101 protein-coding genes, 5 tRNA genes and 1 riboswitch (1 of these 107 only partly in view) are annotated in these 115,343 nt (G+C 52.7%); of the genes, 30 read left to right on the top strand and 76 right to left on the bottom strand.

Annotated elements, in window-relative coordinates:
* Positions 1-225, top strand: partial view of a GNAT family N-acetyltransferase gene (locus KIH86_RS02615; protein ID WP_223084600.1) — the end only. Its footprint begins 291 nt before the window's first position; only the last 225 of its 516 coding nucleotides appear in the window; its start codon lies beyond the left edge, outside the window; it ends in the stop codon at positions 223-225.
* Between the two features lie 184 nt (positions 226-409).
* Here KIH86_RS02615 and KIH86_RS02610 read toward each other — a convergent pair whose 3' ends face one another.
* The 3 genes from KIH86_RS02610 to KIH86_RS02600 all read right to left on the bottom strand — a co-directional run bounded on the left by KIH86_RS02610 (position 410) and on the right by KIH86_RS02600 (position 1,986).
* Positions 410-850: an NUDIX hydrolase gene (locus KIH86_RS02610; protein WP_223084601.1), complete on the bottom strand. Its 441-nt coding sequence runs from the start codon at positions 848-850 to the stop codon at positions 410-412.
* A 35-nt stretch (positions 851-885) separates the two neighbouring features.
* Positions 886-1,344, bottom strand: a complete 459-nt coding sequence (locus KIH86_RS02605) for an SgcJ/EcaC family oxidoreductase (protein ID WP_223086022.1) — start codon at positions 1,342-1,344, stop codon at positions 886-888.
* Between the two features lie 87 nt (positions 1,345-1,431).
* Positions 1,432-1,986: a hypothetical protein gene (locus KIH86_RS02600; protein WP_223084602.1), complete on the bottom strand. Its 555-nt coding sequence runs from the start codon at positions 1,984-1,986 to the stop codon at positions 1,432-1,434.
* Positions 1,987-2,133: 147 nt separating this feature from the next.
* Between KIH86_RS02600 and KIH86_RS02595 the strand changes: the two genes are divergently transcribed.
* A complete protein-coding gene (locus KIH86_RS02595) occupies positions 2,134-2,328 on the top strand; it encodes an H-type small acid-soluble spore protein (RefSeq protein ID WP_223084603.1) in 195 nt (64 codons plus the stop codon).
* 18 nt (positions 2,329-2,346) lie between these two features.
* The gene (locus KIH86_RS02590; RefSeq protein ID WP_223084604.1) at positions 2,347-2,517 is read left to right on the top strand and encodes a hypothetical protein; all 171 of its coding nucleotides are present in this window, start codon (positions 2,347-2,349) and stop codon (positions 2,515-2,517) included.
* Between the two features lie 85 nt (positions 2,518-2,602).
* Here the strand turns inward: KIH86_RS02590 and KIH86_RS02585 are convergent, their stop codons facing one another.
* The 8 genes from KIH86_RS02585 to KIH86_RS02550 form a co-directional block, all read right to left on the bottom strand.
* Positions 2,603-3,097, bottom strand: coding sequence for a DUF2569 family protein (locus KIH86_RS02585; RefSeq protein ID WP_223084605.1), 495 nt, complete (start codon positions 3,095-3,097; stop codon positions 2,603-2,605).
* A complete protein-coding gene (locus tag KIH86_RS02580) occupies positions 3,087-3,260 on the bottom strand; it encodes a hypothetical protein (protein ID WP_223084606.1) in 174 nt (57 codons plus the stop codon). Before KIH86_RS02580 ends, KIH86_RS02585 begins: the two co-directional genes overlap by 11 nt.
* Before the next feature lie 4 nt (positions 3,261-3,264).
* Positions 3,265-3,768: a P-loop NTPase family protein gene (locus tag KIH86_RS02575; RefSeq protein WP_223084607.1), complete on the bottom strand. Its 504-nt coding sequence runs from the start codon at positions 3,766-3,768 to the stop codon at positions 3,265-3,267.
* A 457-nt stretch (positions 3,769-4,225) separates the two neighbouring features.
* The gene (locus KIH86_RS02570; protein WP_223084608.1) at positions 4,226-5,059 is read right to left on the bottom strand and encodes an ABC transporter permease subunit; all 834 of its coding nucleotides are present in this window, start codon (positions 5,057-5,059) and stop codon (positions 4,226-4,228) included.
* On the bottom strand, positions 5,056-5,934 hold the full coding sequence (locus KIH86_RS02565) for an ABC transporter ATP-binding protein (RefSeq protein WP_223110282.1): 879 nt from the start codon (positions 5,932-5,934) through the stop codon (positions 5,056-5,058). The genes KIH86_RS02570 and KIH86_RS02565 overlap by 4 nt, the downstream gene beginning before the upstream one ends.
* A 259-nt stretch (positions 5,935-6,193) precedes the next feature.
* Positions 6,194-7,147, bottom strand: coding sequence for an alpha/beta hydrolase (locus KIH86_RS02560; RefSeq protein ID WP_223084610.1), 954 nt, complete (start codon positions 7,145-7,147; stop codon positions 6,194-6,196).
* Between the two features lie 193 nt (positions 7,148-7,340).
* Complete coding sequence (gene nspC, locus KIH86_RS02555) at positions 7,341-8,480, bottom strand: carboxynorspermidine decarboxylase (protein ID WP_223084611.1); 1,140 nt, start codon at positions 8,478-8,480, stop codon at positions 7,341-7,343.
* Positions 8,481-8,489: 9 nt separating this feature from the next.
* Positions 8,490-9,689: a saccharopine dehydrogenase family protein gene (locus tag KIH86_RS02550; RefSeq protein WP_038695011.1), complete on the bottom strand. Its 1,200-nt coding sequence runs from the start codon at positions 9,687-9,689 to the stop codon at positions 8,490-8,492.
* Positions 9,690-10,232: 543 nt separating this feature from the next.
* Between KIH86_RS02550 and KIH86_RS02545 the strand changes: the two genes are divergently transcribed.
* Positions 10,233-11,255, top strand: coding sequence for a glycosyltransferase family 2 protein (locus KIH86_RS02545; protein ID WP_223084612.1), 1,023 nt, complete (start codon positions 10,233-10,235; stop codon positions 11,253-11,255).
* A gap of 127 nt (positions 11,256-11,382) precedes the next feature.
* Here KIH86_RS02545 and pdxR read toward each other — a convergent pair whose 3' ends face one another.
* Positions 11,383-12,819 carry a MocR-like pyridoxine biosynthesis transcription factor PdxR gene (pdxR, locus tag KIH86_RS02540; RefSeq protein ID WP_235775230.1) on the bottom strand — a complete coding sequence of 479 codons (1,437 nt, stop codon included), beginning with the start codon at positions 12,817-12,819 and terminating at the stop codon, positions 11,383-11,385.
* 109 nt (positions 12,820-12,928) lie between these two features.
* Between pdxR and KIH86_RS02535 the strand changes: the two genes are divergently transcribed.
* Positions 12,929-13,507, top strand: a complete 579-nt coding sequence (locus tag KIH86_RS02535) for a GNAT family N-acetyltransferase (protein ID WP_223084613.1) — start codon at positions 12,929-12,931, stop codon at positions 13,505-13,507.
* Between the two features lie 58 nt (positions 13,508-13,565).
* Here the strand turns inward: KIH86_RS02535 and KIH86_RS02530 are convergent, their stop codons facing one another.
* Entirely contained in the window at positions 13,566-15,044 is a 1,479-nt protein-coding gene (locus KIH86_RS02530) for an Lsa family ABC-F type ribosomal protection protein (protein ID WP_223084614.1), read from the bottom strand.
* Positions 15,045-15,442: 398 nt separating this feature from the next.
* Positions 15,443-16,051 (bottom strand): ATP-dependent Clp protease proteolytic subunit, encoded by a 609-nt coding sequence (locus KIH86_RS02525; RefSeq protein WP_268964103.1) that lies wholly within the window; start codon positions 16,049-16,051, stop codon positions 15,443-15,445.
* A gap of 225 nt (positions 16,052-16,276) precedes the next feature.
* On the opposite strand from KIH86_RS02525, the gene KIH86_RS02520 reads away from it, so the two are divergent.
* The gene (locus tag KIH86_RS02520; protein ID WP_223084616.1) at positions 16,277-16,972 is read left to right on the top strand and encodes an RNA polymerase sigma factor; all 696 of its coding nucleotides are present in this window, start codon (positions 16,277-16,279) and stop codon (positions 16,970-16,972) included.
* A gap of 105 nt (positions 16,973-17,077) precedes the next feature.
* On the opposite strand, the gene KIH86_RS02515 is transcribed toward KIH86_RS02520, so the two are convergent.
* The 18 genes from KIH86_RS02515 to KIH86_RS02430 all read right to left on the bottom strand — a co-directional run bounded on the left by KIH86_RS02515 (position 17,078) and on the right by KIH86_RS02430 (position 40,704).
* Complete coding sequence (locus KIH86_RS02515) at positions 17,078-18,220, bottom strand: 5-methyltetrahydropteroyltriglutamate--homocysteine S-methyltransferase (protein WP_223084617.1); 1,143 nt, start codon at positions 18,218-18,220, stop codon at positions 17,078-17,080.
* A 251-nt stretch (positions 18,221-18,471) separates the two neighbouring features.
* Positions 18,472-20,013: a lipopolysaccharide biosynthesis protein gene (locus KIH86_RS02510; RefSeq protein WP_223084618.1), complete on the bottom strand. Its 1,542-nt coding sequence runs from the start codon at positions 20,011-20,013 to the stop codon at positions 18,472-18,474.
* 143 nt (positions 20,014-20,156) lie between these two features.
* Positions 20,157-21,206, bottom strand: a complete 1,050-nt coding sequence (locus KIH86_RS02505) for a glycosyltransferase family 2 protein (RefSeq protein WP_223084619.1) — start codon at positions 21,204-21,206, stop codon at positions 20,157-20,159.
* Between the two features lie 36 nt (positions 21,207-21,242).
* Positions 21,243-22,259: a glycosyltransferase gene (locus KIH86_RS02500; protein WP_223084620.1), complete on the bottom strand. Its 1,017-nt coding sequence runs from the start codon at positions 22,257-22,259 to the stop codon at positions 21,243-21,245.
* 354 nt (positions 22,260-22,613) lie between these two features.
* A complete protein-coding gene (locus KIH86_RS02495; protein ID WP_223084621.1) occupies positions 22,614-23,528 on the bottom strand; it encodes a LysR family transcriptional regulator in 915 nt (304 codons plus the stop codon).
* Positions 23,529-23,553: 25 nt separating this feature from the next.
* Positions 23,554-24,312, bottom strand: a complete 759-nt coding sequence (locus tag KIH86_RS02490) for an NADPH-dependent oxidoreductase (protein WP_223084622.1) — start codon at positions 24,310-24,312, stop codon at positions 23,554-23,556.
* Positions 24,313-24,470: 158 nt separating this feature from the next.
* Positions 24,471-25,589: a response regulator gene (locus tag KIH86_RS02485; RefSeq protein WP_223084623.1), complete on the bottom strand. Its 1,119-nt coding sequence runs from the start codon at positions 25,587-25,589 to the stop codon at positions 24,471-24,473.
* A complete protein-coding gene (locus KIH86_RS02480; RefSeq protein WP_223084624.1) occupies positions 25,582-29,280 on the bottom strand; it encodes a PAS domain S-box protein in 3,699 nt (1,232 codons plus the stop codon). Before KIH86_RS02480 ends, KIH86_RS02485 begins: the two co-directional genes overlap by 8 nt.
* 229 nt (positions 29,281-29,509) lie before the next feature.
* On the bottom strand, positions 29,510-30,883 hold the full coding sequence (locus KIH86_RS02475) for an ABC transporter substrate-binding protein (RefSeq protein WP_407672233.1): 1,374 nt from the start codon (positions 30,881-30,883) through the stop codon (positions 29,510-29,512).
* A 128-nt stretch (positions 30,884-31,011) separates the two neighbouring features.
* The gene (locus KIH86_RS02470) at positions 31,012-31,836 is read right to left on the bottom strand and encodes a carbohydrate ABC transporter permease (protein WP_223084625.1); all 825 of its coding nucleotides are present in this window, start codon (positions 31,834-31,836) and stop codon (positions 31,012-31,014) included.
* Positions 31,833-32,795 carry a carbohydrate ABC transporter permease gene (locus KIH86_RS02465; protein ID WP_235775228.1) on the bottom strand — a complete coding sequence of 321 codons (963 nt, stop codon included), beginning with the start codon at positions 32,793-32,795 and terminating at the stop codon, positions 31,833-31,835. Before KIH86_RS02465 ends, KIH86_RS02470 begins: the two co-directional genes overlap by 4 nt.
* A 279-nt stretch (positions 32,796-33,074) precedes the next feature.
* On the bottom strand, positions 33,075-34,010 hold the full coding sequence (locus tag KIH86_RS02460) for a 1-phosphofructokinase family hexose kinase (protein WP_223084627.1): 936 nt from the start codon (positions 34,008-34,010) through the stop codon (positions 33,075-33,077).
* Between the two features lie 76 nt (positions 34,011-34,086).
* The gene (locus tag KIH86_RS02455) at positions 34,087-34,731 is read right to left on the bottom strand and encodes a serine/threonine-protein kinase (protein WP_223084628.1); all 645 of its coding nucleotides are present in this window, start codon (positions 34,729-34,731) and stop codon (positions 34,087-34,089) included.
* Between the two features lie 151 nt (positions 34,732-34,882).
* Positions 34,883-35,719, bottom strand: a complete 837-nt coding sequence (locus KIH86_RS02450; RefSeq protein ID WP_223084630.1) for a MurR/RpiR family transcriptional regulator — start codon at positions 35,717-35,719, stop codon at positions 34,883-34,885.
* Positions 35,720-35,749: 30 nt separating this feature from the next.
* Entirely contained in the window at positions 35,750-36,508 is a 759-nt protein-coding gene (locus KIH86_RS02445) for a PHP-associated domain-containing protein (RefSeq protein WP_223084631.1), read from the bottom strand.
* Complete coding sequence (locus tag KIH86_RS02440; RefSeq protein WP_223084633.1) at positions 36,480-37,643, bottom strand: ABC transporter ATP-binding protein; 1,164 nt, start codon at positions 37,641-37,643, stop codon at positions 36,480-36,482. The genes KIH86_RS02445 and KIH86_RS02440 overlap by 29 nt, the downstream gene beginning before the upstream one ends.
* Position 37,644: 1 nt before the next feature.
* Entirely contained in the window at positions 37,645-39,468 is a 1,824-nt protein-coding gene (locus tag KIH86_RS02435; protein ID WP_223084635.1) for an ABC transporter permease, read from the bottom strand.
* Between the two features lie 18 nt (positions 39,469-39,486).
* Positions 39,487-40,704, bottom strand: coding sequence for an ABC transporter substrate-binding protein (locus tag KIH86_RS02430; RefSeq protein ID WP_235775227.1), 1,218 nt, complete (start codon positions 40,702-40,704; stop codon positions 39,487-39,489).
* Between the two features lie 282 nt (positions 40,705-40,986).
* On the opposite strand from KIH86_RS02430, the gene KIH86_RS02425 reads away from it, so the two are divergent.
* Entirely contained in the window at positions 40,987-42,222 is a 1,236-nt protein-coding gene (locus KIH86_RS02425) for an FprA family A-type flavoprotein (protein ID WP_223084637.1), read from the top strand.
* Between the two features lie 120 nt (positions 42,223-42,342).
* On the opposite strand, the gene KIH86_RS02420 is transcribed toward KIH86_RS02425, so the two are convergent.
* A complete protein-coding gene (locus KIH86_RS02420; RefSeq protein WP_223084638.1) occupies positions 42,343-42,732 on the bottom strand; it encodes a GIY-YIG nuclease family protein in 390 nt (129 codons plus the stop codon).
* A 20-nt stretch (positions 42,733-42,752) separates the two neighbouring features.
* A complete protein-coding gene (locus KIH86_RS02415) occupies positions 42,753-43,232 on the bottom strand; it encodes a DUF6530 family protein (RefSeq protein ID WP_223084640.1) in 480 nt (159 codons plus the stop codon).
* 341 nt (positions 43,233-43,573) lie between these two features.
* Between KIH86_RS02415 and KIH86_RS02410 the strand changes: the two genes are divergently transcribed.
* The 4 genes from KIH86_RS02410 to KIH86_RS02395 all read left to right on the top strand — a co-directional run bounded on the left by KIH86_RS02410 (position 43,574) and on the right by KIH86_RS02395 (position 50,548).
* A complete protein-coding gene (locus tag KIH86_RS02410) occupies positions 43,574-44,323 on the top strand; it encodes a YqjF family protein (RefSeq protein ID WP_223084642.1) in 750 nt (249 codons plus the stop codon).
* 97 nt (positions 44,324-44,420) lie between these two features.
* Entirely contained in the window at positions 44,421-46,886 is a 2,466-nt protein-coding gene (locus KIH86_RS02405) for a GH39 family glycosyl hydrolase (protein ID WP_223084643.1), read from the top strand.
* Positions 46,887-47,170: 284 nt separating this feature from the next.
* Positions 47,171-49,153: a beta-glucosidase family protein gene (locus tag KIH86_RS02400; protein ID WP_235775226.1), complete on the top strand. Its 1,983-nt coding sequence runs from the start codon at positions 47,171-47,173 to the stop codon at positions 49,151-49,153.
* Positions 49,154-49,189: 36 nt separating this feature from the next.
* Complete coding sequence (locus tag KIH86_RS02395; protein ID WP_223084646.1) at positions 49,190-50,548, top strand: glycoside-pentoside-hexuronide (GPH):cation symporter; 1,359 nt, start codon at positions 49,190-49,192, stop codon at positions 50,546-50,548.
* Positions 50,549-50,748: 200 nt separating this feature from the next.
* Here the strand turns inward: KIH86_RS02395 and KIH86_RS02390 are convergent, their stop codons facing one another.
* On the bottom strand, positions 50,749-51,825 hold the full coding sequence (locus KIH86_RS02390) for a YeiH family protein (RefSeq protein WP_223086026.1): 1,077 nt from the start codon (positions 51,823-51,825) through the stop codon (positions 50,749-50,751).
* A gap of 199 nt (positions 51,826-52,024) precedes the next feature.
* Between KIH86_RS02390 and KIH86_RS02385 the strand changes: the two genes are divergently transcribed.
* Positions 52,025-52,924, top strand: a complete 900-nt coding sequence (locus KIH86_RS02385) for a LysR family transcriptional regulator (protein ID WP_223084647.1) — start codon at positions 52,025-52,027, stop codon at positions 52,922-52,924.
* A complete protein-coding gene (locus KIH86_RS02380) occupies positions 52,921-53,712 on the top strand; it encodes a GNAT family N-acetyltransferase (protein ID WP_223084649.1) in 792 nt (263 codons plus the stop codon). Before KIH86_RS02385 ends, KIH86_RS02380 begins: the two co-directional genes overlap by 4 nt.
* A gap of 163 nt (positions 53,713-53,875) precedes the next feature.
* Here KIH86_RS02380 and KIH86_RS02375 read toward each other — a convergent pair whose 3' ends face one another.
* The 3 genes from KIH86_RS02375 to KIH86_RS02365 form a co-directional block, all read right to left on the bottom strand.
* Positions 53,876-54,670 (bottom strand): TIGR00266 family protein, encoded by a 795-nt coding sequence (locus tag KIH86_RS02375; protein ID WP_223084650.1) that lies wholly within the window; start codon positions 54,668-54,670, stop codon positions 53,876-53,878.
* 233 nt (positions 54,671-54,903) lie between these two features.
* A complete protein-coding gene (locus KIH86_RS02370) occupies positions 54,904-56,343 on the bottom strand; it encodes an FAD/NAD(P)-binding protein (protein WP_223084655.1) in 1,440 nt (479 codons plus the stop codon).
* Between the two features lie 152 nt (positions 56,344-56,495).
* The gene (locus tag KIH86_RS02365) at positions 56,496-57,044 is read right to left on the bottom strand and encodes a GNAT family N-acetyltransferase (RefSeq protein ID WP_235775225.1); all 549 of its coding nucleotides are present in this window, start codon (positions 57,042-57,044) and stop codon (positions 56,496-56,498) included.
* 150 nt (positions 57,045-57,194) lie between these two features.
* On the opposite strand from KIH86_RS02365, the gene KIH86_RS02360 reads away from it, so the two are divergent.
* A complete protein-coding gene (locus tag KIH86_RS02360) occupies positions 57,195-58,280 on the top strand; it encodes a polysaccharide deacetylase family protein (protein ID WP_223084656.1) in 1,086 nt (361 codons plus the stop codon).
* Between the two features lie 34 nt (positions 58,281-58,314).
* Here the strand turns inward: KIH86_RS02360 and KIH86_RS02355 are convergent, their stop codons facing one another.
* Both KIH86_RS02355 and KIH86_RS02350 read right to left on the bottom strand, forming a co-directional pair.
* Positions 58,315-59,241: a hypothetical protein gene (locus KIH86_RS02355; RefSeq protein WP_223084658.1), complete on the bottom strand. Its 927-nt coding sequence runs from the start codon at positions 59,239-59,241 to the stop codon at positions 58,315-58,317.
* A gap of 12 nt (positions 59,242-59,253) precedes the next feature.
* Positions 59,254-59,988 (bottom strand): SDR family NAD(P)-dependent oxidoreductase, encoded by a 735-nt coding sequence (locus KIH86_RS02350; RefSeq protein ID WP_223084659.1) that lies wholly within the window; start codon positions 59,986-59,988, stop codon positions 59,254-59,256.
* A gap of 165 nt (positions 59,989-60,153) precedes the next feature.
* Here KIH86_RS02350 and KIH86_RS02345 point away from each other — a divergent pair, with 165 nt between their 5' ends.
* The gene (locus KIH86_RS02345; RefSeq protein ID WP_223084661.1) at positions 60,154-61,314 is read left to right on the top strand and encodes a glycosyltransferase family 4 protein; all 1,161 of its coding nucleotides are present in this window, start codon (positions 60,154-60,156) and stop codon (positions 61,312-61,314) included.
* Positions 61,315-61,396: 82 nt separating this feature from the next.
* Here the strand turns inward: KIH86_RS02345 and KIH86_RS02340 are convergent, their stop codons facing one another.
* Complete coding sequence (locus tag KIH86_RS02340) at positions 61,397-61,750, bottom strand: hypothetical protein (protein WP_223084663.1); 354 nt, start codon at positions 61,748-61,750, stop codon at positions 61,397-61,399.
* Between the two features lie 170 nt (positions 61,751-61,920).
* Here KIH86_RS02340 and KIH86_RS02335 point away from each other — a divergent pair, with 170 nt between their 5' ends.
* Both KIH86_RS02335 and KIH86_RS02330 read left to right on the top strand, forming a co-directional pair.
* The gene (locus tag KIH86_RS02335) at positions 61,921-63,189 is read left to right on the top strand and encodes a S8 family peptidase (RefSeq protein WP_223084664.1); all 1,269 of its coding nucleotides are present in this window, start codon (positions 61,921-61,923) and stop codon (positions 63,187-63,189) included.
* A 255-nt stretch (positions 63,190-63,444) separates the two neighbouring features.
* Positions 63,445-63,546: riboswitch (purine riboswitch) on the top strand.
* Between the two features lie 156 nt (positions 63,547-63,702).
* The gene (locus tag KIH86_RS02330; protein ID WP_223084665.1) at positions 63,703-64,755 is read left to right on the top strand and encodes an aromatic ring-hydroxylating oxygenase subunit alpha; all 1,053 of its coding nucleotides are present in this window, start codon (positions 63,703-63,705) and stop codon (positions 64,753-64,755) included.
* A 97-nt stretch (positions 64,756-64,852) separates the two neighbouring features.
* Here KIH86_RS02330 and KIH86_RS02325 read toward each other — a convergent pair whose 3' ends face one another.
* The 3 genes from KIH86_RS02325 to KIH86_RS02315 form a co-directional block, all read right to left on the bottom strand.
* Positions 64,853-65,539 carry a YdeI/OmpD-associated family protein gene (locus KIH86_RS02325; protein ID WP_223084666.1) on the bottom strand — a complete coding sequence of 229 codons (687 nt, stop codon included), beginning with the start codon at positions 65,537-65,539 and terminating at the stop codon, positions 64,853-64,855.
* Between the two features lie 151 nt (positions 65,540-65,690).
* The gene (locus tag KIH86_RS02320) at positions 65,691-66,146 is read right to left on the bottom strand and encodes a pyridoxamine 5'-phosphate oxidase family protein (protein WP_223084667.1); all 456 of its coding nucleotides are present in this window, start codon (positions 66,144-66,146) and stop codon (positions 65,691-65,693) included.
* 348 nt (positions 66,147-66,494) lie between these two features.
* A complete protein-coding gene (locus KIH86_RS02315) occupies positions 66,495-66,647 on the bottom strand; it encodes a hypothetical protein (RefSeq protein WP_223110281.1) in 153 nt (50 codons plus the stop codon).
* Between the two features lie 131 nt (positions 66,648-66,778).
* On the opposite strand from KIH86_RS02315, the gene hflX reads away from it, so the two are divergent.
* Both hflX and KIH86_RS02305 read left to right on the top strand, forming a co-directional pair.
* Positions 66,779-68,059: a GTPase HflX gene (gene hflX / locus KIH86_RS02310; RefSeq protein WP_223084671.1), complete on the top strand. Its 1,281-nt coding sequence runs from the start codon at positions 66,779-66,781 to the stop codon at positions 68,057-68,059.
* Between the two features lie 357 nt (positions 68,060-68,416).
* A complete protein-coding gene (locus KIH86_RS02305; RefSeq protein WP_223110280.1) occupies positions 68,417-68,884 on the top strand; it encodes a nucleoside kinase in 468 nt (155 codons plus the stop codon).
* 175 nt (positions 68,885-69,059) lie between these two features.
* Here the strand turns inward: KIH86_RS02305 and KIH86_RS02300 are convergent, their stop codons facing one another.
* The 4 genes from KIH86_RS02300 to KIH86_RS02285 all read right to left on the bottom strand — a co-directional run bounded on the left by KIH86_RS02300 (position 69,060) and on the right by KIH86_RS02285 (position 73,850).
* Positions 69,060-69,947, bottom strand: coding sequence for a glycosyltransferase family 2 protein (locus KIH86_RS02300; protein ID WP_223084673.1), 888 nt, complete (start codon positions 69,945-69,947; stop codon positions 69,060-69,062).
* A gap of 158 nt (positions 69,948-70,105) precedes the next feature.
* On the bottom strand, positions 70,106-70,822 hold the full coding sequence (gene eutC / locus KIH86_RS02295) for an ethanolamine ammonia-lyase subunit EutC (RefSeq protein WP_223086028.1): 717 nt from the start codon (positions 70,820-70,822) through the stop codon (positions 70,106-70,108).
* A 47-nt stretch (positions 70,823-70,869) separates the two neighbouring features.
* Complete coding sequence (locus KIH86_RS02290) at positions 70,870-72,234, bottom strand: ethanolamine ammonia-lyase subunit EutB (RefSeq protein WP_223084674.1); 1,365 nt, start codon at positions 72,232-72,234, stop codon at positions 70,870-70,872.
* 140 nt (positions 72,235-72,374) lie between these two features.
* Complete coding sequence (locus tag KIH86_RS02285; protein WP_223084676.1) at positions 72,375-73,850, bottom strand: ethanolamine ammonia-lyase reactivating factor EutA; 1,476 nt, start codon at positions 73,848-73,850, stop codon at positions 72,375-72,377.
* A 392-nt stretch (positions 73,851-74,242) separates the two neighbouring features.
* Between KIH86_RS02285 and KIH86_RS02280 the strand changes: the two genes are divergently transcribed.
* Positions 74,243-74,710: a GNAT family N-acetyltransferase gene (locus KIH86_RS02280; RefSeq protein ID WP_223084678.1), complete on the top strand. Its 468-nt coding sequence runs from the start codon at positions 74,243-74,245 to the stop codon at positions 74,708-74,710.
* Between the two features lie 121 nt (positions 74,711-74,831).
* On the opposite strand, the gene KIH86_RS02275 is transcribed toward KIH86_RS02280, so the two are convergent.
* Positions 74,832-75,992 carry a glycosyltransferase gene (locus KIH86_RS02275; RefSeq protein ID WP_223084679.1) on the bottom strand — a complete coding sequence of 387 codons (1,161 nt, stop codon included), beginning with the start codon at positions 75,990-75,992 and terminating at the stop codon, positions 74,832-74,834.
* Between the two features lie 190 nt (positions 75,993-76,182).
* Between KIH86_RS02275 and KIH86_RS02270 the strand changes: the two genes are divergently transcribed.
* Both KIH86_RS02270 and KIH86_RS02265 read left to right on the top strand, forming a co-directional pair.
* On the top strand, positions 76,183-76,656 hold the full coding sequence (locus tag KIH86_RS02270) for a MarR family transcriptional regulator (RefSeq protein WP_223084681.1): 474 nt from the start codon (positions 76,183-76,185) through the stop codon (positions 76,654-76,656).
* Positions 76,657-76,808: 152 nt separating this feature from the next.
* Positions 76,809-78,218 (top strand): MDR family MFS transporter, encoded by a 1,410-nt coding sequence (locus tag KIH86_RS02265; RefSeq protein WP_223084683.1) that lies wholly within the window; start codon positions 76,809-76,811, stop codon positions 78,216-78,218.
* A 45-nt stretch (positions 78,219-78,263) separates the two neighbouring features.
* Here the strand turns inward: KIH86_RS02265 and KIH86_RS02260 are convergent, their stop codons facing one another.
* From KIH86_RS02260 to KIH86_RS02245, 4 genes are all read right to left on the bottom strand, one after another.
* Positions 78,264-79,193: a GNAT family N-acetyltransferase gene (locus tag KIH86_RS02260; RefSeq protein ID WP_223084684.1), complete on the bottom strand. Its 930-nt coding sequence runs from the start codon at positions 79,191-79,193 to the stop codon at positions 78,264-78,266.
* 212 nt (positions 79,194-79,405) lie between these two features.
* On the bottom strand, positions 79,406-79,675 hold the full coding sequence (locus KIH86_RS02255) for a CD3324 family protein (protein WP_223084685.1): 270 nt from the start codon (positions 79,673-79,675) through the stop codon (positions 79,406-79,408).
* 292 nt (positions 79,676-79,967) lie between these two features.
* The gene (locus tag KIH86_RS02250) at positions 79,968-80,171 is read right to left on the bottom strand and encodes a hypothetical protein (RefSeq protein WP_223084686.1); all 204 of its coding nucleotides are present in this window, start codon (positions 80,169-80,171) and stop codon (positions 79,968-79,970) included.
* Between the two features lie 70 nt (positions 80,172-80,241).
* Entirely contained in the window at positions 80,242-80,871 is a 630-nt protein-coding gene (locus KIH86_RS02245; RefSeq protein ID WP_223084687.1) for a hypothetical protein, read from the bottom strand.
* Between the two features lie 203 nt (positions 80,872-81,074).
* Here KIH86_RS02245 and KIH86_RS02240 point away from each other — a divergent pair, with 203 nt between their 5' ends.
* On the top strand, positions 81,075-81,536 hold the full coding sequence (locus KIH86_RS02240; RefSeq protein WP_223084688.1) for a MarR family winged helix-turn-helix transcriptional regulator: 462 nt from the start codon (positions 81,075-81,077) through the stop codon (positions 81,534-81,536).
* A gap of 62 nt (positions 81,537-81,598) precedes the next feature.
* On the top strand, positions 81,599-82,423 hold the full coding sequence (locus KIH86_RS02235; RefSeq protein ID WP_223084689.1) for an NmrA family NAD(P)-binding protein: 825 nt from the start codon (positions 81,599-81,601) through the stop codon (positions 82,421-82,423).
* An 81-nt stretch (positions 82,424-82,504) separates the two neighbouring features.
* Here the strand turns inward: KIH86_RS02235 and KIH86_RS02230 are convergent, their stop codons facing one another.
* The 6 genes from KIH86_RS02230 to KIH86_RS02205 all read right to left on the bottom strand — a co-directional run bounded on the left by KIH86_RS02230 (position 82,505) and on the right by KIH86_RS02205 (position 94,624).
* A complete protein-coding gene (locus tag KIH86_RS02230; protein WP_223086029.1) occupies positions 82,505-83,458 on the bottom strand; it encodes a sugar-binding transcriptional regulator in 954 nt (317 codons plus the stop codon).
* A gap of 108 nt (positions 83,459-83,566) precedes the next feature.
* The gene (locus KIH86_RS02225; RefSeq protein WP_223084691.1) at positions 83,567-84,811 is read right to left on the bottom strand and encodes a HupE/UreJ family protein; all 1,245 of its coding nucleotides are present in this window, start codon (positions 84,809-84,811) and stop codon (positions 83,567-83,569) included.
* A gap of 75 nt (positions 84,812-84,886) precedes the next feature.
* On the bottom strand, positions 84,887-92,482 hold the full coding sequence (locus tag KIH86_RS02220; protein WP_223084693.1) for an S-layer homology domain-containing protein: 7,596 nt from the start codon (positions 92,480-92,482) through the stop codon (positions 84,887-84,889).
* A 436-nt stretch (positions 92,483-92,918) separates the two neighbouring features.
* Complete coding sequence (locus KIH86_RS02215; protein ID WP_223084695.1) at positions 92,919-93,524, bottom strand: chorismate mutase family protein; 606 nt, start codon at positions 93,522-93,524, stop codon at positions 92,919-92,921.
* 162 nt (positions 93,525-93,686) lie between these two features.
* A complete protein-coding gene (locus KIH86_RS02210) occupies positions 93,687-94,061 on the bottom strand; it encodes a hypothetical protein (RefSeq protein WP_223084696.1) in 375 nt (124 codons plus the stop codon).
* Positions 94,061-94,624: a TetR/AcrR family transcriptional regulator gene (locus tag KIH86_RS02205; RefSeq protein ID WP_223084697.1), complete on the bottom strand. Its 564-nt coding sequence runs from the start codon at positions 94,622-94,624 to the stop codon at positions 94,061-94,063. The genes KIH86_RS02210 and KIH86_RS02205 overlap by 1 nt, the downstream gene beginning before the upstream one ends.
* Before the next feature lie 178 nt (positions 94,625-94,802).
* Here KIH86_RS02205 and KIH86_RS02200 point away from each other — a divergent pair, with 178 nt between their 5' ends.
* The gene (locus tag KIH86_RS02200) at positions 94,803-95,663 is read left to right on the top strand and encodes a copper amine oxidase N-terminal domain-containing protein (RefSeq protein WP_223084700.1); all 861 of its coding nucleotides are present in this window, start codon (positions 94,803-94,805) and stop codon (positions 95,661-95,663) included.
* A gap of 206 nt (positions 95,664-95,869) precedes the next feature.
* Here the strand turns inward: KIH86_RS02200 and KIH86_RS02195 are convergent, their stop codons facing one another.
* Positions 95,870-97,864, bottom strand: a complete 1,995-nt coding sequence (locus KIH86_RS02195) for a glycoside hydrolase family 31 protein (RefSeq protein WP_223084701.1) — start codon at positions 97,862-97,864, stop codon at positions 95,870-95,872.
* 86 nt (positions 97,865-97,950) lie between these two features.
* Positions 97,951-98,838: an AraC family transcriptional regulator gene (locus KIH86_RS02190; protein WP_223084703.1), complete on the bottom strand. Its 888-nt coding sequence runs from the start codon at positions 98,836-98,838 to the stop codon at positions 97,951-97,953.
* A gap of 143 nt (positions 98,839-98,981) precedes the next feature.
* Between KIH86_RS02190 and KIH86_RS02185 the strand changes: the two genes are divergently transcribed.
* Genes KIH86_RS02185 through KIH86_RS02175 form a run of 3 tightly spaced genes read left to right on the top strand, consistent with a single transcriptional unit; the run spans position 98,982 to position 102,384 of the window.
* Positions 98,982-100,199, top strand: coding sequence for an extracellular solute-binding protein (locus tag KIH86_RS02185; protein ID WP_223084705.1), 1,218 nt, complete (start codon positions 98,982-98,984; stop codon positions 100,197-100,199).
* A 31-nt stretch (positions 100,200-100,230) separates the two neighbouring features.
* Positions 100,231-101,553 (top strand): carbohydrate ABC transporter permease, encoded by a 1,323-nt coding sequence (locus KIH86_RS02180; RefSeq protein ID WP_223084707.1) that lies wholly within the window; start codon positions 100,231-100,233, stop codon positions 101,551-101,553.
* Entirely contained in the window at positions 101,554-102,384 is an 831-nt protein-coding gene (locus tag KIH86_RS02175; protein ID WP_223084710.1) for a sugar ABC transporter permease, read from the top strand. It abuts the gene before it with no gap.
* A gap of 84 nt (positions 102,385-102,468) precedes the next feature.
* Here KIH86_RS02175 and KIH86_RS02170 read toward each other — a convergent pair.
* Positions 102,469-102,541 (bottom strand) — tRNA-Lys (locus tag KIH86_RS02170).
* A 195-nt stretch (positions 102,542-102,736) separates the two neighbouring features.
* On the opposite strand from KIH86_RS02170, the gene KIH86_RS02165 reads away from it, so the two are divergent.
* A complete protein-coding gene (locus tag KIH86_RS02165; protein WP_223084713.1) occupies positions 102,737-103,642 on the top strand; it encodes a fructose bisphosphate aldolase in 906 nt (301 codons plus the stop codon).
* 338 nt (positions 103,643-103,980) lie between these two features.
* Positions 103,981-104,064, top strand: a complete 84-nt coding sequence (locus KIH86_RS29780) for a putative holin-like toxin (protein WP_219214875.1) — start codon at positions 103,981-103,983, stop codon at positions 104,062-104,064.
* Between the two features lie 223 nt (positions 104,065-104,287).
* On the opposite strand, the gene KIH86_RS02155 is transcribed toward KIH86_RS29780, so the two are convergent.
* The 14 genes from KIH86_RS02155 to nrdR form a co-directional block, all read right to left on the bottom strand.
* Positions 104,288-105,091 (bottom strand): helix-turn-helix domain-containing protein, encoded by an 804-nt coding sequence (locus KIH86_RS02155; protein WP_262416510.1) that lies wholly within the window; start codon positions 105,089-105,091, stop codon positions 104,288-104,290.
* 360 nt (positions 105,092-105,451) lie between these two features.
* Entirely contained in the window at positions 105,452-106,576 is a 1,125-nt protein-coding gene (locus KIH86_RS02150) for an ABC transporter permease (RefSeq protein WP_235775224.1), read from the bottom strand.
* On the bottom strand, positions 106,563-107,840 hold the full coding sequence (locus tag KIH86_RS02145) for an ABC transporter permease (protein WP_223084718.1): 1,278 nt from the start codon (positions 107,838-107,840) through the stop codon (positions 106,563-106,565). Before KIH86_RS02145 ends, KIH86_RS02150 begins: the two co-directional genes overlap by 14 nt.
* A 13-nt stretch (positions 107,841-107,853) precedes the next feature.
* A complete protein-coding gene (locus KIH86_RS02140) occupies positions 107,854-108,789 on the bottom strand; it encodes an ABC transporter ATP-binding protein (RefSeq protein WP_223084719.1) in 936 nt (311 codons plus the stop codon).
* Between the two features lie 262 nt (positions 108,790-109,051).
* Positions 109,052-109,699 (bottom strand): response regulator, encoded by a 648-nt coding sequence (locus tag KIH86_RS02135; protein ID WP_223084723.1) that lies wholly within the window; start codon positions 109,697-109,699, stop codon positions 109,052-109,054.
* Positions 109,693-110,913, bottom strand: coding sequence for a sensor histidine kinase (locus KIH86_RS02130; RefSeq protein ID WP_235775223.1), 1,221 nt, complete (start codon positions 110,911-110,913; stop codon positions 109,693-109,695). The genes KIH86_RS02135 and KIH86_RS02130 overlap by 7 nt, the downstream gene beginning before the upstream one ends.
* Positions 110,914-110,989: 76 nt before the next feature.
* Positions 110,990-111,062 (bottom strand) — tRNA-Lys (locus tag KIH86_RS02125).
* A gap of 8 nt (positions 111,063-111,070) precedes the next feature.
* A tRNA-Ala gene (locus tag KIH86_RS02120) sits at positions 111,071-111,146 on the bottom strand.
* A gap of 138 nt (positions 111,147-111,284) precedes the next feature.
* Positions 111,285-111,941: a nitroreductase family protein gene (locus tag KIH86_RS02115; protein ID WP_223084726.1), complete on the bottom strand. Its 657-nt coding sequence runs from the start codon at positions 111,939-111,941 to the stop codon at positions 111,285-111,287.
* Positions 111,942-112,089: 148 nt separating this feature from the next.
* On the bottom strand, positions 112,090-113,586 hold the full coding sequence (locus KIH86_RS02110) for a DHA2 family efflux MFS transporter permease subunit (protein WP_223084729.1): 1,497 nt from the start codon (positions 113,584-113,586) through the stop codon (positions 112,090-112,092).
* A gap of 20 nt (positions 113,587-113,606) precedes the next feature.
* On the bottom strand, positions 113,607-114,254 hold the full coding sequence (locus KIH86_RS02105; RefSeq protein ID WP_223084732.1) for a TetR/AcrR family transcriptional regulator: 648 nt from the start codon (positions 114,252-114,254) through the stop codon (positions 113,607-113,609).
* 251 nt (positions 114,255-114,505) lie between these two features.
* Positions 114,506-114,578 (bottom strand) — tRNA-Lys (locus tag KIH86_RS02100).
* 6 nt (positions 114,579-114,584) lie between these two features.
* A tRNA-Ala gene (locus KIH86_RS02095) sits at positions 114,585-114,660 on the bottom strand.
* A gap of 159 nt (positions 114,661-114,819) precedes the next feature.
* A complete protein-coding gene (gene nrdR, locus KIH86_RS02090; protein ID WP_223084734.1) occupies positions 114,820-115,293 on the bottom strand; it encodes a transcriptional regulator NrdR in 474 nt (157 codons plus the stop codon).
* Positions 115,294-115,343 lie beyond the last annotated feature (50 nt).

Genomic DNA, 115,343 nt, shown 5'->3' with positions numbered 1-115,343 from the left:
GCGTATTGGCACAAAGGTTACGCAACAGAAGCGGCAATTGCTTGCAAGGAATACGCTTTTTCAGTTCTTAATTCAAATAGGGTTTATTCTATTATTAGGGACACAAATATAGCCGCTCAAAAAGTTGCCGTTCGAAACGGTATGAATATTATTGATAAAGATACTAAGAATTTTAGGAATATAGATATGAAATTTTTTCTGTATTCTGTAGAGCGAACAAAATGAGCAGGTGAAATTGAAAAAGGTTTCCATGATGAACCCATATACTGTTTGAAATTGAGCTAACGGACAACGATAGCTCAATGAACCGCCTTCATTCAAGGCGGTTTTCTTATGCTCAAAAATCAACATTAGAATTTAACATAGCCTATATTTAAAAAAAGGCAGCCTCGGCTGCCCTGTTAATGCGTTACTTCATCTGATTTAAGTTAGTATGCGTCCAATTCAGCGCTGAGGCGTTCCCGTTCAGCTTCTCATCAAGGATATAAAACAACGATCCGAAATTAAAAGTATCAGGCAGCTCATCAACTCTTCTCGTCTCCTCGATCTCAAACTCCGGAAGCTGTCCCATCTCAATGACCTCGGCAGTGAAAGCCATGCCGTATGTGTCATTGAATGGAAAGACGCCGAATGGCGCAATGTCGAAACCCAAGGCTCCCGTCTCCTCATGCAGCTCCCTGCAAGCTGTCTCCAGAATGGTCTCCCCCGGCTCTCTCCGGCCTCCCGGTATTTCCCAGCCGCCTCTCTTCCGGTTCTTGATAATCAAATATCCGCCTTGCAGCTTGGTCAATATAACCGCAAAGGTTACAGCCTCATCCTGGATTTCATCCAGTCCATACCATGCTTTCATGCAATCCTGTGCTCCAATCCGCTTCCTGTGATGGTCTATCTCTCCTGGTGCAAGACCTCGCTCAATTCCTGCGTCATCTGCTCCACCAGTTCGGGCCTTCCATGGAACTGCGCAGGCGTATTCTGAAAAAGCCTGATCTGCCATCCGTCCCGACCTTGGGCAGCTACCAGCGTATGGTGGGCGTTCACCGCGGGATTCAGCTCCTGACGGCCCGGAGGAATCATGCCCGCGATGGCACGCAGCAAGGCGGCGTCCTCGTTCAGGAGACTCACGGTCTTAATTTTCGTAATATAAGGTGCGGTCGGGTGATGATCGAATACCGGCTTCAAATGTCCGTAAATATCCTCTGGTCCGGCAGCCAGACTTCCGTCAAAGCCGATCATCTCACCCTCCGGCGTAAATAAATCGGCCATCCGCCGCGCATCCCGGCTGTTCCAGGCATCCATCAGCTCCGCATACAAGCTCTCTATATCTTTCCCGTTCCCTGTTGTCATAAGATCATCCTCCATGAGCCTGTCAAGAATCAAGCCCGATCCAATCATTGCAGCGGGATCGTTCTCCATCAGGGATGTATGCTCCCTTTATATCAGATTGCTCCCCTGCTCGTCCAGCAGCTTGACCAGTTCAATGAGCTCTCCGGCGGATGATGACGAGAAGTGGTGACGCGTACGGTCCCCGGCAAGATCCCCTACAAGATCCCGGATATGGATGAGCTTGATGCCTTCTTTTTGCATGCAGACGAGTTCGTTCGGATCTTTCACATGTCCGTGTACGAGCCAATACTCCCATTTCACCTCCGGCAGGACGGCATCTCGAATGGCTGCTTTTTTGTCCGATTTAAAAGTAATCTGCGCCCAAGCCTTCACACTGTCCTTCACCTGCTCCGAGCTTCTCAGCTTGGCGCTTGTCTTCGACTTCACTCCCAGCTTCACCATCTGCTCCCTGCTCAGCTTGCTGATATATGCCGTGGGCTTGGTGCTCACCTGAACCTCGCAGTGAATATGCTCAAAGCCTTCCTCCGTTAGACGAACTGCCAGAAAGCCGAGCCGGTTCATCTTGTCCCTGATCCCTCTCATCAAAAAATAACCGTTCCGAACCAACCATTCCTCTACCAAAGCCTCCGCATGCAGCGTCATCGTTACGAACTCCTTTCAATTTAAGAAATTCTTATCTTAAGTGCATTGGATAACAGACTTCCTCAATCGGTATTGGCATGTATAACCCGCTTCAGCCCCGCGCATAGTATTAGCGGACCCCGCTTCAGAAAGGAGGTCAGCCTTCGTATGAATGCTCAAAGAGCCAAGGAAATTGCAGCCTCGCCCTTTATGGCGAATGTGCTGTGTGAAGGGACAGAGGTCTATATTCAGCATGTGGATGCACAGAACGAGACGGCGCGCATTTATCCGCTCCACGACCGGCAGGCGGAACGGGAAGTTCCGCTGTATACGCTAATGGAACAGATTCAGAACATGGAATAAGATAAGGAGTGAGATGAAATGAAAACGGGCAAACACCAGGAAGCCGAAGCTGACCGTCTGAACGGTCACGATGTTACAGATGATGCCATCAAAGAAGTTCCCAGAGCATCCGATGCGGGGGAGGCAGTGGAGGCGCTAACGTCTCACCTGAACAAGTATGACAAGCCGGATGACGGGGAATTGAGATAACGGACAGGCCGATCTTGACATGAGGCGCCCCTCAATCGGGGTTCTTCATGTGAAGGTGGCGCCTCCTTGTGGTGTGGTTAAACTTCTAGACGAAAACGGAACGCACCCGCTTCGACAGCAAAATAAACGGGATGTAGACGATATCCAACAGCAGGCTTCTATAGATCTCTTGACGGAACGGAGCGTTGAATTGTTCTGCGATCTCCGGGGTAGCATAGTCCGCCATCGCATTGAACCACCAATAATCGGTGATCATGGCGACCGAATAGAACACAAGCAGAATCAGCAACATACTGCGAAACTTGCGGCTTTTTCGGACAAAACAGATGATTGAAGCAAGCAGCAGCACGACGAATAACCCACTGTAAATAATCTCGAACAAAATAACTGGCAGGACTTCGGGTATGAGACTCTTGATCATATCGAAACTTTGCAGGTTTGGCAGGATATCTCTTTTGAAATGGGCTGAGAAATATAGCAACAGAAGCAGGAACAGGATCGTGAACAGATGCAGAATTCCGGAAATTTTACGTTTCGGCTGGAATTCGTGAGACTCGCTCAGCAGTGTGCTAGGTTCCACCATGCACCTCCAGAACAACCAACGAAAACACTGCGTTATTCCCTCCGCCGCCGCCCATCGCGCTCTGACTAACGACTCTCCAGCCGTTGTTCAGCAGCTCGTTCAACTCATTGAGGTTATTTTTCTTATCGGTTAGATAATAGACAACAAACGCTTTTTGCATGTCCTCACATCCTTGTCTGTGTAATGATGTTCATAATCTCTCTATTGCTCTTTATGATATATCGTTTGTGGCGGAACACGGAGGTTAGCTCCAGGATGCGCTTCATGTCCTCTCTTCGGAAATTCCGATTCCAAATAAACAGCATGACAAACAGGTTGTTAAGTCGCTGAGTATAGTTGCTTGCTTCGAGCCCCAAGCGTGTTTTTACGAATCTTTTGATGGTTCTCCAATCCTGGATCAGCCGATGATTCCTGATGATCAAAATATAATCAGCTTCCTGAAAGCTGTTATATCCCCACTTATAATGAACGCCTTCAATTATCCAGGCTTCATTCCTGAGAACTTCGGCCAGCAGCCGGTCCCGCTCTTCAACGGGATATTTCGTATTATTCGCTCTGTTCCATACCAGATTGTCCGTTTGAATATGAGGAATCCCCAGCTTCGCAGAAATCAATTGAGCTATATAGGTTTTGCCGCTGCCGCAACCGCCGATAATTCGTATTTTCATTAATTCGACCCGCTCGTTTCATTATTTCGTTCGATGTGATCCTGTTCCAGTTCTTTCTCAATTTCAGCATCGGACATATTAAAATCACCATGTTCGTCTGGGCAAAAGCACAATTCCGGCGGTCGGTCCAAGTATGATGATTAGTGCAAAAGCCAGGATTGTTCCGATGATAGGCCCTATAACAGCCATTTGATCCTCCTTTGATTTTTTCCAGTAATAAAGCGTAAACGGATTATGTATTTCCTGCTTCCTATTTCCCTATAATTCGCCAAAGCGCCAACTTTTCCTTTTTCTGTAACCCAACAATCCATGATGCGGAAAAAAGAAGCTGTTCCAACCGCCATTTCATGGCATTTGGAACAGCCCCTTACCCTTGTTGTATATCATCCGCCTACAATATGCTGCTGAGGAGCAGTTTCTTCATCCGGTGCATCATTGTGCAGGCTAGCTCCCGCTCCTAATGGACCTGCCGTTCAAACAACAAATGCCGCTGATTCATCTTCGTGAGCCGACGTAACAGAAAGAGATTGACGAGCAGCAGTAACAAGCCAACGCCCAGCAACAGCTGCGGGCTTAATAGCAAGACTCCGGTAACTTGGGAGATGGCAAGTCCAACCACCGGCAGCACAACGATGCCACCGATTTGCTGCGCTTCTTGGAAGCCTTTGGACCGGGCGGAGATGAAGATGCTGATCTGGATGACCAATCCGGTGAACATCGGCGCCACCCACAGCAGGAGGAGGCCCCAGTTCAGGTTGGGAAAGATCAACCCGTCGAACATGGAGTACGCCAGCCCGTTGATGATGATACCGCATAGCAAGAAGCTGACCAAGGTGACGACGAAAGTCGGGATGAAGGTCGCAGCCAATTTGCCGAGGAACAGGTCTCTCACCTCAATGGGTGCGAACAGCAGACTTTCGAGCGTCCGTCGCTCCTTCTCTCCGACGAGGCTGTTCAGTGCGATCATCAGTGAGTTCAATACCGGGATGAGCAAGAAAAATGGTCCCAGCATGTAGTTCACGAAGATGTAAATGATCTGGTGATTAAGCGTCGGCAACGCCATGATCTGCTCCTTCTTATCCCCGGCGGGCAGCTGAGTGATCACCTTCTGTACCATGTCGACAAGATCGCCATCGGTAATGTTCACTGTCTTTATCACCAGAATTAAGACGCCCGGCAGCAGGACGCCGAACACAAGCGGAAGCAGGACAAGCCCGAGCCATACCTGCACGTTACTCGTTATCGCCCTCATATCTTTCTGTGCGATAGCGATGATCTGGCTACGGTTCATCGTTGTTCCCCCCCCAAGTTGAAATAAAGCGATTCTAAGTCATGGTTCATAATCTCTGCCGTGTGCACCCATGTATCTTGCAGAACTTGACGGAGCAACGCCGAAATCTGATCGGTTGACGCCAGCTCCAGCTGCACCTCGCTCGGCCCCAGTCGACTGACCGGATATCCCGCATATGTATCTCCCTCTACGGTCAGTCCGGTTGTTAGTTTGAGTTGAATCGTCTTCAGATGTTTCTTCTCCAGCTCTTTTTTCGTCCCGGTGTCCAGGATCGTACCATTCTTCATGAAAATATAAGTGTGGCATAGCGGCTCCAATTGATGCAGCACATGAGAACAGAGAATGATCGTCGTTCCATAGGCCTCATTCATCGCCTTAAGATCGGTCACGACCTGGTTGATGCCTTCCGGATCGAGTCCGTTCGTCGGCTCATCCAGGAACAGGATCTCCGGCTGATGAAGCATCGCCTTCGCCAAGGCCAGACGTTTCTTCATGCCGGTGCTGTAGCTGCCGACCTTCTTCTCTTGTGCATCTTCCAGGCCGAATTGCTTCAACAACGCTTGAATTCGCTCCTCAATGAAACAATTGTACAGCTTAGCAAAAAATCGCAAGTTGGCGACCCCGCTCATATCGTGGTACAGCCCCGCACCCTCCGTGACCACGCCGCTGATGCGCCGGATCGCATTTCCCTCGGTTATCGGGTCGTACCCGTTCACCCGCAGCGTTCCACGGTCCGGAAGAATGACGCCATTCAGCAGGCGCACCAGGGTGGTCTTGCCGGTGCCGTTCGGCCCAAGCAGGCCAACGATGCTTCCTTTCTCTATCGAGAAGGAGACCGCTTTCAACACGTTCTGTTCGCCGTAGCTCTTATTCACGTCGTGAACTTCAATGTAAGATGGATTCAGCTGCATAGGCTCCCTTCTATTCATTAGCGTTAGTTTCTTCGAAACGAGCAATCAGTAGACAAGCCAGGTAATTTGGCAAGGGCTATTTTACTGCATCTTTCTTTAGTAACCGATTATAGTACGATTGAGTATTCCAAAAAGTTCACGCGGTCCAACTATAATGTCCAAAAAACCCGCTCAAAATGAGCGGGCTTTATTTAAACATAACGGTGGCGCCCCCGTTATAGGATTACTGCTGAAAGCCTTCCTTCAGCCAGCTAGTGGCCAGGGAGAGCGCACTTTGGGCCGCGTTAGTCTCTGCCAGGGCATTCAGCATGACGAAGTCATGAATGATGCCCTGATAGCGCACCGCGGTTACCGGAACGCCGGCCTCGCGCAGCTTGTTCGCATAGGCCTCGCCCTCGTCGCGAAGCACATCGGCCTCGCCGGTGATGACGAGAGCGGCGGGAAGGCCGCGCAGATCGTCAATCGTTGCCCGAAGCGGAGACGCGGTAATTTCATTCCGCTGACTTTCATCCGTTGTATACTGGTCCCAGAACCACTTCATGCCGTTGCGGTGCAGGAAATAGCCCTTGGCGAATTGGTGGTAAGACTCTGTATCAAAGGACGCATCCGTCACCGGATAGAACAGCAGCTGCCGGCCGATCGTCGGCCCTTTGCGCTCTTTGGCCATCAGTGTAATGGCCGCTGACATATTGCCGCCAACGCTGTCGCCGGCAACAGCCAGACGGGACGGGTCTAGGCCGTGCCCGGCTCCCTGCCCGGCAATCCACTCCAGCGCAGCGTAGATTTCTTCGATAGCGGTCGGATACTTTGCTTCCGGCGACAGGCTGTAATTGGTGAAGACGAGCGCGGCTCCTGTTCCGGTAACCAGCTTCCGGATCAGGTTGTCATGTGTATGTGCATTGCCGAATACCCATCCGGCACCATGCGTGTAGAGAATGACGGGCAGCGTTCCGGTCGAGCCGACAGGACGCATGATCCGGATGGAAACCTGACCCGAAGGGCCTCCTGGAATCGTCGTGTCCTCTATTTCCACCTCAGGCTTGTCAATCTCGCCGGATTGGGCTTCATCGACGGCCTGACGGCCTTGTTCCGGGCCAAGCTCGTATAAATAAGGAGGGTTTGCCGTATCTTCAACAAATTTCTGTGCTGCGGGCTCCAGAATAACCTTTTTACTCAAGCTGTCCAGCTCCTCTTCGCTTTGATGTAGATCGTTTCCTGGCGTAAGCCATTATCTATTATTACCACCCTTCAAGAGAAGACTATCAGGTTCTTCATAAATCGCCTTTGGATTCATCGCGGGTATGATCCCTTTCAACGCAAAAAGGACAGCCTCGCGGCTGTCCTTCCATTGCTTTCAAACGCTATTCAATTCAAGACAAACGTCCTGCGTAATCCTCATAACCAAACGTACGGATGACCTTGATGCCTTCCTCTTCATTGAAGGAGACGATCGACGGCAGGTTCACGCCGTTGAACATATGGTTCTTCACCATGGTGTAATGCGCCATGTCGGTGAACACCAGACGGTCGCCGGCCTTCAGCGGCTCGTGGAACGAGTAGTCGCCGATGACGTCTCCGGCGAGACAGGTCAGGCCGCCCAAGCGGTACGTATGCTCGTACTCGCCGGCCTGGCCGGCCCCGATAATGCCGGGACGGTACGGCATAGCCAGCACGTCCGGCATATGGCATTCCGCCGAGGTGTCGAGAATGGCGATATCCATACCGTTCTTGACAACATCAAGCACCGTCGCCACCAGATAGCCGGTGAACAGGGCGATGGCTTCGCCCGGCTCCAGGTAAATCTGGACATTGTATTTGTCCTTCATATAATTGATGCAGCGGATCAGCGTCTCCACATCGTAATCCGGACGGGTAATATGATGCCCGCCGCCGAAGTTGAGCCACTTCATTCCGTGGAGGTACGGGCCGAATTTCTCGTCCACGACCTTGATCGTCCGCTCCAGCGTGTCGGAGTTCTGCTCGCACATCGTGTGGAAATGCAGCCCTTCGATGCCATCCAGCTCTTCCGGCCGGAAGTTATCCAGCGTCACGCCGAGTCTGGAATTGTTATAGCAGGGATCGTACAGTGGAATCTCGATCTCGGAATACTCGGGATTCACGCGAATGCCGTAGCTGATAGGCTTCGGTGCGCTTTGCACTTTAGCCTTGTAGCGATTCCACTGATCGAATGAATTGAAGACGATATGATCGCTGTACTTCATCATCTCGTCAAACTCCGAATCGACATACGCCGGAGCGTACACATGGACCTCCTTGCCCATCTTCTCATACCCGAGACGGGCTTCGAAGAGGGAGCTGGATGTCACGCCTTTCAGGTACTGGCCGACGAGCGGATACAGGCTGTGCATGGAGAAGCCTTTTTGCGCGAGCAGAATATGCGCGCCGGTGCGGTCCTGCACCGATTTCAGCAGCTCCAGATTCTTGATGAGAAGTCTTTCGTCGACGACATAGCTGGGCGAAGGGACAGCGCCGAAATCAAGTTCTGTCATTGGCCGTTCCTAGTCCAGGAGCACCGGCGAGAAGTCTTCCTTCCACGGCAGCCCTTTCGTATTCAGCAGCTCCATGAACGGGTCCGGGTCCAGTTCTTCCACATTGTATACGCCCGCTTTCATCCATTTGCCCTGGATCATCAGCATGGCGCCGATCATGGCAGGTACGCCGGTCGTGTAAGAGATGGCCTGGGAGCCGACTTCACGGTAGCATTCCTGGTGGTCGCAGACGTTATATACATAGTAGTTCTTCGGCTCGCCGTCTTTGGTCCCCTGGGCGATAATGCCGATGTTGGTCTTGCCTTTCGTTCTCGGTCCGAGCGAAGCCGGGTCCGGAAGCACCGCCTTCAGGAACTGCAGCGGAATGATCTCCTTGCCTTCGAACAGAATCGGCTCGATGGAGGTCATGCCGACATTTTCCAGAACCTTCAGGTGAGTCAGGTAGTTCTGCGAGAACGTCATCCAGAAGCGGATCTTCTTGATGCCCTTGATGTTCTTCGCGAGGGACTCCAGCTCTTCATGATACAGCAGGTAGATGTCCTTCGGTCCGATTTCCGGCAGGTCATAGACCTTCTTCTCGGACAGCGGCGGAGTCTCGATCCATTCGCCCTTCTCATAGTAGCGTCCGTTCGCCGTTATTTCACGGATGTTAATCTCCGGATTGAAGTTGGTAGCGAAAGGGTATCCATGATCGCCAGCGTTGGCGTCCACGATGTCAATCGTGTGGATTTCGTCAAAATAATGCTTCTGCGCATAAGCGGAGAATACGCCGGTAACGCCCGGGTCGAAGCCGCAGCCCAGCAAGGCCATAATGCCGGCTTCTTCGAATTTCTGCTTGTACGCCCACTGCCAGCTGTATTCGAATTTCGCCGTTTCCGGCGGCTCATAGTTCGCGGTATCCAGATAGTGCGTCTTGGTAGCAAGGCAGGCATCCATAATGGTCAGATCCTGATAAGGAAGCGCAACGTTAATTACAACGTCCGGACGGAATTTCTCGATCAGTGCGATGACCTCGTCGGTGTTGTCGGCATTAACCTGGGCCGTCTGAATCTTCGTCCGGCCTCCGTCCAATTTTTGCTTCAAAGCTTCACATTTCTCTACCGTTCTGCTTGCAATGCAGATTTCTTCAAATACATCCGGGTTCTGGACGCATTTATGAACGACTACGCTTGCGACACCGCCAGCGCCGATAATTAACGCTTTTCCCAAAATGAATGACCTCCTCAAGTTTTGTGTTTTCATCAATACTCGTGTAAATAGCATACGCTAAATTTGTATTCGGAAAATTAAAAGCCGCGCGAGCTTGATGATGGTTGATGTCAAAATGTGACGCTTTTATCCCATAAAAAAACGACAACGCTGATTATACAGAATAGGCCGCAAATAATCAATAAAAATCAACAAAAACCGGGATAAGCCAAGAGGATCTTTGAATTTCCTTAGGAATCCTCTGAAATCCATGAACATCCTCCGTTTTTCATCGCTTTAGAGCGATAAAATCAGCTGGCCTCTACAGTTTAGCTATACCCTTCCCACACAAAAGTAAACGAAGGTTTCGTTAAAGCCTGTTCATCGTCAGTTATGCAATCTCATTATTGTAGCATATTGAAGTCAAGCATACGAATGGACGCCTCAGATATGGTTCTTTCGTGGTTTGACACGGCCTTTTTTATTGCACTATAGTTTAAAATAACCAATCAGAATGCGGTAAGCCGGATGATAAACGGATCATAAGAAGGAGGTCTTTAAAAGATGCAGCCGGAAATCAGTATCATCGTTCCTTTCTACAATGTGGAGAACTACATCCGCAAATGCGTGGAATCCATTCTGGCTCAGAGCTTTAAGGACTTCGAGCTGATTCTGATCGACGACGGCTCTCCCGACAACTGCTCCGCCATTTGCGAGGAATACGCAGCGCGGGACGAGCGGATCAAGCTGATGCACAAGCCGAACGGCGGACTCTCCGACGCCCGGAATTTCGGACTGGACGTCGCGGCGGGCAAGTATATCGGCTTCATTGACTCGGACGACTGGATTACCCCGAACATGTTCGAGGTGCTCCACCGGGAGATAACCCGGCACGAAGCGGACATTGCGATCAGCTGCCATTACAGTGAGCTGGACGGTCAGGCCGAGCGGGTGAATGACTTCGGACAGACGGCCGTGCTGAACAACTCCGAGGCGATCGAGGAGATTATCGTGGACGGGCGGATCAAGAGCTATGCCTGGGATAAATTATACCGGCGCGAGCTGTTCGATACGGTGCGCTTTCCGGTCGGCGTAACATTCGAGGATATACTGACGACGTACAAGCTGTTCGTTCAGGCCACAAAGGTCGTTCTGGTCAACGAGCCGACCTATTACTACGTCAAGCGCGGCGACAGCATCACCGGCTTCACCAGCGCCCGGAAGCTGATCGAGAAATTCCATGCGGTGCTTGAGAAGCATGAAGCTCTCATGAAGCTCTACAGCGGGAAGATCGGCCAGCCGGTGTGGGAGACTTCGGTCAACAATATGATTCATGAGGGAATGGACCTTTACAACTTCTTCCTGCGTGAAAAAGATCAGAGCGGTTCGCGAGGCGCGGCGCGCGAGGTTGAGGTTTTTGTGAAAAAAAATCTGTCCTTCATCCTGGCCGCCAAAAATGTGGACCTCAGGTCCAAAGCCTTCGCGCTTATGATCAGCAAGACGAAATTTATGTACAATTATATGTACAGCAATTTCACCTTCCTGCGCAAAAATGGCGATACCGCCAAGGCGAAACCGGTCAAGTAACATTGACGAGGTTGGTGATACTGCGAACCGCAGAGAAAATATGCAGATAGAATATGCAGACAACTCACGAAGAAAGACCTGTTCTCCGGGCTGGAGTCCAGGTCTTCTTTTTCTTTTTCAACAAACGTCAGATCAAGGGGTCCCAGGCTTCCCGCAGCGCCTTCATTCCCGGATTAATCAATTCCAGCGGAATTCCGGCGAACCCGGCAATGATCTCGTGAATACCCTCCGGCTTCGCGCTTGGGTCCAGCCAGGTATAGGCTGTGGAGGCGACATGCACCCCGGCCTGCTCCGCAGCGGAGATCAGTCTGCTCACAGGATGGGCGCAGCGGACTCTGAGGAGAATATGGAATCCCGCTCCCTCTCCGATAACCTCGGCTTTGTCTCCAAAATGCTGCCCTGCCGCCTGGACGATCGCCTCGTATTTTGCCTTGTAAATCCTTCGCAGCTTTCGAATGTGCTTGGTTAGATGGCCCTCGGCAATAAATTTCTCAAGTGTCCGTTGATGCAGCCGGGAGGAAGATTGCTCGAACAGTACGCGCCGATATAGTTCTTTGTATCGCTCAATCAGAGGCAGAGGCAGGACCAAGTAATGCACGCATACCGCTGGAGCAAGCGTCTGGGAGAATCCTCCGATGTACACGACCCTCTCTGGACCCAGTCCCTGAAGTGACAGAATCGGCCTTCCAAAGTACCGGAACTCGCCACTGTAATCATCCTCGATAATATAGCCCCCATTCCGCTCAGCCCATGCCAGCAGCTCCATCCGTCTGCGGATCGGCATCGTTAGCGTGGAAGGAAAGTGATGCGAGGGCGAGACACCGACCAGTCTGGCTCCGGAAGCCTCCAGAGAAGACATGCAGATCCCGTCCTTATCCAAAGGAATGGGCGAGACATCGAAGCCAAGCTCCCTGAAGGTTCCAGGCATCATCGGATAGGCCGGATTCTCGGCGGCAATGTGCTGCTGTATCGGCTTCAGGATGTGAGCCAGGCAGGACATGAGCAGAAACTGTTCGGAACCGATCACCACCTGCTCGGGGCCGCAGACGACACCGCGGTACTGCTTGAGATAGGCGGCGACTTCACAGCGAAGCCCCCACTCGCCCTGGGGATCGCCATAGAACAGCAGTTGCTCTCCCTCTTGCCTCAGGATACGAGTCTCCAGATGCCTCCAGGTATGGAGGGGAAAAAGACTGAAATCATTCCGCGACAGATGAAAGTCGTATAAATACTCCCGTTCGGGCCGTATGCGACTAGCGTGAGCCGCCTCCTCTTCCCGGCTGATCTTCGGCAAAGCGGAAGCGTTGTAAGGCTGGGGGATCTCTGATGCCAGATACCCTACTCTAGGCCGACTTTCAATGAAGCCTTCCGCGACGAGCTGGCGGTAAGCCCATTCAACGGGCGTCATGCTGACGCCAAGATGCTCGGCGAGATGGCGCACCGAAGGCAGCCTGCTCCCGGAAGTCAGACGGCCGCTGCCGATTTCGTTCTTGAAATGATCGCTGATCTGAATATATATAGGCGTGTCCGGGTCCAGCATCTTTGGTTCCATAATCTCCTTCAAGCAATTAGCCTCCGATAAATCTGTCCTGTTAAAAAGATTGAAAACTGTATATTTTACAGTATACAGATTTCCTCTATAATTTCCTCATTACCTACAGGGAGGAACTACCATGAATCATTTGGACCAAGCTTTACCGCCGGCCAGGCTGCTTGAAGGAGAGCAGGTCTACCTGCGTCCGATCAGTCTTGAAGATACCGAGCTGTACTTCCGCACGCTGTTTGACCCCGAGATCCGGCGGTTAACGGGAACGGCGCGCAGCTTCAATAGAGAATTCATCGCTGGCTATATCGAGCGCAAATCACAGGATCAGAGCGGTCTGTTGCTGCTGATTGCACTGCGTGAGAACGATACTGTGATCGGAGATATCGCGCTGCAGGATATGGATGCCTTAAGCCGCAGCGCCAATATCCGGATCGCGATTAACGATGCAGAGCATCAAGGCAAGGGTTACGGCAGCGAAGCCCTCCGATTGATGCTGGATTACGGCTTCGGCATCTGCAATCTGCACCGTATCGAGCTCAATGTGTATGCCTACAATGAACGGGCGCAGCGCTGCTACGAGAAGGTCGGCTTCCGTCAAGAAGGCGTTCAGCGCGACGTTTTGTTTTACAATCATCAATACCATGATTCGATCCTGATGAGCATGCTGGAGGATGAGTATCGCGAGCGTTACCTGAAACCACAATAACGAGCCGCTTCTTTCCGCCGTGCTGTCAGAAGGCTTCATCTCAACCGATTGCCTTAAGCTAAATCTCGATCACCCGGGTAGCGACATTCCGGCGGAATTCGCTGTCATGCTCCACGAAGAGAAGCGTGGGCTGATACTCCAGCAGCAGCTCCTCAATCTGCATGCGGGAGAGCACATCAATAAAATTGAGAGGCTCATCCCAAATGTACAGGTGGGCCTTCTCGCACAGGCTTCTGGCGATGAGCACCTTCTTCTTCTGGCCGCCGCTATAGGACGCCATGTCCTTTTCGAACTGAACTCTGGAGAAGTCCAGCTTCCTCAGAATCGATTTGAACAGACTTTCGTCAATTTCACAGTCCCGGGCATAGCCGGATAAATCGCCCTTTAAATCCGAGGTATCCTGAGAGACATAGGAGATGCGGAGCTGGCTTCCCTTGCGGAACGTCCCGGTATACGCGAGAGGCTCGCCGTTGATCAGCTTTAGAACACTGGACTTGCCTGATCCGTTCTTGCCGGATAACGCAATCCGTTCGCCTTGCTCCACCACGAAGCTGACATTTTCGCAGACTACACGCTTCCCATAAGCAATTGATACGTTGTCCAGCTCGATAAGCCGGCCCTTATGATACGTAAGCGGCGACAGCTTCAGACTTTCCGATGTCTCCAGGTTCTTGAGAAGCCCCGACTTTTCTTCAATGGCCGACTGCTGCCTCTGCTCAATCGATTTGGAGCGCTTCATCATTTTGGCGGCCTTGTGTCCGACATACCCCTTATCCAGCTTGGAGCCGGAGTTTCTTGTCCCGTTCTTCGTCTTCTCCACCTCATGGGACCAGCCGCTTTTTTGCCTTGCGGAGTCTTCCAGCCGCCTGATATCCTTCCTCAGCTTTTCGTTCTCCGCCAGCTCATAGCTGTCGCGCATCTCTTTGCTGTCCCACCAGCTGGAGAAATTGCCCTTCTGCACTTCGATCGTGGTCTTATTAATGGAGAGAATATGATCCACGCAGCGGTCCAGAAAGGCCCGGTCATGGGATACCAGAATAAATCCCTTCTTCTTGCTCAAATATTCGCTGACCAGCCTTCTGGCGTTCATGTCGAGATGATTGGTCGGTTCATCAATTAACAGAAAGCTGTTCTCCTTCAAAAAAAGAGCCGCAAGCAGCACCTTCGTCTGTTCACCGTTCGACAGGGAAGCAAACGGGCGGTACAGCACATCGTCAGATACGTCCAGCAGCGAGAGCTCCCGCATCAGCTCCCAGAGCTGAAGATCCGGAACGGCGCCTTCAACAATATCAAGCGTATTCGCTTCCTTATCCTCGACAGGAAACGGAAAATACTCAAAATCAACAGATGCGGAAATCGTTCCGCTGTATTCGTATTTGCCGAGGAGCAGGTTCATAAAGGTCGTCTTGCCTCTGCCGTTTCTCCCCGTGAATCCCAGCCTCCAATCGGTATCCAGTTGAAAGCTGACATGTTCAAAGATATTATCGTAGCTGCCATCATAGGCAAAAGTTAAATCCGATACATTAATTACGGACATTATGGGTTCCTCCCCGCTAAGGATAAACGCCTTGCGGCGTCCCTGGACGCCGTGCGTTTACCGAGAAATAGAGGCCGGGATAAGCGTTCAGCTTATACTTTCCTATATTATAAAAAAATAAATGAGCTGCAAGAAAGTTACATTCTCGCAGCTCAAATAAATATAGCGGCCCCCGGCTTCATCCATCCTGGCGAAGCTGAGGAAGAATATTTATTCAGAGAGACCCGCATTCGTAACTTTCTTGCATACCGAATAAAACATGTCAAAATTGATTTCGACGGTTTTATTGCAGCAAGAAACTTACATCAGCGTTCAACCCCATTCCTAAAAGTACCTGTATTCTACCACATCTCCCCGCTCCATGCCAACCTTGAGGCTCTTAGGGGCAGGGGGACAGCTTACAGCCGCTGGATCACCTTGTCAACGATGCCGTACTGCACCGCCTCTTCGGCAGACATGAAGTAATCCCGGTCCATATCCTTCTCCACCTTCTCCGCCGGCTGCCCCGTCCGCTCTGCGGTAATCCGCACGATCCGTTCCCGGATTTGCACAATCCGTCTCGCGCTGATCGCGATGTCGCTGGCCTGTCCCTGCGCCCCCCCATGAGGCTGATGGATCATAACCTCGCCGTTCGGCAGGATGCTGCGCTTCCCGGGCTCTCCCGCCAACAGCAGAAACGAAGCGAACGAAGCCGCCAGCCCCGTGCAAATCGTATTCACCGGCGGCTTGATCAGCTGCATCGTGTCAAAGATGCCAAAGCCCGCCGAAGTGGAGCCTCCGGGACTGTTGATATACATGAAAATGTCCTTCTCCGGGTCCTCCGCCGCCAGAAACAACAGCTGGGCGACAACACTGTTCGCCAGCGCGTCGTCGATCGCCGCGCCCACGAATACAATTCGATCCTTCAGCAGCCGGGAATACAGATCATAGCTTCGTTCACCCCGGCTCGTCTGCTCCAGTACATAGGGAATATAACTCATCTTCGCTTCCTCCTTGGCTTTACGAATTCAAGTGATTCGAATCGTAAACGGAGGAGTAAGCACGGAAGATACGCGAATTACCTGTCCATAAAATATTTTTGCGATCCTCCGGTATGGCCGTATCGTTTTGCTCCGCTTCTTCGTTTACACTGGAGAAGAGAAGATTCACAAGAAGAGAGGATTCACACGAAGGAAGCTTAGCTTGCGCCCAGCCTGAATAATCCGGCTCATCACGCTCAGGGAGGAACAATCATGAATTCAGTGATACGGCCGCAGAAGGCCGATTCGATGGAAGATACAGAGGTTCTGAAGCTGCAGTCTGCACTCAAGCGTTACTGCCTGTCGCTCACCCGCTCCCCCTGGGATGCGGACGATCTGGTCCAGGACGCCTGGCTGAAGGCGCTGGCGCCCATCCGCGCAGGGCATGCCAACCCGGAGGCCCTGCTGCTCCGAACCGCTCGGAACGCCTGGCTGGACCGCATGCGCCGCCAGGCCGTGCTGCGGCGCAAGCTTCCCCTGCTCGCGCAGCAGCAGGAAATGGAAGCGCAGCAAGAGGCCGCCCCAGTCGGCGGTCTTGCCGAAGAGGCGGCCTTCCGGGCGCTGGACCGGGAGCTGTCCCCGCTCCAGCGCGCGGTCTTCCTGCTGCGCGACGTACTGGACTACTCCGCCGCCGAGACGGCGGAGCTGCTGGGCACGTCGGAGGGCGCAGCGAAGGCGGCGCTCCACCGCGCGCGCCGCGCCCTTCTCTCCCTGCGGGCAGAGCCGCAGGGAGAACCCCCAGCTCCCGCAGACGAAGTGCGGGAGCAGCCGCTCCGGGACCTGCCGGAGCGCATGGCTGACGCGTACCGGCATGGCCGGGTCGCGGAGCTGGTGCGCCTGATCCGGCAGGATGCCGGAGCGGCTGAGCCGGCGCGCGGCGGCAGCTTCGCGCCGCGCATGGCGGCATAGCCCGCTGCGGCTGCGGCGGGCTGCGGTCTACCGCGGCTGCGGCGGGCTATGGTCTACCGCGGCTGCGGCGGGCTGCGGTCTACCGCGGCTGCGGCGGGCTGTGGATCAGTCTTGCCAGATTTCGTCGGCGATCTCTTTGATGAAGGCCAGCTTCTTCCACTGCTGCTCTTCCGTCAGGACGTTGCCTTCTTCCGTGGAAGCGAACCCGCATTGCGGGCTGAGGCAGATGTGGTTGATGTCCACAATCTTCGCCGCTTCCCGGATTCGGTCGATAACGGCCTGTTTATCCTCCAGCTCCCCCGTCTTCGACGAGACGAGGCCGAGCACAACCTGCTGGTTCCCAAGCGATTGAAGCGGTGTGAAGTCTCCTGCGCGCTCCGTATCGAACTCCAGATAATAGCCATCATACTGGTCAATGCCGAAGAGCGTCTCGGCCACTGGTCCGTAGCCTCCCGAGGAAGCCCAGGTGGAGGCATAATTCCCGCGGCAGACATGTGTGGTTACCGTAAGGTCTTCCGGCAGGTCTGCGATCGTCTCCCGGTTCACCCGGGCGTACAGATTCGCGATCGTCTCCACATTGACACCTTCCTGCTGTCTGGCCTCCCAGTAATTCTTGTCGCACAGCATGCCCCAGGTGCAGTCATCCAACTGGAGGCTTCGGCATCCCGCTTCATAGAAAGCCAGAATCGCTCCCCGGTACGCCTTGACGATATCGGCGATCAGCGCTTCGGTATCCTTGCCGTATACAGCCTCTGTGCTCTCCTTGTTCTCGCCGCGCTGCAGCTCGGCCAGGAACTGGGCCGGAGCGGGAATCGTCTGGCGGGCGACGACATCATCGCCTGCAATCTTTTTCAGAAATTTGAAGTCCGTAGTGAAGGGATGGCTGGAGAAGCCGATTGGCCCCGAGAGGCGCGCCGTCTCCGCTCTGGTCTCCACGCCCTGGAACTTATAGCCCTGCTCAACCTCCGCCTTCTCCACGCCGTCAAGTCCCCACATAAAATCCAGATGCCACCAGGACCGTCTGAACTCACCGTCCGTAACCGCATGAAGACCCACTTCCTTCTGCTTCTCCACCAGCTTCACAATCTCGGCATCCTCCACCGCGCGCAGCCGCTCAGCGGTAATTTCGCCGTGCTGGAACTGCGCTCTGGCTTCCTTCAGTGAATCGGGACGCAGGAAGCTCCCGACCATATCATGACGATAAGGGGTTGCATGCCGCTGTACGGCGCCTTCGGTTATACTGCTCATCGGTGTGATCTCCTTTGTTCATGCGATAGTATGAATTCGTTAGTAGAACGATATCACAAAATTCGTGTTATAATGTAACGCGAAATAACTATAGCCGGCTATAGCTAAATGCTATAACCGGCTATACATAACCGAAGTATGCAATTGAAGTGGACAGCATTCAATACAGCCACCGCCTGCTGACCCAGGTACCGACCCATGTACTTGTAATGATTCGGATCAACTTGCAGCGCAGTTTACCTGTCCCGAGCTTACTGGGGACCGCCTTCCGCTGCGGTCTTCTTGCCCGGTCTGAAGCGTCCGGCGATCTTGCGTCCAACCTCGGGCAGCAGCTCCATGCCCTCCTTGACGAACAAGGAATTGACGATGAAGAAGATCGGGAAGATCACGACCGACAGAACCATTCCGGACAGCACCAGCGAGAGGAAGGAATGAATCTGGAGATGAATGCCGCGCACAAGCAAGTCAATGGCCACGAACAGGACGATATTCAGCTGCCATTTTTTGATCGTGACCCATGGGCTGCGCTCCAGCAGTCGTTTGTTGGAATACAAAATCATATCGGTAGTCCGGTACAGAAGAGCGGCAATCGTCCCCAGCACCACACCATAGATGCCAAATAGGGAAACGAACACAATGGAGCAGACGAGATTAATGACCGATTCCAGGATGGAACGTCCCTGTGTGTTCTTGAAATGCCCGGCGATTTCAATCACCGTGTCCGAAGGCGCTCTGGCGTTCATCAAAAGCTTCGCAATAGCGAACAGAATGGGCAAAAAATAATCGATATAATTGTTATCGTGGATTCCTGCCGTATACATCCGCATGAACGGAAGGATCAGGATGGTTACGATGCTGATCATACCGAAGATAAAAGCGATGTAGTAGGTTTCGTACAGATTGAACATCTTCATGAACTTCGTCCGGTTGCCGAAGTAGCTCTGTCCCAGCGCGAATTTCAGGCTGCCGTTGATCATGACGACCACATTATCGACGATGTTGAAGATCAGATTGTACATCACGTATATGCTGACGACCTTCAAATTGGTGAAGACCGTGAGCACCAGAACGTCCGTATTTTTGAAGATCAGGTAGGAGAGCTCATGGATAAGCGCCGAGTTCTTCTGGCTAATCGCATCAAAATCGGGTTTCCGGTTCAAATCGATCCACTTGTAATTTCGTTTGATATATACACGGTAGACGATAATTTGCAGCAGCACGACGATGAAATAGACCGATTGTACGGCTACAATATTGAAGCCGCCCAGAAGCAGCACTATCCGCACCGCGTTATTGACGATGTTCGCGACCATCACGACCGAGGATTCAATATAGTTCTTGCCCTCGGCGATCAGCAGCACCCGGAATTTGCCTTGAAAATAGTAGTTAACCGCACCGCCCAGACCGCTGAGCGCCACCACCGCCATGACCGTCAGGGCGTCGAACCCGGACTTTATAACGAACGGATAGACGACAGCAAGCAGAATGACGGCGGCAAAATAATAAAGGCCGGTCTTCTTGTAATAAATGGAGGTCGCCGCCAGAATATCGTTGATCTTCGAGCGGTCGTTCTCACCGACCGGGCGGTAGAGGGCCTGAATCGAAGCGGCCCCTACGCCGGCTTCCAGCAGAGAGAGGTAAGCGATGATCTGCGTAATGGAGGCGATAAGACCATTGGCTTCCGAACCGTAATGAAGCATAACCAATCTGGGAATAAAGAAGCTGAGCGCAATTGTAATCAGCTGGCTTAACAAGCCAACGGATACATTAAGAAAGCTCCGTTTCGCGATCATACCGTTCCTCCTTCAATAATGTCACATAAGACGCATGTTCGGATGCGAATGAGCTGCATTGCATAGGTTATAGCGCTCCCCAGATGTTTCGTTATTTAATTGTAGCTATTTAATTGTAGCCGTACATTGTTCAAACTGCCTTTTTAAGCGGTAACCTGGCGCAGCCGCGCGCGTACGCCGGACTTGAATTTGATTATCCTCTGCTGAACCTCCAGCAGGAAACGCAGAAGCTCCGGCGCGATCAGGAAAGCGTTGATATCCGTTTTGGAACGCCGCTTCTCCCGCTTCCAGCGCTTCATCAGCGCCCGCATCTCTCCGTTCAGCTCGGGATATTGACCGTCTATATCCTTAAGCAGGTTCCGGATCGAGACTTTGTTGGCACTTCGCAGACAGGTCTTCAAATTATAGAAATAGTTCTCCAGCATATGCCGCAACAGCAGCATATCGCGCACCTCCGCAAGCTCCGGGCGGTCCATATAGGAGGCCGCTCTCCTGAAGGCGTTGGCATAGTCGAACTTCTTGACGTTGTAGACGCCCGAGATCGATGATTCCCGCTCCAAGTAAAAAGACAGCGCCCGGTCGATGAAGACAAGCTCATCGGCCTTTGCCAGCGCCTTAAAGGTGAATTCCTGATCCTCGCCGTTGACGCAGCCCGGGGTGTACCGGATGCTCTCCTTCAGCAGCAGCTCTCTCCGGTAAGCGGCGCTTGCCGTCCAGATCTGCATTTTTTGATCCACCAGAATCCTTTTCAGCGCTTCAGCACCACTCATTGTCCTTGGCATATCCGTTACGTAGCGGTAGCAATCCTGCAGCACCCGTCCGCTCTCATTCACCTTCTGCCACTTCCAGAACACGAGATCCGGGCCTTTCTCCGCCGCTTGGTTGAACAGCGCCACCAGCTCGCGATCCACAAAGTCGTCGCCGTCCAGAAAGAGGACATAATCTCCGGACGCTTCTTCAATCCCCCGGTTTCTGGCGGAGCTGACGCCGCCATTGTCCTGATATACCATGCGGAAACTGCCGGCAGGAGTCCGGTCGATAAAGCTCTGCACCGTCTGGGCCGTAAGGTCCTTCGATCCGTCATCCACGATGATCGCTTCGAAATTCAGGTCACTCTGGGCGGCCAGCGACTCCAGCGTCCGTTCGATGTAGCTCTCCACATTGTAAGCCGGAATAATCACACTAAGCTTCATGAATCGTCCTCCCTTTCACGTTTATTGCTTCCTCTATCAAGAGAAGCTTCCATTCTTCTCCCTGCGCAGCCGGCTGATCACCGCACTATAGAACATGCTGTACAGCATTTTGTTGGTCGCCAGAATCAGCGCCGCCGCTTTAAGCTGGATGCCGATCGTCCTGGCGGTCAGAATGCCGTTCAGATTCTCGCGCATGAAGGCTTTGATCGTATCGATCTCCCTGTTATCGCCGGTTTCCAGCTTCTCTCTCAGGAGATGGTTGTATATCCCCATGCCCTCGTCGACCATCCGGTAAGTGAACCAGTCCCAGGTTGGCTTGTCGATGGCGCCTGCGTAGCGATCCTTCACTCTTGTATATTTCTCATAGGTACCGTTGAACTTATCCAGCCGCTTCTTCAAATCATAGGTCCCGGATATGCTCTCCGTCCGTTTGAGGTAGTAATAGAGCGGTTTGTCCACGACAGCGATCCTTTCGGCTTTCATGAACAGTTTATAGGTTGTCGGGATATCCTCAAAAGCAACGCCGATCGGATAGCCTATGCCCCGGAACAGCTCTCTCTTGTACAGTTTGTCCCATGCCAGGTTCTGGATGCGCTGGTCGATCAGCAGCTCGCTCATAGCCTTGACGTTATCCAGCACAGCGGGATAGCCTTCGAAGTTATTAACCCGATTAAGAATACCGTCACTCACTTCGTAATGGCAGCACACCGCAATGTCCGCATCCTGACTCCGGATTGCCCGGTACAGCGATTCGAACATATCTCCGGCGATCCAGTCGTCCGAATCCACGAAGCCGATATATCGGCCTTCGGCAACATTGAGCCCGTAATTCCGTGCGTCGGACAATCCGCCGTTCTCCTTATGGATAACCTTGACCCGCGGGTCCTGGGCCGCATACCGGTCGCATATGGCCGGGCAGTTATCGGGAGATCCGTCATCGATGAGAATGAGCTCGAAGTCCCGGAAGGTCTGCTCCAGAATCGAGTCCACGCATTTTTCGATATAATTCTCCACTTTATAGCAAGGCACGATGATGCTGATTTCCGGTTTCATCGCTGCGGCACCCCTCTTCATTCCTATGTCCGTCGGTTATTTCGCATCTGTTTCGCGGGCGGAGATGTCTTTAAATTCAATATATTTTCCACCAGAAAAAAGGTCAATGGACTTTCAGAAAACATGGCAAAAATGGCTCTAACGTAGTATAGCTATCTACCCTCGAAGAGGGGTAAAATAGGCACCCCCCGCTCCTTGCGGCATGAGCCTCCCCATAACGTCCTTCGTCCACCCTTGCCCCATTAAAAAGAGGACCCCTGCACAGGAATCCTCCGAATGATCCTTATTCGCCCATTTAATTGGCCGCCTATATTAACCACGATAACCCGCAATAAGCTTGGGCTGCGCCATCACTTAATTCCCCGGCTGTTCGCCGGTCGCTTGTTTCAGCTCTTCCACATAGGCCAGAGCCAGCTTGGAAAGGGCTGAGTCCTTATGACAAATCCAGCCGACATTAATGCTCTCGTCGCAATCCAGCGGAACCGGGATAATCTCGTTGCCGTTCAGATCCGCGCTGAGCACGCCGGTTGAGATCGTGTAGCCGTTCAGACCGATCAGCAGATTGAACAGCGTGGCGCGGTCGTTCACCCGGATGCTCTTCGGATGCGACAAGGTGCTCAGGATTTCCTCCGAGAAATGAAAGGAATTGTATTCCCCCTGCTCAAAAGACAGATACGGATAAGCCTGCAGCTGGTCGATCGTTACGATGGACTGCTTGGCGAGCGGGTTATGAATGCTGATGAAGATATGCGGCTTGGCCGTGAACAGGCTGTTGAATACAAGCCCGGCGTCCTTGAGCAGACGTCCCATGACTTTGGCGTTGAACTCATTCAAATACAGAATGCCGATCTCGCTGCGCAGCGCCTTGACGTCCTGAATGATTTCGTAAGTTTTCGTCTCGCGCAGCGCCAGCTCGTACTCTTCCTGACCGAAGGCGTTCACCAGATTCACGAAAGCGTTGACGGCGAAGGCGTAGTGCTGGGTTGATACGGAAAAATGCTGCGGCGAAGGCTTCGCGCCCAGATAGCGGTTCTCCAGCAGCTCCGCCTGCTCAACCACCTGGCGGGCGTAGCCCAGAAACTCCGCACCTTCCTTGGACAGCGAGATGCCTTTATTCGTGCGCTCGAAAATCGTGACCCCGATTTCTTCCTCCAGATCGCGGATGGCGTTCGACAGGCTCGGCTGAGAGATGAACAGCCGTTTGGCCGCCTCATTCATGGAGCCTCTGCCCGCTACCTCGATCACATATTTTAGCTGCTGCAAAGTCAAGGTGGGTTATCCTTTCCGGCCAGGCTTATTCCTGCCCTTTCTCTAGATTGCCGCAGGTGAAGCCCTGCGCGGGAAGCGTCTTCTTCGCATCGCCATATTCGGGATTGGCGGCGAAGAACGATGCGACGCGAGCAGTCCAGTCCTTCTCCTCCGCTCCCTGGGACCGGAGCAGGCTGCGGTTGGCTTCGTTCATTGCCCTGAATCCAGAGACTGCCGCCTCCGCATCATAGGCTTCCTGATGCCAGACTGAAGCCTGCGGCAGGCGGGGCTGCTTCGGCAGCTCCGCTCCCGGATAGCCAAGGCATAGGCCGACTACCGGGAACACGTACTTCGGCAGCTTCAGCAGCTCTATGACGCCGGCGGAATTGCGCCGGACTCCTCCGATCGGGATAATGCCGAGCCCGAGGGACTCGGCTGCGGTGATCGCGGCCTCCACCCCGATGCCCACATCGACGGCTCCGGTCAGCAGGGCGTCGACATCGCGTTCGGCTTCGAAGGCGATACCCTCCAGCTCCCCGGCCTTCTTCGCCCGGTAGAAATCCATGCAGAATACAAGGAATACCGGCGCGGCCGCGACATGCGCCTGTCCGCCGCTAAGCTCGGACAGGCGGCGTTTCCGTTCCTCATCACGGACGGAGATAACCGTCATATGCTGGCCATTAATCCAGGAAGGTGCGGCCTGTGCCGCTTCGATAATGGTCCGAAGCACATCGTCCTCCACCGGGCGCTGTGAGTACTGCCGGTAAGAACGGTGATTCATCAGCGTTCTGAGCGTGTCGTTCAACGTAAACTTCCTCCTTATTTCATCATAAAGCTTATTATAGCGGAAATTGCGGAATCGTCCTATTCAGCCGGGTTATCGGGATGGATAAAAGGGCTGCCGGCACATCCAATCGATGTGCCGGCAACCCTTTTGTTGGCGTGAAAGAGGTATTCCATTCGTTATGGCGCGCTGACCGGCCCGGTTTCGGACATCTCTTCTTCCTTGTACCGGCGAGAAATCTCCCTGAACTTCGCCCGGCATCTCAGGAATACCTCGACGATATCCGGGTCGAAATGCTTGCCCGAATCTCCCGTTATGATGTCAACGGCCCGCTCATGAGGCATCGCATCCTTGTACACCCTTTTGCTGGTCAGCGCGTCGTATACATCGGCAATGGCCATAAGTCTGGCCGAGAGCGGAATATCCTCGCCGGCCAGTCCTTCGGGATATCCGCTTCCGTCCCATTTCTCGTGATGCGAGAGAACGATCTCCTTCGCATACCGGAAGAAGGTCTCCTTCTGCCCCATCAGCTCTTCCGCCCGGAGAATCGCATCCCTGCCGAGAATCGTATGGGTCTTCATGATCTCGAATTCCTCCCGGGTCAGAGGACCGGGCTTCAGCAGAATGTGGTCGGGAATTCCGACCTTGCCGATATCGTGCAGAGGTGCAGAGGTCGTGATCAGATCAATGGTCTCCCGGTTCAGCGCGCCCTTGTAGCCGGGAAGACTGCTGAGATGGGTAGCCAGCACTTCGATATACAGCTTGGTGCGCTTGATGTGGTTGCCCGTATCGTTATCCCGGATTTCAGCCAGGGCCGCCATCGACATGATGCTGACGTCCTGAATCAGCGAAACTTCCTTGGTCCGGCGTGATATTTCCGCTTCAAGAAAATGGTTCTTGTCTTTGAGAAAGTCTCTGGACTGCTTGAGTGTGACATGGGTCTTCACCCGCGAGAGCAGCACGGGGGCGCTGATCGGCTTCGTAATATAATCGACCGCTCCGAGCTCGAATCCCATATTTTCTTCCTCCGCCTGCTCCTTCGCCGTCAGAAAAATTACCGGGATATCCTCAAGCTCCGGGTCTTCCTTCAGCCTCCGGCATGTCTCGTAGCCATCCATGACCGGCATCATAATATCGAGCAGAATCAGATCGGGCGGAGCGGCCTTCGCAATGGCGAGAGCCTTCTCGCCGTTGGTGGCCACCTTGACCTTGTACCGCTCCTTAAGCAGTCCGCTAAGCAGCACAATATTGTCCGGTGTATCGTCTACTACTAATATGACCGCTTTCGAATCAGGCATAAGGGTCCTCCTTCCACTCCAAATGGCTGTCCGCAGCCGCCCGTTCAATCGTCTTGATCGCTTCGTCAAAATCAAAGAGGGCGATTGCCCGCTTCGCTTGCCGCCAATCCTCAGGCTTCATCCAGAGCCTCAGCTGCGGCTCCACCGTATCAAAGACATCCACCGCTTCAATGTCGCTGTCCCGGAGAAGCGCCAGCAGACGGCTTACCGCCTGCTCCACCGGAGGCTGCATGCGGCTGTTGTCTCCATCGCCGCCGGAGGCTGCGTCCCCGTTGCCCGGTACTCCGACAATCGGCGCTCCGGCAATCGGCGCTCCGGCATCCGGCCCAGCAGCGTCCGGCGCTCGATTGTCCTGCGCCATGTTATCCCGCGCTTCGGCAGCACCGACAGCCGACGCTCCTGCATCCGGCTTCACGAGCCGGATCGCCTTCAGGACGCCGCCAATCGCGGCTTCCAGCCGGTCTATCACCGCCTCTAACTCCTCCCGGCGGCTCTTCGCCTGGCCGGAAGAGATCATGGCGACGATCTCGCCGGCCAGCTCGCCCGCTTCTGCGGCGCCGATGTTGCCGGATACGCCCTTCAGATTATGGGCGATCCGGTGAGCTTCACCATAGGCATCCTCCCGGATCGCGGCGCGGATGCCCTCGGCCGCCTCCCCGTGATGGTCGGCGTAATTCCGGAGGAGACTGGCATACAGCACCGCGTTCCCTCCGGTCCGTCTCAGGCCCTCCTCCGTCCGGATTCCCTCAAGTTCCGGCAGCCCGGGCTTCTCCGGAGCCTCTGGCTGCTGCAACGAAAGCGAATCCGGCGGGACAGGCCGGCCGGCCTCCGGGTTCCAGCGGCCCGCCATCCATTTGCCCATAATCGTGAACAGCACATCGGGGTCTATCGGCTTCGCGATATGATCGTTCATCCCGGTGAGCAGAATCTTCTCCCGTTCCTCCGGCATCGTCCGGGCCGTCATCGCGATAATCGGCAGCTCGGGATCGCTCTCCCGGATTCGGCGCGCAGCTTCGACGCCGTCCATTACCGGCATCTGCATATCCATCAGGACAAGATGATAGTATCCGCTTGGGGCTTCCAGCGATTTCCGGACAGCCTCCTCGCCGGTAGAGGCGATCTCGGTCTTCACGCCCTGGCTCTTCAGCAGCTCGGCCGCGATCAGCTGGTTAATCTCGTTATCTTCCGCCACCAGTACCCGCAGCCCCTTGAGCCGGTAATCCTTCTCCAATACCTCCGCCCCCTGCACAGCACCCTTGCGGGCAGCGAACAGGTCGATAATCATATCGAAGAGCAGAGACTGGTTCACAGGCTTGACGAGACATTCATCATAACTGACGGCTTCTTCCTCCAGTAAGAACGCATCGTCCTGGCCGATAGCCGTCATAAGCACGATTACGGGAATATGCCGCAGCGTACGGTGCTCCTTGATTCTCCGGGCAGCCTGGCTGCCGTACTCTTCCTTAAGCTCCCAGTCGATGAATACCATATCATACGGTTTGTTATCGTTCGCCTGCACCAGAACCTCCACTGCCTGAGATCCCGACGACACGCCGTAAGCGGCACAGCCGAAGTCCCGCAAATACTCAACGACCATGTCGCGCGCAGCCGGATTGTCGTCTACAACCAGCGCTTTGAGGTAGCCCAGCTCCTCGGGAACGCGGCGAGCCTGGGATTTCTCTTCGTCGCCGACGCCAAACCAGGCGGTGAAGGCGAACATGCTTCCACCCTCGGCATTATTCTCAGCCCAGAGCGTTCCGCCCATCATCTCCACCAGCCTCCGGCTGATGGTAAGTCCGAGACCCGTCCCTCCGTATTTGCGGGTGGTGGAATTATCCGCCTGGCTGAAGGGCTGGAACAGCCTGTTCTCCGCCTCAGGAGACAACCCGATGCCGGAATCCCGGATGCTGAACTTCAGCTTCACCTTGCTGTCGATCAGCCGAACGGCTTCCACCCTTACGACCACCTCGCCGCTTTCGGTGAACTTGACCGCGTTGCTGACCAGATTCGTGAGAATTTGCCGGAGGCGCAGCGGGTCTCCGGTCAGATTTTGCGGCAGGCCGGCCGGTATGAAATACATCAGCTCCAGCCCCTTGTCGTAGGCGGTTTGGCTGCTCATTGTTACGGCGTCCGTCACAGTCTCTTGAAGCTCAAAGGATGTATGCTCCAGCTCCAGCTTCCCTGCTTCGATCTTTGAGAAGTCCAGGATTTCATTCACGATGCCGAGGAGTGATGTTCCGGCGTTGTGGATCTTGGACAAATAGTCCTTCTGTTTCACCGACAGCTCCGTCTTGAGAGTCAGATGCGTCAACCCGAGAATCGCGTTCATCGGCGTTCTTATCTCATGGCTCATATTAGCCAGGAACTGGGACTTGGCAGCTGTCGCTTCTTCGGCGATGCGCAGCGCCTGCTTGATTTCCTCTTCTTTCAGCTTAAGGCCGGTAATGTCCTCCGATACGCCCAGGATAAAATGCGGCCTGTTCTCCGAATCCATAATCGGCAGCTTGGTCTCGTTGACATAGCGGAGCTGATTCCCATCCGTATCGACTGGCAGAATCCGGATTTCGGCGGTCTTGTGGCCGGTCTCCAGCACCTTCCGGTCCGTTTCATTGAAGCGGCGAGCGATCTCTTCCGGCATCAGGTCACGGTCGACACGTCCGAGAATTTGTTCGGCAGGATAACCGAGGAAATCCGCGCAGGCCTGATTAACGATCCGGTATTCCATCGTCAGGGCGTCCTTTACAAATACCATAACGGGAAGCAGGTTGATTACCGCATCCAGAAAGTTCCGGCTCTCCAGAAGCTCCTTCTCTTTCAGCTTCAAATCGGTGATATCCATCATGAGGCCCAGATAGCCGCCTTCGGTATTGTCCGACATCTGATACGCAGAGAGTGAATACAGCAAGTCATGCACGGTTCCATCGGTATACGGCCGCTTCACCTCCCGGATCGCCGGTGCGTCGTTTTGTGTCACTTCTTTCCGCAGCTCATTCAGTATCAGGTAGTTCTCCCGGGACAAATTCGGCAAATCCCTGGCGTGAAGCCCGAGCAATTCACTGCGGGTTACCCCCAGGGCCTCTTCATAGGCGGCGTTGCACCCGAGAAAATATCCTTCCGTATTGAGGTAAAACAAAGGATGGGGCAGCGTATCAATCAGTTGAGACGTGAAATGGAGCTGGTCGGACAGCTCCTTCCTGATCTTTTTGTAATCCGAAATATTCTCTTTAATGCCGACATAATGGGTAATGCTCCCTGTCTTGTCTTTAATGGGAGAGATGAGCACAGACTCCGTATACAGTTCGCCGTTCTTCTTCCGGTTAATGAACTCGCCTTCCCATTTGCCGCCTCCGCTGATCGCCGACCACATCTTCCGGTATTGCTCGTCCGTAGTCACACTGGAGCGAAGTACGGACAGAGAGCCTCCTTCCATCTCCGCTCTTGAGTAGCCGGTAATCTTCGAGAAATAAGGGTTGATATATTCCACTTTGCCGAATTTGTCGGTAATCACGATGGACAAGGGAGACTGCTCCACGACATTCAAATACAGCTGAAGCTCTTCGCTGTACTTTCGTTCCAGCTCAAGCATATGCCTGGCGGTCCGGCTCTGCTTCATGTACAGACGCACGATGTACAGAGCCATCAGGATAATCAATATATAAATTGCGCTATGTAAAACGGTTTGAGTCGGCAAGCGAAATCGCATCCTCCCGGTTCGGTTAAATCCTCCAACACTGTAATACTGCCTACTCTTTTCTTCGACACTATCCTACAAAAGTATTAGCTCCGCCAAATAATAAATCGCTTACAATCTAATTTCACCCGATGAACAACCATTTTAATGGACCTCCAGGTAAAAACAGACAAAAAACCGCCTGAACGCTTGCTCCAGCGTTCAGGCGGTTGTTCCCGCAAAGTTCGGGTTATTTGACGGAATCGTTGTACTGCTTGATTTTGTCCGTAATTTGAGCCGCAGCGTCCTGCAGAGCCTGCTTCGGCTGCTTCTTGCCATTCAGCGCTTCTTCAATTGCGCCTTCCACGATCTGGCGGGCTTCCGGGAATACGCCCATTACAGCACCGGATGTGGCGTTCGAAGCGGTGGAAGCATGAAGCTGGTCGACCGCCGTCTGGAACTGCGGATACTTCGCCATATTATCCTTCAGCACCTGCTGGTCGTAGGCTGCCTTCGTGATCGGGAAGTAGCCGGTGTTCACACTCCAGTTGGCCTGTGCCTCCGGAGAAGCGACGTATTTGATGAACTCCCAAGCAGCCTTCTGGTGATCATCCGGCTTGTTGTTCATAATGTACAGGCTGGCGCCGCCGACTACAACGCCGCCTTCCTTGGCGTCAGCAGGCTTCGGCAGGAAGCCGGTACCCACTTCGAACTTGCCGCCTACCGCTTCGACCATGTTGCGAAGCGAAGCGGTGGAGTTCAGCGTCATAGCGACCTGTCCGGCAGCAAAAGCGCTGTCCGTGTCATCCGTATCGCGTCCGAGATTGGCGACGGCTCCTTCGTCGACCATCTTTTTCCACCATTCCAGCGTCTTCACACCGGCATCCGAAGCAAGCAGCGATTCGGTGGCTGCCGCATCACGGCCGTTGCCGTTGTTGACGTATTCGGCATTCTGGTTCGCGAACAGCTGCTCCATGAACCAGCCGTAAATAGCGATTGCCGCTCCCGGCTTGCCGTTCTTCTCAAGCGCCTTGGCTGCGGTCTCAAATTCCTCGAATGTCTTCGGCGGCTTCTCAGGGTCCAGCCCGGCGGCCTTAAAGGCATCCTTGTTGTAATACAGAATCGGGTTCGAAGTATTGAACGGCATGGCGTTCAGCTTGCCGTCGATTGTGTAATAACGGGTAATATTCGGCTCCAGAGCGGACAGGTCAAAGCCGTCCTGGTCGATGAACTGCTGTACAGGAGTGATCATTTTGGAATCGATCATGTATTTGCTGCCGATTTCGTAGACCTGGATCAGATCGGGTCCGCTGTCAGATCCGAGCGAAGCCTTGAGCTTGTTCAGACTTTCGTCATACTTGCCCTGAAAAATCGCTTCGACCTGAACATCGGGATGAGAGGCGTTAAAATCGGATACCAGCTGCTTGATCGCCTTCTCGTTCGTTCCCGACATGGAATGCCACCACGTAATCTTGACCGGGGCAGCCGCAGCAGAGCTGGCAGGACTTGCCGAAGCTGCTACTTCGTTGTTAGCAGACGCTGAATTCGCTGCCGCGTCACTGGCGTTCGAGTTATTACCGCATCCTGCCAAAGCTGCCATACTCAAGGCCAGTGGAAGCACCATTCTTCTCTTGAAGAACAGCCGGCCGAGTTTCTTCCTCTTCATGATCTCAATCTCTCCTTTTTTTATCTGATAATTGTATGCATCATCTGCAAATTGCAGCTGACTCCCCGGATAAATCAAAGACCGTCCTAGCCCTTGAGCGCGCCCGCCGCCATGCCCCGCACCAGCTGTTTCAAACCAAAGGCAAGCAGGAACAGCGAAGGCAGAATGGCGAGCGCAATGCCGGCGAATACCAGATTCCAGGAGGTTGATTCCTGAAACTCCAGCATCGAAATTCCGATTTGAACGGTGCGCATATTCTCGCTGTTCGTAATCAGCAGCGGCCACAGATAGGAGTTGTACATATTCAGAAAGGAATAGACCGCAAGTGTCCCCAGTGCGGGTCTGGCGAGCGGCAGAACATGGCCTGCAAAATACCGGAGATGGCCGCAGCCGTCCATCTTGGCCGCTTCCAGCAGCTCCTTAGGCAATTGAAGAAAGAACTGCCGCAGCATGAATGTCCCAAACGCCGTTGCCAGAAAGGGAACGACCAGGCCCTGGTATGAATCGAGCCAATTTATGCTCCGGATGATGAGATAATTCGGAATCATCGTCGCTTCCCAAGGGACCATCATCGTGGCGACGAACAGGCTGAACACCAGATTCTTGCCTTTGAAATTCAATATGGCAAAAGCGTAAGCCGCCAGGCTTGCCGTAAGAAGCTGACCCAGCATGACGATGCCCGAGACGAGAAATGTATTGCCGATAAAGACGGCGATCGGCACGATGCCGAACACTTCCGTGAAATTGGCCGGATTGAACGTATGGGGCACAATGGAAGGCGGATAGGCACTCGCCTCTTCCGGCTTCATGACCGACATGAACATGCTGTACACGACCGGATACAGTACAAGGAGAGCGGCGACGGCAAGGACCAGATAGACGGCTGCCGTTCTCGCATGGAATCTTCTCATTGATAATGCACCTTTCTCTCCACCCATTTGAACTGAATCAAGGTCAGGAGCATGATCACGGCGAACAGCAGAAGCGATTGGGCGCTGCCTGTGCCGAAGCGGAAATTAACAAATGCTTCCCGGTAAATGGAGTAGACGAACACATCGGTCGAGTTCATCGGCCCGCCCTGGGTCAGAATATGAATCTGGGCGAAGGACTGGAAGGCGCTGATAACCGAGACGATCAGCACGAAGAACAAGGTTGGGGACAGCAGCGGAACAGTAATTCTGCCGAAGGTCGAGATGGGACCCGCTCCGTCGATCTTCGCGCTCTCATATATCTCCTCCGGAATTCCTCCGAGCCCCCCGGAGAGAATGATGAAGTTGAAGCCCAGATTCATCCATATCGTCATAATCGACACGGAGATCAGCGCCCAGGCAGGGTCTGTCAGCCAGGAGACAGGCTGCAGTCCAATCGATTCCAGCCCATAATTCAGCATGCCGAGCGTCGGGTGAAACAGGAACTTCCAGATAACGGCGGAAGACCCGACCGACAGCACCATGGGCAGCGAGAACGAGAACTGGAACAATCTTCTCCATCGCGGAAGATGATGGGCAAGAGCCGCGAGCAAGAGCGCGAGCAGAATGCTTGCCGGAACCGTATACAGCGCGAACAGCGCCGTTACCCGGATACCGGAGAGGAAATCGCCCGATGACATCAGGGCGCGAAAATTATCAAGTCCGATGAAGGAATGAATACGTCCGGCCGGATCGGTGCTGTGCATACTGAGATAGACCGAGCGAAGCAGCGGATAGAACAGGAACACGCCGAACAGCAGCAGAGAAGGCGATAAAAAAGTGTAGGCCAGCAGGTTCTCCCTGATCTTCAATCCCCGAAGCGTCTGAGGCCGCCTTCCGGACTCCGCTGCGCTTTTCCCCGTTCGGGCCGGCAGATTCAAGTGATTATCGAATTCGCTCAAGGCGCTTGCCTCCTTTTTAGGAATGAAATCCATATCTATAACCCTCTGCCAGTGTAAAGCGTGTATGTAAAGAGACAACTCCCCGATCTTCAATCCGGGGTAAAACTTTCGGCCAAGCGTTAACGGAGTGATAACAAAAGCCCGAATGCCTTCTTTTCACTGTGGAAACGCACACGAAGAAGCCCCCGCATTCATGGACGAGGGCTTCATTTGTTCTTCCTTATACATCCGATAACACGCAGGCAACGTCCGCTTCCTTGGCTCCACTTGATGCTTGACTTATGCCTGCCGCCCTCCGGTCATGATGCTGTACAGCCGCTCGGCATCCTCCCGCTTGCACAGCTCCCGCTCGGGGTTCATCACGGCGGCCGCTCCGGACGCGACGCCGAAGGTGACGGCATCCTTAAGAGAACCGCTTTGCGACAGCCGGTATACGATGCCAGCCACCAGGCTGTCGCCCGCTCCGACGACACTCGCGACAGGGACATCCGGAGCGGCGATATGCTCCGTCCCCTCCCGGGAGATCAGCAGAGCGCCTTTCGGCCCGAGCGACACGACAACCGTCTCCGACTTCCCTTCATCAATCAGCTTATTGGCTGCAGCCTTCGCATCCTCGTCGTCATTCAGCGTCATCCCGGTCAGCTCCTCAAACTCGCGGGCGTTCGGCTTCAGCAGGAAGACACCCGCATCCGCCGCCGGCTTCAGGGCTTCCCCCGAGGTATCAACGATGACGCGGCAGTTCCACCCCTTGACGGCGGCGATGACCTTAGCGTAGAAGTCGGCCGGACATCCAGGGGGCAGGCTGCCGCTCAGCACCAGATAATCGGGCTTCGTCCGAAGCCGCTCCAGCGCCTCCAGGCAGCTGCGGATATCGGCTTCGCTGAACTGCGGGCCCGGCATATCGAACCGGAACTGCTGCCCGGTCGATTCCTCCAGGACAATCAGATTCTCCCGGGTCCGGCCGGAGATTTTGATCGCTTCATGGCCCACTCCCTCTTCCTGCAGCATTTCATGCAGCAGTTCGCCATGAAGTCCGCCCGATGTGTACAGGGCGAGCGCCTCGCCGCCCAGCCGATGGATGGCGCGGGATACGTTGACGCCCCCGCCTCCCGGCTTGTATGAAGCTTCCCGGCACCGCAGCTTGTGGTCGGGAACAACCTTTCCAATGCTGGTGCTGGAGTCTACACTCGGATTAACGGTTAAGGTGATAATCATACGAACATCTCCTTTTATGTGAACAGTCATGATCCGGATAACCGTATCATGCGCTTGAACCCGCTTCGCCTATCCCTTAGCGGCTTCGTCCCTGGCTTTTGCGCCACAGCCGGTAACCCCTGCGGACCGCCTCCAGCACGGCGCCGGGAACCGGAACCGCATGGCGCGAGGCCAAAGGCCGGTACAGCCGGTAATAGGCTTTTTTGAAATCATCCCACATCAGGCAGTCTTCCCGCTTCAGAAAATCCGAAATGTCCACGACCAATCCGCGTCCGTCAAGCTGCATCACATTCTTGGCATGCACGTCATGGGGATGAAGTCCCCGGGATTTCGCGTATCCCAGCGCTTCGTCGATGTCCCGGACCGCCTGCTCGGTGATCGGCACACCCCGCTTGATGCAGTCATAGAAGGTGATACCCCGAAGACGCCGGAGGACAAGAAAGCTCCCGCCGTCATGCAGCTGCTCGGAGAAGGCGGGGTGGCTTCCAAGCCTGGTATAGACCTCAGACTCTTCCCGGATTCCCGGCCTTCCGGGAGCATAGATTTTGACCGCATAATCCTCGTATTCCGGATGATAGAGCACCGCAGCATAGTTGCCCGAGCCGAGCAGCCGCCAGGGCTCCGGCACCTCCCGGACTTTAATCGGCTCCTTCGGATCGACGCTCTCCAGGATGAGCCGCTCCAGCAGTTCCTTGTGTATGATATTCAGCAGCTTGTCCATGCCATCTCCCCCGTGTTCAGGAACGATTCCGCCACCTTGGCTTCTCCCGCATTCCCATTCTACACCCAGTGTATCGGATAGACGGCAAAAAGGCACCCCGCAGGGCACCTTTAAATATGAGTTTCTGCACCTGCTGAACTTGCTACACCTGCTACACCTGCTTGGGAAGCCATTTCCGGTACTTCTGCCGCAGCCTGTTCAGCTCTTCCCCGTTGGCGAAGGCCTGCCGCTCCCGGCGTTTGCCGACCGCGACAATCAGCGTCTCGATCAGGGCAATGGGCGCCACCATCGAATGGAATTCCCATAACTGGCCGCGTGCGGTATACAGCACATGATCCGCCTTCTCCAGCATGCCGCTGACCGCAAGATCGGTGATCAGCAAGGTTCTGCAGCCGCATTCCTTCGCATAATCCAGCAATGCGGCGATTTCCGGTGACTCGGCGACAAATCCGAAGATGACGATGACATCCTTCTCTCCAACATGCAGCAGGTTCTCAAGCAGCTCGTGCCCGCCCCGGCTGATCCGGCGAACGCTGACGCCGAACCGGGTGAGCCGGAAGTCCATCAGAGCGGCCAGGCAGTCCGCGGAGCCCGGACCATAGAGGTGAACGGAAGCTGCGGAGCCAAGAGTCTCGGCCGCTTCTTCAAAATCCCCCTCCTCCAGATGATCCGCCGTCTGCCGCAAATATTCCGCCGTTTCCAGGACGCTGGCACCGGCTCCCTGTCCTTCGCCGAGCTTGTCGAAGGCGGACTGCAGCTTGCGCGCGGACGAGGACAACTGCTCGCCTCTGACCTTTTGCTTGAAATCCTTTAAATTCCGGGAGCCGATTTCCGCCCAGAACCGCGATACGGTTGAGGTGCTCACTTGGCAGGCCTGTGCCAGATCTTCCTCAACCATAAGCGGAATATCCTCGATATGCTTCGTTATATAATCGGCGATCCGCTGGTGACCGCGCGAGAACTTTCGTCCTTCAAAAAGAGTGTTCATGTTCAGCATCTCCTGCCTTATGCGTTACGATCACACCACTTCCACTTTCTTCTTCAGCAGCTGCTTCACCAGATTTGCCGCGCGCACCTGAAGATTAAGACTTGGCGACACAATGCGCTTGTAAGCTCCGTTCCGGATGGCTTCTTTAAGCTCGGCTACAGTTTCGAAATCCCCTTCAAATTCGTTGTACACGCAGCCTACCTGAAACATTTGGTGCGCGTCGCTTCCCGCCACGACGGGAATGTTCAGCTCGGCGCCAAGACCCAGGACCTTCGCAGTGTTCTCCTCGATGCCGATTTCATGCAGATCCTTGCCGTTCAGATCGAAGGCATCGAACCGGGCAAGCAGCTCCCGTTCAACCTGATACAGCGAATTGGACTGGCGGAAGGGATGACCCCCGATCACCATCATGCCGCGAGGTTCACATAGCTCAAACAACTGTTCCAGCCGGATGAAGGAGCCCTCCGTCGTGTGCCCCTCCAGCAGTTCGCGGATTTCCAGCAGCTTGTCCTTCGGTCCGCTGACAAGAATATGGCCGCCTTCAGCCACATCGACCTCCATCCCTGTAAAGATTTTGAACCCGTCCCGGCTGTAGTAATGATTGTTGCACGGGAAGAGCCGATCCAGCGTACCGTACACCTCCTCGAAGCGGTGGGTGTTGAAATGCTCGGTCAGCGTTATGGCGTCAAGCCCGTGTGCCTTCGCTTCATCCAGCATGCTGTTGAAGTGGGTCAAGTCGAATTCCGTCTTTTTGGATAATTTAACGTGAATATGAAAGTCGATTTTCATGAAGTATATCCTCCAATGTGTGGGTTAGCGGAACAAGGTTCTCCAGTCGGCTCCCTGTCCGTTTGTCATAAAGATTGAGCCGCTCTCTGCGGAGTGCGGCATAACAACTGTCACCGGGTTCTACATCCGATTCACCCATCACCCGGGCCATCAGCACCGCTTCGCCCGCCCTGAGCTGCACCAGCGTCTCCGCCCCGGCGGGAAATACCGCTTCGACTGCGGCCGGCACGCTGCCTTGCGAGTTAGATTCGCTCAGCCGGATTTCCTCCGGCTTGATCGTAAGGACCACTTCGGCTTCTTGCAGTGCCCCTCCGCCTTCCAGCGGAAACTGGCCGATCTGTGTCTTCAGTATACGCCGTCCGTTCTCAAAGACAATACGCCCGTTCAAGTGATTCAAATGCTGGCCGCCATTGCCGATAAACTCCGCCACCTGCAAGGTGCGCGGATGCTTGTACAGGTCACGGGGCTTGTCGACCTGTACGATTTGCCCGCCGAAGAAGACGGCGACACGAGTCGAGAGCGACATGGCCTCATACTGGTCATGGGTTACATAAATAATGGTCGTGTTCAGCTCCTGATGGATGCGTTTCAGCTCGGTCCGCATCTCCACACGAAGCTTGGCATCCAGATTGGACAAAGGCTCGTCGAGCAGAAGAATGTCCGGCTTCGTGACGATGGCCCGCGCGATCGCGACCCGCTGCTGCTGCCCGCCCGACAATTCGCCGGGATACCGGCCCGCAAGCTCCGGAATCCGCATCTTCTCCAGCGCGGCTCCGACACTCTCCGCGATGACCGCCTTCGGCAGTCTCCGCACCTGCAGGCCGAACGCCACATTGTCAAAGACAGTCATATGCGGCCACAGCGCATAGCTCTGAAACACCAGGCTGAGGCCCCGCTTGGCGGGCTCGACATGAAGTCCGGAGGCGCCTTCCGCCACCGTTCTGCCGGCTAAGGTAACCCTGCCAGCCTCCGCCTGATGAAGCCCGGCGATCGTTCTGAGCAGCGTCGTCTTGCCGCAGCCCGACGGACCGAGAAAGGTCATGAACTCCCCTTTCTCGACGGTGAGATCGATGCCATGCAGCACAGGCTTGTTCTGCAGGCTTACGCGAAGATTGTTAAGTTCAATCGCGGACATGCTATCCACCCCCTATTCCCTTGCTCAGGTCGGCTTTACCGAACTTGACCGCAAGGAAATATACTGTAATGACGATGATGGTAATGATCATGAGGATGACGTTCGTCAGCTGCTGGTAGCCCTTCTCGGCATAGTAGAAGGTTAGCGTGGTCAACGTCTCCGTCTTTGGTGTTACCAGCATAATAATCAGCTCCATCTCCTTCATCCCGCCGATGAACACGAGGAGAAAGGTTGACACCAGGCTCTTGCGGCTGAGCGGCAGCAGAATCCGGCGGAGCCGGGTGAACCAGGAGGCGCCGCCGATTCGCGCGGCCTCCTCCAGTTCCGCTCCGATCTGCATCATCGATGCGCTGCCCGCCTTGACAGTGAACGGAAGCTCCTTCACGATCGTGATCAGGATCAGCAGAGTAATCGTTCCGTACAGCGCCGGCATGAAGAGTCCCGGCTTGGCGAACATGCTGATATAGATCGCCGCCAGTGAAATCCCCGGAATGAGGTAGGGCAGGAACGAAACTTGATCCACGGCCCGGCCAATCCAGGATTCCTTGCCGCGCGCTGCGACGTAACCCAGCAGCAGGCCGATAATGGCGGCGGCAACGGAAGCAACCCCCGCGATCACCAGCGAGTTCTTCAGAGCAAGCAGGAACGTATCGTTCAGCAGAACGCCTTTTTCCCCGGTGTTGATCGACGGATCGGAGCCGCCCCACCAGTAATGGAACGTGAAATTGCCCGGAGTGTAGTTTCCTTCCTTGAGCATGAAGGTCTGGAGCATCAGAACAAGCAGCGGAACGGCGGACCCGGCAGCCATCAGAACGATCAGCCCGCCGGTGGCCGGAATTCGCCACCGGCCCAGCCGGATCGGCGTGCGGGGACCGTCCTTGCCGGTAACCGTCACATAACTGCGTCTTCGGCCGACGGCACGCTGATTGAGATAAATAAGCAGCATCGATATCAGCATTAATGTCAGGCTGAGCACATTGGCCTCTGTTGAGAGCCTGGAACGCATGCTGGAATAGAGCATGGTCGATATCATATAGAAGTTGACGGGCGTTCCGAGCAGTGCCGGAACCCCGTAAGAACTGATCGCTTTGGTGAAGATCAGGATGAACCCCGACAGCACGGACGGCAGCACAAGCGGCAGAACAATCCGCCGCAGCACCGTCAGCCTCCTGGCTCCGGCCACACTCGCCGCTTCCTCCAGCTGAGAGTTCATTGTGCTTAACGCGGAGCCGACAATGAGGAAGAAATATACGCTGTCGTGAACCGATAGCGTAATGACGACCGGAACGAAACCATACGATAGCCAATCCGGAGGTGACACGCCGATCAGCGATTGCAGGATGCCCGGCGTTCCGCCGATCTTGCCGTTCTTGAAGAAGGTCAGCCAGGCCTGTGACAGCATCCATGATGGAAGCAGGTACGGAATCAGCGCCAGGAACGATATCGCCCGCTTGAGCGGGATATCCGTCCGCGTGACCAGCCAGGCCAAGCCGCAGCCAAGGACCAGAGACAGCGCGGAGACGGCAAAGCCGACCGTCAGCGAGTTGAGCACAGGCTTGTAGAACAGCGAGAAGCTCATATCGCTGGCCAACACCCGGGTCCAATGGTACAGGGTAAAATGACCCGGCATCGCCTCCCCCGTCAGCCGGGTATCCTGCTGCTTCCAGATCACCGTCGTATACAGAATTTTCAGAACCGGCCACACGATCAGATAGGATAACGCCAGAAGAGCCGGAATCCCGATCACATACACCGGATTAAGCAAGCGGTTCAGGATGCGGTTCCGCATTCGGGTACGAACGGGGGCCTCACCGATTCCCAGCATTTTTTCCACTCCCCTATATTATTTCTGTTTGATCCAGAAGTCGCGCACTTTGGGAGCGGTGTTGTACAGCGCCTCGCCATCGAACAGCCACAGATTGAGCTGCTCGAAGGAGACAGCATTCTCCGTCTTGACATCAGATCGCGGTACCCATGAGCCCACCTTGTTGAACGGATTCAGCCCTTCTCCGGTGCCGTCCGTCTCTCCCATCATCCAGCGGATGAACAGCTTGGCCGCAGCTTCATGAGGCGCTTTGTTCGCGATGAAGAGGTAGCCTGAATCCGGGACGGATGTCTTCGGCTTGATATCGTAGATCGGCTGGATATTCCAACCGTTCTCCTCGTTCTTGGAGACATCGCCCGAAACGGCGATTCCAACCGCCTCGCTCTTGGCTTTGCCGATGGCATCCAGCACATCGTCGCTGCCTTTGAGGACGATCAATCCGTTCGCGAACAGCTTCTTGATGAACTCGTAGCCCGCATTGTCAGTGCCATGCAGCTCGATATCCTTGCCGAACTTCTCTTTATAGGCGGCGGCCATGTCATCGCTGTGGATTACCATGGTCGTGAACAAATCCATGAAGGCGGGGGAGCTAAGCGGATCGGCGGTATACACCTTTCCCTTAAACTCCGGAGCCGTCAAGTCCCACCAGTTCTTCACCGGAGCTTCCGTATAAGAACCGGCATTATAGAACAATGTGCGGAATTCTACATAATTGGCATACGCCTCCGCCTGGGTGCGGTAAGGCTCGTCCACTTTGGGGGCAATATCCGCCGGCAGATACTTGATGTAACGGCCGGTCTTGACCATTTCCTCTTCGACAGCGCCGCTCACTTCTTTTGTAATAATGACATCCGGGTTAAACTGTCCGGCATCCTGCTCCTTCGACACTTTGTCCATCATCTCGTCCGACTTGACCTTGCTTACCTCCACCTTGATTTCGGGATACTTCTTCATGAAGGTCTCGGCGGCATCGTTGGCCCGTCCGGATGTGGAGTAGACTACCACTTTGCCCTCTTCTTTCGCCTTGGCGTACAAGGCATCCGCCGATTCGTCGCCTGCTGCTGCGGCTGCTGTTGCTGTTGCGGTTGCGGTACTTGACACTGGCGAAGCTGTTTCACTCGCAGCATTCGTACTGCCGCCGTTGTTCCCGCCGCAAGCTGTCATCAGCATAATCGAACATGTAAGCAAGAGGGCCACGGATACGGACTTGGTTTTCTTGTGAAGCCGGGTTTGCATTGGACAATTTCCTCCTAGCGATTGACCCTGGGGGGTCAAATCTATTGGATTGCTCTACCTGTCCAAGTATAGAGACGGATTGTTAATAAGGTGTCAGTACAATGCTAACTCACGGTAAAAATATTTCATAATAAAATATATGATAATTAAATACCATTTCTTGATTCTCTTATTTCATTAATTGATTCCTATTTGATGGAGGGCATGATATTTGTCAATTTTTTTCTCTCTCGTTCTTGATATAGTATTAGAAAAATTTTAGGAATTTGGAGGGACAACGAAATGTACTGTGTGCAAGCGATCGCCTCGGGGATTTATTGGGTGGGCGGAACGGACAAGAGGCTGGAGAGATTCGAGAACATGTTCCCGCTGCCAAACGGAGTCGCCTATAACTCCTACCTCATTATGGATGACAAAACCGCGCTGATGGACACGGTGGACGCCGCGATCAGCGCGCAGTTTCTGGAGAACATCGAGTTCGTACTGGAAGGACGGCCGCTGGATTATCTGGTGGTGAACCATATGGAGCCCGACCACTGCGCCAATATCGAAGAGCTGCTCCGCCGCTATCCGGAGATGAAGCTCGTTGGCAACAAGAAGACCTTTCAGTTCATGGAGCAGTTCTACACCTTCAGCGAGCCCGATCGTTATATTATTGTAAAAGAGGGCGACGAGCTTGCGCTCGGCTCCCGGACGCTGCGCTTCTTCATGACTCCATTCGTGCACTGGCCGGAGGTCATGTTCAGCTACGAGGTGTCGGAGAGCATTCTCTTCTCGGCGGACGCCTTCGGCTGCTTCGGCTCGCTGTCAGGCAATATTTTCAGCGATCAGACGGATTTTGATGGCGTCTATCTGGAAGAATCCCGCCGATATTATTCCAATATCGTCGGCAAGTATGGTGCCCAGGTGCAGACGGCGCTCAAGAAGCTCGGCAAGGTTGACATCAAGATGATCTGTCCGCTTCACGGACCGGTATGGCGCGACAACCTGGATTATATTGTCGGCAAATACCGGCAATGGAGCTCTTACCAGCCCGAGAAGCAGGGCGTCGTGCTCGTCTATGCTTCCATGTACGGAAATACGGAGAATGCCATGAATCTCATCGCCGGCAAGCTCTCATCCCGCGGGGTGAAGGACATCCGCATGTACGATGTCTCCAAGACCCATCCTTCCTACATCATTGCGGACGCCTGGAAGTTCAGCCACCTGGTCTTCGGTTCGCCTACCTATAATCTGGGCCTTTACCACGGCATGCAAGCCCTCCTTCATGAAATGGCCTCGCTGAACCTGCAGAACCGCAAAGTGTCGCTCGTCGGAAATTACACCTGGGCCAATGCCGCCGTCGATGAAATGACCGATATCCTTCAATCCATGAAGAAAATCGAATTTGTCGGCGAGCCGTTCGTCATCCATTCCGCCATCAAGCCGGAGCAAATGGCCGATCTCGACCAGCTCGTGGATGACATCTGCGCCTCGCTGGCAGCCGAGTCGGCAGAGACGGCGGGAGCTGCTGTATAATAAACGTCGTCTGAAACCCATATAAAAGGCCGTTCGAGAGGCCGGAGCGCGGTTGACCGCATCCCCGGCCGTGAACGGCCTTTTTTGGACATTAGAGAAAATATGACAGCTGCCGCATCCCTACTTGCGCTTCGGTTTATTGTAACCCTTGTCTCCGAAGGGCTGAAGCTTGTCGATCCACAGCTCCAGAAGGGCATCCACCTCTTCCTGGTAGCTCTTCAGTTCAGCGCGGTCAGTAACGCTCTCTTCGCGAGGCTTGATCTGATCGAGCTCTTCAAAGACAAAGGCATCTCCGCCATACTCCTTCCAGTCCTCCCTCAATTCCATAATGGAATTCAGCTTGGTCTGCTGCATGAAGGCCAGCCGGTTTCGCGCTCCGGGTAAATCCATGCTGCCGAGCACCAGAATTTTACCGTTCTTCACATTCCGGATCTGATAAACGCCCATCGGGCGAAAAGACTGCGCATAAGCCGAAGCAAGCTCTTTTTTCCTCTGTTTATCCGGCTGCATTGGACATCCTCCTTCTATTATTAATAACCCATCTCTTTCAAAATAGTGGACAGCGTCTTCAGCCGTTCCCCGATCAATTCGCTGTTATCGCTGAGCGCCTGGTTGAACAGCTTGATATCTTCTCTGATGTGGTCATTGTCCGTGCATACCGATACCGTCATGGCGTCGCCCTGTAGCCCGATCCGGTCGATGACCGGATTCTCGGGATCATACAGCTCGGGATACCGGTAGGCCTCGCGAAAATGCTCCATGCTGCGCGCGACCAGAATAGCGAGATCCAGCACCCGGTGAAGCGGAAGCTCCTCCGACTGGCGGGACCATTTCTCGCCGGTATAGCGCCATACTTTGGCCGAAATATCGACTTTCCCGCGGTCATTCCACTGGGCAAGACCCAGTGAAAGCCCCTTGGCATCGGTCTGATTTGAATTACGGCCGTCTACGTGTTCATAGTTCTCGGATACGATGACCGGTTTATGTTTGAGCGTTGTCGGAATTTTCATAATTAAATTTCACCCGTCCTTTGGTTCTGATGAACTTCGTTCACTTATTGATTACCGATTTCTTAATTACTAATTTACTAATTTACTAATTCAGCAACAACGCTATCATAGGTCAAACACAGCAGCGATGTCAACCAGCATTCCTGAAAAAGAAAACCGCTTCATCCATTTCCCCAAACGGATGAAGCGGTTTTAGAATAATATTCGGCTTGCAGGGCATATTCAGGAAACCTGGGTTCCCCGACGCCATGGCTTGTTCTGTTTCACCGGCTGTTTGTCGGTTCTCATATTCTCGCTTACGGGAATGTCCGATTGCTCCACACATCAAGGAGGAAAAAAACGTGAATAACAGGGAAATTCTGAGGCACATTCAGCATCGCCCCTTTCCGCTTCCCGGCGGATTCTGGGTCATGAAGCAGGTGTGGAACGATCTGCTGTTTCTTCATTGGCCCGCCGATGAGGCGGAACTTCTTCCCTACTTGCCGCAAGGGGTGGAACTGGAATACTATGAAGGACGGCCCTGGGTCAGCATGTCCCCGTTCATCCTTGACCCTCTGACGCTGCGCGGAACACCGCCGCTGCCCTTCGCAGGCCGTTTCCTGGAGCTGAACCTGAGAACCTATGTCTCACGGAACGGGATACCCGGCATCTGCTTCCTGACGCTGGAAGCCTCCAGCCGTCTGGCGGTCGCGGGTGCGAGAATCTTCGCCCATCTTCCTTACCAATACGCCTTGATGAAGGCCGTTCGCCATGTAGACGGTATTCATTACAATAGTGAAAGGCGGCGTTTCGGCCGGGAAGCCGCTTTTTCCGCACTCTATGAAGCGGCTGGCAGCACCGTATTTCATGCAGAACCGGGCACACTTGTTCACTGGCTGATTGAAAGATACTGCCTGTATGCAGCCGACCGGAAAGGGAACCTCTACAGAGGGGATATCCATCATCTCCCCTGGCCGCTCCAGAACGCGAAGGTCCGGCTTGAGACGAATACTCTTGCACAATCCTATGGACTCTGCCTTTCCGCCGAACCGGCAGTCACTACATACACCAGGCGGCTGGATGTGCTGTTATGGGCGGTACAGCGGGTTTAACGATAAGGTGAGCCCTACCGGGGAATCCAATATGGACAATCTGCTATTAAAACTTCATTCCGGTTGGTTATAATGAGTTACTAAAGGGGGTGTTGATTTGAACTATTCTCTGACCCACATTCCGTATTTGCCGGGATATCCGGCATATTTCGCCTTCGATGAGAGCAACGCTGAACAATTCCATCAACACTCGGGTCTGGAGTTGATCTGGCTCACTGCGGGGAAGCTGAAGGTGACGATCAGGCGGCAGGATTACGATCTGAACGATAACGATCTTCTGCTTATTAATCATTTAGAGCTCCATCGCATCATTCCGCAGGCGCCGGACACGCATTTTATCCAGGTCCATCTGGACAGCCTGTTTCTCTCCAAATACCATCCCGACTTTTATGATCTGCAGTTTGATGTGAGGTCTTTCAGAAACAGCGAAGATAATCAGAAGGCCTATGATATCATTCGCATTTTGCTAAGCCGGTTATTTAACTCTATATATCATTCAAACCATCAAGGACACCAGGAGGTTATTCAGCTCTTGGATTATCTAACCTCTCGCTTTAGCCGGCCAGCGCACCGGATGGCCCCGAGCCATTCGTCTTCCTCACAGGATGTCAACATTGTCCGGCAAATTTTGAACGAGGTTGAAAGGGATTTCAAAGGGAAAATAACCTTGAACGAAATCGCCCGGGAGCAGCATTACAATTCCTCGTATTTGTCCGACATTTTCCGAAAAAATATCGGTCTCACGTTCAAAGCGTACCTGGAGAAGATACGAATCAGATATTCTTTATATTTGCTGCAATCCCAGAATGCGTCGATCATGAACATCGCCCTGTCCTCCGGCTTTAGCGATGAGAAGAGCTATTACAAGGCGATCAAGCATGAATTTGACGCAACGCCGCTACAGGTAAAAAGACGGTGGCAGGAGACAAGTGCTCCCGGAGGCGCACCTTGTATGGGGGCTGTACACGAGGCCAAAATTCAAGACTATGCCTCGCAGTTGATTGAATCCAGCATGCTGGAAGAAAATACGCTGCAGATTTCCATGATCAAGGATATCCAGTTCGAGGGATATAAGCTGAAGCCGGTCTGGAGCAAGCTGATGAACATCGGCTCAGCCCATACATTGCTGAATCAGAACATTCGTGATCAGATTACGGAGATGAAGGAAGACATTCCGATCGAATTTATCCGGTTTGAGGGGATTTTCAATCAGGAAATGGATATTATCCAGAAGGATCAGGACGGATTGAAATTCAACTGGAAATTCGTGAATCATATTCTCGATTATTTACGGGATATTGAGGTCAAGCCCTTTATTTGTCTAAGCTATATGCCGCTCCCCTTTGCCAGCAAAAGCACCAGTTTTTTCAACTATCAGGGTAATACCTCACCTCCGAAGGAAATGAGTCAGTGGCTGGCGCTGGTCCAATCCTTCATTACGAATTGCATTAACCGGTATGGTTTGGATAGCGTATCAACATGGTATGTCCAGATATGGACGGAGTTTCCGGTATATGGCATCCACTGGAGCGGCACGCTGGAGCAGTATTTTGAATTGTACAGACAGACGGCGCTGCTGATTAAGGGGATTTCACCCTTGATCAAGGTGGGGCCTGCGGCTGAGAATTTCCACACAAATGAGCAGCCTTCGGAGCGACTGCTGGAATTTTGCCGGGACCACGATGTGCCAATTGATTTTTATAGCTGCAATATTTACCATAACCGGATCAATTTTATCGAATGGGGGGAGCGTTCTTCCGCAGATCCAGTAGACATTCAATCTATCCCCTTTCAATACGAGTCCAAAAATCACACCAAGCATGTGCTGGCCAGGTCACACCGAATGTTGAGAACCCACTATCCGGAAGATGTTGAATTTATCGTCACTCGCTGGAACCTGAGCTGGGATGTCACCAACTCACTCCACGACACGGCATTTATGGCGACATTTATTATCGACAATATGCTTGATGAATCGGCGGCAAGTGCCCATGCGATCGGCTTTCTGTCAGCCTCGGACCTTCTCTATGAATGGGATATCAAGAATACACCTTTTTACGGAGGAACAGGTCTGATTAATACGGAGGGCATCAAGAAATCGGCCTATTTTGCTTTCGTATTTTTGTCCAAACTGGGTAGTATGGTGACCGCCAAGGGAAAAAACTACATCATGACGAGGCAAGGGGATAACATTCAGATTCTGGTGTATAACCACACTTATCTGAACCAGCTATATGTGAGAAGCGAGCAGCAAGAGCAGCAAATCTACCATAATTTCGAGGAATCCAGTGATTTGTCGGTTGATATTCATCTGCAAAATATTTACGGGACCTATAAATGCAAGCAATACAGCCTGAACCGAGACCATGGGTCGGCCTATGACGAATGGGTCCGGATGGGGGAATATGTTGATCTGAACGATGAAGAGACTGAATATCTCAAGAACATCTCCAGGCCGGCGCTGCGAATCAGGCAGGTTACCCTGAAAGGCGATTTTCAGTTTTCCCTGCATGTCCCGGTTCATGGCATCGAATGCCTGACCTTGAATAAGCTGTACAACTGAGCCAAGAAATCCCCTGTTATTTTAGGGGTGATTTCTTGGTTTTTTTCTGATACTTGGTTCGTATCAATTAAGAATGCGCTTTCTTCCCTATGCTTCACCTAAGAAACAGGAAGGAACTGCGATTCGAATTGGACTACACTTTAACCAATGGTATTTATAAAACTTCGAATCTGAAAGCGGTTTTATGAATACTGCAAATTCATGACTGGAGGAAGATCATCTTGAAAGCAAATAAACAGTTTCGGTTATCCTTCACGGCACAAGCGAAAGAAATTGTAAGTCGAATGAGCTTGGAAGAAAAAGTGCATCTCATGAGCGGCCAGGTGTCCATGGAAGAGATGCTGGACGATTTTAAAGTCAGACATTATAACTGGAGACCTTATCCGGCAGGCGGCAATGAGCAGCTGGGCGTGCCGAAATTGAAGTTCGTCGACGGACCACGCGGTGTGGTATCCGGCAACAGCACCTGTTTTCCGGTGTCTATGGCTAGAGGCGCCTCTTTTGAGCCAGAGCTGGAGGAACGCATCGGACATGCTATTGGCAAGGAAGTGCATGCGCAGGGCGGCAACTTTTTTGGAGGCGTTTGCATTAATCTCCCCTACAATCCCGGTTGGGGCAGAAGCCAGGAGGTATATGGCGAAGAATCGTTCCACCTCGGCGTGATGGGATCATCCCTGGTCAAGGGGGTTCAGCAAGAAAATGTAATCGCTTGCGTGAAGCATTATGCGTTCAACAGTATGGAATGGGCACGCTTCAAGGTAAGTGTTCTGGCCGACAAACGTACGGAACGCGAGGTATTCCTGCCGCACTTTAAGGATTGCATCGATGCGGGCGCCGGCAGTGTGATGAGTGCGTACAATTTGTACCAGGGTATTCATTGCGGACATCATGACTATTTGCTGAATCAAGTGTTGAAGGGCGAATGGGATTTCGACGGCTTCGTTGTCAGTGATTTTGCCTGGGGGGTGAAGGATACGGTAGCGGCTGCCAATGGCGGCATGGATGTTGAAATGTGCCATACCAAGTTTTTTGGCGACAAGCTGGTGGAAGCCGTCAGAACTAATCAGGTTAGTGAAGATAAGATCGATGCTGCGGCAATCCGGATCGTACGAACGATGCTTGCGTTTACGGAAGCCGATCAAGGTACTGTATACAGCAAGGACCTGATCGCATCCCCTGAGCATATTGCTTTGGCGCTGGAGGCTGCCGAGAAGTCCATGACTCTGATGAAAAATGAGGGGCATGTCCTCCCGTTCTCCAAGACCGCAACAAAGCGCGTTGCTGTTATTGGGGAGCTTGGCAACAAGAGCAATATCGGCGACCATGGCTCAAGCCGCGTGTTCCCTCCTTATGTTGTAACTGCACTGGAAGGAATTCAGCGATTGCTGCCTACTGCCGAAGTGGTCTTCAATAACGGCGATGATCTGGAGCAGGCCAAGCAGTTGGCTAAGACCTCGGATGCGGTTGTGTTCGTCGCAGGCTACGACCACGATGATGAAGGGGAATCCGTTACGAACGAAGATGCGGATCTCAAAGCGGGCGGAGACCGCCAAAACAGCCTTGGCCTGCATCCGAACGATATTGCATTGATTAATGCGGTTGGACCAATGAATAAGCAGTCCGCTGTCGTGCTGATTGGCGGCAACATGATCATGATCGAGGAATGGAAATCATCTGTATCTGCCATTCTGATGGCGTATTATCCAGGCATGGAAGGCGGCACAGCGATTGCAAAAACCTTGTTCGGTGATGTGAATCCGGGCGGTAAATTGCCTTTTGTCGTACCAGCCAGTGAAAGTCATCTCCCTCAGGTGGATTGGGATGCGAGCGAGATAAAATATGAGTACTACCATGGGTACACTAAGCTGGACAAGGAAGGAATCAAGCCCTCCCTGGCATACGGCTTCGGATTGTCCTATACCGGCTTTGCACTCTCCAACGCAGACTTTACCGTCGTTGATAATCAAATTGTCGCCAGCTGCGAGGTGAAGAACACAGGACGCGTGACCGGAGATGAAGTGCTTCAGCTCTATGTCGGCTTTCGGAATTCCAAGGTGGATCGTCCGGTGAAGGTGCTGCGCGGCTTTAAACGTGTGACGCTGAAGCCGGGACAATCAACGAAAGTGGATATCGCTTGCCCTATTGAAAAAATCAAATGGTTCAACCCAGCCACAAATCAATGGGAGCTTGAGCATATGGACTATGAGGTATACATCGGCAACAGCAGTGCTGAGAAGGATCTGATCCAAGGAAGCATTCGCTTATAAGGCTTATACAATACGTTCCCATCTGGAGGATGCACAATGGCAATAAGAGAAGAGTCAAATCAAAAGTTATCCTTGCTGGAAAAGGTAAGCTACGGTCTGGGAGATACGGCCTCGAACTTGATCTATGCGGTGGTTACGACGTATCTGACGTACTATTTTACCGATATATATGGAATTGGAGCTGCGGCTGTTGGTACGCTCTTGCTGGTAGCACGCCTTGTTGATATGGTTGACAGCCCCATCCTAGGTATTCTTATAGACAAGACACATACGCGGTGGGGGAAATCGCGTCCGTGGATTCTGTGGTCCTGCCTCCCCTTTGCCATTGTAACCACATTGCTGTTTATGGGCCCTGAGCTAAGTGCTTCCGGCAAGCTGGCCTATGCCTATATTTTCTATATTGCATCTAATATTCTGTACACGGCGGTGAACAACCCGTTAACTACGCTTCTTCCCAGCCTGTCCAGTGACATCCAGGAAAGAACTGTAGCCAACAGCTTCCGGATGTTTGGCGGACAATTTGGCGGCTTGATTGTGAACTTGACCTTATTGCCACTTGTAGCATTTTTCGGCAATGGCGATCAGCAGAAGGGCTTCTTTCATACGATGATTCTGTTCGGCATTGTGGGGCTGGTCATGTTCCTGATTACGTTCCTTAACACCAGAGAGCGCGTCCAGGATAAATCAGGCGGCAAGTCCTTGCCGGTCAAGGAGAGCATTAAGGCGATCAAGGGCAATTTGCCCTGGTATGCCGGGGTCTTGGTTGGTGTAGTGTTCTTCATCCTGTATGTGATCAAGCTGTCTTCCGGGATTTATTATATTACCTACAACCTGAATCAGCCGGATATGGTAGCTACAGTAAATACACTGGGATCGCTGACCCTGGTAGGAATTATTTTTGTACCGCTTCTGTCTAAAAAATCCAGCAAAAAAACCTTGATGATCATTGGAATGGCCATCTGCATGCTGGGTCAATTCATTATTTATCTGGGTCAGCAGAGCACCTTCATGCTGCTAACGGGTACGGTCGTTGGAGCGATTGGCCTGGGACTGCCTGTAGGTCTGCTGTTTGCCTTGATTGCGGACACTGTAGACTATGGTGAATGGAAATCGGGCGTTCGCGCTCAAGGCTTGCTGGCTTCAACCGCATCCGGGATTGCCATTAAATTAGGCTCAGGTCTCGGTGGTGCTATTCCGGCTTGGCTGCTGGCCGCCGGGGGCTATGTTGCCAATCAGACACAGACTTCCTCCGCTCTTCGCATGATCGAAATCAGCTTTATCTGGCTCCCGATCGTACTGTGCTTGTTATCCATTCTCATTCTGGCATTCATGTACAAATGGGAGAAGCCGCATCATGAGATTATTGCGGAGCTGGAATTAAGAAGAGCACAATAGCAGAGGTTCAGAACAACAATATTATTCAGAAAAAGAATTATAAGGGCTTCAAGCAGCAACGCCTGCAACGAGCAGTTCACTACTGCCCGCCGTGGGCGTTATTTATTGCTGTGGAGCGGTTTCAGAATAATGCCCGGCATTTGTACTATATCACCGGCTGTTTGACGATTCTCATATTCTCGCTTACGGGAATGTCCGGGTTACCCTAATCGGAACCAGGCAATCAGGCCATAGACGAAACCCGACAGCAGCACCGAACCAATCACGCCTGCCGCAAGCGGTTTGACTCCCTTCCTGATGAGCGATGCGGCGTTCACGCCAAGGCCGAGACCGGCCATAGCCATTGCCATCAGCTGATAAGCCCCGGTTACGACAGCATCGGATGCCGGAGTTGGTATCAGCTTCAGCGTATTTAGACCGCTCATGAACAGAAAGCCCAGGATGAACCAGGGCACCGGAATCTCCCTCCATCTGGCCCTCTCTGGCTGAGGTTTATCTACAGTTAACACTTCGTTGCTTGTTATCCGTAATTTCTTCGTTCTCTTCCGGGCATCCCAGAAGCCGATACCCAGCGCGACAGGGACGAGCATTGCCACCCGCGTTAGCTTCACGACAACGGCCAGATCTAGCGCTTCCCGTCCGGCCGGACCGGCGGCGGCAATAACATGGGCGATCTCATGAAGACTCGCTCCGGCGAACACCCCATATCCGGCTGAACTCAGCCCGAGCCAGGGGAGAGATAATGTATATACAAAGGTCCAGACCGTTCCGAGCAGCGCGACCGTCGCCACGGCGGTTGCCGTCTCCTCATCGTTCGCCTTGATCTGCGGCGAAATGGCTGCAACGGCGGCGGCTCCGCATATGGCTGTTCCGCAGGCCGTCAACAGACCGACTCCGGGATCAAGCTTCAGCAGACGGGCCAGCCCCAGCATAACGGCGAGTGTAAAGGCAATCTGCAGGATGACCAGCAGAAACACTTTGAAGCCCGCATGCGCAATATCGCTCAAATTCAGCCGCATCCCGAGAAGAATGATTCCGTACCGAAGCAGCTTTTTTCCGGCAAAAGCGGCCCCTTCTTCCGCCCCGGCCGGCATACCGAAAATCCCCCTCCACCCCATTCCAAGCAAAATGGCGATCACCAGCTGGCCCAGGATACCGAAATACGGCAGCTCCGACAGCAATTTGGCGCAGACCGCCAAGAACAGGCAGAGCCCAAGCCCTTTAATGAAATTATGCACGCTATGCGCTTTTGTAAACTGGATATAATCTGTTCGCATCACGAACCTCACTCCCTCACGTAATACCCTTACCGCAAGCCCGGGTTCTTGCTGACGCTTCTCATTATAGATTCGGCAATGAACAGAGTGAAATACCGATTTGCTATCTCAATCATTAGTTTTAGTAATGATTCTCCTTGTGCAGCCACCAAAAAAGCATTAAGATCAGGTTTAAAGTCCACAAAAATGAGGATTCGCTATGATTACCGATGCGCTTCGTGTATTTGTCACAGTCGCCGAGGAGCGGCATTTCTCCAGAGCTGCCGAGCGGCTCAATCTCTCTCAGCCCGGGGTCAGCCTCCATATCCGCAATCTGGAAAATGAGCTCGGTGCGCGGCTCTTCAACCGCAATCCGAAGCAGGTCAGCCTGACGGATGCCGGTGAAATTTTGTATGCGCGGGCCAAGGTGATGCTGGGCTTGTACGAAGAGGCAGCCCAGGCTATTGCGCTGCTGCAAAATGAAGTAACCGGGACGCTTCGGATCGGGGCCAGCTTTACTGTCGGGGAATATGTGCTGCCCGGTCGTCTTGCCGCTTTTGTCCGCCGGTATCCCCTGGTTGAGGTTGAGGTCAGGATCGGGAATACCGAAGAAACGGTTCATGACGTCAAGGCAGGGACGCTTGATCTTGGCTTGATCGAAGGCGAGACCCATGCGCCGGATTTGGACGTGTTCCCTTTTATGAAGGATGAAATGGTCCTGGTCGCCGCCCAAGGCCATCCGCTTGCACAGGAGCGTTCCATTAGCCGGGAGCAGCTGCAGAAGCAGGTATGGGTAATCCGGGAGAACGGATCGGGAACCCGCGCCTTCAGCGACAGCTTTATCTCAAAGCACGCTCTGGACGTGAAGAAGTCGTATATTTTCAACAGCAGCCAGGGTGTCAAGGAGGGTGTTGCCTCGGGACTCGGCATCTCGATTTTGTCGAAGTGGATTGTGCGGAGAGAGCTGGAATCCGGTGAAATTGTGGAGCTTCAGGCGCACCAGGGGCGGATGGAACGGGAATTCTCCGTGATTATGCCTAAATCCGGGCCGGCAACTATGGCTGTGCAGGTATTCAGACGGTCGCTCGATGAACATTCAGTAAAGGAAGTGTCAGAATGATCCCTTTAAGCATTAAGCAATATGGCAGAGCCGAAGAAATTCTGAGTCGGACGCCGATCAATACGTTATTCGCCAAGTCCATCCTTCATGGACAGGTTCAAGGAGAGGTGTATGCCGATGATGCAGATGAACCCGGTGCGATCTATATCGTTCATCCCTATGGCATGTCGCTGCTGGCTGGAGAGAACGGCCGTCCGGATTTTGCGGAAGAACTGACGGATTACATAACCAACCGGCGCGGCGACAGAACGAAGACCGAATGGCTTCAGGTTTACCCTCACTCCTGGTTCGCGCTCCTGGGCAATGAGGCAGTGAAAGAAAGCGGAAAGGTCATCGAATTCGCTCGGATCAATTTTGGATTCGACCGGGAACGGCATCAGCTTACGGCCGCCGGCATGACCGGTTCGAAACCGGAGATCATGCAGACGGCTCCGGAGCTTTTTGCCAGGCTGGAGGGCGTGGCGCCGAAGCAGTTCTGGAGGAGCGCAGAGCATTTCGGAGAGCATGGTATTGGATTTACGGTGATGGACGGAGGCGAAGCGGCCTCGACCGCCTTTGCGGCATTTATCGAGGACGGCCAGCTTGAGATCGGAATCGAGAGCATGGAAGGCCATCGGGGAAAAGGGTATGCCTATCACGCAAGCGCGGCCCTGATCGCGTACTGCCTGGAGCATGATCTGGAGCCGGTTTGGGCTTGCCGGAAAGGGAACGAAGGCTCCTTCAATTTGGCGCAGAAGCTCGGGTTCGTCCCCACTCTGGACCTGCCCTACTACCGGCTGGATGTATGAAGACAAGTATGAGTATGGAAGAAGACCGGATTCCGAGGAATCCGGTCTTCTTCAGCTCCACCACATCGGGCTGCCTGTAGATTAGTAACAGCGGCGTATGAATACATCCGTGCACGTTCTAATAGCGTATTTCTTCCGCCATAAACCCTGCGGTGAACGCAGTTTATCTGCCGTCCAGCAGATTGCCGAGGCCGCCGAGAATGCTGCCTTCTTCCTTCCGGCCTGTTCCCCTAGCAGCCGACAGGATGCGGTCGGCCATCCGGTTGAACGGCAGCGACTGCACCCAGACTTTGCCGGGTCCGCGCAAGGTCGCGAAGAACAGCCCTTCACCGCCGAACAGCGCCGATTTAATGCCTTTGACCATTTCGATATCATAATCTACGGAGGAGGTCATGGCGACAAGACAGCCGGTATCCAATCTAAGCACCTCGCCGGGATGCAGCGTCTTCTCCATTACATAGCCGCCGGAATGAACGAACGCCAGGCCATCTCCTTCCAGCTTCTGCATAATGAAGCCCTCGCCGCCAAAGAATCCCGCTCCCAGCTTGCGTTGGAACTCGATGCCGATGGACACGCCCTTCGCCGCGCAGAGGAAAGCGTCCTTCTGACAGATGATCTTGCCATTGTATTGAACGAGATCAAGCGGAATGATTTTGCCGGGATATGGGGCTGCAAATGTAACAGAGCGTCTGCCATGATTACCGCCATGCGTGAACACCGTCATGAACAGGCTCTCCCCGGTGAGCACGCGTCTGCCGGCTCCCATCAGCCTGCCCATCAATCCGCCACCGCCGCCGGAGCTGCTGCCATCCCCGAATATCGTCTCCATACGGATTTCCTGATCCATCATCATGAAGCTGCCCGCTTCCGCAACGACGCTTTCGCCAGGGTCGAGCTGAACCTCCACACACTGCATTTCCTCGCCCATAATCACATAATCAATTTCATGTGCCGCCATAAATCCTGTTCCTCCTCCGTTTTCTAAGGGGCTGATTTCAAGCCATTTGAGCGTTAATACGTCCTTTCATCCGGATGGGTTTCACGAGTTCGGCATCTTTTTTCTCTCTGGAACGAGGCTTATTCTGATAGGCTAAGCTCCCCCGAAAAAAACAAAAAAACGCCTGGACATCCGGGAAACGGAAGTCCGGGCGCTGCACCAATCACTTGCGAGGCTCGTTAATGCTACAGGAGTTACGGCTTCATCGTGGCTTCAGCGGCGGCCTTCGGCCACTCGCCGACAAATTCCTCTTCGTCGTAATCCAGGAAGTTCTTCAGGATTTGTTCCTTGTCGTCGAGGAACAACTGATCCGCGACGCCTGCGACCAGCTTCGGAATCGCATTTCTCGTGCCCGATATGGCCGATGCGGACAGCCCGTTGCTGGCAAGAGCCGAGTAATTGAAGACGAACACCCCGTGAAGCCGTTTCTCGCCTTCCTCGTCTCTTCCCTTAACGGCAAAGCCGGGGGTAAGGTAAGGATGCATATCGAGCAGTACATTCTCCTCCCCGGCCGGAGGCGTATAGTAATCGCTCCAGCGGGCGATATCCGGCGCGATCTCCCGCAGCTCGGGACGCAGCGCCGGATCGCTGAGCAGTCCGGTGCTGACGATCACATAGTCGAACGCGAACCGTCCCTTTGGCGTCGTGACCAGCACGCCATCGCCGTCCTCCTCGACGCTCAGCCAAGGGGAGCCTAGATGCAGCGCGAAGCCGGACCAGGAAGCAGCCCGCTCGAACGTATCGTTCGTCGGAGGCTGGTTCGTCTTGAAGAAATGGGAAATGACCGCATATTTCTCCGCATCACAGAGTGTATGGAACCGCTCGATCATGCCCGATACCTCCATCTGGCGGATCGGGTTCACACCCGGCAGCTTCTCCCTGCGCACGAAGACATGGGCCTCCGCAGCGCCTTCGGACAAGGCGTGGTTGGCGTTATCGAAGGCAGACGCGCCGCCTCCAAGAATCCCGATGCGCTTGCCTTTCAGTGCAGCAAAATCGATGGTCTCCGAGGTATGGGCATACAGTCTCCGGGGCAGCGCATCACTGATCATCGGCGGCACATGCCACTCGCCGCCGCCCTGGATGCCTGTCGCAAGCACAACCTTCCGGGCCAGCAGATGAGCGCCGGGCGCGCCCGGACCTGCGATATGAAGGCGGTGAATGCCTCCCGCCGACGGCTCCACGAGCGCAAGCTTCACCTCGTTGATCACGGGCAGGCTCAGCACCTTCCGATACCAGCGCAGATAGCTCATCCACTCTCCGCGCGGTATTTTGCCCAGCGTCTCCCAGCTTTCGGAACCGAATCTCGCCTCCCACCAGGCGCGGAAGGTCAGCGAAGGGATTCCGAGATCAATGGAGGTCAGATGCTTGGGCGTTCGAAGCGTCACCATCCGGGCGTACGTCTCCCAAGGGCCCTCCTGGCCTTCCGGGTTCTCATCTATTATCAGGATATTCGAAATCCGTTCACGCAGCAGACCGAACGCCGCACCAAGGCCGCTCTGGCCTCCGCCGACGATGACTACGTCGTACACATGACTGTCCGCACACTCACGCGGCAGCGTCCAATCGGCGCCTCCGTAGGCAAGGTAAGACAGATCTCTTGTGACTTGTTCATTCAGGGCTTCCAGACTCATGGCTCTTCCTGCCTTTCCGTAGCATGTTCTTTAGACCCTATTATATCTGTAGAAGATTCACCTTGAAATGTCTATGGAAAGTTTATTGTCATGTTTTCTAAAAAACAGCATGATATTTGTGCGCCGCACCGAATAATCAGGCGCATTTCACATCAATTATGGCAGATTAACTCCCATTCGCTGCGGAGCATCCCGTAGCTGTAGGTGTCATGCCAAAGCGGCTTCCCCGCATCGTCGCATTTGAAATAGACCGTCTGAAGGGCATGCCCTTCCCGGCGGAAATTCAGGCGCTCCAGCAGATGCCAAGAGCTGCTGTTCAGGGGATTGCAGCGGGCGATCAGGCGTCTGACCTTCAAATCCGTGAATCCGAGCTTCATCAGCTCGCGGCATGCCTCGGTCGCATAGCCGAAGCCCTGGTAACCGGAATGAAACACATAGCCCAGCTCCCATGTTTCGAATTGCTCCGGCTCCTGCTGGTGAAAATATAAATTGCCGATCAATGTTCCGGTATCCTTCAGACATACGGCCCAGAACGCCGGGTTCTCGGAGCGATTTGCGGCCTCTCGCTTCGATTCCTCTTCCGTAAACACACCGTACGGCTCATACCGGACCACATCCTCAAGCGACAAATAGGCATGCAGATCCCGCCAGTCTTCCGGCTTGAACCTTCTTATTGTTAAACGATCGCTCTGCAGCAGCATCAAAAATCTCCCTTTTCCGTGTAATTTGGTATTTGGTCTTTGCAATTTTAGCTGCCCGCCGGGTATAATTTCTCTGCATATCCTGCAGGCAGCATTTAATAAAGTAATAGAGGCTTATAGCTGACCGAATATTCCCGAGGTGACCTGTTAATGAAATTTTATAAACTGCTGTTTTTTCTGGCCGGAGGATTGATCGCAGGCTTGGCGGCGATTCTGCTCGGATTGAGATTTGACTTCGTTGTGCGGAACTCCGCTCCCGCATTGCCCACCGCTTCCACATCACCGGCCGCTGCCGCATTGCCAATCGCAACTGCCCGGCCCGTTGCCCGCGAGACCGAGCCCTTATCCGAATCGGAGCTGCCGCCGGTGGAACAGTTCAAGACTATTCCCAAGGCAACCCTGTACCGCAACAAGGTCGCAGTACTGATGTACCATGACATCAACCCCACCGAACGAGGAGGGGATATCATTACACCGGACCGCTTTGCAGAACAGCTGGACTTCCTCCGTTCAAAAGGAATGAACTTCATCTCCCTTCGGCAGTTCCGGTCCTTTATGCAGGGAGGAGAGATTCCGGAGAATGCCGTAATGGTTACGTTCGACGACGGCTACGAGAACTTTTACACAACCGCCTATCCCATTATGCGTGAGCGGAATATTCCGGGCGTCAGCTTCGTCATTACAGGGGATTTCAGCCCGGGCGCCGTGGTGAATACGCCGCATATGACCAGGCAGGAGATCGCGGACATGATCCGGACGGACCCGGATATGGAGGTGCAGCCGCACACCGACCGGCTCCACTACAAGACAAGCCGGACCACGGACGCCCTGACAGCTCCCCTGGTCAAGAACGGGATCGCGGAAAGCGAGCAGCAGTATGTAGAACGCATTACCGCCGACTTAAACCGCTGTATCGGGGACCTGAAGCCGATGAATGCCCAGCCGATCGATACCTTCGCCTATCCTTACGGCCTGTATACACCCGAGGTTCAAAGGGTCATTAAGCAGGCTGGAATCCGCTATGCGTTCACAACTACGCTGGGCTTGGCCGAACGCGGCGACGATCCGCTGGCGATTCCCCGGATTAACGGCGGTTCCCCTCTCGTCAGTCCGCAGCGCCTGTTCGCCTCCATCCACTGGGAGAACAGACAGCGCGGACATAATCTGTATATTCCCGATTCGGTCCAGCATAACGGGAGGGAAGATATCCGGACCGCCCATACCGCCCGGCACTAACCGGGACGAAATGTCCGTTCCCCCACTCCCGCCTTCACTCGTCAAAAGCACGAATTACAAGCATATTCTCAATAACCACCCGAGCCTTCCACCAAATCTCGCTGATCGCGAAGGCCTCGGGGAATTCCGCCCATCTCCAATTCAGTTTCCAGACCCCGCCAGGCTCCCTCGTCTCCGCCAAATACGTTAACTCTTTTCTCAGAAGCTCGCGGTTAGCCTCGTACAGCGGGCTCTGGCGGGACTTGATGAAGATCGAGGGCCTGCACGTATACTCACCCCATCTGGCCGGGTTTCGTTCAATGACCTGGGTCATACGGGCAAGCACCGCTTCCTTCAGGAGCGGGGTCGAGACAACCGTATCTGTTTCAACTTGATCGGAGCTCTCCAGACACTCCAGCAGAATGTTCACGCATTCCAGCGGATGCCGTTCAATCTCCGGATGACGGAGAAATTCCGAGACCAGCTCCTTCGCAATAGCGGTTCCCTTGGCGTGAAGCACACTTCCCCGGTCACCATATTTCAGAATAAAGCCCGCGAGAATGGCGGTGGGATTATACTGTTCCCGTTCTTCGGACAGGGAGCTAGTGTGCCACCAGGGCGCATGGGGATAATCGTTGTTCGAAGGGATGGAGAGCTTCCATTTCCCCCCTTCAAAAGAGTCGCCGCTGTCCAAATAACGAAGAATTCCCTGGACAATATGATGATTGGCAGGGGCCTGAAGCTCCAGCAGCAGCAAGGCTGCGGTCGACGTCTGAAGCGGCGAAGACTCCGGATTCCAGGAATCCGCCTCCAGCGCATGGCCGAAGCCGCCATCCTTATTTTGAAAGGCAGAAAGCGCCTTCAGTACATCCTCCGCGCTGCCGTCCTCGAAGTGAAACCGCCAATGGGCGAGTTCCAGCGGTCTTGCATTCCGGTACATCCAACGGATAATCTCTTGCTGTTCTTCTTGCGTCAGGACCATGATCCCATCCCCCTATCTCAGATAACATCCGTTATTGATATCAAAAGTCGCTCCGGTGTAATGCCGCGATTTATCCGACAGCAGGAACAGCACCGACTCCGCAACATCCTCGGGCAGCACGGGAGACGGAACGAGCTGATGGCTGAGATACTCCTTCTTCCGCCAATCCGGTATCGCATCCATCATCGCAGTCTCCACCATCGTCGGGGCGACCGCGTTCACGCGTATGTAAGGCGAGAAATTCATCGCGCAGCTCTTGGTAAGTCCAAGGATCGCCGCTTTCGACAGGCCGTAGACAGCATCCGAGCTGCCTTCCATCCCCGAGACGGAGGACAGGTTGACGATGGCGCCGGCTCTTCTCTCCTCCAGCAGCCGTCCGCCGAACAGCTGTGAGCAGTAGACAGCTCCTTTGATATTCACGTCCAACACCCTGTCAATCTCGTCTCTCCGGTAATCCAGCAGGTTCTTGGCGAGATAGATGCCGGCATTGTTAACCAGCCCGTCCACATCCGGATGCTGCGCGTACAAGGAGTCAAACCATTCACACACTTCCTCATAGCGGCTGATGTCCAGCTGGTCAGTGTACACTTTACCTTCCGCACCTTCTGTACACTTCAGTTCCTTCAGCAATTCGCCGTTCAGATCACAGGCCAGCACAGTCATCCCTTCCCGCAGACAGACCTGTGCCACGGCTCTTCCGATACCGGAGGCTGCGCCGGTTATGATCACTTTCGAGATATTCGCCATTTTTTCCTCCTTTTGGTTACCACATCAAATATTGAAGCAGTCGAGGGAAAAAGGCAACGACAAAACATACCTCTTTTTTAACGGCAAATTAACCTTCCTTCGCTTCCGGCTTTGCACTACTGGCCTATAGTGAAGACAGCGGCTATTTCTACGGGAAGGGACTTGATGATCTTGAGAATTGCCTTATTCACGGATTCATTCTGCCCGCAAATCAACGGAGTCTCCAACACTTTGAAGGAATTAAGCCATTATCTGACCCGGAACGGCCATCCCCATCTGTTCTTCGCCCCTGATTACGAGATACCCGGGCAGGACAATACCGAATATCCCGCCATCCGGTTCAAGGGCGCAGCCCCCCGTATTTATCCGGACTGCAGGCTGGCCTTCCCCTCGCTTTCCCGGATTGCGGAGCGGCTGGAAGAGTTTAAGCCCGATGTCGTGCACATCGTTACTGAGCTTGGAATCGGCCTCGCGGGGCTTCGCGCCGCAAGAGCGTTGAATCTGCCGGTTGTCATGTCCTACCATACGAGCTTTGACAAGTACTTGAAGTATTATCGTCTTCAATATTTAAGCAGACCGCTGTGGGCCTATATGCGCTGGTTCCACAGCTTTGCCCTGCTCAATCTCGCTCCGTCCCGCAGCACGCTGAGCGATCTGGGCAGGGCCGGCATGCAGGATCTGGCGCTGTGGCCACGGGGGATCGACCTGAAGCGCTTCAATCCAGGCAGAGCCTCCCTGGAAGTCAGGGAGGCTCTGGGAGGAACCGGCAAAACCATGTTTCTCTATGTGGGACGGATCGCGGTGGAGAAAGGACTGGATGCGCTGGCGGACAGCATCGACAAGGTTAATGCCGTGCACGGACACGATATTTTATGGGTTTTTACCGGAGAGGGGCCTTATCTGCCCGAGCTGATTGAGAGACGAATCCCGAACGCCGTGTTCACCGGCAGCCGCGAGGGGGAAGAGCTCGCCGCCATATATGCAAGTGCGGATGCCTTCGTCTTCCCTTCGGGTACTGAAACCTTCGGCAACGTCGTGCTGGAAGCGATGGCGAGCGGACTGCCCGTAATCTGCACCAATTCCGGCGGAGTGACCGACTTCACCGAGCACGGTCGCAATGCGCTGGTCACTCCGTTCGGTGATGCCGATGCCATGGCTGAAGCTGTCATCCAGCTGCTTGATCCCCAGCTGCGGGCCGAACTGGGCAACGGAGCCCTCGAAACGGCGCGGGCGCGGAGCTGGGATAGCGTGTTTCAGAATCTGATGTCCCAGTATCAATGGGCGGCGAACCCGGAATGGTATGCGGAGCCCCGTATTACCGGTTAAGCCTTCATCAGGTTGAAGCCGGCAGGCTTGTCCCTATTCCGGCGCCTAAATTCTGGTGCCTTCTGGTGCCTTCTGGCGCCGTCTAGAATCTGGCGACAAATACCTCGCGGTTCGCGGGAACGGTCCGGGTCGTCAACACAGTGCCGCTGTCGTCACGGATACGCAGAATATACGATACCGTGGTCAAGGTTGTGATGGTGGCAAAACGGGCTACGCCGAAGTCGTCAAAGTCCGCTGTTACCGTGGTGTTGTTCCGGGACAGTTCGGCAGTCCAGCCGGAGGTGTCCCGGGGCACACTGCTCAAAGTCGTTGCAATGACGACAAAACGGTCCAGCGTTTGTCTGATCCGGCGTCTTCTTCTCGGGGCGACGGCTTTTACACGGCTTGCGGACGGTTTCTTTGCAACAACGGTTTTCTTGACAGCAGCTTTCATCATGAATCACTTCACCACTTTCTTGGAGGATGCTACAGTAGATGCCGAAGTTCTCCGGTGGGAAACTCTGAATCTGCCTACTTTGCTCAAAAGCGGCGAATTTGCCAGAATCATAGATTGGCACTCGGAGCCTGAAAGCCGCATACCCTGCTTTGAAGAGGTGAGGTATGATCATGTCCCATACAAGCTGGCCGAAGGAGCACTATGCCAAGCTCAACCGGCCCTTAAGACACATACTGCGGCATTTGCGGACGAAAAACGTCCGGAAGCCGCTTATTCCTGTCATTATTCAGCTTCAGCAGCCTTTGACCCCTGATCGGCTGCGGATGTTGAAGCGCCATGCAGCTCCGCATAAGCTGAAGATCCGTCACAGACTCCATCTGCTTCAATCGGTATCCTGCCATGTACCAGCCAGTTGCCTGAAGAAGCTGTGCGCCTGCGGCGAAGTCTCAAGGATCTATCATGACCGCATCAAACGGGCATCGCTGAATATCGCGTCGCCTTCCGTCGGCGCCGCCGCTGTCCGGCGAAGCACCGGGCTGGACGGCCAGGGAATCCGCATCGCCGTGCTCGATACGGGCGTGTATCCCCATCCCGATCTGATCCGTCCGGTGAACCGGATTACGGCCTTCAAGGATTTCGTGAACCACAGAAGCCGGCCCTACGACGACAACGGCCACGGCACACATGTCGCCGGCGATGCGGCGGGCAACGGCTGGTCCAGCAAGGGGAAATACAAAGGTCCTGCTCCCGGTGCCGGTATTGTTGCGGTCAAAGTGCTGGACCGGGACGGCTTCGGCTACGATTCCACCATCATCAAAGGAATCGAGTGGTGCATCGCGCAGCGGAAGCGGCTGAGGCTCCGCATACTCTCGCTTTCACTCGGCGGTCCGGCTATGACGCCCTGCCATGACGATCCGCTCTGCCAGGCGGTCGAGCGGGCGGTGCGCGCCGGACTGGTCGTCGTCATTGCCGCCGGGAACAGCGGGCCGGGCCGGGGAACTATCGAGTCCCCCGGCACCAGCCCTTCGGCTATCACCGTCGGCGCTGTCGACGACCGCCGCACCGTATGGCAGGGTGACGACCGGGTGACCTTGTTCTCCAGCCGGGGGCCGGCCGCCGGCCGGATCTGCAAGCCGGACCTGTCGGCCCCGGGCGAGTCCATAACCTCGCTAAGAGCTCCCAGCTCGGCTCTCGACCGCGAGCTGCCCTACCTGCGGGTCGGCACCCGGTACTTCACGCTCTCCGGAACGAGCATGTCGACGCCGATCGTCTCCGGCGCAGCGGCCCTGATGCTGCAGAGAACCCCCTCGCTTACTCCCGGCAAGGTAAAAAAGCTGCTGAAGAGGAACACCTTCCGCCTGAAGGAGCCACGACGTGCTGTCGGCAGCGGCGAAGTCAACATACGGTTTCTGAAGGCCCGGAAACGTCATTGCAGATAAAGCCTGGCGCAGTTCACGAAGATGATCCGGCCTGCGTGACACATAAGCTCCCATCTCTGCGGAATCGGGTCCAGTCTCTTCCCGGACGCCATAAATATGCGCCTTGCTCTGCCGCCGCCTTGCAATTTGCCTCTGGCAGAACGCGCGCCGGGCTATTCCAGGAGGGCGCGTGATATTTTTTATATCCAAATCGAATATTGACAGAACCCCTTCTCCTGATTATGATTAGTTTAATTCTTATATATGTTAATAAACCTAACATAACAAAGTCATTCTTGTATAAGCCCGTTGATCGGAACGGGCGTTTCTACAGGCAACCGTAAATTGCCCCAGGCTACAAGAGGCTGCACAGACCCGATGCTTCCCGCGGCTGCCCTTCAGGCGTCCTGCACCAAGGAATTTCGGACTGGCGTCTCTTAGAAACCTGGGGCTTTCGCATGTATCCTGTTCGCCCGGATCTTCAGCGCTGCGGCCAAATGCCAATCCAATAACTCATACATGAGGTGAACGAGCATGAACACAAAAGCCAAATCTCCCGCCGATGCCGCCGAAATGTCGCTTCCGCGCGACTGCACTTTTACCGAGAGCGATTGGCGGGTGCTCTCCCGGTACTGGTATCCCGTGGCGATCGCCAGTGAAATCGGCGACAAGCCGGTTGCGGCCAAGCTGCTGGACGTCAAGCTCGTCCTGTACCGCAGTGAAGGCAAGGTAGCCGTCGCCAGAGACCTGTGCTTTCACCGCGGTGCTCCCCTCAGCCTCGGCTGGGTCGAGAACGGTGAAATCGTCTGTCCGTACCACGGCTTCCGCTATAACTGCGAAGGCGCCTGCACGGCTGTGCCCGCCCATCCCGGCAGCAAAATATCGCCGAAGCTAAAGCTGATTATGTATCCTTCCGTCGAGCGCTACGGTCTGATCTGGACGTGCATCGGCGGCGGCGAAGAGAACATTCCGGATTTCCCGGGATGGGAGGACCCCGATTTCATCAACATCCTGCCTCCCAGCTTCGATATCGCCGGTTCGGCCGGACGCCAAATGGAAGGCTTCCTGGATGTGTCTCATTTCGCCTATGTTCATACCGAGAGCTTCGGCGACCGCAACAACACCGAGGTCCCACAGTACCAGGTCCGCCGCGAAGGCAGCGAGCTGTTCGCTGACTACTGGAGCACGGTCAGCAACTACGGCAAGGGCCAGAATGTGCCGGTGCCCGAGGGCTTCATGTGGCTCCGCGCCTTCCGCGTCTTCCCGCCGTTCGCCGCTTCGCTCACGGTTCACTTCCCGGAGGACGGCAAGCTGATGATCCTTAACTGCGCCTCCCCGGTGTCTGCACGGTATACGCGGCTGTTCGTTCCGATCTCCCGCAACTTCGACAAGGATGCGCCGATTGAGGACACCATCAAATTCAATCTTCAGGTGTTCCAGGAAGATGCCGAGATGGTGGAAGCCCAGACGCCGGAGGATCTCCCGCTCGATCTCATGGCGGAAGCCCATATTCCGGCCGACCGGACCTCGATTGCCTACCGGCAGGCCCTGACGGAGCTTGGTCTGGGACGGAATTATACGTCATAAGCTAGAATTGCCCTCACACCAGTTTACCCTCACGCACCTCATACACATTGAAAGCCCGGAACATGCCGTTCCGGGCCTCTTTTTTACCGATTAATGATTAGCCCCGGGCTTCCGGCCGCTGCCGGTACAGCTCCACGGTTTTATATCCCTGACCCAGAATCTCCTTCATCTCAGCAAGCCGCTTCTCCTGCGTCTCCTGCCTCTTTGCACTGTATACATAGCGCGCCCAGTCCTTCCGGTAGCCCGGAGTAAGCCCGCTGTACAGCTTCAGCGCCTCGGGATCGCTCTCCAAGTACCGTTCTATATCGGGGATGCGGGCAATATAATCTTCCACTCTCTGACTGCTCCTGGATGCCTCTTTTTTCCCCGCCGCCTTTGCCTGTGATTTCAATCCGACTACCGTGAACACTTCGTCAAGGCTGACCATTCTGGAGAACTTGAGCGTGCTGCCCGGCACATATCCATCCTCGTCGGTGGAGAGCGCCGGCAGGAGGCTGTCGCGTTCGATGTAATCCTTGTAGCGGGGATTATTTTTCTTCGGATAGGCGAAGTACACATACCCTCCATCCTGAATCGCCTGTTTTGCAATAACGGACTGAAGCTCATCCTTCAACTGATCCAGATGGAAGACAAAAATAAAAATCAGGTCATACCGTCCCCGTGTATACGCTGAATCGAACTCCAGTCCCTCGAAATACCCGGCTCCCTCCGGCATGTTCAGAATGAGCTTGTCCGGGTATTTGTGCAGGTTCAGTTTGGCGACTACCGTGTTCCTGGCATCCATACGTCTGTCTACCTCCGTCGTTTAATCTTGCGCACATGAATCAGAATTATTATAACGGATAGCCGCGCAAAAAAGGATGCCCCGGAGGCATCCCCCATGAGCATCCTTGTCATATGCAAGGCCAACGAAGAACGGTTCGTCCCACTTCAGCCTATACTGCAATCACCTCAACCGCTTCGGCGCCTCTTCCTTTGGCAAAATCGAGCACCTTGATCTCGGAAGCCGCTATCCCGAAGATTGCAGTGCTCGCAAGCTCTCCCTTCTCAGCCCGTTCCTTGAACCGCGGATTCCGGTTTCCGAGCGCCTCTATCGCATGCGCCAGCTCCTCCGGTTCCTCAACCTGACGAGCCTCGCCCCGGAGCGTCACATTCACAAAACCGGCAAGCTCCTGGTTCTCATGTTGAAAAAGGAGCGTCACAGCCGGATTGCTCCGGATCTGCTTCACCTTCTCCGTCCCCCCGTCCGTTGAAAAATAAACCTTGTAGCCGTCCACCGCAAACCCGCCAAGGGTTCGCAGCTCCGGAGTGCCTTCCCCGTTCACGGTCGCCAGCACGACAAACCGGGTGCCTTCCAGATAATCGACGATTCCGCTTCTGATTTCGCTCATCTTTGTTCACTCTCCTTGTATTTGTATCGGCCGAATTCCTGCTGTCTTACGCCAGTTTATCGACCGGATTCCCAACTGTCAGTGAGTAATATCTCATATTTCCTACCCGATTAATATGTATTGACAGAAACCTCCGGACTGCATCTGGACTGGCATGAGAACTTGCATGAAAAGTTTGCCAGATAATCCCGTCTGTGTTAGAATCGGTTTAACTTTAGGATTGGAGGGTTACGCGTGATAGATTTTATCCGGATTCGCAATGTGCGCGCCTAATGTAACTGCGCCATTACTCTGCCTGCAGGTGGAGGACTCTAGGATAGGTCTGTTCATGTACAGGGTAACCCTGATTCATACGCGTATAACGGCTCCCTTGTCGGGTTCCCGCGGCGTTCCGCTGCTCCCGCACAGGAGGTTCGATGATCCGGCGCCTGCACGGCCCGTATTGAACCCATGGAGCTGACCGTTCGAGCTGATGAGAGCAACATGTTGCGTCCACTCCATCTGTTCGGAAGGCTTACCGTATACAGCCCTTTCCTTCCGTGTCCTCCACCACTAGTGCAACCGCACAGGCAGATGCCTGTGCTTTTTTTGTTGTGATCTAACCCTGTAACGACACGAGGAGGAATAAATATATGGAATCCAAGACCACCACTGCCATAATTGTCGGCGTCCAGCTTCAACAGGACGAAGACTTCGCTTATTCGATGGAGGAACTGCGCAATCTCGCCGCGGCATGCGGCATTGAGACTGTGGGAGAAGTTACCCAGAAGGCCGCCAAGACCAACGCCGCCCATTACATCGGCTCCGGCAAGCTCAAGGAACTGGCAGCGCTGGCGGACCATCTGGATGTATCGGCCGTTATCTTTGACGGGGAGCTTAGTCCTTCCCAAATCCGCAACTTGGAGCGGAAGCTTGGGCGCGAGGTTCTGGACCGGACGATGCTGATTCTGCATATCTTTGCCGAGCGGGCCAAGACCAAGGAAGCACAGCTTCAGGTCGAGATCGCACGGCTCCAGTACATGCTGTCCCGGCTTTCGGGGCAGCGCGATTCGCTGGGCCGCCAGGGAGGCGGCTCCGGGCTCAAGAACCGGGGCACCGGCGAGACGAAGCTCGAGCTGGACCGCCGGGCCTCCCTGGACCGGATCGCCTCGCTGCAGGATGAGCTCGAACGGCTCGTGGCGCGGCGCCAAATCCAGCGCAAGCAGCGCGGGAAGAATGAAATCCCCGTCGTCTGTCTCGTCGGGTATACGAACGCCGGCAAGTCCAGCATGCTCAACGCCATTATGGATTACAGCGGCGCCGGACCGGATAAGCATGTGCTGGCGCGCAACATGCTGTTCGCCACTCTGGAGACATCGGTCAGAAGAATTACGCTGCCTGACAAGAAGACCTTCCTGCTGACCGATACAGTCGGCTTCGTCAGCCGGCTGCCCCATCATCTGGTCAAGGCGTTCCGCTCGACCCTCGAAGAGATCGCGGAAGCGGATCTGCTGATTCATGTGGCGGATTACGCCAATCCGAAATACAAGCAGCAGATGGAAGTGACCCGGGAGACGCTGAGTGAGCTCGGGGTTGATGATATCCCGATGATTTACGCCTATAACAAGGCCGATCTCACGGAATCTGCATATCCGCTCGCCACGGATAACGGCGTGATTATGTCAGCCGCCGAAGGAAGCGGCCTGAATGAGCTGATGTCGCTGATCCGCGGCCGCATTTTCACCGATTATGTAAGCTGCGAGATGCTGATCCCTTTTGACCAGGGAAGCGTAGTCTCCTACTTCAATGAGCATGCCCGCGTTCAGGCTGTCAGCTATGAAGAGAATGGCACAAGACTTGAAGTGGAGTGCCGCAAGGCCGATTTCGAACGCTTCCGGGACGTGTATTTGCCCCTTCATTCGCACGGCGAGTAACCCGTAGAACCGGAAGGAGCCGTCTCCGAAGCAGAACTCTGCATTAGAGACAGCCCCTCCGTATTCCAGCAAGCCATGCATCGGCAAAGGAGCGATTCACCCAAAGACGGTTCTCCCCTCATCGGGCGAATCCCTCCTTTGCGTCTGGAATACCGCTTGCTGCCTGCTTCAGCAGCTTCTTCACGGTTCCGTCATTTGTCGTACAGCCAAGACGCTGCCTTACTCAGCAGTTCGAACATATTTTGAATACATGGAGTAGAGGTGAACTGGTCAGTGAAACAAAAACTGCCATTATTTATTATCACAGGCGCCAGTGGCGCAGGAAAAACAGCTGTAATGCATGAGCTAAGGGAGCTAATGCCTGAATTTGCTGTATTCAGCACGGATGATGACAATTTCGGTACTACGGCAGCGAAGCTGGAATATCAGGACCGATACAATCTGCTGCTTCATTTTGCCAATTCTGTGGCCAAGTCCGGGAGAGGCACGATTATTTGCGGAACGTTCATGCCGTGGGATGCCCGGAAATGTGACACTTACACTCATTTTAGTGAACTGTGCTTTATTAACCTGCACTGCGATGATGCAACCCGCAATTCCCGTCTCCGCAGCCGTGAGGATAAAGCCATATGGACGGATGATATGCTGAAGCAGCATGAGCAATTTGCCCGGTGGCTTCTCGACCATGCGGACACCGAATACAACCCGCCAATGCCTACAATTGACACAACTTCTGCACTCCCATCCCAAGCGGCCGAGCAAGTTAAAAGCTTCATCCTGGCAAAATGGGAGCAACGAATAGGGAATGCCGGAACTGTGATCTGACTATCGCAAATTAGCCGACTTTTGCAAAAAAAAGGAGTGTCCCAAGCAGCCAGTCATGGCTTTGATTTCCTCCCCTTACAGCAGCAGATTCAATGATTCACCTGTCTGCCATATAGGAGCCTATCACGCTTGGGACACCCCTTTGCTCTACCCTGCCACGCCTTTGAATGCCGGATCACCCGAACCCTTCGGACATTTTGAAGCAGCGGGACAGCACCATGCTCAGCGTCTCCGGATCGTACTGATGTCTCTCCCCATTCGCCTGAATCAGCTTCTGTGCCCAGGCAAACGCCTGGGAATAGGACGCATAATCATGAACCCTGATTCTAAAATTGCAGAAATTCATATGGGTCTGATACTCCTCATAGGAGGGCTCAATTCCAAGCCGCCGCAGCTGATTCCTCCGGATCAATTCCGCCGTCACCGCCTGCACACCCTGATACTGGTTGGACACCTGGCCCGGATGCTGCCGGTAATAGAGCAGCAGATCCGGAAGATTCGCCAAACGGGTTACATCGGCCAGACGGTTCCAGATCTCATAATCCTCGGCATGGGGATAATACAAATATTGAATCCCGTTCGCCTCCAGCACCGACTTCCGCAGCATGACCGTAGGATGTATCAGCGTGCAGTGAAACAGCTGCCAGCAGCGGATTTCCTCATGATGCAGAGGCTTATCCGTCACCTGATCCAGACCCAGCAGCACCGCCTGGGAGCCGACTACGCCAATATGCGGATTGGCGTCCATGAACGCCACCTGACGCTCCAGACGCTGCGGCATACAATAGTCGTCACCGTCCATGCGGGCAATATACTCTCCCCTGCACAGGCTTAGCCCTTCGTTCAGCGTATTAACCAAACCTAGGTTGACCGGGTGGGCGATCACCCGGATTCTGGAGTCGCCAAACGCCCGGATCTTGTCCAGCGTGCCGTCTGTGGAACCATCGTCGATTGCGATAATCTCGAAATCCTGATAAGTCTGCTGCAGCAGGCTGTAAATGGCCTCTTCAATATATTGCGAAGTGTTGTAAGCGGGCAGCAGAACCGATACCTTTGCCAACATCCCCACCGCCTTCTCATTTTCCAGCTGATAACAGATTATGATAGCGGTTTGGATGCCGAACTGGACAACCGCCTCTCCCAGAGCCGCCGAAAGACGGATATGGTCAAAAAAGGCGTGTGCGCAGCGGTCGGAGCCTGACGGTCAGGCCATGACAGCGCTCAGACTTCAAGCTTGACGCCGCTGACCCTCTGTTCGATCATTTTGCGCAGCAGCGTCCCGATATGCGCTCCGGCTTCAACCGGAGGCGTTCCGCTAATATGAATATTCGAGATCACCATCCGGTCGGAATCCTTCCGCCCCGGGCGCGGCCTGTAGCACATATATGCGCTCAGGGATGAGGCGGTCACGAGTCCCGGGCGCTCTCCAATCAGCAGCACAAGCGCCTCCGGCTCCAGCAGCCGTCCGATATCATCCATCACGCCGACCCTGCCGCCTTTTACAAAGAAAGGGATTCCCTCCTGAAGCCCATTGGCGGAGAGCGAATCTCGCAGCGCCGGCAGCACGTCGCGCAGATTATCGTCAATCGCTCTGGCGCTGAGCCCATCGGATACGACAATCTGTACCTGAGGTCTATAAATGCAGAGAGCGGAGACAGTTTGGGCGCCCTCAACGGTTAGAACGCGGCCGCTGTCCGGGACCTGCAAATAGTGTTCCTTGTCCTTGTACTGCGTCTCCACTGTGAACAGCCCGAATTCGGCGAGCGTCTCCTCCCTGACTTCCCCGTATACCGCATCGACCGCTTCGGCGTGATCAAGGCGCAGCTTCAGCATCTCCCGGGTCAGCGGCCGCGTTCCGGCACGGCCCACATCCAATCTCGCCGGGGTCAGCTTCATCCAATTCCGGAACCGGTCCTCCTCCGGTCCAGCTCCCTTCATGTCCGGGTTTATTTCCATTTGCGCTCCCCTCCATTCGCTTGCCCCTCTTAGAACATGAACCTTCTGGCGCTGCCCGCCGCCGGGGTAAGCCTTCCGCCTTCCATGATGCCTACTGCCTCCAGCCACCTTTCAAAAGCAGGAGCCGGGCGGCGCCCGAGCGTCTCGCGCACAGCCGCGATATCATGGTAGCTCAAGGACTGGTAGTTCAGCATGCAGTCATCCGCCATCGGCACGCCGATGACAAAGTTGACTCCCGCAGAAGCGAGCAGGATGCCCAGCACCTCCATATCGTTCTGATCGGCCTTCATATGATTCGTGTAACAGATGTCCACGCCCATCGGCAGCCCGTGCAGCTTGCCCATGAAATGATCCTCCAGTCCGGCCCGGATAACCTGCTTGCTGTCATACAAATATTCCGGACCGATGAACCCGACGACCGTATTCACGATAAAAGGGCTGAATCTCCGGGCAAGCCCGTAGCATCTCGCTTCCAGCGTCACCTGATCGATGCCGAAGTGGGCGCCTGAAGACAGCTCCGAGCCCTGGCCGGTCTCGAAATACCAGCGGTTCGCTCCGGATGCCGTCCCCCGCTCCCTGATCAGGGCATCCGCTTCCTGAAGCAGCCGAAGGCTGATGCCGAAGCCCTTGTTCCCCTCCTCCGTTCCGGCAAGGCTCTGAAACAGCATATCGGCAGGAGCCCCCTCGTTCACCGCCCGCATCTGGGTCGTAACATGAGCCAGTACACAGTTCTGGGTGGGAATGCTGAAATGACCGATAACCTCCTGCGTCGCATGCAGCAGCGCCTTCATGGTCTCTGTCGTATCGCTGACAGGGTTGATGCCGATTACCGCATCCCCGATGCCATAGGCCAGCGCCTCGAACAGGGAAGCCTTGATTCCGGTCACATGATCGGACGGGTGGTTCGGCTGCGCCCGCGAAGCCAGCGTTCCCCGGTGCCCGATCGAGGTCCGGCATGTCGTGATCACCTCGATTTTGGACGCCGCCTGAATGAGGTCCAGATTGGACATCAGCTTGCAGACAGCGGCGATCATCTCGCTTGTCAGTCCCCGTCCGAGCCGCAGAAGCTCGCTTCCGGAGGTCTCCGTCCGCAGGATATGCTCGCGAAGCTCGGCGACCGACCATCCGCTGATCCCGGCAAATACCGTCTCATCAAGATCCTCCTCGATCACCCGGGATACCTCGTCAGTCTCCGGCGGGAGCAGCGGATTCGCCCGGATGTCCGACAGCAGGCAGTCCGCGAGCAGCGATTTGGCGGCAATTCTCTCCTTCATATCACCTGCGCCTATTCCGGCCAGCGAATCTCCCGAACGCTCTTCATTCGCCTTGGCCATCAAGTCCTTCAAATCCCGGAACCGGTATTCCGTTCCCCTTAAAGAGATCGAAAGCTTCATTTCATTCACCTCTTGTCGCCGTTCTCTTGGCCAAGCATAGTCTTACAGGAGCAATAACCTGACAGCGATAACCTGACGGCTCCACCCTTGTTCCCGGCATGCCGGTCGATTGCTCGCTCGCCTGAATCCCGTTGTCCCGCTCACCCGCCAAACACGAGGCTCTTGATCACGACCGGCACGACATCCTCCTTGATCGGCTCCCCCACATCGATATAGTCGCCGTCGCGGGGCGACAGCTGATCCAGGCAGACCAGTCTGCTCCGCCGGGGCTCCGGCAGCCTGCCCAGCAGCATATAAGCCAGCGACTTCGCCATGTCGCTCTCGCACACCAACAGCACAATCTTCTCCCGCAGGCCATCCGCTTCAAAGGCCGCCAGCAGGGCGTCGGCGATGCGCTGCAGCCGCCGGTAGGAACAGATGCCGCCGCTGCGGAGACACAGCGCGAAGGGCGGGTCCCCGCCGGCCTGGCCGTACATGGCCGACGCCCGCTTCACCGCCATCGCCACGGCTTCCCGCAGACGGCGGGCATCCTCCCCGACTTCCGGCGCTTCCTCCGGAAGCTTACAGACAGCTGCCGGGATATTGCGCAGCGGCAGCAGACCCGGGCTGTAATACATCGTCGCGCCGCTGACCTCCGTGGTTCGGGTGCCTGCCCCGATCACGGTCGCCCGCGCGGACTCTTCCGCAGCCCGAACCGGCACGGGAAAGGACCTTGCCCTTGCGGCCAGCTCGGCCGCAAGCAGCCGTCCAATGTCCCCGTGCCGCGCCGTCTCCGCCATGCTGCGCGGCGGAGCTTCCCCGATCAGGGCGCCAACGCCGCCCGAGATCCAGATCTCCCCCGGCGCCGGCAGCGGCACGGCCGGCGCCCCCACGAGCAGCGGCTGCGCTTCACGCAGCGCCGCGGGCTCGCCGGACACGCAGCGCAGCAGCGTGTCGGCCATGGCTGCGCACAGCATGCGCAGCTCCTGCAGCGAAGCCGTGGAACCGGCTTCGGGCACAGAGGCGGCAGCGTGGCTGTCAAGCCACGCCCGCAGGGGGGCGGCCGTGTAGGTGACCCGGCCGCTCTGCTCCAGGCGGACCAGACGTCCGCCGATATGGAAGGTCGCGGTCGCGATCATCCGGCCCCGGCGAAAGTACGCGGTATTGGCGGTCCCGCCCCCGATATCCACATTCGCGATCACCTCGTCCCGGTCCTGCGAATTCCGCTGCGCGCCCGAGCCTTTGCCCGCCAGGAGAGATTCCAGGTCGGCTCCCGCCGCGGCTGCCACGAACTGGCCTGCATACCGGGCCAGTCCATGAGCCAATTCCTCGGCGTTCTGCTTGGTCGCGGTCTCTCCTGTAAGGATGACGGCGCCGGTCTGTACTTGTGCGGGAAGCAGACCCGCCCGAGCGTATTCCCTCTCCAGAAGGGAGATGACGGACGGCACATCAATTTGATCATCCCCCAGCAAGGGGGTTGTATAAATGGGGCTGACGTATTCCACCACCCGCTCGGTGATCTCGTATCTCGGCAGCGCGAAGCCGCCGGAGGTCCTCATCAGCTTCAGTCGCGACCACAGCCATTTGGTTGTGCTCGTACCGAGATCAATGCCTACGCTCGTGATCCATTCCTCCATTTCCTTCCCCCCTTTATTGCACGCCTGCTAATAGTCAAAAAGACGCGATGAACCGCCAGTCACCCGTGTACCGCCCGTACGGCGCAAAACGGCTGCTCTGTCTAATCAAAGCGTCTTTGCTATGGATGTGAGATTCGTTTGCAGGTTTTATACGGTTCATTCAGGTAAGCTAATGCAACCGAATTCTGGATTTTACTCATTATAAAACCGGCTTTTCAAATGTGTCAATATACTTGACACGGCAAGCGGATTTGCCTTTTAATACAAGTAGCCCTCAAGACTTCCGACTCGTTATTTATTGCTGATTCGGGGCTTCAGGACGTATTGAGTATGACTATTAACAAGTATGCCATAGCGTAAATTCTACTTGAGAAGCTGGAGTGATATCATCAATGGAGCCGCAATTTGAGATTAAAGTGGATGATTTAACCGGCAAGGAAATTATCGCTCTGATCGGGGAGCATTTGAAAGGGATGTATGAGAGCTCTCCGCCCGAGAGCGTGCATGCTTTGAATTTGGATGAGTTGAAAAAGCCGAATATTACCTTCTGGAGCGTCTGGGAAGGCCCCGAGCTTATCGGCTGCGGTGCGATTAAAGAATTGGATGCCGGACACGGCGAAATCAAATCGATGCGCACGTCCACAAGGCATCTGCGTAAAGGCGCCGCCCGGCATATGCTTGTACATATTATCGGAGAAGCGAAGCAGCGCGGCTACCAGCGGCTAAGTCTGGAGACGGGATCGATGGATTCCTTCCTTCCGGCCAGAAAGCTGTATGAGAGCCTGGGCTTCCAATACTGTGAGCCTTTTGCCGACTACATTCCGGACCCGAACAGCTCTTTTATGACCAAGGAGCTATAACCCCACATTGCTTCGTCACCCCTAAAGAGGTCTCCGGCTTAGAGCCGGAGGCCTCTTTGGTCATGAGAAGCGGGAGCTGACTTTGATCATGGGACGCGGGTTGACATTTGCTCCTTCATTGTTACGACTGCGGCGGAGACCTCCGTTTCAATCCCTGGTGTCCCGGTTGCTGCAACGTCTGTTCGATTGCCCTCTTCATCATTGCACCCGAACGTTCCCAGCTCAGTTTCGAGGCATCGCGGCGGGCCTGAAGGCCTTTTCTCCGACACAAGCCGGGATTCTCGAATGCGGTCCTCATCTGCAGCCGCAGACTGCGAAGATCAGCCTCCGCCCAAAGCTGGCCTGAGTTCGCGAAGAGCGACCGGAAGCGGCGGGAAATGGCATGACGTCCGCTCATGCTGACTCCCGGAAACTGCAGCTTGTAGTTGACGAGAAAGGAATTGCTCCTGTTCAAAAAATCCATATGACCGCCCCATCCCGTTGCCATCACCGGCGTTCCGCTGGCCATCGCTTCCAGAAACGGCAGACCGACTCCTTCTCCTCTGGTCGGCAGGACGAACACGTTTCCGAGCGTATATAGTCCTTTCAGCTGCCCCGGCGACAGATGTCTGCCGATAACCACCACAGGGGCGGTCCGCTTGGATATGCCAAGCCGTTGTTTATAGCGGTTGATTTGGGACCTGATCCATGCCTCATTTTCCGATGGCGAGTATCCATTCGTCTTGATGATCAAGAGGACCTGATCGCGTTCCGAGAATTCCTCCCAATAGGCGCGGAGCAGCCCTTCGGGATTTTTACGGTGCTGAAATCCGAATACGGAGACGAACACAAATCGACCTCCCGCACCGGGAACATGCATCTTCGGATGATCCGGCCGGTACTCTCCGGTATTCACGCCATGGGGCACGATATAAATAGGCACCTTCACCCCGCTGTTGCGGAGAGCCTCCTTGTTCTGCCGGGAAGGGACAAAAATGGCATCAAAGCGGTTGAGATTAGGCTTCCAGCTATCCGGAGTTCTCGTCGTCTCCCAGACCGTATTCAATATAACCCGGGCGTAGCGTTTCTTCTCTTTCTGAACCTGTACACGATGAGGCTGTGTGTGGCAGATCAGCACCGTCCGGGAATCCGCCTGGTTCTTCGGAAGCCCCCCTGTCCGCTGTATCCCTGTGCTAACTGCAACCCCATGCCGCCGAAGAGCCCGCACATAGCCCCGGCTGGCTGCTCCGAGTCCGCTTGTAGCCTGAATGGGACCTCTCCATTCACATCGATAGCTGCTCACCAAGGCTCCCTCCCTGCTCCCGCGTTCATATAGGTGCTCTGTCTTCTATAACGCCGTATGCCTTACCATATGCGGAGCGGAGAAAAAAGGTCGATCCTATATGCTGTATCAAGCAATAGCTCAATTGTTGAAACAGACACAATAATTTAATATGATAGGGTTAATGCACCAACAGGTGGGAGAACAGGCCATGAACAAAGAAGAACAGGTCATAACGCGGTTCAGGGACGTATTCAACAAGATGGTTTGGCTTAATAAGTTGAAGATGGAAGACAGTCTTAAGGGTTATAAGCCATCTGAGGTACATTGTATTGAGTACATTGGAAGAAATGCGGATTCCAACGTGACAAAACTTGCGGAGTCCTTTTATATGACTAGAAGTGCCATAAGTAAATTAACGAAGAAGCTCATCGAAAAAGGCTTGATCGAAAGCTACCAGAAGCCGGATAACAAGAAGGAAATCTACTTCAGGCTTACGGAGCAAGGGGAAGCAATTAACAAAGTCCATGAGGAACTGCACAAAGAGTTTCAAGAACGGGATAAGCCCGTATTTGAACAGGTAACCAAGGAGCAATTTGACAGTATGCTTCTCTTCATAGAGAAGTATAGCAGTCATTTGGATGCAGAAATAAAGAAACAAGATGTAGATACGAAGTCCGAATAAATTTGAATTAATAAAAATGAAATCACCGGCAGCCGGGCTCTATTGAGACTGGCTGCTTTTTTAGTGCTGCTATTTTGTTGACAAGGAAACAAAAAACATGCTATCTTTTTGTTGACGAGGAAACAAAAATTGACTTCAAAGAGGTGAATAACATGTCCAAAGATACAGTAAAGAAACCAGGATTACCAAAGGAAATTCTCACGGCTGCCTGGGCTATTGCACTTGGAGCAATTGCTCCAATGCTGGACTCCACTATGGTGAACATCGCCATCGACAAACTGACCAAGGATTTCAACACGACATTGGATATTATTCAATGGTCCATTACAGGTTATGTTTTAGCCCTTGCAATTGCAGTTCCAGTCTCAGGCTGGCTAATGAACAAATTTAACGGAAAGAAAATCTTCGTCGGCGCAGTCATCGCTTTTGGTGTAATTTCTGTGTTTGCCGGAATCAGCTGGGACATTTCCAGCTTCATCTTCTTCCGTCTGCTTCAAGGATTTAGTGCCGGGATTATTACCCCGCTTATGTTCACACTCCTGGTTAAAACAGCCGGTTCCGAAAATCTGGGGAAAGTTATGGCAATCGTCAGCACACCTATGATCTTCGGCCCAATCCTAGGACCTGTAATCGGGGGCTTCATCGTTCAAGGCGCATCATGGCATTGGATATTCTTCATCAACGTGTTCATCGTTTTGATTGCTGCACCACTTATGATAAGAACGATTCCGGACTTTGAACCATTTAACAAAGATAGCAAACTTGATGTTTTGGGGATCATCGTTTTGTCTTTAATGAGTGCGGCATTGATTTACGGCATTACAAAAGCAGCAGAGCATGCTTCATTTAGCAATAACGAAACAATCGTATGGGTGGGCACTGGCCTTGTCTTAGCCATAATTTACCTCGTATATAATCGAATCAGAAAAAATCAAACCGTACTTCCGATGAATTTATTTGCGCACAAGAGCTTCTTGGCATCCAGCATCGGTTTGTTTCTGGCGAATATTGCCATCATGGGACCCATGTTAATTCTTCCACTGTTCTTTCAAAATTTCCGGCATTTCACGCCAATCGAAGCAGCGCTTGCGTTAATCCCTCAAGGAGTTGGGATGCTCGTTACTCGACCACTGATCGGAACAATGATTGATAAGATCGGTGCAAAATACGTGGTCATGGTCAGCCTTGCTCTTTCGCTTATCGGATCGATTCCGCTTATCTTTATTACCGATCAAACAAGCATGATATGGATTTCCATCGTATTGTTCATCCGTGGTGCCAGTGTCGGAGGTATTAATCTTCCGTTGACGAGTGACGCTTATACGGGACTTGACAGCAAACAGCTTCCAGAAGCAGGTGTCGGTATTCATATTATTGAAAACCTTGGTTCAAGCTTTGGTTCAGCGGTTATCGCAACCGTTGTCGCAACTGTCATGCAAGGCTTGCAACCGACGATTGCCAATGGCTTAAAAGGCTACCATGCCGGATTCTCAGTATCCGCTATTGTCCTTGCGCTAATCTTCATCCCAGGTCTGTTCCTCACACAGAAAAAGACTGCATAGGAAAGAACCTGCGCTTGATGATTCGAACGCAGGTTTTCTCTTGATTTAGGCAAGTGTCCACCTCTTGAGCCAAACATCTTTGACATACACCGGTTTAAAACCAATCGCGCGATAAAACGGCCTATCCGTTCCAACGTAAATCTTCTCTGCGCCCATTTCTATGGCCCGGTTGATCCCTGCGTAGATGACGGCTCTGCCGAGTCCCATTCTGGTGTATTTCGGAAGCGTGCCCACAGGCTCCAGAACCGCCAGACGGTTCAGGCCGTCATACCAGAGTGTCGTGAACGATGCGATTTCTCCGTCCGGATCGAGCACAGCCATATCCAGTTCAGGTCTGTAATCCGGCGCCTGTCTCATGGCCTTGTAACAGCGTTCCGGCATCATCTCACCCGGATGCTCCTCCGTGCAGTAGCCAAAGGCTCTTCCATGCGCCATCCCCTGCGCCCTTTCCTTCAGCTCATGTCCATCAGCCAGCCGGAATCCGTCAGGAATATTCACAGGAAGCTGACCGGTGACCGGCATGCAGGAAGTGGCATCCTTCCAGTCCCGCAGCTCATATCCTCTTGATTTCACCAGCCGTTCCATCTGTTCGTTCTGATCCAGGACAAAGGATAGGGAGGTTATTCCTTCGGCAGTTATCGCAATTTTCTCCTCGGCATAGTCGATCAGCTCGTTCATAAATTCATCCTCAAATCGGCTGGCGAGCTGAAAAAAGGCAACCCCGGCTTCATGGCTCTGAATTTCTCCCTCCGAATTGACCACAGCGACGATTTCATGATTCTCATCTTCCCAGATCCCGACCGTTTCCGGCCATATCTCAAAGCTTTCGTGCATGATATGGGCAAAATACCGGCAAAAATTCCAGCGGTCAATGAGCCAATTTTGCGTCTTGGGGTTATCCTTCAAGGTCTGCGCCAGGAAGTCGCGAATGCGCAGGAAGTCCTTGTCGTCCCATTTCTTTAGGGAATACGTCATAGTGTTCCCTCCTTTCGAGCTTAATTGTACCGATCCATAGAAGAGGAACACAGAGCCATTTTCGTTATAAAAAAGGACGACCCTACTGCTGCTGCTCCGACGCGCTTTCGGTATGGCGGTCATAATAAAAAGACCTCGTCCTCCACGTTGCTGTGGATTTTGAGGTCTTTATCGGGCTGCTCCCGTTCAGTGCGAACACTGTAGGGACAACCTCACTTCTTTTGTGTATAGATAATTTTCCGGATGCGTTCGATCGAAAGGCCATATTGCTGTGATAACTTCTCGATCTGCATCCCGGCTCTGTGATCCCGGCGAATTTCCGCGTTGCGCTCGGCATAATACTGCGCCGCACCGGAACCTTCGCCCCATTTCTTCCGCTCGTTCGGGCGGTTCGGGATGTACAGGAGTCCGCCGTGAACATACCGCTGGATTTCCCGCAGCAGCTCCTCCGGCAGTAAATCTTCCGCTTTCGCATAATCCATATCAGGCCGCTCCTTAAAATAAGATGGGTTATTTTAAGGGCAAAGCCTGCGTCAGAAGGCCATGTTTCAGGGAAGGCGAACAAATCTCATTTTCGCTCCATGCCAAGCTTCGCCTTGTTCATTCCGCAGGCTTTGCATGGAGCATGCCAAGTACAAAATCAATGATGTAGTACATCGTATCCCTCCTTTACACTCACCGGGCCCAACGACATAGCAGACCGGCACTGACCAGCCGCCTAAATGCATACGCTTCCATTATATAGGGAAATCCGGAAGACGGAAGTGATCTAGACTACGATTTCTCCGAGTTCTTGAAGTGAATCAGCGGCAGAAAGATATCGTCCACAATCTCGGTAATGATTTCGTCAGGGACCGTCTCGAGAAGCCACTCATTGCGCAGCAGATCGACCGGCAGCTTCACGACGGGCTGATCCCTGCCGTTCTTCTGCCAGCGATCAAGCAGGGCGGCGAACGGAACGGTGATGACAGCGTGCACAGTACCTATAACAACGATATTTGAAAGCAAATATCCAAAAAAAGCGGCCCGGCGGGCCGCTTTGTCTTTTTTAATTCAAGCCATTCTCTTTGCGGATATTGTACAGTCCCTGAATCAGAAGCTCGGACGGGTCGCGATTCAGCGCCAGGTGGGTCAGCAGCACATGAAGCGGAACGGCGCATACGTTGCTGCCATCCTTGATTGAAGGAAAACCGGCTTCGAATACCGCACCGAATTTCTCATTCCAGGCCAGGCCTGCGTGCATCTGTTCCGGCTCAAATTCCTCATTAATCGCTTCGATAAGCTGAGGCACCAGGATATTGTCGATCACCTTTTTGGCCTCGTCCTCGCTGGCAGGAGGTCCCATAAGCTCTTTGCCGCCTTTGACTTTCATCATATCGACGAAGAAAGATGCCAACCAGATGGAAGGGTTGTTGTTCGACTGAAATCTGGCCACGAGCTCATGCAGGAAGAAACCGCAGGAATATCGGCTGCCCTCTTCGTCTTTGACATGGAATACAAACACGGGTCCGTATCCTTCAATGGTCAGCAGCTGTGCTTCCACATCTGTATAGTGCATTTTCAGAGCTACAATTCCATTATGATGGACCGCCTTCAGGAGCTCCGCCATTTGCTCTTCGCTTGGCTGTTCCTGTTGATCGGCCGCTGTCTGATCTTCTACCGTTTCGTTGTTCTTCATCTTTTCACCCCTCTCTATCATACCATCCCTGAGCGCCGGGTACACTTGTTAATATTCATAGAAATTAAAACGTTTTCCATAATATCGCCATCGCCGCAAACTCCTTGCATACCTTCCCGGGCTGTCTGATCTTTCCACAGCTCCGCCCCGGAGTTGACAAACAACCGGTTAGGAATGTACATTTTAGTTAAGTCATTAACTATATGGAGGTGATCGTCATCGAAGACATGCGAGGCGGGCTTCCGGACCAGCCGCTGCATAGCGAGGTCTTCTTCATGCTGGTGGAGACGACAGCGAAATTAGTCGAGGTATCCGAGAAATACTGGCAGGCCCAGGGAACGAACGGAGCACGCATCCGCATTCTGGTCGAATTGCTGAAAGAAGGCGGAACCCTCCTTCCCTCCGCGCTTGCGCGAAAAATTGGCGTAACGAAAGCCAACATCAGCCTGCTGCTGATTCCTCTGGAGCAGGATGGCTATATTCGGCGTCAGCCCCATCCCGAGGACGGCAGAAAGACCGTTATCATACTGACGGATGAGGGGCATTCCCTGCTCCTTCGCCACCTGCCCGCCAACCGGGAGACAATCGCGCACAGCATGCAGGCATTGAATGATCAGGAGCTTCATCAGCTGCTGTCCCTGCTTGCTAGATTGAAAAAGGCCTGACAAGCCTTTGTTCATTTGGTTAAGCCCTTAACTTTTTTATCGCAAAGAAAGGATGTTTCAGAATGAAGATTATCATTACAGGTGCCAGCGGCCAGCTGGGAAGCATGATTATCGAACGGCTCCTGCAGACGATGCCTGCGTCTCAGATTGTTGCCTGCGTCCGCAGGATGGAATCCGGCAGCGAATGGGAGAGCCAAGGAATTGAGGTGCGCTGCTGCGATTACGATCATCCCGAATCTCTGGTGAAGGCATTTGAGGGAGCAGCCAAGCTGCTGCTGATTTCCAGCCCTCACCATGACGATACCGTCCGCATCCGCCAGCATGCCCATGCTGTAGAGGCGGCCAAACAGGCGAACGTCGGACATCTGCTGTACACAGGGTTCGCTTTTGCCGAAAAGGGCAGCCTTTCCATGACCCATCTGCATCTCGCGACCGAGCATGCGATTATGACGACCGGCATTCCTTATACCTTGTTACGCAGCGGACTATATTCGGATTTCATTGGCAGCCTGGGTTTGCAGGAAGCGCTGGATACAGGCGAGCTGGCTGTCCTTCCGGGTGACTGGGCGTTCAACTCCGTGACCCGCCGGGACCTGGCCGATGCAGCAGCAGCCGTGCTCACAGGCGGAGATCATCAGAACCGGACTTATGAGCTGAGCGCAGCGGCCACCTGGAGCTTTGAAGACCTGGCTGAAACGCTCTCCGAGCTGGCGGGCAGACCGGTCTCGCTAACGCGGAATCCGGAAATCCGGAACTGGGTTTACGGCTTCCTGAGCAAGATCGACACGATCTCGACCTCCGGGGATCTGGAGCGGTTGTTGGGCCGGCCGGTGGCGTCGTTGAAAGAGAGCGTTAGGCCTCTTTTTCCGTTGAATGAAGAGGAATGACACATATACTTGTACTCCCCCAACCTGCTGTAAGACCTGAGGGCGCCGCCCCAGGCCTTACAGTCTCCTTCATTTGTTCCGCTAACCGCCAGCCTCGCCACTATCCTGCTGCTCCGGCTCGTGCTTGTCCAGCAAATACCGGGCCGTAAACTGGTCCGTTATCAGCACATTCATATATTTTCCCTTCAAGGCTCCATAAATGCCGTCCACCTTGCGGATGCCTCCGGCGACAAGGATCGACTGCTCCTTGTGCTTCAGTTCGTTCAGATCAATGCCGATAGTTCGCTGATTGAACAGCTCCGAGCAAATCTTGCCGGACAGATCGATGTAACGGGAGCAAATGTCGCCCACTCCCCGTTCGTGAATGATCGCGAGGTCCTCTTTGGAGAAGTAATTGGCGTTAATCAGCACGGAATCCTCAGTCGGAGAACCGACGGTTACGATCGCGATATTCGCCTTTTTGCCAAGCTCAAGAATATTCCGGATGTGGCGGTCCGATTCGATAGCCTGTTTCACAAGAGGATTGTCTACAAGAGCCGGCAAGTGTATAAAATAAGGCATCGTATGAAAAGCTCGTCCGAAGAGCTGAACAATTTCATACGCATACGTATTGGTCTGGGAATGGCTGACCCCGCCGTTCAGCTGAACCACCTTGACATTCTTGACCCATTTATCCTGCAGATTCAGGGCAACTTCATACAGTGTCGTTCCCCAGGTTGTCCCGATGATGTCCCCGTCCTTGACGGTCTGATGCACGTATTTCGCCGCCGCTTCACCCAGATACTTCTTCACGACGGCGTCTTCATACTGCGGAACCGAGACAACAACCGCTTTGTTCAGGCGAAACCTGCGCTCAAGGCGTTCCCCAAGCTCTTCCTTATCCTCATCGGGACTCGATACCGTGATCTTGACAATTCCTTCTTCCTTCGCCTGCTGCAGAAACCGGGATACGGTAGGCCGGGAAATGCCGAGCTTGTCGGCAATCTCCTGCTGGCTGTAGTCAAGCTGGTAGTACATTCTTGCGATATCAATCATCCGTTTCAGCTTATCATCGGTTTGTTCCTCAAAGATCAAATAGATCCAGTCCTCTCATCGCTTTTTGCGAAACCGTTCGTTCGAAGCGAATCGGCGCTGACATCCCGATTATAGCATTCTTTCGATCAGCCATGCTCCCCCAAGCACAAAAGCGGCGCATGAAGCGGTGACAATGACACGTCGGGCATGCTTGTGGCGGTGAAGCAGCATCAGCAGCGGAATGCACAGGCTGACGATCGCGAGCTGCACGGTCTCAATACCGAGATTGAAGCTGATGAGATCGGCGGCGAGCTGATTGCGCGGAAGGTCCATTTCCTTCAGAAGATCAGCGAAGCCCATCCCGTGAATCAGCCCGAACAGAAAGGTCAGCACCCAGCGGCCCGAAACATTCGACCGAATAATGTTATCAAGGGCGACATAGCAAATGCTCAAGGCAATCGCCGGCTCCACCCACTGCGGAGGAACGTTCAATATTCCAAGAACGGTAAGGGTCAGCGTCAAGCTGTGCGCAACGGTAAATGCGGTGATCATCATCGCATACTGCTTGAAGGTTTGGCGGGCGATCAAGAGCGAGAACAGGAACAGCAGATGATCGTATCCCCCCAGAATATGATGCATGCCCAATGTGAAAAAAGAAAACCAGCCCGATGCAGACGATTCTGATGAAGCGGAATCGGCCGCAGTTTCTGTCTGGGGCTGAGGATTGGCGGCAGCCGATGACTGCGGTTCCCCTCCAGCGGTTCCGTCAGCAGATGAGCTCTCAGCTTGTCCGGTTCCAACATTCTCTGCCAGACCGGCATAATCGGAATCGGTCAATTGAAGCGCCCAGGTGCGTGAATCGCCCGAGAGAGCCGCTGTGCTGTTGCCCGGCCCATAACGGATCGTGAGCAAATCCACATAATTCGTATTCTTATCCTGCCGGTACAGCGTATCCTTGAACGAAATGGACTGAAAAGCTGAAACAGCCGGATAGACAGCCTTCAGAACGATCTTGCTGCCGTCGCCCTTGCGCTCCATCTGCAGGCCTTCAAGCTTCGTCCAGAGTTGTGCCTGTCCCCCCAGTGAGAAAATCAGGTTCTCCTTAAGCACCTTGATCAGCGGCTCTCTGATCTGGTTGAATTCAGCATCATCCAGCATCAGATTATCGTCCAGATCGCCCCCCGCCAGCTCAATGACCGAAAGCTCGTCCAGCGTGTAGGTGATCTCCGTCTGGGACTTCGTGAGCGAAAGTGTCGTATAGCCCGCACTGTACGCATGTGCGGAAGCATTCGGAGCCAGCGGCAGCATGCCAAGCATAATCCCCGCAGCAAGCATGATCATCCGCCCGAGCGAGCGGAATCCGAATCGGTTCATAACTCATCCCCCTGAAAATGACAAGAGGGATGCCATCCGAATGAATGGCATCCTCCTGCGCCCTTAATGCAGCCGTTATTCCGGCTGAATCAGATTGTATATTACTTGCGCGGCTTCCGCCCGGGTGCTGACCGATTTCGGCGCGAACTCATCCGCCGAGCGGCCTTTTACCAGCTTCAGGCTTGCCGCCGCCTTCACCTCGTTCAAGGCCCACGGCGAAATGCTTGCCGAGTCCTTGAATCCCGGCTGAACGGCTGTGCCTGTGCCGCTTACAGTCGCGGAGGACGAGCCTTTCAGCAGAGCATAGGCTTTCATGGTCATCACAACCATTTCCTCGCGGGTAATTGTTGTGGACGGATCGAACAAGGTACTGCTCTTGCCATTGATAATTCCGGCCTTATACGCCAGGTTGACGGAATCGGCATACCACGCCTGGCTTGGAACATCAGCGAATGGAAGATCGCCCCGCTCCGTCAGCTTCAGCGCATGCACGAGCATTGCTGTAAATTCCGCGCGTGTAACGGACCGTCCAGGCTCAAAGGTAGCAGCGCCCGTACCGTTCAAAATCTGCTTCGCAGCCAGCTCCATAATAACATTGTAAGCCCAATGCGACGCTGGCAGGTCCGACCAGAGCTTGCTGAATTCCAATACGGCATATTGGCTGAAATGGCCGATTGGAGCGGAGATATAGCCATCCTTCACCTGTCCGCCCACATATTCAAGCGAACCATCCGGTGCGATATAATAGATTCCCGCAAGTCTCGGATTCAGACTGGCGTCGAGCTTCAGACGAAGCTCAAGCGCCTCGCTGAATTGCTTCAAGCTCGTAGTTGTTCCGCCGCCCGACACCAGATCCAAATGCAGGTCGTACAGCTTGCCGGACAGCTTGATGCCGGAATGCTGCTGCCCGCGTCCGATGTCCAGAAGCGCGTTGGCTTCAGCATCTCCAAGTGGAACAACTCGCAGAACCAGCTTGCCGCCGCTCTGCTCACTGACAGGCAGCTGAGCTGCAAGACTGTTGAGCAGCGCATTCGGAATTGTGAGAGCTATGTCGCCGCCGTTCAGCTCCAGACTTCGGCCGGACAGAGTTGGAACGATCGAGAACGGAATATTCACCGTCCGGATCGAGGACCCGATATCAACGACACCAGCTCCGTTCGCTCCCGTGTTGATCATTTCGGGAGCTACCGTCAATGCCGACGGAGCCGGTGATGCGGACGCCGCCGCAGAAGCCGCCGGTGTCGGTATCGGCGTAGATGTCGACGCCGGTGTTGGCGTTGGCGTAGATGTCGACGCCGGTGTTGGCGTTGGTTGTGTTGCCCCTGCCGGCAATACTGTCACCAATGCCTCAGCCTTAAAGCCGCCGTCCACAGTCGTTACCGTTATGGTTGCCGTTCCCGGGCTAACTGCGTTAACAACACCGTCATTCACGGTTGCCACGGACAAATCCGAGGTGCTCCAGGTCACGGATTTGCTGCTTGCCGATTCCGGCAGAACATTTGCCGTCAAGGTTTCGCTTTTTCCCGGAGCCAACGTCAGTGTGTCCTTGTTAAGCGTTACGCCAGTCACAGGCACCGACGCTGCCGACGATATTACTTTCAATTCCGCTGTATTTCGGACACGAATCCGTTCGCCGCCGGAGTAACCGCCGGCAATGCCGACCGCCTCAAGCGTATCTCCGACCTTCATCTGCGGAACCGGTCCGCTCTGGTTCGCAATATAGCCGTCCACGAAGACCAGGGCCGGACCGCTGCCGTCATCGACAAATATAGAGCTGTCCGAAATGGAAGTGATTTTGCCTGTTACCTTGACTAGACGTCCCAGATAAGGGTCGGCCATGGAGGCGGCTGTGGTAACAGCTGCCGGCTCGACTGGCGTTCCCTCGCCCAGCTTCACGAAGCTGCTGTCGAATGAACCGAATTCAAGCTCGATATTGTTCTCGAACACTTTGATATGTCCGCGCACCCGAACCTCGTCCCCAAGCTTCAGGCTTCCTTCCGGAATTTCGTTGAATGCCATAATGCCGCCAGTTTCATCCTGAACATAAGCCGCATCGAAGAATACGCCGGCCGCAGTCGTTACCTTGCCTTGAACAACGACCTCCGTGTTCTCCGGCAGCTTGCGCGCTTCGGCAATCGGGATCGGCTTCGGCTCCAGGCTGGCGAGCCAGTTCATGACATTCAGCGCCAGCTCATCATTGCCTTTGGACGAATAGGTTTCGTCCATCTGCTTGTCGTTAAATACGTTCATGCCCGACACAACCACTCTTCCGCCGCTGCCCAGCTGCTCGGAAGCGATCAGAGGGATAGCCGATCCGCCGCTCAGGTCTGCTGGAGCCGGTGAAGTCGAGACGTTATAAGTCATTGTGTCCGGTTTGACCTGTCCGGAAATCTGGAAGGTGGATTCATTGCCTCTGGCCAGAATCGTCACCGAACTGCTGTCCGTCAGCGCCGTCTTCCCTCCCGCCCCGTCATTTCCGGCCAGACTTGAACCGCTGTAGTACTCGACGGTCGATACAAAGTCGGTCAAGAGATTGTTGACCGGCTGCGGATGAAGCCGGACCGAATAGTTGGAGGTCAGCGGATTCGACCAGAAGTTGCCATAGGCGGTCTCGTCCGCAACTCCATCATTATTGATCTGTATGCTGGAGCCAATCGCGGTCAGGATCGGATTCAAATTCTGATTCGTTCCGCTGTAGTTGCTCTTCTCCGCCATCCACACCGCACCGCCGCCATCGGTGAATTTCTTGATTGCGGCGATCTCATCGGCGCTGTATGCGGAAGCAGGATGGGAGATATAGAGCAGAGTAGCCGACTTCAGAATGTCGTCCGTCAGCGCCGCCGAATTCTCGACAACTGTATAGCCCTGCTGGCGCATCAGCTTCGTAAATGACTTCAGATTGTCCTTGTAGGTGCCGGTGTCTTTGGTCGTGTTCTCATTGTTCTTGGAAGCGTCGATGAGAATGGTCTTGCCAAGCGGCTGCTTGACCGAAACCTCCTGCTCATACTTGTTGTCCCCAAGGTCTTGATCCGCTTCAAGGACCACAATAAGATTATGCGCCCCTTCCGCAGGCGACGCCCACACGACGCTCGCCGTCGCCGATTCGCCCGCTTTGAGTGAAGCGATCGCCGCATCGCCGATCAAATGCGCGGAGTCGATGCTGTCGTAATAGAAATGAGCTTTCAGATTGGTAACGTCAATGCTGCCCAGATTGGCTATTCCGCTCTCAAGCGCGGCCGGGTAGCCCCCGACTACGGCTCCGTCCGTCGCCGTGATATTGCTGACCTTGACGAAGAGCGGTTCTTCCGGCGACCAGATCGGGGAGGAATAGACGCGATCTCCGTCCTTCTGGGTGACACGCACGACGAACCACTGCTGCCCGCCCGTCACGTTGACGACCGGCTTCCAGCTTACCGAAGTTGTGCTGTCGCTCGGGATATAGCTGTCGACAACCTTGCTGCCGTTGGTCAAGAGTTCAACCTTTGCCACATTGTCATCCGTAGCCGTTTTAATATAGCTGTAGTCAGGGTCCGATTTCTCTTCCCAGACTCCGTCGCTGAAATTGATGTCGAAGTTCAGCGTCTTCGTATCCGTTACCGAACCCATATACCAGCCGCTTGCTGAAACATCGAGTTTGGCGTTCGGATCTTCGGTCATGTAGACACGCATTTTGCGCATGGCATCGAGCAGGGAAGCCTCGGACAGATCCTTGGAGACGATAACGGTACGTTCCTTCGTCTGACCCCAAGTCGCATCATGATTGTCTTCGCCGTATGTCGGAGCCAGATGCCATCCCAAATCCAGCGCGCTGAAATATTTGGTCTCATAGTTGGCGTAAGAATATTCCCCGGAGCCGTTCCCCACCTCCAGCATGGTAAAGAGGGAATCGAGCTTCTTGTTATAAGGGATGAACTTGTTGAAATCTCCGGATGCCGGATGGTTGAACTGGGCGACGAGATCATCGTAGGTCATGATCCAGGCATAGTAGTTCTGGAGATTTTGATAAGTACCGCCATCCTGCTTGCGGTCGATGAAGTTCTCCGTTCCGAACACATTGGAATGGCCCCAGGTGGTAGAGGTCATTTCAAAGGCCGGGAAGACTACGAAATCGCCGTCTTTGGTGTATTGATGGGCCAGATCCTTGGTTAGCTGCCAATCCGATCCGCCTGTGCGTTCCGGCATTCCCCCGTGATTCACACTGTCGGTTCCGGTCAGGCTGGAGTCGATATCATGCGAGTGATCGGAAAATGCGAAGAAATCATAATGATGCTTCAGCGCCGCTTGCAGCGCTTCTTCCGGAGTACCGGCTGCGTCATGCGAAATATTCGTATGATTATGCGTCGTTCCGTAGTAGTGGTTGCCTCCGGTGAAGCGTTCCGCCACCTTGAACATCCAGGATTGCGTCGTTTGATTGCCAAGCCCGTCTTTGATAATAACCATGACAGTATGCTCGCCGACACTCAGGTCATCGTCGCTGGTCAGCTCCAGCTTCACGGAAGTATCCGAGATGACAGCCTTGGACGTGTAGGTCTTCCCATCGATCAGCAGGGAAGCTGTAGCGGTATCAATGCCGTTCGGGTCCTCGTACTGAGCCGAGATCACCGGATGCTGCGTTTCCACCTCCGAGCCTCCGGCCGGCGTGAAATCATAGACCTCCGGACCGTCTTTGTCTTCCACCACATTCACTGTGAACGGTTCGAGCGCCGTTCCGGAGCTCTGAGCCATATCCATGGCCTTGGCTTCGATGTAATACTGGAACTTCCCTGCGGGAACATCCGCAAGAGCGATCTTGCCGTTATAATTCAGACCGTCGCCCGACATCATCGGCACGGACCTGTAACTGGCATCTCCGACTGCTCTGTAATACAGCGTTACCGAATCCGCATATTTGGCCGTCGCCTTGAAGCTGACATCAATGCCAGTATAGGCCTTCGTCAACGGGGTATGACTGAATTGCAGTTCTCCCCTAACATCCGATGCGGCTCTCGGCAGCAGCATATAACCGGCCGTGTACGGCGATGCCAGCTTGGATTGCCCCAGGATGCCTGTAAAATAGTAGCTTTCATTTAAAGCCACCGCGCCGCCGGCAACATCCACACCGATGCCGGACAGGATTTTCACGATCGCGGTATGACCTTCCTCATCTGAAACCGTCAGGTTAAGGTCGGTTCCCGTTCCCGGAATATTGGTGACCTTCGCCTTGAACGTAACCAATTGACCTTCCAATTTTTCAGCTGAAGCGTAATTCTCCAACTGGTCCAGTGTCACAGACACCGGCTGTGGAAGCGTGTCAATTCCCTCATCCTGAATGGAGACCGGTACGAACTGGGCAGCTCCTGCTGCAAAGGCGAGCTTGCCTGTCAGCTTGTATTTATGCCCCGCCTGAATATCGACGGACGGCAGAGTTCCGGCAATTACCCGAATACCACCCGTCGCACCCTGCAAATAGAAGCTTGTAGGCTCTGTACCGAGAACCTTGTTGCCTGTAGTGGCAATTCCCTCAATTGTGACACTGTGCCCGATATTGAGCGGCAGCCCGTTGTCGTCCGCTGCCAGCAAGCTGGACAGCGCGGTTACTCCGCTCGCCGCCGGTGTTTCATCAACACGGGTATAGGCACTTTGCCCGTAAGGAACGCCGGTGAAGGACGTGTAAAGTACCTGAGTGCCTGCCGGGTCAGCAAAGCTCAAAGTGAACGTGCCGTCGGAACCGGCTGTTACCTGGCCCGCTTGAACCAAACGGCCGTTATCCACGGTAAACACACTTACCGCCGCGGATTGCGGAACTGCACCCGCCGAACCCGAGACGAAGGCATTGCCGCCGGAATGAGTCAGCGACAGCTTGTCCCCTGCCGGTGACTCCATGTACTTCGAATTCCGCACCAGAATTTCCTGCGGATTAACCGTACTGGCCGGAACATTCATGACGAAGTTCTGCGAATTATCCTTGGTGAAATAACCGTTGCCCAGCCCGAGCACCGAGCGCGAGTCCGACCCCTCCGCCGTCTTGCGGAGAATCGTTCCGCTGCCGATATTGGATACGAAGTATGGCGTTCCCCAGCTTGAGCTGTTCAATTTAAAAGAGGTTGTCGTTCCGTTGCCGTATACCACCAGGTCGATCAGCTTATCGTCGGTGGCTCCTGTAATGGCCGTCGTCTTGTAGGCCAGGAACAGATGCCCTCCCGTCGACCCGCTTGAATTGATGGTTGTCGTCTGATCCGGCGTTACCGGGAGTTCCGATCCATTCGTACCGGAGCTGCCTGTCACCAGATAATAGCCATGCGCTTTGATCGTGCCCGTCAAGGCTGTACCGGCGTTGAACGCCGTTGCAGACGAGGAGGCGTAGCCGATCGTCCACTGGCCGCCGAAGTTAATGTCATGATCCGTCGTATTGTAGAGTTCAAAGAACTTGGTCTTGTAAAAAGCGCCGCTATTGCCGCCATTGATGTACAGCTGGCTGAATACAACGTCGCCCGGATTCACGACGGTCTGCTCCACATAGCTGACCGCCGTCGAAGCGCTGGCAAGCTTGTACACTTCTTTGGCGACAAGATTGACCTGCTGCTTGCCGCTCGGATTGTTGAGCGGAAGCGAGAATGAACCGTCCGCCGCCGCAGCTATCGAACCGGCAGGCGTACCGTCCGTGAACAGCGCCGTAACGGTCGCGCCGCCCGCGACAGCACCCGTTGCCCCATTAACTTGGGCAAGACTGGAGAATGTAATTTTGCCTGCGACAGGGGCCGAGGACTGTTGAACCGTGACTGTCACGCTATCGCTCGTTTCCTTCCCCTGTTCGGTGGAGATCAGGCTTACACTTGACGCTTGAGTCGGGTTGTTCAACGTGTAGCTGAAGGAACCGTCTGTCGGGCTTGCATAGACAGCTTCCGTAACGGAAGGTGTTCCCCAGGTCAGTTGAACCCAAGCGCCGTTCGCCACCGCTCCAGCAGAACCGATGACGCTCGTCAGATCGTCGCCGAATACGATCTTTCCGGCCACCGGATTCGCCGACTTGGAGCTGCTCTCTCCGCCGCCTCCCAGCGGGCTGCCGTTGACGTAGATTTCGGCCAGACGGCTTGTTCCGGTGGAACCAAGGGTTCCCCCGCCTGCCGAATTGGCGGAAGTGATAATCCAGCGAATATATACGAGACTCTTGTTATTGGCTTCAGCCGGAAGCTGCGCATTCGCCAGAGCCCCACCGTTCGGCCAACTGGCAGATGCTACCGTGATGGAGGCATTGGGAACATCATTCCAGCTGCTGTCGTCCAGACTGTACTGAAGCTTGAAGTCCTTCGGACCAGTTGACGAACTGTACTGTCTGGAAGACACGGTAATCCCTTCATACCCTTCCGTAGAGAATGAAGTTTCCCAGTATGCAGGGCTTGCCGTCCAGGTATTCGAGTTGACGACATTGACTCCGGTTACCGGTCCGGCATTGTAGCCAGTGACCGCAGAGCCCACTGTTTTGATCGTCGCGGCTTTGTCGGCAGCCTGTCCGCTGACAGGCATAATAGAAGCCGCGCTCCCCGTTCCGGTTCCCGCACCGCTCCAATAGACGAGCACCTGCGAATCCGCGGAGGCAGTACCGCTGAAGCCAAGCGGCAGCACGGAGGTAATTAGAAGGATCAAAGACAGAATCAAACCGCTGATTCTTTTATTTTGCCTAATATACTTCAAAGCTCTTCCCCCTAGTTCTTACATTTCATTTCAGATTGACTGTTCAATTTGTTCCGGCTGCGGCTTATCCTAAAATTTCGCTAATATGTACGGGTTAGAAGCCGTCCTCCTTTCGCTTAATCCCGATTTGTCTGGCATTGATGTCTGAACATTTGTAAAACTAGCAAAATATCATTTGTTCTTGAGTCATAATATATGACAGTCCCATGGCGTTTGTAAACAATTTTATGTAAAATTAAAGTTAAATTCGCTTGAGTGTCACTTTACATCACATTTACAATCCCAATCATGCATCTTCTTCCAAATATAATAAAAAACGCCCGAAATTCGGACGTTTATCATTGTATCCCATATTAGATAGAATCAGCTGATTCCTTAACCACTATCAATGAACCTTCGCTTCCATTCCTGTGCACCAGTTGATAATCGGGACAGCTCAGAAATCCACCTGCTTATCCAGCTTGATTTCCTTGGAGGTCTGTTCCATATGCATCGCATGCGGCACCAGCGAGAATTCAATATTCTCCAGATTGTCGGGAAGTCGCGGAACGACCACAAACTCCATTTTCGACCGTCCACCGCCTCCCCTCCCGCCTTGCGGATTGACGGTATACTGCCCTTCGCCAATAACGGCAAGTGTCAGCTGAGGTCGTAGCATTACGTCCTGCCGGGATTCCGGCAAATAGCGGATATCCAATGCCACTCTGCTGTAGTCTTCATACTGCATGGCATGAGTCAGCATATACTCGCAATCGCCGGAGACCGTCTTCTTCATGATGGACAGCACTCCGGTCAGCTCGGAGGATTCCTCCCAGAATACCGGACGGACCTGATCATTGAAGCCATGAATCAGCATCGAGAGCTCAGGCAGCTCTATTCCGTACTTCGCTGACAATTGCTCCAGCTTCTCCATATCCGGAGCCATCCGGCGACCGTTTGCCGTCTCCCTCCGTTTGTGAATCAAGTCCAGAAGAGCCTCATCAATTGCCTCAATTTCTTCATTATAGATATTCGGAATCACTCGAAGGCTGCTCCAACCCATGTTCTCACACTCCTTTGGCTACCATTTTATAACATCTGCATCCAGATTGTCCAAGCCAGTCAGAGCAGCCGATTCCAACCTGGTGCGCGGAGTGGAGAATATGCACACGGTTTGGGCATCCCATTCCGTTACTATTTTCCGAGCATGAACAGACTCCCTTCCCTATCTTCTAGCGGTGTAGCGAAACTTGTGTGTTGCGATTTGGTTAATCCCGATAGCTGAACAAATCATGATCGCCATGATCCAGAATCCGCGATGTTCTACAGCCCGGTTTCCATAAATCAAACCCATTGGCGACTGTACAAACAGGATTAATGACAGGATGTTGAGAAGTTTGTTCGTCCGATAGCTGTAAACCGGAGATACAGCAGAATCCGGAAAGATCAAGCGTCTGAATTGATCCAGAATCAATCCGACCGTCAGAAAAATGAACATCCACAAAACGCCGTAACCTTTCCAGTACCAATCTGTAATAATGAGCGCCGGTATGGATATGGCAAAAGCCGTTATCGAGAGTATTCTCAAATTGTTTTTCATTACAAATCCCCTCCTAAGAGCAAATTTAGCTGGTTATCTATCAATTCTCTCAGCTCAGCTTCCTTATAGATATCGACGCCGGCGTATTTGTAAAAATCTTTTGCTCGGTAGAAAATGACCTGTAGAAAGCTAACCATTTCATAAGCAATCACTTTGCAAAATTTCTCATCCCTTGTTCCCTTGAAATGCTCCCTGATATAAGGTAGTACATCAACCGGAATTTCGATCGGTGCATTGAGCAGCACATAGGGAACGGTAAGCCTTGTTATTGACTCATACTTAATCGTGACTTCGCACATATGGTACAACAGTTTTTTAAGCTCTTCCTTCGGGCTCTGACTATGATCCGCCGCAGTAAATTGTTTGAATTCGGAAGCAATGATCTCATCAATAACCGTCTTCAACAATTCGTCCTTAGAGCCAAAACAATAATTGATCATCGCCAAATTGACATTGGCCGTCTGTGATATTTGCCTTGCGGTAATTTTCTCGGGAGCCTCGGCGGATAAAAGCAATTGTCTCGTTGCTGCGATAAGTTGATCTTTTGTGGTCCCAGTTATCATACAACCCCTCCATAATAATACGCGAATTGAACATGTTTAATACACGTTTAATTATACACAGACTCTTTTCCATTGTCAAAAAAAGGATGAGACTCTGCCCGATTAGTGGTAATCGTGTTACAATATTTGTATCGAAATTACAATTTCTTGATAGAACAACAAAGAGGTATGAACACCGATGAATAATAGCAAAGGATGGTGCACTACATTGCTGAAGAAAATGCGAGTTTTGCTTGGTCTAATTGTCGTACTCGTTTCTGTTCCTGCTCTGTCTGTCTCCGCTTCCACTTCCACATTGAATTCAACTGTACTGTTGAAGCTCAATCAATTCTATGTGGTCTATACTTCACCTCTGGCGCCTTATGTGGATAAAGAAAACCGGTTAATGGTTCCTTTACGCAGCGTTTCCAATTTATTATCCGCAGATGCAGCCTACAACGCAGACAGCAAAACGGCGGTCATTTCAAGAAAAAATTACGTAGAGGACGTCAAAGACAACAAATTCTATACGGTAAAGATGACAATAGGCTCTAAAAAGGTGGAGATCAATGGGGTTTCATCCGAGATGGATACAGTTCCCACTCTGTATAAAGGAAGTATGTTTGTTCCTTTGAGTGTGATTACAACTTCGTTCCACATCGGTACGAGCTGGGATCAATCCAGGAGAATCGTTACCCTGATTGTTGATCCTGCTTATTTGCCATCTGGAGTTGTCATGGACGAATTGCATTTTTTATCGGATAAACTGAACAAGGATATCAGACCTCTCAAAGCTTCTGTTACTACACACACGAATACATCCGGCATTAATGTAGCAAATGTCCGATTGACTGCAATAAATGAAGGGAAATCGGCTGTTTTGAATGACCAACTGTACCTGCACTTTTATATACAAGATTCTAATTTTAGTCAGATTGACATCCCTAAGCAATCCGGAACGACGGAGGCGGGAGGGACATTTACAGTAGATACAGCCCCCCATACAATTCTATCGGATTCCCTTCAATATATTCTTGTTGGCGTGTATAACAATTATTGATGAAGCACCGTTTCAAGGTTCAAAACAAAATAATACGTGTTATTATAAATGCAGAAACAGCGCACAATGCAAAGAGAGCCGTGCTAGAACACGACTCTCCGAGCAATAGCCGCTTGAAAGGCGGTCAGCTTTAATCAGGTACTACCCACATGAAATAGGTCGAGTCCCCGGTCAAGGGCGGCTTATTTCTTTGTGTTACGGCTAACCTAAACTTCCCCAATTAAATAACTTTGTCTGCGGTCACGTAAAAATAATGGCAGCGTGTCTATTTGAGCGGTTACCTCAAGCCATTGACCACCTTGATACTCTTCCCCTGTGTGTGCATCTGTCCAGGTGGGTCCTTGCGGAAGATAGACTTTACGTGAAGTCGCATGAGCTTCTACTATGGGTGCAACTAAAATGTCTGAGCCGTACATATACTGAGTGTTCAAATCCCATGCCGCTGCATCTTCAGGAAATTCATAGAACATGGTACGCATTACCGGCGCCCCTGTATTATGAGCCTCTCCCATCAGTTGGCGCGTATAGTCCCGCATGGATTCGCGAATCCCAATGAATTTTTTCATAATCTCATAGTTCTCTTCCCCATAGCTCCAAATCTCATTGGGTGCTCCGGTTCCTTCTGTCACTTCCCCGTAAGTATTTGTAAGAGATTCTCTCGGCAGGCGATTGCCATGCAGCCGCATCACGGGACAGAAAGCGCCAAATTGGAACCAGCGAATAAGCAATTCCTGAAATTCCGGGTCATGAATATTGCCGCCATGGAAGCCTCCGATATCGGTCGTCCACCACGGAATCCCCGACAAGCCCATTTGCAGACCCGCTACAATTTGATTGCGAAAATCCTGGTAGGTGGAATGAATATCGCCGGACCAGATCAGCGCACCATACTTTTGACTTCCTGCCCACGCGCAGCGGACGAGATTCAGCACATCTTCCCGGCCGTCTGCCTGCTGCCCTTCATAGAAGCCTCTCGCAAAATCTCTGGGGTATAAATTGCCCTGTTGAAGAACGCTGCCAATATGATAGCGATAGTTGTCAAAATCATACGTGCTGAACTCGGGTTCTGCTTCATCCAGCCAGAACAGCTTAATACCGTATTGTCCATAGTTTTCTTTACACTTGTTCCATACATATTCCCGCGCTTTCGGATTCGTTGCGTCATAAAAGACGTTGTTGCCCTGGAAGCTCATCTGAACATTCAAGCCATGCTCCGTCTGCACCAATAAACCTTTCTGGTACATCTCTTGGAAATTTTCGCTCCGCCAATCGACTTGCGGCCAAATCGAGACCATAGGCTCCATCCCATAAGAGCGCAGCTCGTCGACCATAGATTGTGGATCAGGGAATAACTTCTCGTCGAAGCGGAAATCGCCACAGCGCGGCCAATGATAGTAATCGATTACAAAAACATTGACCGGAATTTGAAGACGATGGTATTCCCGGGCAACTTCCAGCACTTGCTCCTGATTGTAATACCGCAATTTGCATTGCCAGAACCCAAGTCCGAATTCCGGCATCATCGGTGCGCGGCCGGTCACAGCGCTGTATTGTTCCTCAATAATCGCCGGCGTTTCCCCAACCGTAATCCAATAGTCCAGCTGCTTCGTACTGTCTGCCCGCCATTCCGTCGTATTTTTCCCAAATGAAACACTGCCAATCGCAGGATTATGCCACAAGAAACCGTAACCAAGACTGGATACATAGAACGGTATGGAAGCCTGAGAATTACGATGAGCCAGCTCGATATTACAGCCTTTTAAATCCAGAATATCCTGCTGATATTGTCCCATACCATAGATTTTTTCCTGGGGATTGGATTCAAAAGTCGCCTTCAGGCGAAAGTCGCCACCAATATGCGGTTTGAAATGACGCGCTCTTCGGACCAAAGCTCCGCCACCATCAATCTCTTTCAAGATCACTTCTTTTCGGTCATTGAAAAAAGTTACGACAGCCGCGCTGTTCCACCCCCGGGTATCGATAACAGCTGAAATGCTCCCGTTGGTGATTTCGGCTACCTGATCATCAAACGTTACTGTCACGGCCGAGGACTGTGGAAGCAAAGCGCTTCCGGCCAAGTCCATCTGTCCATTAGGAACCGAGACTACCCGCAGACTGTTCTTGCCCCATCCCATTATGCGTAGTGTCTCCCCGCCATTCTGATATTCTACATAGCTATCGCCTTTTGTAAAAAATGACATGCTGCCCCTCCTACAAATTAGATTAAGCCTATTGTAGATTTTTACTTCGGAGCAAGCATTTACAATCATGTCAATCTCTATTAATATCATGTCATTTTACGAAAATGGCTGGGAGTCATGCCTGTTGTCTTTTTAAAGGCGATGGAGAAATGATTGCTGCTGTCGAAGCCCACCTCAATCGCAATGTCGATAATAGATAGATTGGTACGCTTCAGCAAATCCATAGCACGATTGATTCGATGCTGGTTCAAGTAATTAATGGGCGTTGAGCGAAAGGATTGTTTGAAAAACCGGCAAAACTGTTCTTTGCTTAATGAAATCACGTTGGCTAGATCATTTAGACTCACCGCGTTCTGGTAATTCTCCTCAATGAAGCTGATGATTTTCTTCTTGCGGACTTCATTTAGATAATCGGAGGCGGTCTTTACATTATGAATCTCTTCTTTTTGCAGCAAGTGAAACAGGATCTGGCATAGATAGCCTTTCAGCAGCAGCTCCCGGTAAGACTGATCGCCTTGGTAGCTTCGCTCGAATTCCGCTAACAATTGCTGAACGATTTCATTGCTCCGGTCGCTTGCTTTCAAGACGTAAGAGGAGATAAAAGTATTAACCAGAAAAGGATTCAACTGCGTGGTCTGGATCTTGTCCTCGTTCTTGCTGGCAATAAAATCCGAATGAAAGACAATCGAGGTGAAGCGACATTTACGATCGTGGCATTGATAAGCTACATGCAGCAAGTTCGGCGGGATAAGAACGACCGTATTCTTTTTCGCAAAAATGGACACCCCATCTACAACCAGTTCCATCTCCCCGTCGACTACGTAGAGAATTTCCGCCTCTTCATGCCAGTGATTATAAAAGATCAAGCCCTGCTCATAATGCTCAATATCCCGATACAGCTGCAATTGAAAATCCTTGTTGCCATGCTGGACTCGCTCCTTGAACTCCTGGCTCGTTGCGTATGCTGCCTTCATGCTGATCTCACTCCCATGACAATATTTCAATGTATTTAAGACAATATACGATAAGGGTCGATGATATAAGCCACTATACTAAGAATTATAAAAAAATGAAAGCGCTTATAAAAAATAAGCACATTTCTTGGGAGGGTTAGCAAATGAAAAAATGGTTTGTGAGTGCAGGGGTAGTCGGTCTTATGTTGCTGCAAACAGGTTGTGGAGGCGAAGCCAGCAAGGGTACTACAAATCAATCCGGCGGCGGAGATGTAGCGTTGAAGGTGTGGGTCGATGAAGAATCGGTGTCCCAAACGAAAGAAATGGTTGAGGCCTTCAAAAAAGAACATAGCGATAAGCAATACAAAATTGAGGTGCTGGTATCGGATTCCATGCTGGCACAGGTAAATGTCAAGAACGATCCGGAAGCAGCCGCCGATGTGTTTATGCTTCCCCATGACCAATTGGGACAGCTGGTCGAGTCGGGTTCGATTTACAAGAATACCAAGTATGCTGACGAGATCAAGGAATCTATGACACCCGCTTCTATTGAGGGTGCTTCATTCAAGGGGGAACTATACGCCTACCCTTACGGTGTGGAAACAGGCGTGCTGTATTACAACAAGTCCATGCTGGGCGAAGAAGATATCAAGACCTTTGAGGGATTAACGAAGAAAGCGAAAGTCGGAATGAACCTGGCGGAATCCATCGCGGATTACCAAATCGCCCCATTCTTTGTCGCGAACGGCTCATTGCTGTATGGGGAAAGTGGAGAAGATCCGAATGGAACGACCTTTAACGATAAGCACGGACTGGAAGTTCTGAAATGGATTCGCAATCTGAAGGCTAACCCTAACGTCGTTCATGCCAAAGATGATATGGTCAGCAGCATGCTGGACGGAAAAATCGCAGCCGCGATCGGCGGCCCCTGGAATAAGAAGGACTTAGCTAAGCTGGGAGACAATCTGGGCGTTGCCCCATACCCCACAGCCGATTTCGGCAGCGGCTCCAAGCAAATGTATGCTTTCCAGGGTGTCAAGTTATTTGCCGTCAAGGCAGCCACCAAAGCTCCCATCGACGCAATGGCATTGGCCGATTATTTAGTCAGTGAAGAAAATCAGCTGAAGCGGTTTGAGTTAACGGGAATTATTCCGAGCAATAAGAAAGCGCAAGAAGCAGAAGAGGTTAAAAATGACGCGGTCGGTAAAGCCGTAGCGATTATGTCACAGGATGATCATTCCGTTGTTATGCCGAAAATTCCGGAAGTCGCGTCCTTCTGGGCCCAGTGCAGCCCGCTGATTAACGATGCCTATACCGGCAAAATCCAGGACAGCGATATGCAGCAGAAGCTGGATCAATTTGTTGCAGATATCGCTAAATAAAAGGTCGCACACCCGGGAGGCTTAAAGTCATATGCCAAAACAAAAGGAAGATAAAGGTGTCCTCTATTTCCTTTCCTTTGTATTAATGGGAATTTACCATATCGTTAACGGGCAGTTTGTTAAAGGCTTGCTATTTTTTCTAGTAGAGGCGCTGTTCATTTTTTTCTTGGGAACTGCAGGCATCCAAAATATTTTCAGCTTAAGTCACTTGGGCACCCAACAGCAAGGATGGGTCTATGATAAAGATCTGGGCATAGAGCTGCTCGTTCAAGGGGACAATTCGATGCTCTTGCTCATTTACGGGATTGTCGCCTTAATAACCCTTGTGGTATTCATCCTGTTCTATATCAGCTATACCCGGAGCATCAAGCACCTCGCTGAGCGGATAAAGAATCAACAGCCAGTCCCTACCTTCATAGCGGACTTTAAAAGCTTATGGGATAGCCGGTTTCACTTAACCCTGCTAAGCGTTCCAGCCATCGGAATCATCCTGTTTACCATAATGCCCTTGGTGTACATGATTTCCATTGCTTTCACCAGCTTCGATCATTCTCACCTTCCGCCCAAATCCCTCTTCTCATGGGTCGGGTTCAAGAACTTCCAGAACATTCTGACAGGCCGGATGTCCGAAACCTTCCTTCCTGTCTTTGCCTGGACGATTGTATGGGCTGTCTTTGCTACCCTCACCTGTTTTATTTTTGGAATCCTATTAGCTCTGTTCATCCAGAAAAAGACCATTCGCTGGAAGGGGCTGTACCGCTCCATCTTTGTACTTACGATCGCTGTACCGCAATTCGTATCTTTATTGATCATGAGAAATTTGTTCCACACATCCGGACCGATTAATGAATGGCTGCTGCAGCTTGGACTCATTCATTCGCCAATCCCTTTTCTGATCGATCCGTTATTGGCCAAAATTTCGGTTATCGTCATTAATATGTGGATAGGAATTCCGGTCTACATGCTGATTTCTACCGGAGTCATCATGAATTTGCCGCAGGATCAAATCGAGGCTGCACATATCGACGGCGCCAATATCTTTCAAGTCTTCAAGAGAATTACGATGCCTCAATTGATTTTTGTGATGACACCCAATTTAATCCAGCAATTTATCGGAAATATCAACAATTTCAACGTGATCTATTTGCTGACCGAGGGCGGGCCGGCCAATAGCAATTATTACGGAGCCGGAAGCACCGATTTGCTGGTGACCTGGTTGTATAAATTGACTACAGAGAAAGCGGATTATAACCTCGCTTCCGTAATCGGCATTTTGACTTTCGTATTAAGCGCGACGTTCTCGTTGATTATGTACACCCGATCCAAAGCCTTCAAGTCAGAGGGGGAATTCTAAATGAAACAAGGAAAAGGAATCCTTGGACAGCTTACTTTAAGTCTAATATCAGCCGTATGGCTATTCCCCATTTGCTGGATTGTCCTAACCTCTTTTCGGGCGGAAGGCGGACGTTTTGTATCGTATATCATTCCCAAAGGCTATACCTTTGATAATTATAGAAATCTGTTCACCAATGATAATTATCCGTTCTTAACCTGGTTTCTGAATACCTTATTTGTATCCGTCATTAGCTGTATCTTAAGTACTTTCATTACTGTAGCCATTGCCTATGCTTTATCCCGGTTAAGATTTAAGTTTCGCAAGAACATTTTAAAAACGGCTTTAGTCTTAAATATGTTTCCCGGCTTTATGAGCATGATTGCGATCTATTACATCTTGAAGTCGATGGATTTAACCCAAAGTTTATGGGCGTTGATTCTGGTCTATTCTTCCGGCGCTGCTTTAAGCTTCTATATCGCGAAAGGGTTTTTCGATACCATCCCTGCTTCTCTGGATGAATCGGCGATGATTGATGGGGCAACCAAATTCAATATCTTTTCCCGGATTACTTTGCCGCTGTCCAAACCGATTATCGTCTATACCGTGTTAATGTCCTTTATTGCTCCCTGGATGGATTTTATTTTTGCAAAAGTCATTATGGGAGACAATATCGAGAAGTACACCGTCGCTATTGGCTTGTATTCGATGATGACCAGGGCAAACGCCAATTCCAATTACATGTCTTTCGCGGCTGGCTGTGTCCTGATCGCCATACCGATTTCGTTACTGTTCATGAAATTGCAGCAGTATTATGTGGAAGGGATCACGAGCGGTTCTGTTAAGGGATAAGTGAATTGTACTCAGCGGGCTGAAGCTCCAAAACAAAAAACAAGAACGGCGAGAATGCCGTTCTTGTTCATGTTGTTGCAGTTATGGACTCTCAGGGGCTCGAACCCTGGACCTGTCGATTAAGAGTCGAATGCTCTACCAGCTGAGCTAAGAGTCCGTTTTTCAGAACTTTTATAATATATCATAAGGAGAAGAAGTTCGTCAACCCTCAGTATGAATTTCTTTTTGGAGACCTTTATTAATCTTCCGGATACGGCCAAATCCTGCTTAAAAATCGGACAAATGTGTAAAGATATATAGCAGGTTTTTCAAGAAGCCGGGTTGACCGGCCGTATGCGAGAGGAGAGTCTGTATGGATAAGGAACAATTGGAACGGGTACGAAATGGCAAAGGATTTATTGCTGCGCTGGATCAGAGCGGCGGGAGCACACCAAAGGCGCTGCTGCAATATGGCATTCAGGAAGACCGGTACCATAATGACGAGGAAATGTTCGAGCTTGTTCATGAGATGAGAACCCGGATTATTAAAAGCCCGGCGTTCGACTCGAAGTACATTCTCGGCGCTATTCTCTTCGAAAATACAATGGACCGGAGCATTGATGGCATGCTGACTGCGGATTACCTCTGGAAGGAGAAGAACATCGTGCCTTTCCTTAAGGTCGACAAAGGGCTTGCCGAGCCAGGCAACGGCGTTCAGCTCATGAAGCCCATGCCCGACTTGGACGGCCTGCTCCGTAGAGCGGTTGACCGGCATATCTTTGGAACGAAGATGCGGTCCGTCATCAAAGAACCGAATCCCGAAGGAATCCGCGAAGCGGTTCAGCAGCAGTTCGAGCTCGGCAAGCAGATCTTTGCTGCAGGGCTTGTTCCCATTATCGAGCCGGAGGTCGATATCCATAGTGCGAACAGGGCCGAGTCGGAGCGCCTGCTGAAGAAGGAGCTTGCCGCTCAATTGGCCGCACTTCCTTCGGATGTCATCGTCATGCTGAAGCTATCCATTCCATCTGAGGATGACTTCTACCACGATCTCATTGACGATCCCCATGTGGCACGGGTTGTGGCGCTGTCCGGCGGCTACTCGCAGAGTGAAGCCAATGACAGATTGGCCCGGAACCGCGGACTTATCGCGAGCTTCTCCCGCGCTCTATCACAGGATTTGACGGACCAGCAGAGCAATGAAGAATTCGATGCAAAGTTATCCGCGTCGATACAGGCCATTTATAAAGCCTCGATCGAGAAGATCGCGGCTACGATTTAGGCAGAAGCGGCAGGTCACCGATACGACGTTACACAAGCAATTAGCTTCAGCCGTGCAGTTGCAGAAATAGACCGGTTTCCAAGGGACCGGTCTATTTCTGCATGCTCTGTCTCCGCCGTTTCTTCCGCTTCTTCCTTATCTACTAATACCTCAGCATCACTAGAGATACCCTGGAAAAATTTCCAGGGCAGATCACGTTTTTCACTTATTCGTACTATAAATCTTATTATTTAGGAGAACATTAGTTCCCATATACTTACCATAATATGCTATACTGGTATAGCAATAGAAGGCTTGCAAGGGCGGTCGGCTAATCTCCCAGAGGGGAGGTGAGGCCAATGGAGGTGTATCAAGCGTTGTCTTTGATGTTCATGTTCGGCATGTTCATTATTGCATTGCTCAATTACCTCAAAAAGAAATAGACCGCCCTCTCGCAAAGGTTGCGGTCTATTTCTGCCCGTAATACCTTAAAGCCGCCGCCCTTAAAAGCGGCTATTGCCAAGAGAGTCGTGTTGACGCACGGCTCTCTTCGCATTGTACGTCTTTTCTACCCAAACTATACCATGTTTGAATCCAAATAAAAAGTCAAATCACCTTGTTAGCAGCGAAAAAACAGTATCTCCTGCGTTATCTTATGAGGCAATCCTAATTAAAAAACGAAATAATCCTCTCCGCAAGAGGCTTCCACAAGTGAGGGTACTCTTGATTGATCAGCTGTCTGACCTGCTCGGCCTTGATGCTGCCGAAATTATTATTTTGAATAGCGAGCGTATATGCCCCCTTAGCAGTATCGCCAATGGCAATATGCCCGCTTGCGTAACCGCCAATCGCAATATGTGAGGCAACGGCGAAGCCGCCAAAAGAGAACACTCCAGCCGCCATACCGCCAATCGCCAGGATTCCCAATGCCAGCCCGCCTATACTCAAGGCGCCGACTGCGACGCCCCCAACAGCCAGCAGCAATCCGAGAGCCAGCCCCGCTAAGCTGATGAGTCCCAAGGCAAGCGCCCCCAGGCATAAGCCTCCTATAGCAATAATTCCAATTGATAAGGCACCAACCGCTATATTGCCGATTGCGATAACCCCTTTGGCAACATAGAGACCCCGTCCGAAATGGATATGAACCAGCGGAACCCCATAGAAGGTTCTCTTGCTTTTGTACTCATAATGAAACATAGATTTCAAATCCACAACCGATGGTCCTTGCGCATAACTCGCCGTTCCAGAATCCCCGGCCCTCCCAGCATTGTTCGGCACATCCTTGACCAGATGATCCACGCTCACGCTAAACAGCTCGCTTAGCACAATCATTTTGTCCATTTCAGGATAGGATTGGCCCGATTCCCACTTTGACACGGCTTGCCGCGATACACCCACAACTTCAGCCAGGTTCTCTTGAGACATGCCCCTTTGCTTCCTGTAGCTTTGCAGCTTCTCCGCAAATTCCATCGTCATCACCTCACGCTAATCATAGGATAACGCGCTGCTCATGAACACCAATCCGGACTTACAAACTGTCAACCACAGGTTGCATAAGCCTTTTTCCACCAAAATCCCTGAAGTGGTCCGAGTTTAATTGGGCTGTTGCTGCTGTCATCACACATGAAAAGCTCTTGAAATCCCGTTAATAATTAGGAATATTCCGATGATTCTCAGTATGACTCTTGAAGTCCGGTCATCTTTTCTAAAAATAGCTCTCCCAAGTGACCCGATGAATACGTTAATGAGAATCCCACCCAGAAGCTCCCCAATTCCGATAAGCTCCATTATACCCAACCCAACCACTTCCCGATATGTTATTTATATCCCTCAGCCTTTCAATGCCTTAAGCTCTCTGCTCATTAATATTAAGCCAGCCGCGAAACCTGCAATTCCAATCCCTGCGAACACACTTAACGTAACCCATTCTGAAGCCATTGTCTGATGGTCAAAAATAACGGCTGACAACGATTGTATAGCCCATGATTCCGGAGTGAACCTGGAGATGACCTGCATGAACTTTGGCGCCATTTCCACCGAGAAGAAGCTGCCTCCCAGCAAACCGGTTACCGCTATGATTATTGAAGATGAGGATGTGAACTGTTTCTGATTCCGCATACACGGTATCACAATCATCGTAATGCCGGTCAGGGTAAACACATAAGCGGCAAAAAGGATTCCGACCGCAAGCGTATGGTCCGCGATACTGATCTTGAGCAAGTACTTGCCAGCGGCCAAAATGACCAGAATATGAAGTGCCCCGAACAGATAGGTCGCCGTCATTTTGGCCAGCATATATTTCTTGTAATCAATAGGTGTGCTAAGCAATCTGCTGAACGTACCGTTCTCTCTCTCATCTATGAAGGTACGCAATCCCTGGATGACAACGAACCAAATGAACATGACCAGAAAGCCGATCAGTCTCGCGGTTGCATGGTCAATTGTCTTCTCTCCATTACTTGGAGTCTGATCATCGATTCTTACATTCGAGGGCTCATTGATGCCTTTAAGCATGCCAGTTGTAATTCCCAAGCCATCTGCACTCAGTCCGGCAGAGATAACTTGTGAGTCATGAATCACTTGCCGCAGAGTGCCGACTTCACCGGCAACGATCTCTTTCAGAATCATCCCTTCGCCAGTTTCAACATTTTGCACAAAATAGACAGGCAGATCCTTACCAGATAACAGCTGTCTGCCGAAGCCCTGCTGTACAACCAGACCAAAGGGTATGTCCTGATCATCAATCTTTTGTTTGATGGCAGCCTCATCGGAATGAATGATTTTTACCTGGTCATGGCTTTGAATCATTGTTACAAGTTCATTCGAATACACACTATGGTCCGCATCCGCTATATACAAGCTTTCCTGAACGCTCCCTTGTGAAAAAGAGAACAAAAAGGTCAGGATCAAGGGAACCGCAATTGTTGCTAATACCGCGACTCTACTTCGGAACATCAGCTTCAGCTGGTTTTTTACCATGACGATAAATTGCACTTCTATTCCACCCTTTTCCGCTGTATACCATAATGCTAAAGATGATAAATATCAGTCCTATGCCTGTAAGCTCCAGTAAATCGATGTACATACCGTCAAGACTACCGCCCTGGCCTATTTTTAAAAAAGCATTTATAGCTTTTCCGTTGGGGATGATCTCCTGAATGATGCGCAGACCGTCCGGCAATCCGCTTCTATTGACAAAACTTCCGCCCAAAAAGCTGAAAATGTACAGCACAGGGGAAGCCAGACTGGAAACCGTCACATGGTCTTTCGCAGTGAATCCCCATAGCAGAATAATGCTGCCGATGGCAAAGGCATATACAACGGTGATGACTAGAAGATTAACAGGGTTTCCCCATTTTATCTGAAATACGACCCGACTGATAAAGAACACAATGATCATTTGGAGGACAACGGAACTAATAATCCCAGCCAGCTTGCCCAGCACATACTGTATCCCTATTGTAGGCGTGGACTTAATTCGAAGCAGAGTGTGGTTCTGTTTCTCGTCCACTATGCTATGGACCAGCACAAATGCCGTCATAATGGAGAACATAACGACCATCGCGATCGAATAATACTGCATGGCCGTTATAGGCACCGCTGCTTTATTGGTTGGCATCTCTGCTATATTGAAACTGAGGTCTTGATTATCTGATAGTTGGCTCATAAGCTTTTCAATTTTGTCTTTAGGAATACTGCCTTTGCTGCTTATCGTCTGGATGATCGTCCTTTGTTCAACATTCATTGTCCTGATGCTTGCATTGAACCGGCCCAGAATAGCCCCCACTATCTCTTTCTCCAAAGGCTTATCCTTGTCACCCATCAAGACGATCTTCGCCGGTTCATTGCTCATGGCTGCCTTGGTGAAGGTTTCCGGTACGTATACAAATACGGCAGCTTGACCGTCCTTCAACAATTGTAGGCCCTGCTTGTAGCTGGCGGCTTCGATAAGCTGGACGCTGTTCTTCAGATCCTCTTGCTGAAATACGTCATCCCTTAAGACCTTTCCCAAGGAAAGTACATGTGTCCTGTCAAAAGCGCCCTTATCTGAATTATATAAAGCCACCTTAAAGGTCTTGATTTGGGAGTTTGAGTCACTGAATACGGTCCCTAAAATGAGGATAAGCACAGATGGAAACAAAATAAGCTTCAGATAAAATGTCTTATTCTTGGTTAACAGCCGCAGGTCCAACAGGAATAGCCGTAGCAGCTTTTTCACACGATCACCCCCTTCACTCCCCCCTTAAGGCCTTGCCTGTAATTTGCAGAAAAATACTCTCCAGATTCACTTCCTCATATTTGAAGCTGGTCAGCTTAATCCCTAATGTCTTGATATCGTCCACAATCTCGATCACATTCTTGTCGCCCGTGGCAATGAGCATACTGATTTGATTGCCCGATATATTGACCTTGGAAATCCCGGGAATCTGCTCTAGCTGTTCAAGTGAGCCATCACTCGCTTCGCTGAAGCTTACGGTCAACGTGTCGCATGCCGCAAGGCTTTGTTTTAATTCATCTTTCGTTCCCTTTGCGATCAAAGAGCCGTGGTCGATGATGGCGACGTTCTTGCACAAGTACTCCACTTCCTCCATGTAGTGGCTTGTATAAATCACCGTCATCCCTCTGTCTTGATTCAGTTTTTTCACCGTCTCCAGGATGTGATTTCGGGATTGCGGATCAATACCTACAGTGGGTTCATCCAGGATCAGCAATTTAGGATCATTCATTAGCGCAACACCGATATTGACCCTGCGCTTCATCCCACCGGACAATTCGGCAACATCGCGATTTTTCATATCCTGCAGCTCGATAATATTCAAAACTTCATCGGCTCTTCTTCTAAGCCTCTTCCCGGAAAGTCCATACAAGCTGCCGAAGAACTCCAGATTCTCTTTGGCGCTTAATGCCTGATACAACGCCAGGTCCTGCGGCACAATGCCCATGATTTTTTTAATATCCATCGGCTTGTCTCTAAGGGACTTGTTATCAATTGTGATACTGCCGCTGGTTGGTGCAAGCACCGTGCTGATCATGGATACGGTCGTAGACTTTCCGGCTCCATTAGGACCCAACAGACCGAAGATCTCACCACGTTCCACATGCAGCGAAATATGGTTAACTACCGTGGTATCCTTGTATTTTTTAGTCAGATTCGTTAGTTCAAGCATCTGTACAGCACCTCTCACTCATTTCTGTTCTGTTCTCATTCTAGCCCCCCATCTCATGCAAAAGAATTTACTATAGTACTCAATTCGGGTATTACTTTAGTTATCAGTTAGAGAATTACTTTAGTCATACGGGAAAAAGACAAACAAAAATAAGCCGCCCTTACAGCAGTCAGTCTGTGAGAACAGACAGGTTACTGTAAAGACGGCTTACCGGGAACGAGCTGGCGGAAGGTAAGTTGTAAACTTACAAGGCTCCGCAGGATTATAGTGATTTTTGCAGGCACAGCGTTAGTTCCGTTCTATTCTTCAGTTCGAGCTTCTCCAGCATGCGTGAGACATAATTTTTGACCGTGCCTTCTGTAATAAACAGTTCAGTGCTGATCTCTTTATTGCTCTTGCCTTTCATGATGCATTTGGCAACCTCAAGCTCACGCGGCGTAAGCAGCTCCAGAATCTGCTCATTCGGCAAGCTCTCGCTGCCCGCATAATTCACAATATTCAGTGCGTTCACGACTTCCCGTGTAATCTTGGGATTCAGCAGGATGTTGCCCTCACAAGCGGTTCTAATCGAATCCATGATCTCCCGGGAGCCGGAATCCTTAAGAATATAACCGTCCGCACCATTCTTGAGACCTGTAAAAATATACTCGCGATCATTAAAAGTAGTAAGAATGATAACCTTGATCTCAGGGTATTTCGCCTTCACCAATTTTGTAGCATCGATTCCGTTCATCACCGGCATTTTAATATCCATTAGAACAACCTCAGGAGAGGTGTATGCGAGAAGCTCCAATGCCTCTTCTCCGTTGGAAGCCTCACCGACAACTTTGACCTCATCATGGAGGCTAAGAATCATCTTCAAGCCTTCCCGAACAATTTGCTGATCATCCACTATTATAATATTTACCATGGATGTGCCTCCTTGTTGACCTCAAAATCTACAGCAATTTTAGGAATACTCGCCTCAACGCTAAATCCTGAAGATTCACCTGAGTAAAAAACAACTTTTCCGCCGAGCGCCTTAATCCTGTCCTCAATGCCTTGAACCCCTTTCGATTTAATGATCTCTCTGCAATCTGCTCCATTATTATGAATGAGCAAGGAAATATGATCGGCATATTTATGGATGTCAATGGAGAAGGATGTGGCCTCCCCATGCTTGATGCCATTGGTGATAGACTCCTGGACCGTTTTGTAAATACAAGCTTTGATCTCAGAATCCACATCTTCAATATCTTCATCCATGTTAAGTTCAAACTGAATCCGATTCGTCTCCCGAAAGTTGCCGAATATCTCATGAAGGGACTGAAGGAGTGCCCTGGAAGCTCGCTCTTCACTCAGAAGAACAACCGTCTTCCGAAGATCCGCGATGCATTCCTTGGACAGCTGACGGGATTTGTCTATGGCGAGCTTGGCCTTATCCGGCTCCACCTCCACGATTGAACCGGCGTACTCAAGATTCATATTAAGGGCGATCAGATAATGTCCCAGTGAATCATGAAGCTCCTGGGCAATCCTCGTTCTTTCTTGAGAGAGGGTAAGCTCTTGAATTTGATCCGAGTACTCCTGGAGTGTGGCATTGGCATGTTGTAATTCTTGATTTAGCGCTTGGGTTCTCGCTTTTTCAATCAATACATTTCGGAACAGATAGACGATGGAGATTATAATTAGATAGGAAGACAGGATTTCTTTGAGGGTAGCATGGCCAGCTATCAGAGAAGCTGTGAAAACAGAAAAATGCAGGCACAATAAATACACAGGAATTGTTCTTGCGCTCACCATGATTTCTATAAGCAACATAATAATGTAGATTTCTGCGCCTATGCAGTAAACCTTGAACAGCAGCAAGCCAGCCAATATATTGCTGAAGATGAAGGATACATTCCACAAGACCCTGGTGTGCTTCATAAACTTGCCCCTAGTGAAATCATTCACTACTGAAAGTACAGCAAGAAAGCCAAGGAGCAGCATGGATGGGAAATCCGCCGAATAGTCATCAAGAATGGTGGCCAATATGGAGAAGAAGGAGAAGGCAATAATGATTCTTTGCACGAGCATTCTGCCGGCCACTGTATACACATTTTTTATGATCGACACCCTCTTATTCGCAAAATCCAGTTCCATCCTCAGCACTCCTCTCTCGGCACACACTCTACATATTAACAACAAAAAAACGGCATCTCTGCCGTTTCTTCCGTGATGGACTCTCAGGGGCTCGAACCCTGGACCTGTCGATTAAGAGTCGAATGCTCTACCAACTGAGCTAAGAGTCCATAATATTTGGTGGAGCCTAGGGGGATCGAACCCCTGACCTCATCGCTGCCAGCGATGCGCTCTCCCAGCTGAGCTAAGGCCCCAAACGTATTTTTATAGAGTAGAAACAAGTCACTCACAAGAAAATATTATACAGCGTTCCGGGAGAGAATGCAACACTTTTTTCCTCGTGATGTCGTTCTGCTGAGATAATGCCACTCTCTATCCCGGAACGCTTAGGACTAAAGGATTTCGTTGAAGAAGACTAAATCTTCGAATGGCAATCTCACCGTTGGATGTCCGGGCTGTGCAGCTTTGCCGAATGCGATCAGTATAATGGGAATATATCGTTCAGGTATGTTAAAAGCCTCCACGAAAGCCGCCTTGTCATATCCTCCCATCGGTACCGTATCATAGCCTTTGGCACGTGCGGCAAGCATGAACTGCATGGATGCCATTCCGCAGTCGTTAACAACAATTTGACGGATGTCTTGAGATGACATATTGGAATACATCCCGGTATAGCGTTCGGTGAAGGACTTAGCCGTATCCGCTGACATATATCCCGCTTCTGCCGCTTGACCATAAATCTTCCCGGCCAGGCTGACGCTTTCCAAGTCCCCAAGAACGGCGATTACCGCCGAAGCTTCAACTATCTGCTGTTGATTGAACGCAATCGGAAGCAGCTTTTGTTGGAGTTCAGGCGTGTCGATAACAAGAAATCGCCAAGGCTGCAGGTTGGCGGCCGAAGGAGCCAGCGCAGCTTGCTGCAAGATTTCGGTCAGAACTTCCCGCGGAACTCTGGTCTGAGAATCATAATTGCGTACGGATCGGCGGCTCTTGATGAGATCAACAAACCGTTGTTCCTCCGAGACTTGGGACGATTGTGAATCGGACATGATTTCTCCTCCTTGAAGTTTGCTGTATTTATTACCCATAATAACACTTTAATGGTTACATCGGTCTGTGTAAATTCATATGCGATGCAACTGGCTGCCGAGAATTCTCGGCAGCCAGCTGCACGGCATTTCCGTGCTCATCTTACAATTAATGTCCCATCATTGAAGCAGCTTCAGAGGAAGGCGCAGCGGCCTTACCGGATTTTCCGCCTGCGGAGTCGGGTCTGCGCAGCAGCAGGCTGAACAGCACGCCTGCCACGGCGATACAGGCTGTGAAGAAGAATACATCGTCGAAGCCCTGCGAAGCGGCAACCAGAGGATTGCCGGCCTTGCCAATCTCCGACATATGCGTGGTAATCCGCGAAGTCAGGTAGCCGGTCATACCGGCGACGGCGAACGAGACCACTACTTGCTGAGCCGCTGTCGTCAGCGGTGTAACGCGCCCAACCAGATGGCGGGGAGCCGAGTTCAACACATGGGTGTTCACCGGCATCATCGTCAGACCCATCCCGAGCCCCATCATGCCCAGACACAGCATAACATGCGGGAGACTGGTATCAGCCGTAATTCCCGACAGGAGGAACAAGCCGCTGGAAATGATGATCAGCCCGACAAAGGCCAGCGGCCGGGCGCCGATCTTGTCGAACAATCTACCGCCAAGCGGCATCCCGATTCCGGAAGCCAGCGCCTGCGGCAGAAGGATAAGTCCGGTCTCAAGCGGCGTATAGTTGCGCACCTGCTGCAAGTACAGCGGCACGAACAGCATGGAGCCGAACAAGGCAGCCTGTGTAATCCAGGCCAGCAAAATGCCCCGGGTGAAATGCGAGGAGCCGAAGACGCGCAGCTCCAGCAGCGGGTTCTTTTGCATCAGTTCTACAAGAATAAAGAGCAGCAGCGCCACGCCGCCGACGACAAGGCCCGTGATAGCGCCAGTCGTTGACCAGCCATCCGTGCCCCCCTCGTTGACACCGTAGGCCAGCATCGCAAACGCGATCGGAGCGAGAATCATGCCCAGCAAGTCCAGATGCGGCGTCTCATGCCGTTCGGTAACGGGCAGATATTTGATACCCAGCACGACGGCCAGAATACCGATTGGCAGATTGATCAGGAAGATCCAGTGCCAGCTTGCATATTCGATCAGCCAACCCGACAGCACCGGACCCAGCGCAGGCGCCAGCAGCATCGGAATACCGAGCATGCCCATGATCGAACCTCTGCGCTCAGGCGGTGCCAGCCGGAACACCATCGCCATACCGATCGGGGCGACCATACCGCCGCCAAGACCCTGAATAATCCGGAAGATAATCAGCTGCGTCGAACTCTGGGCAATGGAACACAGCACGGAGCCGACGATAAACATTACAATAGTGCCCAGGAACACCCGGCGGGCGCCGAACCGGTCGCTCATCCAGCCAGCCAGCGGAATGACGGCAGACAGGGCGAGCGTATAACCTGTTATCGTCCATTGGACGGTTTTGAGGCTGGTATCGAAATAATCCACCAGAGCGGGGATGGCTACGTTGACAACGGTGCTGTCCAGAATAACCATAATCATGCCGACAATAATCGCCAGCAGCGGCGGAATAATTGCTTTTAGAGAGAAGCTCTCTTCGGCGGCCGCAGCGCCGGGTACAGTAGGTTTCATTTTTCCATCTCCACTCTTTATTATTGATGCTTCAATCTTTCCTGGTTATACCGGTAAAAATAATGGTCAAACAGAAATTCGATCTGTTCGTCGACCGACGGGAGCTCCTTGAAAGGCGTCTCCACTTCCGCCTCCCCGGCACTTCCGCAGGGGTACATGACAATCGGAACCAGCACAGCTCCCTGGAGCTGTACCATCATCAGCTGCAGCCGCTTCTCGTCGGTCACGCCGCTGATGCCGCTCAAAGTCTCCAGCATTTTTTGTCTCTTTATCGTCTTGCTGTACTGGGAATACTTATGGATGGAACGCAGGATGCTTCCACTCTGGTCCACCATCTGCTTCGCAAGCCCCGGATACTGCTGAAGATAGCCGACGTAGGCCTTGAAGAAGCCCAACAGCCGCTCACGAGGCGGCAGGCTCTCGTTCTCCAACGCGCCAAACGCGTCGTCGAAGCCGGAAATCAGCACACGGGTGGCTTCTTCCAGCAGGTTATCCTTGGAATTGTAATAGTAATTGACCAGCGCCAGATTGCTGCCCGCTTTGGCGGCGATCCGCCGCAGCGTAAGGCCAGCAATTCCCTCCTCCCGTATCAATGCAACCGTGGCGTCAAGAATTTGCTGCTTCGTTGCTTTATCACCGGACGCCGCCGATTCTTCTCCCTTAGCCATACTATTTCATGTTCTCCTCCTCGTCATGCTAATTTAAGCATTGATTTAAACATTGTTTAATTCATCGTTTAATATACTCCCGTTCCGTTGGTCTGTCAACAGTCCCGGCATCGATTCAACCCGAAGCCAGACCGGCAATGCCGGAAAGATTTTCTATCCGTAACACGGGAAATCGGAGGACGCGCTGCTGTAACACTCTGCTTCTGAATGCGCAAAAAAGAGACGGCATCTCTGCCGTCTCTTTTTTATAATGGACTCTCAGGGGCTCGAACCCTGGACCTGTCGATTAAGAGTCGAATGCTCTACCAGCTGAGCTAAGAGTCCATAATATGGTGGAGCCTAGGGGGATCGAACCCCTGACCTCATCGCTGCCAGCGATGCGCTCTCCCAGCTGAGCTAAGGCCCCGAATGGAAATGGGATATGTATGCTGATCGGCTTGTCCATCACTTAATATCCACAGCCGACTTTTATATAATACAGGATCCCAAACCTGATGTCAACATTTTTCTATATATGAGCGACTGTTCCCCCCATTATACCTAACTGCAAGGCGTCTGCATTGCCCTACAGTCCTTCCTCATCCTCATTTTTGGACAGCAGCGCCTTCAGCTCTTTCATGAACATATTGATGTCCTTGAATTGGCGATATACCGACGCAAAGCGGACATAAGCCACCTCATCCACCGGATACAACTGCTCCATAACCAGCTCGCCGATCTGACGGCTCTCCACTTCGGCGACGGCAATGCCCCGCAGCGATTTCTCGGCCTCGGAGACGATCATCTCCAGACGCTCGACGGACACAGGACGCTTCTCGCAAGCGCGAATCAGGCCCCGAAGAATTTTATCACGGCTGAATTCCTCGCGGCTGCCATCCTTCTTGATCACAATCAGCGGGGTCTCCTCCACCATTTCAAATGTCGTAAAACGCCGGCTGCACTTCTCGCATTCGCGCCTGCGCCTGATGGACTTGTTCTCATTAGCCGGACGGGAGTCCAGCACCTTGGTATTGGTATGGTCGCAATAAGGGCATTTCATGCCTCGCGGTCACTTCCTTCGCTTTGTTTTTCGCTTTTTTAGGGCTCTTT

This window comes from Paenibacillus sinensis, assembly GCF_019904155.1.
Lineage (GTDB): Bacteria > Bacillota > Bacilli > Paenibacillales > Paenibacillaceae > Paenibacillus_AQ > Paenibacillus_AQ sinensis.
Note: the sequence above shows the minus strand (reverse complement) of the source record. Positions and strands in the feature narration are given on the sequence as shown.

Excerpts from the sequence above, each read along its gene's own strand:
- KIH86_RS02325 (WP_223084666.1), bottom strand. The coding sequence starts at position 65,539 with ATGGATGCCAGGAACACGGTAGTCGCCAAACTGAACCTGCACAAATAC.
- KIH86_RS02190 (WP_223084703.1), bottom strand. The coding sequence starts at position 98,838 with ATGAAGGCAGCATACGCAACGAGCCAGGAGTTCAAGGAGCGAGTCCAG.
- KIH86_RS02430 (WP_235775227.1), bottom strand. The coding sequence starts at position 40,704 with ATGCAAACCCGGCTTCACAAGAAAACCAAGTCCGTATCCGTGGCCCTC.
- KIH86_RS02330 (WP_223084665.1), top strand. The coding sequence starts at position 63,703 with ATGAACACAAAAGCCAAATCTCCCGCCGATGCCGCCGAAATGTCGCTT.
- KIH86_RS02450 (WP_223084630.1), bottom strand. The coding sequence starts at position 35,719 with ATGAACACTCTTTTTGAAGGACGAAAGTTCTCGCGCGGTCACCAGCGG.
- KIH86_RS02180 (WP_223084707.1), top strand. The coding sequence starts at position 100,231 with ATGCCAAAACAAAAGGAAGATAAAGGTGTCCTCTATTTCCTTTCCTTT.
- KIH86_RS02470 (WP_223084625.1), bottom strand. The coding sequence starts at position 31,836 with ATGAGAAGATTCCATGCGAGAACGGCAGCCGTCTATCTGGTCCTTGCC.
- KIH86_RS02270 (WP_223084681.1), top strand. The coding sequence starts at position 76,183 with ATGAACAAAGAAGAACAGGTCATAACGCGGTTCAGGGACGTATTCAAC.
- KIH86_RS02110 (WP_223084729.1), bottom strand. The coding sequence starts at position 113,586 with ATGAAACCTACTGTACCCGGCGCTGCGGCCGCCGAAGAGAGCTTCTCT.
- nspC (WP_223084611.1), bottom strand. The coding sequence starts at position 8,480 with ATGACAGAACTTGATTTCGGCGCTGTCCCTTCGCCCAGCTATGTCGTC.
- KIH86_RS02215 (WP_223084695.1), bottom strand. The coding sequence starts at position 93,524 with ATGGGTTGGAGCAGCCTTCGAGTGATTCCGAATATCTATAATGAAGAA.
- KIH86_RS02415 (WP_223084640.1), bottom strand. The coding sequence starts at position 43,232 with ATGAAAATTCCGACAACGCTCAAACATAAACCGGTCATCGTATCCGAG.
- KIH86_RS02300 (WP_223084673.1), bottom strand. The coding sequence starts at position 69,947 with ATGTTGGCAAAGGTATCGGTTCTGCTGCCCGCTTACAACACTTCGCAA.
- eutC (WP_223086028.1), bottom strand. The coding sequence starts at position 70,822 with ATGAAGGGAGCTGGACCGGAGGAGGACCGGTTCCGGAATTGGATGAAG.
- KIH86_RS29780 (WP_219214875.1), top strand. The coding sequence starts at position 103,981 with ATGGAGGTGTATCAAGCGTTGTCTTTGATGTTCATGTTCGGCATGTTC.
- KIH86_RS02600 (WP_223084602.1), bottom strand. The coding sequence starts at position 1,986 with ATGACGCTGCATGCGGAGGCTTTGGTAGAGGAATGGTTGGTTCGGAAC.
- KIH86_RS02290 (WP_223084674.1), bottom strand. The coding sequence starts at position 72,234 with ATGAAGCTTTCGATCTCTTTAAGGGGAACGGAATACCGGTTCCGGGAT.
- KIH86_RS02510 (WP_223084618.1), bottom strand. The coding sequence starts at position 20,013 with ATGATCGCGAAACGGAGCTTTCTTAATGTATCCGTTGGCTTGTTAAGC.
- KIH86_RS02420 (WP_223084638.1), bottom strand. The coding sequence starts at position 42,732 with ATGCAGCCGGATAAACAGAGGAAAAAAGAGCTTGCTTCGGCTTATGCG.
- KIH86_RS02590 (WP_223084604.1), top strand. The coding sequence starts at position 2,347 with ATGAAAACGGGCAAACACCAGGAAGCCGAAGCTGACCGTCTGAACGGT.
- KIH86_RS02365 (WP_235775225.1), bottom strand. The coding sequence starts at position 57,044 with ATGCTGCTGCAGAGCGATCGTTTAACAATAAGAAGGTTCAAGCCGGAA.
- KIH86_RS02280 (WP_223084678.1), top strand. The coding sequence starts at position 74,243 with ATGGAGCCGCAATTTGAGATTAAAGTGGATGATTTAACCGGCAAGGAA.
- KIH86_RS02150 (WP_235775224.1), bottom strand. The coding sequence starts at position 106,576 with ATGTTCCGAAGTAGAGTCGCGGTATTAGCAACAATTGCGGTTCCCTTG.
- KIH86_RS02245 (WP_223084687.1), bottom strand. The coding sequence starts at position 80,871 with ATGAAGAACAACGAAACGGTAGAAGATCAGACAGCGGCCGATCAACAG.
- KIH86_RS02610 (WP_223084601.1), bottom strand. The coding sequence starts at position 850 with ATGAAAGCATGGTATGGACTGGATGAAATCCAGGATGAGGCTGTAACC.
- KIH86_RS02175 (WP_223084710.1), top strand. The coding sequence starts at position 101,554 with ATGAAACAAGGAAAAGGAATCCTTGGACAGCTTACTTTAAGTCTAATA.
- KIH86_RS02435 (WP_223084635.1), bottom strand. The coding sequence starts at position 39,468 with ATGCTGGGAATCGGTGAGGCCCCCGTTCGTACCCGAATGCGGAACCGC.
- KIH86_RS02355 (WP_223084658.1), bottom strand. The coding sequence starts at position 59,241 with ATGGTCCTGACGCAAGAAGAACAGCAAGAGATTATCCGTTGGATGTAC.
- KIH86_RS02350 (WP_223084659.1), bottom strand. The coding sequence starts at position 59,988 with ATGGCGAATATCTCGAAAGTGATCATAACCGGCGCAGCCTCCGGTATC.
- KIH86_RS02345 (WP_223084661.1), top strand. The coding sequence starts at position 60,154 with ATGATCTTGAGAATTGCCTTATTCACGGATTCATTCTGCCCGCAAATC.
- KIH86_RS02595 (WP_223084603.1), top strand. The coding sequence starts at position 2,134 with ATGAATGCTCAAAGAGCCAAGGAAATTGCAGCCTCGCCCTTTATGGCG.
- KIH86_RS02205 (WP_223084697.1), bottom strand. The coding sequence starts at position 94,624 with ATGATAACTGGGACCACAAAAGATCAACTTATCGCAGCAACGAGACAA.
- KIH86_RS02475 (WP_407672233.1), bottom strand. The coding sequence starts at position 30,883 with ATGGTGCTTCCACTGGCCTTGAGTATGGCAGCTTTGGCAGGATGCGGT.
- nrdR (WP_223084734.1), bottom strand. The coding sequence starts at position 115,293 with ATGAAATGCCCTTATTGCGACCATACCAATACCAAGGTGCTGGACTCC.
- KIH86_RS02130 (WP_235775223.1), bottom strand. The coding sequence starts at position 110,913 with ATGGAACTGGATTTTGCGAATAAGAGGGTGTCGATCATAAAAAATGTG.
- KIH86_RS02455 (WP_223084628.1), bottom strand. The coding sequence starts at position 34,731 with ATGGACAAGCTGCTGAATATCATACACAAGGAACTGCTGGAGCGGCTC.
- KIH86_RS02165 (WP_223084713.1), top strand. The coding sequence starts at position 102,737 with ATGGATAAGGAACAATTGGAACGGGTACGAAATGGCAAAGGATTTATT.
- KIH86_RS02240 (WP_223084688.1), top strand. The coding sequence starts at position 81,075 with ATGGAGGTGATCGTCATCGAAGACATGCGAGGCGGGCTTCCGGACCAG.
- hflX (WP_223084671.1), top strand. The coding sequence starts at position 66,779 with ATGGAATCCAAGACCACCACTGCCATAATTGTCGGCGTCCAGCTTCAA.
- KIH86_RS02385 (WP_223084647.1), top strand. The coding sequence starts at position 52,025 with ATGATTACCGATGCGCTTCGTGTATTTGTCACAGTCGCCGAGGAGCGG.
- KIH86_RS02185 (WP_223084705.1), top strand. The coding sequence starts at position 98,982 with ATGAAAAAATGGTTTGTGAGTGCAGGGGTAGTCGGTCTTATGTTGCTG.
- KIH86_RS02315 (WP_223110281.1), bottom strand. The coding sequence starts at position 66,647 with ATGGAGTGGACGCAACATGTTGCTCTCATCAGCTCGAACGGTCAGCTC.
- KIH86_RS02505 (WP_223084619.1), bottom strand. The coding sequence starts at position 21,206 with ATGAAGCTTAGTGTGATTATTCCGGCTTACAATGTGGAGAGCTACATC.
- KIH86_RS02535 (WP_223084613.1), top strand. The coding sequence starts at position 12,929 with ATGAATCATTTGGACCAAGCTTTACCGCCGGCCAGGCTGCTTGAAGGA.
- KIH86_RS02440 (WP_223084633.1), bottom strand. The coding sequence starts at position 37,643 with ATGTCCGCGATTGAACTTAACAATCTTCGCGTAAGCCTGCAGAACAAG.
- KIH86_RS02200 (WP_223084700.1), top strand. The coding sequence starts at position 94,803 with ATGAATAATAGCAAAGGATGGTGCACTACATTGCTGAAGAAAATGCGA.
- KIH86_RS02515 (WP_223084617.1), bottom strand. The coding sequence starts at position 18,220 with ATGAGCAGTATAACCGAAGGCGCCGTACAGCGGCATGCAACCCCTTAT.
- KIH86_RS02320 (WP_223084667.1), bottom strand. The coding sequence starts at position 66,146 with ATGAGCGAAATCAGAAGCGGAATCGTCGATTATCTGGAAGGCACCCGG.
- KIH86_RS02380 (WP_223084649.1), top strand. The coding sequence starts at position 52,921 with ATGATCCCTTTAAGCATTAAGCAATATGGCAGAGCCGAAGAAATTCTG.
- KIH86_RS02545 (WP_223084612.1), top strand. The coding sequence starts at position 10,233 with ATGCAGCCGGAAATCAGTATCATCGTTCCTTTCTACAATGTGGAGAAC.
- KIH86_RS02285 (WP_223084676.1), bottom strand. The coding sequence starts at position 73,850 with ATGGAGGAATGGATCACGAGCGTAGGCATTGATCTCGGTACGAGCACA.
- KIH86_RS02395 (WP_223084646.1), top strand. The coding sequence starts at position 49,190 with ATGGCAATAAGAGAAGAGTCAAATCAAAAGTTATCCTTGCTGGAAAAG.
- KIH86_RS02260 (WP_223084684.1), bottom strand. The coding sequence starts at position 79,193 with ATGACGTATTCCCTAAAGAAATGGGACGACAAGGACTTCCTGCGCATT.
- KIH86_RS02485 (WP_223084623.1), bottom strand. The coding sequence starts at position 25,589 with ATGCCTGATTCGAAAGCGGTCATATTAGTAGTAGACGATACACCGGAC.
- KIH86_RS02425 (WP_223084637.1), top strand. The coding sequence starts at position 40,987 with ATGTACTGTGTGCAAGCGATCGCCTCGGGGATTTATTGGGTGGGCGGA.
- KIH86_RS02255 (WP_223084685.1), bottom strand. The coding sequence starts at position 79,675 with ATGGATTATGCGAAAGCGGAAGATTTACTGCCGGAGGAGCTGCTGCGG.
- KIH86_RS02210 (WP_223084696.1), bottom strand. The coding sequence starts at position 94,061 with ATGAAAAACAATTTGAGAATACTCTCGATAACGGCTTTTGCCATATCC.
- KIH86_RS02360 (WP_223084656.1), top strand. The coding sequence starts at position 57,195 with ATGAAATTTTATAAACTGCTGTTTTTTCTGGCCGGAGGATTGATCGCA.
- KIH86_RS02305 (WP_223110280.1), top strand. The coding sequence starts at position 68,417 with ATGCCTGAATTTGCTGTATTCAGCACGGATGATGACAATTTCGGTACT.
- KIH86_RS02390 (WP_223086026.1), bottom strand. The coding sequence starts at position 51,825 with ATGCGAACAGATTATATCCAGTTTACAAAAGCGCATAGCGTGCATAAT.
- KIH86_RS02340 (WP_223084663.1), bottom strand. The coding sequence starts at position 61,750 with ATGATGAAAGCTGCTGTCAAGAAAACCGTTGTTGCAAAGAAACCGTCC.
- KIH86_RS02445 (WP_223084631.1), bottom strand. The coding sequence starts at position 36,508 with ATGAAAATCGACTTTCATATTCACGTTAAATTATCCAAAAAGACGGAA.
- KIH86_RS02400 (WP_235775226.1), top strand. The coding sequence starts at position 47,171 with ATGAGCTTGGAAGAAAAAGTGCATCTCATGAGCGGCCAGGTGTCCATG.
- KIH86_RS02370 (WP_223084655.1), bottom strand. The coding sequence starts at position 56,343 with ATGAGTCTGGAAGCCCTGAATGAACAAGTCACAAGAGATCTGTCTTAC.
- KIH86_RS02265 (WP_223084683.1), top strand. The coding sequence starts at position 76,809 with ATGTCCAAAGATACAGTAAAGAAACCAGGATTACCAAAGGAAATTCTC.
- KIH86_RS02155 (WP_262416510.1), bottom strand. The coding sequence starts at position 105,091 with ATGGAATTTGCGGAGAAGCTGCAAAGCTACAGGAAGCAAAGGGGCATG.
- KIH86_RS02500 (WP_223084620.1), bottom strand. The coding sequence starts at position 22,259 with ATGAAACCGGAAATCAGCATCATCGTGCCTTGCTATAAAGTGGAGAAT.
- KIH86_RS02580 (WP_223084606.1), bottom strand. The coding sequence starts at position 3,260 with ATGCAAAAAGCGTTTGTTGTCTATTATCTAACCGATAAGAAAAATAAC.
- KIH86_RS02460 (WP_223084627.1), bottom strand. The coding sequence starts at position 34,010 with ATGATTATCACCTTAACCGTTAATCCGAGTGTAGACTCCAGCACCAGC.
- KIH86_RS02235 (WP_223084689.1), top strand. The coding sequence starts at position 81,599 with ATGAAGATTATCATTACAGGTGCCAGCGGCCAGCTGGGAAGCATGATT.
- KIH86_RS02530 (WP_223084614.1), bottom strand. The coding sequence starts at position 15,044 with ATGTCCGTAATTAATGTATCGGATTTAACTTTTGCCTATGATGGCAGC.
- KIH86_RS02520 (WP_223084616.1), top strand. The coding sequence starts at position 16,277 with ATGAATTCAGTGATACGGCCGCAGAAGGCCGATTCGATGGAAGATACA.
- KIH86_RS02105 (WP_223084732.1), bottom strand. The coding sequence starts at position 114,254 with ATGGCTAAGGGAGAAGAATCGGCGGCGTCCGGTGATAAAGCAACGAAG.
- KIH86_RS02570 (WP_223084608.1), bottom strand. The coding sequence starts at position 5,059 with ATGAACCGTAGCCAGATCATCGCTATCGCACAGAAAGATATGAGGGCG.
- KIH86_RS02135 (WP_223084723.1), bottom strand. The coding sequence starts at position 109,699 with ATGGTAAATATTATAATAGTGGATGATCAGCAAATTGTTCGGGAAGGC.
- KIH86_RS02575 (WP_223084607.1), bottom strand. The coding sequence starts at position 3,768 with ATGAAAATACGAATTATCGGCGGTTGCGGCAGCGGCAAAACCTATATA.
- KIH86_RS02195 (WP_223084701.1), bottom strand. The coding sequence starts at position 97,864 with ATGTCATTTTTTACAAAAGGCGATAGCTATGTAGAATATCAGAATGGC.
- KIH86_RS02375 (WP_223084650.1), bottom strand. The coding sequence starts at position 54,670 with ATGGCGGCACATGAAATTGATTATGTGATTATGGGCGAGGAAATGCAG.
- KIH86_RS02140 (WP_223084719.1), bottom strand. The coding sequence starts at position 108,789 with ATGCTTGAACTAACGAATCTGACTAAAAAATACAAGGATACCACGGTA.
- KIH86_RS02115 (WP_223084726.1), bottom strand. The coding sequence starts at position 111,941 with ATGTCCGATTCACAATCGTCCCAAGTCTCGGAGGAACAACGGTTTGTT.
- KIH86_RS02335 (WP_223084664.1), top strand. The coding sequence starts at position 61,921 with ATGTCCCATACAAGCTGGCCGAAGGAGCACTATGCCAAGCTCAACCGG.
- KIH86_RS02230 (WP_223086029.1), bottom strand. The coding sequence starts at position 83,458 with ATGATTGATATCGCAAGAATGTACTACCAGCTTGACTACAGCCAGCAG.
- KIH86_RS02605 (WP_223086022.1), bottom strand. The coding sequence starts at position 1,344 with ATGACAACAGGGAACGGGAAAGATATAGAGAGCTTGTATGCGGAGCTG.
- KIH86_RS02225 (WP_223084691.1), bottom strand. The coding sequence starts at position 84,811 with ATGAACCGATTCGGATTCCGCTCGCTCGGGCGGATGATCATGCTTGCT.